This window comes from Luteibacter sp., from assembly GCF_036500425.1.
GTDB lineage: Bacteria > Pseudomonadota > Gammaproteobacteria > Xanthomonadales > Rhodanobacteraceae > Luteibacter.
The window spans coordinates 1-100155 of record NZ_DASYCB010000016.1 but is presented as its reverse complement, the minus strand read 5'-3'; the positions used below and the strand labels follow the sequence as shown (position 1 = coordinate 100155).

Genomic DNA, 100155 nt, shown 5'->3' with positions numbered 1-100155 from the left:
CGATGGGTTTTGCGGGGACCCCATCGCGCGCAAGCGCGCTCCTACAGGGGTATCGGAAAAGAAAAGGGCCAGGACGAAGCCTGGCCCTTTTCCCGGGAGTGACACGTTTGCAGCGTGGTTTACGGGGTCCAGGTCGCCTTGAGCAATACGCCCGAGAAGGTCGTGTAACCACGCACCTTCACGTAGTACACCCCGGCCTGGGTCGTCGCGAACGAGCACGACTCAGCGTTACCGGTCTTGTACGGACGGCAGTTGTAGCTGGACGTGGTCGGTGCGGAACCGAACTTGACGTAGAGGTCTGCATCGCCGCTACCACCGCTGGTCGCGATGACCAGGTTCTTCGCGCCCGCCGCCACGGTTACCGTGTAGCTGAGCTCGGTACCCGACGAACCCGCCAGGCCCGTCTTGGCCGTGCCGTTCTGCAACGCGGTGCCGCCGGAGCCGCCACCACCGGTGCAGCTCACGCCCACGCCGGTGAACGCGGTAGCCACGTCGGCGGCCGAATAGCCGAGGTCGGTGGCCGCGCTGGCCACGCCACACGCGCCGCTGTTGAACGTCGAAGTGGCCGTCCAGTACACGGCATTCGCGCGGGCAAAGGCCTTGAACGCCTTGACCGTATCCCAGCCACTGGTCTTGGCCAGCAGGCAGAACGCCTTGTTGTACACGCCCGAGGAGTAATGCACGTCGAGGCCGTTGTAGTAGTCCGACGCGTTGCCGATCGAGCCACCATCCTGCGGCGGGTTACACATATAGCGCAGCGCGGCACCGATGCCGGCGCTGCTCTTCACGATGTCGGCGCCGACGAGGAAATCGTTGGTGCCACGATCGAAGTACTCGGCCGCTTCACCCGCGATATCCGAATAGGCTTCGTTCATGCCGCCCGACTGGCCGTCGTACTCCAGGTTGGAGTGCTGCTCGGTGTAACCATGGCTGATTTCGTGCGAGGTGACATCCAGCGCGACCAGCGGGTAGAACGTGCTGGCGCCATCGCCGAAGGTCATTGAGGTGCCATCCCAGAAGGCGTTCTCGTAGCTCGAACCGTAATGCACCTTCATGATCAGCACCTGGTTCAGCGGCGGCGCACCCGTGTACGAGTTGTACATGTCATGCACCACGCCACCGAAGTGGTGGGCGTCGTTGATCGGGCCGAAGCCGCCGTTCACGGCGTCACCGCTCGAGGTCGGGCAGGTGAAGCTCCACAGCGTGCCGCTGCCGGAGGTCGCCTTCTTCATGTTGTAGGTCTTCACGTTGCTGTTCTGCATGGTGCAGGTCGTGCCCGACTGGGTCACGTTCAGCGCCGGAAGGCCGTTAGCGCCCCAGGTGTACTGGCCGGTCTTGCCATTGCCGCCGGGGCCATTGGCATCGGCGTAGGTCAGGCCATCCCACTGCTTGATCACTTCGCCGGTATTGGCATCGACGATAGCGGTCGGGCGCGAGGGATGTTCACCCCCGCTGAAGAACGAGGTGAGGTACACGAGGCGGGCCGGAGCGCCTTCGCCCGGGTAGACGTACAGGTCGGCCTTTGCGTTTTCCGGCTTGATCGCCGCGCTACGCAGGGTGGTCGCCTGGCGGATCAGCACGGCGACAGCGCCGGCCTGGTCGAGCTTCGGCGCGACCGAGGCGAGGTCTACCTGCAGATCGGATGAAACGACGCCGTTAGCGACCAGCGCATTGCCCTGTGCATCCTGCTCCACGGCGATGCTGCGGCCATACACCGGCACGCCCTTGAAGGTCTGTTGCATGCGTACGGTCTGGGTGCCCTTCACGGTGGGTAAAGCGTTCTTTGCGACGAACGCGTTATCTGCCGAAAGGCCCAGCTTGCTGGCCAGCTGGCTGGCTGGCGCGGCGCCCAGGTTCTGTGCGCGCAGCGCCTGCTCGGTCGCCGCCGAGGCGGCCGAGGTAGCGGCGATGCCGACGGCAACCGCCAGGAGTTTCAAGCGAACATGATGTGCCATTACGTTCCTCCTCCAGGAATGGGCAACACGAAGCCATTGCGGCCGTGGTGGACCACATTCCGAACGATGATGATTTCGCGCCGGAGCGCGAATGCCCGTGTGACCAACGGCCCCCCGACCGAAAGTCCTTGTCAACCTATCGCAAGTTTTCGCGGTCGACTACCTAGGGGTTTCCCTAGGTCGTGAAAAAACGCGATGCTATGCACGGAACGGCCAAGTCGCGCTCGCGCTGCCGTAAACGGGGAACCACCATGGCCAGCACCATGCTTGATATCGATGCCGACCTCACCCAGCAGACGCCGCTGGTCAGCGCCTCGTTCCGGCTGACTTCCGAGCGCCATGTCCTCGACCACATCGTCGCCGGGTTCGGTATCGAGGGTGGCCAGGCCTGGCAGAAGGGCGATGTCGACGAAGGGGCGGACCAGGCGCGACGCGCGCATGGCTGGGGCGTGACCCTTCCGGCCCAGCGCACCTATTCGGTGGATACGGCGATCACAGCGCTGCTGCAGGTGCTAGCGCCGCAGCGCGACGCCATCATCCAGGCAATTACCCTGCTAGAGCTCGACGCCCACGTAAACATCGAAGTGCGCGTAGCTCCCGGCCACCTGCCGGTATTGCACGCGGCCAAGGCGACCATCGCGGCGATGGCGGCCTATGACGCCGCCTGCAGCGTGGAGCTAAGTGAACTCTGACACGGTAGAGCCGAAAACTAACGGTTGTAGTACTTGCGGATCTGACGCTGTCCGGATGTGTCAAAAATATAAGTGACGGCCATATGGTCGCCAGGGACCGAAAATGGCGGTACGTCGCCCTCGTACGCGGGATACACGGTAACTTCGATCGTCTGCCCCGTGCTTTCGATCAGCAGACCGAAACGGGTCACTTTCGGCATGTCGTGCCGGTATTCGGCCATCGCTGACGTTACCGCGTTCGTCTGAGCCGGAGGCACGTCGCAAGTACCGGCGGAACACCGTGATGTCGGCTTTGACGACGTCACGGTGCCACTCGTGATGGGCTGAATTTCCGACGCGCTGCGTGCAGGCCCGGCATTCAGGACCAGGGCGGTTATCAGGGTCACCGCGCTTATCCGAATCATAGTATTTGCTCCTATGGAGTCGGCGGAGGGGGCGGGGGCGGCTGGTTTTGAAGGGCCTTGAGCTGCGCAGCAACGAGTCGAACTGCGCGATCTCTGAGCGGCGCTCAGAGCATCCCGGTTTCGAGCTTGGCCGCGTCGGACATCATCGACTGGTTCCAGGGTGGGTCGAACACCAGGTCGACATCGGCCTCGAGCACGGTGGGGATCAGTTCGAGCTTGGTGCGGACATCGTCGACCAGGATATCGCCCATGCCGCAGCCGGGCGCGGTCAGGGTCATCTTCACGTAGGCCTTGCGGTTGCCTTCGTCGGTGGTTTCCAGGCTCACGTCGTAGACGAGGCCCAGTTCCACCACATTGATGGGGATTTCCGGGTCGAAACAGGTGCGCAACTGCTGCCAGACGAGCTTTTCGACGTCCTCGTTGGAGGCATCGTCGGGGAGTTCGATCGCCCGCGGCGGCTCCTTGCCCAGGGCGTCGGCGTCGTTGCCGGCGATCCGGAACAGGTTGCCCTCCACGTAGACGGTGAAGCTGCCGCCGAGGGCCTGGGTGATGTAGCCGATCTGCCCGGCCGGGAGCGTCACCGTCTCGCCCTGCGGCACCATGACCGCGGCGCAGTCACGTTCCAGGGTGAAGGGCTCGCTACTGAGGCTGAAACCGCTCATGGATGTCCTGTGGAGGCGGCCCTCGAGCCGCAAAGTAGGCAATTATGCGCCCGCCGGGGGCCGGCGGTCAGCATCTACCCCGCAACGTTTGGGCACCGGGGCCCTCCCTCAAGAGCGCGTGGGCGCGGGGCCCGCTATCATGCGGGCGTTTCCCCCATCCCGGTTCCCATGCGTCCGTCGATTCCCTCCCATGGTGGCTAATCCCCTGCGCCGCCTTATCAACCTCCTGTCTGGCCTGCTCGGCGCCATCCTCTTCGGATTCGCCGCCGGCGCCGTGTGGATGGTCCCCTCCATGATGTTCGGCCGCGCCCTCCCGACGCTGGCCCTGCCCGTGGGCTGGGCGCTGGGCTATGTGGTCCGCCGCTGGCTGAAATTCGAGGGTGTGCCGGGGGCTGCGCTGGCGGCAGGCGCCACCGTACTGGCTTCCCTTTACGTAAGCTGCCTCGCCGCTGCGGCGTCGATCGCCGGCATGATGGGGGTGGGCTTCGCCCAGGCGATCGCCGATGCGGGCCCGGCCATGCTCATCGCGCTGGCCCGCCTGGCCCAGGGCCCGGCGGATATCGGCCTTTACCTCGCCGGCGCCGTTTTATCGGCGCTGGTCGCATGGCCGCTCGGCCGCCGCCGTGGCTGACTTCACACGTGGTAAATGCCCACACGGGAAGATACCCGTGGACGACGAGTCAACCAGCGGTCGCCGACCGCGTTTAGCAAGGTGAAACCAGGCCGTATGGAGCACGAGGATGGCAAGCGCGAAGACGCGGAGAAAGCCGTGAACGGCTCACTCGCGCTCGATAGTGCCTCGCTCGAGGATCTGCGTGATGTCCCGGCAAGCATGGATGCCTTTTTAGCGGGTATCGAGCGTCGCGCATGGCGCATGGCCGAAATCCACCTGGGCAATCGCGACGACGGGCTGGATGCGGTACAGGACGCCATGCTGCGCCTGGTAAGGCACTACGCGGACAAGCCGGCGCAAGAATGGACACCGCTGTTCTGGGGCATCCTGCGGCGCCGGATCGTCGATCTGCAGCGCCGCCGCAAGGTTCGCTCGATCGTGGTGGGCTGGATCGGTGGCGGTCACGATGACGACGGCGCGGAACTCCCGGCATGGGAACCTGCGGACGACGCGCCCGACCCGTCGGCGCGCCTGCAGGATTCCCAGGCCTACGGCGATATCGTGGCTGCCGTACGCAAATTGCCGCGACGACAACGCGAAGCGTTCACCTTCCGCGTCATGGAAGGCCTGGATGTCGCGGAAACCGCCGAGGCCATGGGTTGTTCCGATGGCAGCGTCAAGACACATCTTTCGCGCGCGATGCATGCGCTGCGCGAACATCTGGAGGCATGGCGATGAGCCAGCACGATCATGAACTCGAACGTCGCGCCAGGGATCTTTACCTGCGCGCCAGCCGCGATGTGGATCCGGCGATGGCCGGCCGCCTGCGCGCGGCGCGCCGTACCGCGCTCGAGCGTCCGTCGCCCCACTCCACGGTGCGCCGCGTCCTGATTCCGGCCAGTGCGTTCGCCGTCGTGGCCTTGGCGACGCTTATGGTCTGGCAGCCGCTGGGCGGGCCCTCGTCCGCGCCGCCTGCCGTGGTGCAGGCCGTCGATGCCACCGACCCGAGCGATCTGCCGCCGGATGCCGATAGCACGGACCCCACGCTGTACAAGGACCTGCAGTTCTACAGCTGGCTCGCCTACAACGACAGCAACGGCCAGGGCCGGAGCACTAAGTGAGCACGATGCGCCGCCTCGTTTTTTCCTTTGCCGCGCTGTTGGCGCTGGCCGCACCCTTCGTGGCCAGTGCGCAGGCCGGGCTGCCTGCGCCTTCTGAAGATTTCCGGTCGTCCGACGATCATCCGCTGCCGCCGCCGCGCCCGTGGGCGCAGCTGTCGGCGGATGAGAAAGACATCCTTGCACCGCTGGCGAAGGAGTGGGATACGTTCCCACCGCAGCGCCAGTCGCGCATGCTCGACAAGGCCCAGCGCTGGCGCGGGCTGCCGCCCGAACGCCGTGCGGAAATCCGCGACCGTATCGCCCACTGGCAACAGATGACGCCGGAAGAACGTGCACAGGCACGGCGCAATCAGCAGAAGTTCAACGACCTCTCGCCGGAACAGCGGCAGAAATTGCACGACGCGTTCGAGCGCTTCCGCACCCTGTCGCCGGAACAGCGCCGTGCGCTGGTCGACCAGTGGCGCAACCAGACCCCGGAACAGCGCCGCCAGGCCCTGGACCACCTGGGCCCGAACGACGCCCTGCCGCCGCCCCCGCCGCCACACGACCGCTGAGCTCCTGTAGGAGCGCGCTTGCGCGCGATGGGTGCGTGCGGCAAGGTCCATCGCGCGCAAGCGCGCTCCTACACGTGCAGGCCCGCGAGCGCGTATCCGCAGGGGTGGTAAAATGGCCGGATGAACCAGCCCAACCTGGATGTCCTGAACGCCCGCCGCTCGGTGCCCTCGCGCCAGCTTGGCGAACCCGCCCCTGACGACGCCACGCTGCGCCGCCTCATCGAGGCCGCGATTCGCGTGCCCGACCACGGCAAGCTCGAGCCCTTCCGTATCCGCATCCTGCGCGGTGAGGCCAAGCACGCTTTCGGCCAGACGCTGGCAAAGATGGCCGTGGAGGCAAACCCGGAGCTTTCCGACGCCAAGCGTGAGAAAGAGCAACGCCGCTACGAACACGCGCCACTGGTACTCGTCGTCTCCGCGAAGCTGGATACGGAAAGCAAGGTCCCCGAGCTCGAACAGAACCTTGCCGCTGGCTGCGTCGCCTACAACCTGCTGCTCGGCGCGCAGGCGTTGGGCTTTGGCGCGCAGTGGCTCACCGGCTGGGCGGCCTACGATCGCGACGTGGCGAAGCTGCTGGGCATGAAGAAGCACGAGCACGTGATCGGTTTCATCCATATCGGTACACCGGCTATGGATGCCCCCGAACGCGACCGTCCCTCGTACGACGGCATCGTGGAAACGTGGCAGCCGTGAGCGCCAACGATACCGTTCACCTGGTGGATGGCAGCCTCTACGTATTCCGCGCCTGGCATTCCATGCCGGATGAGTTCCACGACCATGACGGCGAGCCGGTCAACGCCGTGCACGGTTTCACGCGATTCCTCTGTGAGCTGCTCGAACGTACGCGCGCCGAACACATCGCCGTCGCGTTCGATGCCTCGCTCACGACCTCGTTCCGCAACACGATCTACCCTGCGTACAAGGCCAACCGCGACCTGCCGCCACCACAGCTCGTCCGCCAGTTCGCGCTGTGCCGCGAGATATCGGCAGCGCTGGGCCTCAGCGTGCTCAACGACCATCAGTACGAAGCCGACGACCTGATTGGCAGCGCGCTGTGGGGCCTGCGCGCGCATGGTTTCCGCGGGGTCATCGTTTCCGCGGACAAGGATTTCGGCCAGTTGCTCGGCGAACACGACCAGCAGTGGGACTTCGCGAAAGATCATCGCTGGGGCCCGGCGGGCGTGTTCGACAAGCTCGGCGTGCACCCCCACCAGGTCGCCGATTACCTCGCGCTGTGTGGCGATGCGGTCGACAACATCCCCGGTGTACCGGGCATTGGCGCAAAGACCGCTGCCGCCCTGCTCGCCCATTTCGGCAGCCTCGATGCGTTGCTGGAGCGCGTCGACGAAGTGGCCTTCCTGCGCATTCGGGGCGCGGCGGCATGCGCGGCACGGCTGCGTGAGCATGCGGAGCTGGCGCTGCTGTATCGCCGGCTGACCCGGATCGCGCTCGATGTGGCCGTGGCGGAGACTGCCGATGCACTGAGCCGGCGCCAGGGCGACGCAAGCGCGGTGGATGAGCTTTGCGAGCGTATTCGCTTCGGGCCCATGACGCGATCGCGGCTTCGGGCGCTGCTGTAGCCCCGATCGCGCGCAAGCGCGCTCCTACAAGGGCAGCGCCACCATGTCCACGGCGTCGATCGCGACTTCGTAGCCCAATGCGCTTGTCCGCTGGTTGACGCCGAGGCTGAGGCTTTGGTTGTTCTGCAGCTTCAGCATAGCGCTCACGGGCTGGATAGCCGCCAGTTCCGTGCGCTTGGCCCTGTCTGCCGCTGTGTTGCCGTGCGCCGTCGGCTCGGTGAGCATCGCGTCGAAATTGCCATGGGCATCCGCCTTGATCACACGGGGAAAGAACGCCACGCGCTTGCCCGAGGCATCGACCAGGCTGATGGTGGCCACGATTGCCTCCGGGGCACGGGGGTTTTCGCCCGAAGCGTGGCGAATGATCCGGCCGCGCACCTGTACCTTGATGTCCAGTTCCAACCCGGTGGCCCCGACGGGCAGGTCGCCCTGATAGTGCACTTTGGCACCCTCGCCGACGACGCGAATCGCATCGCCGATCCGCGGATATCGGCGGTGAGCATCCTCCGGAGTGAACGCGCCATTGACGTAGTAACCCGGCCGCACCTGCATGCTGCAGGCACTCGTCAGGCTGGGAAACAAGGCCGGACATGCCGGAGTTACCGGATTCGTCATGCTGGCGCGTGCGGAAGGGACAGTGGCCGTGCCGGCCGACGCAATGGCGAGGGCAACGGCAGTGATTGTAGTTCTCATTCAACATTCCTTGTCTGCTGGGTAGCGCGGAGGCCTCATGGCGCCGCCCACGAATTAGAGCATGGAGTGCACGTCGAGCAAGCCACATGCCCCCCATTTAGGAATTCGCCTACGCATTTTTAGGCCGATGCCCCGGTTGCCTGCCGCGGAAACACGCCTGAGATGTTTTTTCAACCATACTCGACAGATCGCCTAAAGGAGCCCGCCATGCAGACCAGCCCGCTGCCCCACGCCTCGCCCATCCCCGACGATGCCAGCCTGCCTGAGGAAACGCTGTTTTCCGGCAAGTGGCTGACCTTGAAGAAGCGCGGACGGTGGGAGTACGCGTCGCGCAATAACCCGGGCGGTGCGGTGATCATCCTGGCGGTGACGCCCGATGACAAAGTCATCTTCGTGGAGCAGTACCGCGTCTCGATCCTTGCCAACACCATCGAAATGCCTGCCGGGTTGGTCGGCGACCTCGAGGGCGCCGAGGATGAAGACGTTCTCCTCGCCGCAGAGCGCGAGCTTGAGGAAGAAACCGGCTACGCCTGTGGACGCATCGAATTTGTCCACGAAGGCCCCTCGTCCTCTGGCATGAGCACCGAGATGATTGCCTTCGCCCGCGCGTGGGACCTGGAGAAAGTCGGCAAGGGCGGCGGCGACGAGACCGAAAACATCATCGTCCACGAAGTGCCGCGCACCGAAGCTGGCAAGTGGCTGTTCGATCGTGCGGCCGAGGGCTTTTCCATAGACGCCAAGCTGTTCGCCGGCCTCTGGTTCATCGAGCACCCCGAAGCCCACCAGCGCTGAGCCCCCCCCCTGTAGGAGCGCGCTTGCGCGCGATGGGTGCTTGCCGTGACCCTGATCGCGCGCAAGCGCGCTCCTACAAGGGCAGCGACGTCCCCAACAAGGCCGCGCGAGGGCGCCGATGGGGGCTTTTTCGTGCTGTCAATTCTTGCCCCGCTCCCCTGCCCCGGTTAGCCTTTCCCATGGCCTGAACCGGCACCCCGCATGACCGTCCGCTTTACCCACCTTCACCTGCACAGCGAATACTCGCTGGTCGACTCGACGATCCGCATCAAGCAGCTGATCGCCGCGTGCGCGCGCGCCGGCATGCCGGCGATCGCACTGACCGACGAGAACAACATGTTCGGATTGGTGAAGTTCTACAAGCAGTGCGTGGCGGCAGGCATCAAGCCTATTGGTGGCTGCGATGTTTGGGTGTCCAGCCCGGATGATCCGCGCCCCTGGCGGCTGACCCTCATTTGCCAGGACCGCGAGGGTTACCTCAACCTGTCGCGGCTGATCTCACGCGCCTGGCGCGAAGGCCAGGGCACCGGCCGTGCGCTGGTCGATGCCAGCTGGCTCACCACCGCCGCCGTCACCGGCCTGATCGCCTTTGCCGGCCGGGAAAGTGAAACCGCCCGCGTGGCGCTTGGCGCGGGTCTGCCCGCCGCCTCGGCCAAGGTGAACTTCCTCATCCGGCTCTTCCCCGAACGCCTGTACCTCGAACTCACCCGCACGGGTCGCGAGAACGAGGAAAACTGGGTGCGTGCGGCCATGGCCCTGGCGGGTGACCACGGCCTGCCGGTGATCGCAAGCAATGATGTCCGCTTCCTTGAGCGCGAGGGCTTTGAATCGCACGAGGCGCGCACCTGCATCAACCAGGGCCGCGTGCTGGCCGATCCGAAGCGCCCGCGCTATTACAGCGAGGAGCAGTACTTCAAATCGGCCGACGACATGGCCGAGCTATTTGCCGATATCCCGGAAGCGCTCGAAAACACCGTCGAACTCGCCAAGCGCTGCAACCTGGAACTTTCGTTCGGTACGTATTACCTGCCCGACTTCCCGGTGCCCGAGGGCCATACCCTCGATACCTATATCCGCGAACAGGCGCAGAAGGGCCTGGACGAGCGCCTCGCCCACCACCCGCTCGCCGCGGGCAAGACCCTGGCGGATTACCAGGCGCGCCTCGATCGCGAGGTGGACGTCATCATCGGCATGGGCTTCCCCGGTTACTTCCTGATCGTGGCGGACTTCATCGGCTGGGGTAAGGACAACGGCATCCCCGTGGGCCCGGGCCGTGGCTCGGGCGCCGGCTCGCTGGTCGCCTGGGTGTTGAAGATCACCGACCTGGATCCGCTCCAGTTCGAGCTTCTGTTTGAGCGCTTCCTCAACCCCGAGCGCGTGTCGATGCCCGACTTCGACATCGACTTCTGCATGGATCGCCGCGACGAGGTGATCGATTACGTGGCGCGCAAATACGGCCGCGACCACGTCAGCCAGATCATCACCTACGGCTCCATGGCCGCGAAGGCCGTGCTGCGTGATTCCGGCCGTGTGCTCGGCATGGGCTACGGCCAGGTCGATCGACACGCCAAGCTGATCCCCGCCCGCCCGCTGGATCTCACCCTGGGCGACGCCCTGGGCCGCACGGAAAAGTCGAAGAAAGAACCCGAGCGCGTCGTCAAGGAATTCTGCGACGCCTACGACACCGAAGAAGAATCGCGCACGCTGATCGACCTGGCGCTGAGCCTCGAAGGTCTGACCCGCAACGCCGGTAAACATGCCGGTGGTGTGGTGATCGCGCCCACGCCGCTCACCGATTTCGCCCCGCTCTACTGCGAACCGAGCGGCGAAGGCGTGGTGACTCAGTACGACAAGGATGACGTTGAAGCCGTCGGCCTGGTGAAGTTCGACTTCCTCGGCCTGCGCACGCTCACCATCATCGACTGGGCCGTCAAGGCCATCAACAAGCGCCGTGCCGTCGAAGGCACCGAGCCGCTGAACATCGATACGCTGCCGCTCGATGACCCGAAGGTCTACGACCTGCTGAAGAAGGCGCAGACCGTCGCCGTCTTCCAGCTCGAATCGCGCGGCATGCAGGGCATGCTCAAGGAAGCGCAGGCCGATCGTTTCGAGGACATCATCGCTCTGGTGGCGCTGTACCGCCCCGGCCCGATGGACCTCATTCCCAGCTTCTGCGCGCGTAAACACGGCAAGGAAGCGGTGGAATACCCCGACCCGCGCGTCGAGCCCATCCTGAAAGAGACCTACGGCATCATGGTCTACCAGGAGCAGGTGATGCAGATGGCGCAGATCGTGGGTGGTTACACCCTCGGCGGCGCCGATCTGCTCCGCCGCGCCATGGGCAAGAAGAAAGCCGAGGAGATGGTGAAGCACCGCGCCACCTTCCGCGAAGGTGCCGCGAAGGATGGCATCGAAGGCGATAAGGCGGATTCCATCTTCGACCTGATGGAAAAGTTCGCGGGTTACGGCTTCAACAAATCGCACGCGGCCGCGTATGCGCTGGTGTCGTACCAGACCGCGTGGCTGAAGGCGCACTACCCCGCCGAATTCATGGCCGCGACGATCTCGTCGGACATGGACAACACCGAGAAGGCGGTGACCTTCCTCGATGAAACGCGCGCGATCGGTATCAAGGTGCTGCCGCCGGACGTGAACGCCTCGGCGTGGATGTTCGAGGCGGTGGAACCGCGCGTGGTGCGCTACGGCCTGGGCGCCATCAAGGGCGTGGGCCAGGGCATCTGCGAGGAGATCGCCGCCGAGCGCAAGGCGCGCGGTGCGTTCAAGGGCCTCGTGGATTTTTGCCAGCGCATTGGCTCGAACAAGCTCAACAAGCGCGTGATGGAAGCGCTGGTGCAATCGGGCGCACTCGATGCGCTCGGTGAAAATCGCGCCACCCTGATGATGCATATCCCCGAAGCCATGCGCGCCGCCGACCAGGAGGCGAAGAACCGCGCATCGGGCCAGGTGGATATTTTTGGCAACGCGTTCGGTGATGCCGAAGCACCCAGCATCATCGAGCTTTCCGGCTCGGTTCCGGAATGGCCGCTCGAACAGCTGCTGCAGGGCGAGCATGTCACCCTCGGCCATTACCTGTCGGGCCACCCGACCGACCCCTGGACCGCTGAGCTGCAGCAGCTTTCGAGTTGCCCGATCGGCGAGATTCCCCACCGCTACCAGCCGCCCAAGCCACGCCGCAACGACGATGACGAAGGCGCGAACCGGTTTCGGCGTGGCCCCGATACGCCGTGGACAGTGGCGGGCATGGTCGTGGGCATGCGCAAACGCGGTGACAGCGATGCCTTCGTGCAGATTGAAGACGCGACCGGCTTGCTCGAAACAAGCTTCTTCCGCGAGGTATTCACCGATGCCGCGCCGCTGCTCACCCGCGGCAACATCATCGTGGTGGAAGGCGGCCTGCGCATCGATGACTTTGCTGGTGGCTACCAGCTGCGTGCGCGCAAGGCGTATTCGCTTTCCGATGCCATGGAACATTTCGGCCGCCTGCTCACGCTTAAGCTGAATGGCGTGGACGAGGAATTCCCAAAGCATCTGAAGCACGCCCTGATGGGCTTCCGCGGCGGCCGCACACCGTTGATGCTGGCCGGCTACCGCAATGCGGTAGGCCAGGCCAGCCTGGAGTTGGGTGATGAATGGCGTGTACGCGCCCTGCCCGATCTCGTCCGCACGCTGCGTGGCCTGCCAGGCGTACTGGGCACGGAACTGCGGCTGATACGCCCGGCGGATTAACGCGAACGGTGATCAGCGCTGGCGGATGACCTGCACATCATCCACGTAAAGCGGCGTACCTCCGTTCTTGTCCCTGCGGATGATCTGCAAGAGCAACGATCGCGGCCTGCCGCGAGCCTGTGAGGCATCGAAGCCGCCCGAGGGGCGTGTCCAGTCATCTTGGGTGGTGTAGACGTGCGAGAAGACGGCATGCGAACCGCTGTCGTCCTGCAATGAGATGGAGAGCTCCACCTGGGCGTTGCCGCCGGCGGAACGCGCGAACAGGGATGGCACAAAGTAAGCGTCCATGTCGCCAGCGGTGCCCAGGGGCAGCTCGACAAACTGGCTCACGGAGCCACCCGGTGCGAGCTCAAGGCGTGCTTTGCCACCCTCGCGATCGATACGCGCCGCTGCTGGGTTCATGGGGGCGGGCATCCAGCTGAGCAGGCTGCCATCCCCTTCGAAGCCGGGGTCGGCAAGCGCGATGAGGCATTCGTCCGGCTGCACACCGGCAGGCGGGCATACCGGGAGATCGTCACCGTGCGGATTGCCAGCAGATGCGACGGGTACGGCGAAAAGTGCGGCAGCCGCCAGGGCCGTGCGTGTGAGGATATGAGCCATCAGGTCGTTCCTTGACGAGGTAAGCGATGCTGTCCTGCATCGGGGAGTGGCGTGGCATGAGTCGAGCCACGCCCTATTAGAGCAGCCTGCGCGCCCCCACGACCTTCCGATGAGTGCCATCAAGCGCTGCACCTACGCTGCATTCAGGGAAAACCTACACGCCGGCCCGCGTGCCGTACTGGATAGAAGCAGCCACCTCACCTCGAGGTGGCTGCCACCGTCTTACCGCGACGCGTGCTCCACGTCGGGGTCGTACGACTGGATAACCCCCAGTTGGTCGATATCCACCTCGTTGGGACCGCCTTCGGCATCACTCTCCAGGGTAACGTTGAGGTAAGCAGGCTGGGCGAACCGGGCCCCCTTGACCGCCAGCGAGATGCGATCGTGGCCGCCCTGCAACGCGACCGATGCACTACCCAACTCGACAGCATGGCCGCCTGTATCGTCGGTAAGTGACATCGAGATGCGGACATTGGCCGCGGTCCCACCGAAATTCCAGGTCTTTGCCTCGGCCGAATACAGCGGCAGGTCACCATCGTCGATGGTGGTATCCAGCGGTAACGCAATGCGCTGGCTAACCTGGCCACCACGGACGAGCTTCAGCTTTTCACCACTGTAGAGGTCGCAGACCTCGGTACCACCGGGCGCATGTGGGGACGGGCAACGTGCGGCGAAGGCAGGGGTAGCGGCCGTGAGGGCAGCAATGACAGCGAGGGAAGCAATGGTCTTCATGGGTGTCGTTCCTTGACGTCTTGGCTGATCAGCGGAAGGTCTGCGTGAGGTTGACGTTATCGATGCCGATGACCTCGTCCGACCGATTGGTGAATTCGAGGCGGATAGATGCCGGAAGCGCATTGCCGGCGGCGACATGGAAGCTGTGGGTCGCATCCGATTCACCCACATGGACATCCTCGCTCCACAGTTTGGTCGTACTGCCATCTGCCTGGATTCCGTGCAGGGTGGCGCGCAGCCTGCCGCCTTCGTCGGCTTCGTACGCCGTGCCGGCCGTAAAGGTCACGATATAGGTGGGACTAGCGCCGCCTGCCGCTGGCGCGACCTGCGTCACCCGTACGCTTTGCGAGAGTCCCTGATCGGGCTTCAGACCGACGAGCTTGTTCTTGAAACGCAGCTCTTCCCAGGGCTGGCTACCGACTTCATAGATGCCCGTAAGCGCCCCTTTGAACTGCCAGCCGTCGACCTGGCTCAGTTCACGCTCAGTACGCGCGCCGTCGCGGATGTCGAACGGTAGTTGCTCGAAATCGCCGTTGATGATCGGCAGCTGGCAGTCGGCGGGGAAGCCATTTGCGCTGACCGACGCCGGGCATGCGGCGAGAGAGGCCGCCTGGGTCGACATGGTTGCCGCCGTCGCGGTAGCAGCGAACAGCAGGACTGACGTGTTGCGCAGGATATGTGAACGCTTCATGCGGATTAGCTCCTTGGTTGATGTAGGTCGTGGATGCCGCTGCCTATGAGCGGAAGCCACGAACGGATTGAAGCACCCCCTTACACCGGATAGGAGGTGGACTACAGTCGTCGAGATGTTCCCCTACACAAACTTCAGTACCGAGCTGATCAAACTGCGAAAAATGATCTTTCTTATCTGATACTTACGGAAAGGCGATGCACCGTACTGCCGCGCACACCCACGAACGCCCCGCCCCGCTATAATGTCGGGTCTTGCCCGGAACCTCCGTCTTCCATGAATCCCAACTTCCTCGATTTCGAACAACCCATCGCCGAACTGGAAGCGAAGATAGAAGAGCTTCGCCACGCCAGCAGTGGCCAGGCGTTCAACATCGATGAGGAAGTGGCCCGCCTCCGCGAGAAGCTGAAGGTCAAGACCGCGGAAATCTTTCGCAATCTGACCCCGTGGCAGGTCAGCCAGGTCTCGCGCCACCCGGCGCGCCCGTACACGCTGGATTACATCCAGGGCATGTGCGAGGAATTCCACGAGTTGAAGGGCGACCGCATGTTCGCGGACGACCAGGCTATCGTAGGTGGCCTCGCGCGCATCAGTGGTCGCTCGGTCATGGTCGTCGGCCACCAGAAGGGCCGCGACACCAAGACCAAGGTGAAGCGCAACTTCGGTATGCCCCGGCCCGAGGGTTATCGCAAGGCGCTGCGCCTGTTCAAGCTGGCCGAGCGCTTCAGGATCCCGGTGTTCACCTTTATCGACACCGCGGGCGCCTGGCCCGGCATCAATGCGGAAGAGCGCGGCCAGTCCGAGGCCATCGCCCGCAACCTGCTGGAAATGGCCGAGCTGCGCGTGCCCATCGTCTGCACCGTCACCGGTGAAGGCGGCTCGGGCGGTGCCCTGGCCATCGGCGTGGGCGACCGTGTGAACATGCTGCAGTACTCCACCTACTCCGTCATCACGCCGGAGGGCTGCGCTTCCATCCTGTGGAAGAGCGCGGACAAGGCGAAGGACGCCGCCGAGGTCATGGGCCTCACCGCGCCTCGCATCCTCGAGAACGGCCTGATCGACAAGATCGTCCGCGAGCCGCTCGGCGGCGCCCACCGCAACCCGCAGAGCATGGCCACGCGCCTCAAGGCCGTGTTGCTCAACCAGCTCGACGAGCTGGAGAAACTGCCGGTCGACGCGCTGCTCGAGAACCGCTACCAGCGCCTGCGCGGCTACGGCGCGTTCACGGAATAAGCCCACCCCGCGCGCACGCGGCTGTCACCGCGGCGCGCTACCATGGCGGCTCGCACCAGGGAGCCGGCCATGGCCAACGATGTGACCCAGAAGCTCGCCGTACTGATCGACGCGGATAACGCGCGCCCGGCGATCGTGAACGGCCTGCTCGCCGAGGTGGCGAAGTACGGCACTGCGCATGTCAAACGCATTTATGGCGACTGGACGGGGCCTAACCTCAATGGCTGGAAGGCCGCCCTGCTCGATCATTCCATCCAGCCGATCCAGCAGTTCGCGTATACCTCGGGCAAGAACGCCACCGATTCGGCCATGATCATCGATGCGATGGACTTGCTGTATTCGGAACGCTTCAACGGCTTCTGCATCGTTTCCAGCGACAGCGACTTCACCCGGCTCGCCTCGCGCATCCGCGAAGCGGGCCTGCTCGTCTACGGCTTTGGCGAGCTGAAGACACCCAAGCCATTCGTATCGGCGTGCGACAAGTTCATCTACACCGAGGTGCTCGCCAGTGAAGATGATGACGAGAAGGAAGCGCCCGCCGCGCCCAGATCCGCGAAGGAACTGCGCGGCGATACGCGCCTGGTGAACAACCTGCGCGGGGCGGTCACGGACGCCTCGGATGAAAGCGGCTGGGCGGCGCTCGGCGGCGTCGGCAGCATCCTCAACAAACGCATGTCGGATTTCGATTCGCGCAATTACGGATTCTCGAAGCTGAGCGGCCTCATCCAGGGCATCGGCCTGTTCGATGTCGAAGAGCGCCAGCACGGAAATGCCAAGCACGTGTACATCAAGCTGCGCGCCAAGGGCAAATGAGCGTTTCACTCACCGACCACCTCGCCGCCGCACTGGCGGAACACGACGATACGCCGCTCGTCGTCGCCTATAGCGGCGGGCCTGATTCAACGGCGCTGCTCCATGCACTGGCGCTGCAGACACCGCGGCCTGCCCTGCGCGCGCTGCATATCGACCACGGGCTGCAGGCGGAAAGCGGCCTCTGGGCCATGCACTGCCGTCGGTTCTGCGAATCGCTGGACGTGCCCTTCGAGTCGGTGCGGGTCAGCGTGGACCTTAGCCGTGGCGAAGGCACCGAAGGTGCGGCACGGCGTGCAAGGCGCGCCGCCTTTGCTGCCGCGCTGCGGCCCGGCGAGCGGCTCGTCCTTGCCCACCATCGCGATGACCAGGTGGAGACGGTGCTGCTGAAGCTCATGCGCGGCGCCGGCCCCGAGGGCCTGGCCGGCATGCGCGCCCTGCGCGCGCTCGGTGCGGGCGACCAGTGGCGTCCGCTGCTCGACCTGCCGCGTGAAGCGCTACTCGACCATATCGCACTGCACGCGCTCGACACGGTCCACGATCCCTCAAACGACGATCCCCGCGTCGCCCGCGCGTGGCTGCGCGGCACCGTGTTGCCGGCCCTGCGCGAACACTGGCCGCATGTCGCGCAGAGCGTGGTGCACAGCGCGCGCCTGTGCGGCGAAGCGGCGGCCTGCCTGCGTGACGGCTGGCTTGCCGCCTACGCGGAGCTGCGCGGCGCGGATGGCAGCCTTGACGTGCCCGGCTGGCTCGCCCTGCCTCACGCATGGCGCGGCCCCCTGCTCGACCACTGGCTGCATGGCGCCGGCCTTTCCGCGCCCACCACGGCACAGCGTGAAACCCTGGAGCGCCAGGCCCGCGAAGCCGGTGCCGAGCGGCTGCCCCTGGTCGGCTGGCTGGATACGGAGGTGCGCGTCTGGCGCGGGCGCCTGTGGGCGATGCGGCGCCAGGGTACCTTCGACCAGGGCTGGTCGTCGGCGTGGCACGGTGAGCCACTGGCGCTGCCCGGTGGTGGCTCACTCACCCTCGGCGGCCACCGCCTGGGCGAGCCCGTGACCGTCCGTTACCGCCAGGGCGGCGAAAGCCTCAAGCCCGTCGGCGACCGGCACACGCGCGAGCTGCGCGACCTGTTCCAACAAGCCGGTGTCCCGCCCTGGGAACGGCCACGGATCCCGCTGGTCGTGGCGGGCGATGCCGTCCTTGCCGTCGCTGACCGCTGGCTCAGCGAGGCCGGGAAATCCGTGTTCGACGCCGCCGGCGCACCGCCCCTGTGGCATCGCGGCGATTGATCGCAAAGCCCATGTGAGCTAGTTTTGCCGCCATGCCGAAGTCCCCTGCCGCCCCCGTTCCCGCCTCGTCGATCGCCGAATTCGAGCTCTCGCTGGATGAGCTCGAGCAACTGGTCACGCGCATGGAAGGCGGCGACCTCAGCCTGGATGACTCACTGAAATCTTTCGAGCGCGGCATCGGTCTGTACCGACAGTGCCAGACGGCGCTGGAACAGGCCGAACTACGCGTGCGCCTGCTGCTCGATCCCGAAGCCCCCGATACCGCCGAACCCTTTGACTCCCGCATCGACTGATCTGCCGGCGCCGCTGAAGGCGCTGGCTGGCCGGGCTGACGACGCGCTTGCGCGCGCGCTGCCCGGCGAAGACCTGCCACCGGCCGAACTGCACCGTGCCATGCGCTATGCGGTACTGGGCGGTGGCAAGCGCCTGCGCCCGCTTCTGGTGTATGCCGCGGGCCATGCCCTCGGCACCGATAGCGCCATCCTCGATGCACCTGCCTGTGCCGTGGAAATCATCCACGCCTATTCGCTGGTGCACGACGACCTGCCCGCCATGGATGACGACGCCATGCGCCGGGGCCGCCCTACCTGCCACATCGTGTTTGGCGAGGCCATGGCGATCCTGGCGGGCGATGCCCTACAAGCGCTTGCCTTTGAAATCCTCGCCGAGGCACCTGAAGGCGATGACGCCATCCAGCGCATCGCCATGCTGCGCACGCTCGGCGCCGCGTGTGGTGCCGAAGGCATGGCGGGTGGCCAGGCGTTCGATCTTTCCGCCGTCGGCCGCAAGCTGACGCTGGAAGAACTCGAGCGCATGCACGCCTATAAGACCGGCGCGCTCATCCGCGCATCGGTACGCCTGGGCGCCCTCGCTGCCGGCTGCCGTGACAAGGACCTGCTCGAGCGTCTGGATCGCTACGGCCACGCCGTGGGCCTGGCCTTTCAGGTACGCGACGACATCCTGGATATCGAAGGCGAATCCTCCGTCATCGGCAAGACCGCCGGTAAGGACGCCGCGGCGGACAAGCCAACATTCCCTTCGATCATCGGGCTTGAGGCGTCGCGTGCCCGGCTCTCAGGTCTAGTCAACGACGCGCTCGACGCCATTACGCCACTCGGCGCACGCGGCGAGTGGCTCGCCGAACTCGCCCGCTATTCGGCAGCGCGCGGGCATTGAGGCATCGCGTCGACGCAACAAAAAAAGCCCGCTTTCGCGGGCTTTTTTTTAGTTGATCAACCGCAGCGTGTAAGGGTAGCGATAGGTGCCGTCGGAACTGACTTTCAGCGCGGCGACGATGCAGAAGATCAGGTTGGCCAGCCAGGCCAGGAAGACGATCAGGCCACCGATCAGGATCACGGTGAGGATGCCGCCAATGAAATAGGCCAGCACGATCGTGATCTGGAAGTTCAGGGCTTCCTTCGCTTCGCGAACCAGATACTGCTTGTCGGCGCGGTCTTTGTAGACCAGCCAGACGATGAGCGGCACGAGCACACTGAAAATCAGCCCTGACAGATGCGTAAGCATCGCGATGTTCTTGTCATCCGCGGCGGGGCCCGCGGATGGCGGCGGCACCGGGTCATACGGCGGTGGGCTGGGCGGCGGTGGAACCTGATCGGACGGGGTACTCATGGCGCAACTCCCTGGGCGATGTCGGCCCCACTTTCCCTGTGCCCCGTGCCTGTGTCAATCCGACTTGCGGCACGGGGGTGGGAATCACCCCCGCCGGGGGGCCAATCACTCGCCGGCGATGGTCATGTTCTCGACCAGCCAGGAGCCGGTGAGGATATGCGAGCGGTGGTCCACATCCGCACCCACGGCCACCAGGTTCGCGTACATGTCACGCAAGTTGGCGGCGATGGTGATCTCTTCGACCGGATAGGCGATCTCGCCGTTCTCGACCCAGAAGCCCGAGGCACCCCGCGAATAGTCGCCAGTGATGATCGAGACGCCCTGCCCCATCACCTCGGTGACCAGCAGGCCGGTGCCCAGCTTTTTCAGCATGGCGGCGAAATCGTCGCCGCCATTCGCAACGATGAGGTTATGCACACCGCCCGCATTACCCGTGGATTGCAGGCCGAGCTTGCGCGCCGAGTAGCTGCCGAGGATGTAGCGCGAAAGCACGCCATCGACGATCAGCGGCGAATCCACCGTCGCGACACCTTCGGCATCGAACACGGAGGAGCCAAAGCCCCCGGGGATGAGCGGTTTCTCATCGATACGCATCCAGGACGGCAGCACCTGCTTGCCCACATGGTCGAGCAGGAAGCTGGAGCGGCGGTAAAGCGAGCCGCCGCTGACCGCACCCAGCAGATGACCGACCAGTGAGCGCGCGACCTCCGGGGCGAACAGCACAGGCGCCTGGCGTGTGCTCAGGCGGCGGGCATCCATGCGCGACAGGGTACGCTCGGCGGCCTTCCGGCCGATCGCGGCGGCATCCATGAACTTTCGGGCATCACGGACGCTGTCGTACCAGTAATCGCGCTGCATGCCCTCGTCGTCGCCAGCGATCAGCGCGACCGAGAGCGAATGACGGGTGCCACTTTCGCGGCCCAGGAAGCCATGCGAGTTGGCGTAAACGGACAGGCTCTGCCCAGCGCTGACGCTGGAACCATCCGAATTGGTGATACCCGGGATCGCGCGACCGCCATCCTCGACCTCGATGCCCAGGGCGATCGCCGTTTCCACGTCGACATCCCAGGGGTGCCAGAGGTCCAGATCCGGGAAGGCCGTGGCCATGCGGTCGGCATCGGCCAGGCCGGCGGCTGGGTCGTCCTCGGTGAAACGGGCGATGGCGCAAGCCTGATCGATCGTGGCCTGGATCGAATCCGGGTTCAGGTCGGCCGTGCTGGCCGAGCCCTTGCGCTGGCCGAAGAACACCGTGAGTGAGAACCCGCGGTCGCGGGTGTGCTCCACCGTCTCCACTTCGCCCAGGCGCACGTTTACGTTCAGGCCCACGTCCACGCTGGCCGAGACCTCGGCCTGGGTAGCGCCCGCGGCCCGGGCACGGCGGATCGTATCCTCGGCCAGGGTGGCGAGGCGGTCGAGGTCCTGCTGGCTGGTGTCGCGGGTGGAAACTTGGCTCACGTGGGCTTCCTGGGGGCTGGCGGTTAGAATGGCAGGCCGCAGGCGGCCGATGTCCCTAATGGGTCGATCTCTTAATGGGGTCGCGCCGCCCGAATCCAAAGCAACGCACCGCCCATGGTGCCATGGAAACCTTATGAGCATCCGTGTCGGCCTGTACCGTCACTTCAAGGGCATGCCCTACCGCGTGCTGGGCACCGCCCGGCATAGCGAAACCATGGAGGAGCTGGTCGTTTACCAGGCCCTCTACGCCGAGCACGGCCTGTGGGTTCGCCCCGCAGCCATGTTCGCTGAAACCGTTGAACACGAGGGCCGCGTGCAGCCACGCTTCGCCTTCGAAGGTGAGGAGGTACAGCCATGAGGCCCTGGGACGAACGCCCGCAGGATAAGGAAGACGAAGACGATTTCGGCCCGAGCCGCAGCGAACTCCGGCGCAACGCGCTGGACATGCTCAAGCTGGCCGGCCAGCTGGTGGAACTGCCGCCATCGCGCATTCCCAAGCTGAACCTGCCGGAAGATATCGTCGATGAGATCGGCCGCACGCGTAAGGTCACGGCGCATATCGCCCGCAAGCGCCAGCTGGCCTACCTGGCCAAGATGATGCGCCGGCACGGTGATGAGGCCTTTGCCGATGCCCGTGCCGCACTCGGTGAGGATCGTGATCGCCAGCGCCAGGAAGCCGCGCACATGCATCGCCTGGAGGCGGCGCGCGAGCGGTTGCTGGAAGGCGGCGATGTCGCGATGGGCGAGCTGTTCGACAAGCACCCGGAGCTGGATCGCCAGCACTTGCGCTCGCTGGTCCGCCAGGCACGTGCGGAGCGCGAGGCGAACAAGCCGCTGCACGCGTTCCGCGAGATCTACCGGATCCTCAAAGAACTCGAAGCCTCCGACGACTGATAGCCGCTCAATGCCGGCCGCTCAATACGGGATGTTGTAGGAGCGCGCTTGCGCGCGACAGGTCTTGCCGCGAGCACCCATCGCGCGCAAGCGCGCTCCTACAGGGATAAGCCGAGCCTGGGTCGCATGCAAAGAAAAGGGCGGTGGGTTTCCCCACCGCCCTTTCGTTTTACCGGGTGCTGCTTTTTACCAGCCGATGCCGAGTTCGAGGTGTTCCGGCTGAGCCTCGATCAGGCTTGAGCTCTGGTCGGAAACATCGTCGTACGCGAAACCGTACGCCTTGCCATTCACACCGTGCAGGTGCCAGAAGCGCGAATAGTAATTCGCCGGCGACTGCAGGTAGAACGAGCCCGAGTCCTTCCATTCACTCGTATCTTCCATGACGTGGCGGTTGAACGCGGCGCAGATCTGCGCTTCGAGCTGGCCTTCCACGCCCCACGGGTCGTTCGAGCGCGCCAGGGCGCCCTTGCCTTCCAGCACATCCTGCGTGGTCGGCTTCGACACGTTGAACAGCATGCCTTCGGCTTCGTCCGGCTCGTGCGTATCCGCCCAGTTCACATGGCGGAACACCAGCGTGCCATCGACCACGGTGCCTTCGAACTGCTTGGCACCGATCGTCATCTGCAGCACGTGGGACTGGTAGTACGTCCAGCTGCTGTCGATATACGCGTCGAAGTAATGCTCCTGCGGCTTGCCGGTATCGAACGCGTCCTTGCCCGGGGCGAGGATGCGGATCGGATCGGCATCGGCCAGCTGGAACTCGGCCGGCACTTCCTGGTTATACGCGGCAAAGATCTCCGCGCGGGTCTGGGTGATACCCGAGTTCACGTGGCGCGTCTTATTGCCGCCATACACATCCAGCGCAAGCGGGATCGAGAACTGATCCACCTGCGTGGTGTTGATGAACAGCGCATCGTTGTTCCAGGTGAACTCGTACCAGTCGTAGTACACGCCAATGTTCGGGTCGGTCGCATTCAGCGGATTGGGGCCCGCAAAACCGATCGAACCATCGGCGGCCTTCAGGATCTTGATGTACATCGGTTCACCGACGGACACGAAGATGCGGCCCGAATCCATCTTCGGCAGCTTCAGCAACTTGGCCTGGGCCAGGGTGAAGAAGTAGTTCGGATAGTTCTGGCCATTCTTGGTCAGGTGACCGGCGCCATCGTTGTCTTCTTCCTTCGCAGCGACGATCGTGCCATCCGGCTTCACCCACGAGAACACCTGAGTGGTCGGATCGCGGCCGATGACAGCGACGTAGACCTGCGCGTCGCTCCACTTGCCATTCGTGGCATTGCGTAGCTGGGTACCTATGAAGCCCGGATAGACGTCGTAGTTGAAGCCTTCCGACGGATCGCTACCGCCCGGCTGCTGCGGCTGGCCCGGATCGCTGCCATCCGACGTACCGGTGCCGTACACCTCCATCTCCCACAACGAATAGCCGTACTGCGTGTTACGGGTCTGGCCGTGCATACGCACGTAGCGTGCCGAAACCGGCGTGAAGGTGAGCGTTTCCACGCCACCGTTGCTACCGATCTTCGAGTCAGCGGTGTTCCACGACTGCCCGTCGAGCGACACCTCGATCAGGTAGTTCACGGCATGCGCGTTCTCCCACTTCAACACCACCTTGTTCACCGTCTTCACGGTGCCCAGGTCGACCTGCACCCACTCGTCGTTGGTGAACTCCGACGACCAGCGCGTGCCTTCATCACCATCGGTGACGTTGGCGGCCTTGAACGCCACCGGGTTCTCCGAGGACGACGCGAGCGCCGGCTGGTGGAGCGCCAGGTTGGTGTCGTTCGACACCGGCGGGGGCAACTGCTGGGCAGGCTGGGTCACGGCAAGCGCGGCAGGCTGGCTGATCGCACTGTGGCCCGTGGCATCCGTCGCCACCACATCATAGCTGCCCGCGTTGGCGAGCGAGGCCGTGAACGTATAGGCCGCCTGATTGGCGCCACCGACGGCGGCACCGTTGCGACGCCACTGGTAGCCCACGGTGCCGTTGGCCTTGACGCTGACCGCGAAGGTCACCGGCTGGCCCGCGGTCACGGACTGCGCCTGCGGCTGGCCGAGGAACATCGGCGCGGCGGCCGCGTACACCTCGAACTCATACAACGACACACCGTAGTCGGTGTTTTTCGCCGAGCTGGTCATGCGCACGTACTGTGCGGTAACCGCCGGGAAATCCACACGCTCCACGCCGCCCTTGCCGGCGATAGGCTGCGCGGTGACCGAGGTGAAGTTCGTACCATCGTTCGACACCTCGACGATATACGACGTCGAATGCGCGCGTTCCCAACGCAGGATCACGTGATCAAACGTCTTCGGCGCACCAAGGTCCAGGCGGATCCAGGCGGTGGGCTTGAAGTCCGAACCCCAACGCGTGGTGAAGCTGCTGTCCACTGCGCCCTTCGGGCCGAGGTAGCCGTCGTCTTCATTGCCGCTGGAGGTCGCGGTGGCGCCCACGGCGACGTTAACGCCACCCTGGCCATCACCTGGCGTACCCGGGCCATCCGGGTTATCCGGCTGCTGCGGGTCACCGTTGCCATTGCCCGGCTGCGTCGCCGTGCCCTGCTGCCATGCCGGCGGGTCGAAACCGTCGGTGGAGTTATCGACCGTCAGCACCGCAAGGTGGCTTTCGGTCATCAGGCCCTTGGCGCTGACCACGCGCACCTTGTACTGCGTGCCATTGTCCGCCGCGACGAGCGCGGGGGTGGCATAGGTGCCATCGGTGGACGATGCAGCAAACTCATCCGTGAACGTGCCATCGCCCTGCGGCAGGTGGCGGTACCAGTTGTAGGCCAGCGGGCCATCACCGGTGGCGGTCACGGTCAGGTGTGCCGAACGGCCCACACCCGCCTTGGTTGCCACGGGATCGGCGGTGATCGCCGGTGCCACGGCCGTGCTACCGGTCACGCATAGCGCGTGGGCCGGGTTGTTTTCCGCGACCAGACGGAACGTCGAACCATCCGACGCGACCTGGTACGCGTACTGCGTGTCGGTCGGGTCGTTGGTCGAGGTCCAGATCGTCCACGCCTGCGGGAACGCGTTCGTCGAGAGGTTCTGGCCCGACACGGCCAGCGCTTCATCGATCGTCGGCAGACGGGCACTGGCAGCCTTGCAGTCCGCGATCGCATTGGACTGCTTGTACTGCGCACCCTGGTCGGCCAGGCCGCGCTGGGCACGCTCCCAGGTCAGGCCACTGAAGTGGTCCACGACATGGTTGGTATCCTGCACGGTGTAGCGGTCGCCATCCTGGCAGCAGGTCGGCGAGTCATAGACTTCGAACTCGTAGAACGAGTAGCCGTAGTCGGTGGCACGCTTGATACCCTGCATGCGGACATAGCGGGCAGAAACGCGCGAGTCGGTCATGTCCTCGGTACCACCGAGGCTGGTGTCGTTCTCGTGCCAGTCCTTGTAGCCCGTGTCCTTGTCGTTCGAGTACTGGATCTTGTACTGCGCGGCGTGGGCGTTTTCCCACTTGATCACCACGCGGTTGAACGAGCGCACGGCACCGAGATCCACCGTAAACCACGCCGCGTCGTTCTTCTGCTCCGACGCCCAGCGCGTGCCCTTCTCATCACCATCGACCGCACCGGCGGATGGCGTGCCCTGCACGTTCTCCACGCCGCTGGCGTAGGTCACCTTCTGGCGGGCCAGGTTCGCACCCGGGGGAGCCAGGGTCAGCACCGCCGCATTACTCGTCGCGGCTGCCGTATCACCCAGGATATTGGTGACCACGACCTGGTAGTTGCCCACGTCGCTAAGGCTCACATTGGGAACATCGAGCGTGACACTATCGTCGCCGACCGGCTGGCCGTCGTGCGTCCACTTGTAGTGGAACGGCGACGAACCGGCGACGGACACGGTGAACTGGGCCGACTGGCCCGGGTTCGCACGCACGTTACCCGGCTGGCCGGTGATCTCCGGCCGGCGTGCGGCATTCACCGTGAGGTGAGCCGGCGTGGAAGGCGTATCGCCGAGCGGGTTCGACACCACGACCGCGTAGTCGACGTTGCCGTCGGCGGCGGTCAGTACCGGCGTATCGAACGTCGGGCTGTTGGCACCGGCAATCGCCGTGTTGCCGCGCATCCACTGGTAGGTCACCTTCGGTGAACCCGTGGCCACGACCGCGAAGTGCGCCTGCTGGCCCACGTCGACGCTCTGGGCGACCGGCTGCTGGCTGATGACCACCTGTTGCGCATTGAACACGCGGAGGATGCCGGGCTTCGATTCCTGATCACCCTTTGCGTTGTGGACCACTACCGTGTACGACGCGCCATCGTCGGTCGCTGTGGAAGCTGCCGTGGTGTAGCTGGCGGCGTTTGCGCCCGGGATGTCCTGGCCATCGCGCTTCCAGGAGAAGCTCAGCGGCGCTTCGCCCGTCGCGGTCACCGAGAAGTGCCCCGGGAAGCCCTGGGTCACGTCGTCTTCGATCGGGTCGGCGATGATGGCCGGCGGACCCGACGCACCCTGCGACACCTTCGGCACGGCGACGATGTTGAACGACGCGTTGCCTGGCAGGAGGCCGGCGGCGGTCGCGGTGACGGTGACCGTACCCGTATCGAACTTCGTGCGCAGGGCGATCTTCTGCAGCCCGCCTTCGAACTTCAGCTCATGGTCGCCCGGCGAGTGGTAACCGTGGATCGGCTCTTCCGTGCCATCACCGTTCATGGTGTGGCCGCCGGCCCAGTCGACCAGCTGCTGCGTACCACCCTGGTAGGTGACCAGCGAAGCACCACCCGTGACTTCGAAGTTCACGTTGATGTCCGAACCCACCGGCACCGTATTGCCATCCTTATCAACGACGCGGGCCACGATGAACGCGGCATCCGAACCGTTGGCGGTGATCGCGAACGCGGTGCCATCCGGTTTCACCAGCTCCGGCATGGCCGAAAGTTCGATGTGGTCGGCCTTGCCTGCGGTCGTCAGCGAATCCTGCACCGGCGCACCGTTGGCATCGTCCACGACGGCACCCAGCGCATCGATGCACTGTGCGGTGGCCGTGCCGGACTGCCAGGTAAGGTTCCAGTGGACCTGGCCCGGAAGACCGGTGGTCTTCTGCGCCTGCGCCGAACCCTTGATATGGCCCGTGTCCGGATCCTTGCCTGCGTTTTCGACGTCGTAGCTCGCCTGGTCGATCGAGTCCCAGTTGTTCGGCTTCTGGTCGCTACCCTGCGGCACACCATTCACCAGCAGGCGCACGGCCGGGCAGTTACTGAACGCATTGACCTGGATATCGCCGGTGCGATTCCAGTGATGCGCCAGCTTGACCACCGGTTTCACTTCGAACGGCGTCCACACCGACTGGTAGATGTAATACATCATCCGCGGGAAACGGTTCTGGTCGACCATGGAGCTGCCGATGGAGCGGACGTTGTGCACGAACTGCTTCTCGCCGGTGTCCTTGGCGATCGAGAAGTGGGTCGCGTCCTCAGTGCCCTCATCGAACTCGATGGTTTCACCTGGCGTATCGGCGAAATACCACTGCGCCATGCCGAAGGTGCCCGCCTTGCGGCCCTTCGAATACGGCACGAGGTAGTTCAGCGCATACGAGAGCTCGTAGTCGAACGCGTGGCGCTGTGAGCCGATGCCCCAGTATTCCGCACCCCATGCGGGCTTGTTCGGGAACTGCTGGTGCACGCCCTCTTCGCAACCGGCCTTGCTGCAGCTGAGGATGTCGCCGTTCGCCGGATCCGGGGAACGGTCGGCAGCGGCGCGCGGTGCGATGCTGTCCCAGTTGCGGGCCATGTTGCGCAGCTCGACCGCGAAGTTCGTGTCCATCTTGCCGTTGTCGGATTCCCACGCGAGGATCGACGGGTGGTTACGGTCACGGATCACGAGATCGCGATGCAGTTCGCGCTTGATGTTCCACATGTTCACGCAGACATCGTCACCGGCGGCGCAACGGTTGGAGAACCCGTTCTCGCCATCGCCGCTGGGCTGCACGATGAACACGCCCAGCGCATCCGCCGCCTCGACGAACTCGGGGCTGGAGGGCGAATGGCCTGGGCGCCACAGGTTGCCACCGGCGGCGGCAAGCTGCTGCAGGTCACGCCACTGCTGCTCTTCCGGCACGGATGAACCGAGCGCGGGGTAGTCGTAGCGGCCTGATGCGCCCCACGTGTACTGCTTTTTGCCGTTGATGTACGGGAAATCCTTGTCCCAGGTGATCACGCGGATGCCGAGCGGACTCTGCTTCGCATCGACCACCGTGCCATCGATGCTGACCGTATGCAGCACCTTGTACATGTACGGCTTGCCGTAAATGCTGTTGTTCGGGTACCACAGCGTCGGGCTGTTCACCGTCAGCTTTTCGTCGAAGATCGGCGTCGCGTCGGATGGCGCGACATGCGGCGCCAGCTGCTTCTGCACCTGTTCCGAGGCGACGACCTTGCCGCTGGCGTCGACGATCTGGGTGGTCAGCATGACCGTGACCGGGACTTCGCGGTCGTTCACGACATTCGTCTGCACGCGGACCACGGCACTCTTGTGGTCATCGGTGAGCGATTCGGTACCGACGTAGGTGCCCCAGGTGTTCTGCCCGGCGTAGACGTTCTCCGGGATGTGCACGAGGTTGGTGACGTGCAGTTTTACCGGACGGAACAAGCCGGCTTCCGCCTGGCCGAAACGGAACGAACCCGAGAAACCCGGGTCCTGGAAGAAGCCACCGCCGCCGCGGCTCACCTTCACCGCGATCACGTCGGTGCCGTCGTACTTCAGGTATGGCGTGAGGTCGACGATGTGCGGCAGGAAGCCGATCACGTGCGTCGCATTGGCATCCACCTGGCCGGGCTGGTTCAGCGCGCCGGTACCGGGGATGAAGCGGCCGTTGATGTACACGCGGTCGCCCGTGTGCGCACCTTCGAACTCGACCATGACCTTGCGGCCCTGATAGCTCGCGCTGTCCTTCAGGGTCGTGCGGTACCAGCTGGTTTCACCATCCAGGCTGCCCTGGCCGCCGCCAGACTCCTGGTTGATGAAGGTGGTGAAGTCATTCGCGGCATGTGGGATGCCGACGGTTTCCCACTGTGAATCATTGAAGTTCACGGCGGCGCCATCGTCCCCGTTCGGGACGGCGGCGTGACCGGCCTGGTTCTGGTACTGCTTGATGTATTTCCACGGCTGAGCGCCGAGGTTCACATCCACGCGATCGGAAGGCGCGAGGCTGACAGCGTGTGCCGTCACCGTCGCACCAAGGCATAGCACCGCGAGCACGGCGGATAACCGTGTTCGCCTTGCATGCCCCGGGGGTGCTGCGGGGTGCATTGTCATGGAGGAAGTCCCCTGTGGGTTGGCCCGTTAGCAGCGGCGTTCCGCGCACGCACGACGGCGCCGGCCGGCGCATGCGCCAGCCGTTCTTTCGTCGTTTCGTGATGAGGGGAAAGTCAAATTCCCGCCACGCGCCAAGGGGCCGTGGCATGGATATCTAGCCGTCCATACGCCGTCTGCGGCGCGGATCATCGCGCCGCAGCAATGACGACCACAATACTAAAGTGCACTCTAAGCGCAGCTTTTTACACCGTACGCTTGCGTTCCGTGACGTGAGTCGCGCTTGTTCTACAAAGGCCGGTTTCGTCCAAGACCCGATATATCTGTAGGTCAGGAGGCGGTGCCGCCTACGGTCATCGCATCGACGCGCAGCGTCGGCTGGCCGACACCGACCGGCACGCTCTGGCCATCCTTGCCGCAAACACCTACGCCCTCATCAAGGGCAAGATCGTTGCCGATCATGGAGACGCGGGTCAGTACTTCCGGGCCGGCGCCCACCAGGGTGGCACCCTTCACCGGGCGCGTGACCTTGCCGTCTTCGATGAGGTACGCCTCGCTGGCGGAGAAGACGAACTTGCCGTTGGTGATATCGACCTGGCCGCCGCCAAAGTTCACCGCATAGAGGCCTTTCTTGACCGAACGGATGATTTCTTCGGGATCGCGGTTGCCGGCGAGCATGTACGTATTGGTCATGCGCGGCATCGGCAGCTGGGCGAAGGATTCGCGGCGGCCATTACCGGTGGACTTCACGCCCATCAGGCGGGCGTTGAGCTTGTCCTGCATGTAACCCTTGAGGATGCCGTTCTCAATCAGCGTGGTGCACTCGGTCGGCGTCCCTTCGTCGTCGATGCTGAGCGACCCGCGGCGGCCCGGCAAGGTGCCGTCATCGACCACGGTGACGCCCTCGGCGGCGACGCGCTGGCCGATGCGGCCGGCGAACGCCGAGCTTCCCTTGCGGTTGAAGTCACCCTCGAGACCATGACCGATCGCTTCGTGCAAAAGCACACCGGGCCAGCCGGGGCCGAGCACGACGGTCATCGTGCCGGCAGGCGCGTCGACAGCGTCGAGGTTCACCAGGGCCTGGCGTACGGCTTCTTCGGCGAACGCGTGGGCTCGGCCATTCTCCAGCAGCTCACGGTAGCCGTAACGTCCACCGCCGCCCGAGTGACCCTGCTCACGACGGCCACCCTGCTCGGCGATCACCTGTACGTTCAGGCGCACCAGCGGGCGCACGTCGGCGGCCAGGGTGCCATCGGAACCAGCGATCAGGATCGTGTCCATGGTAGCGGCAAGACTCACCACTACCTGCTTGACGCGCGGATCGCGCGAGCGGGCGTAAGCGTCCACCTCGCGCAGCAGCGCGATCTTTTCCTCGTTGGGCAGGCTCTCCACCGGGTCGATGGCCGGGTACAGGCCGCGGCCACTGGCGATGGCCAGCGGCGTGCCCACACCGTTGCCGCCCTGAGCGATGGCGCGTGCGGCGCGCGAGGCCTCGAGCAGCTGCGGCAGCACGATTTCGTCTGAGTACGAAAAGCCGGTTTTCTCGCCCGAGATGGCGCGGACACCCACGCCCTGCTCGATAGAGTGGCTGCCGTCCTTCACGATGCCCTCTTCCAGCACCCAGGATTCGCTGCGCGAATGCTGGAAGTACAGGTCCGCCGCATCGATGGACGGGCCCATCAGCTGGGAGAACACGCGGTCGAGGTCGGTGGAAGCGAGGCCGCCCGGGGTGAGCAGGCGCCGTTCGGCGAGGGAGATCAGGGAATCCATCAAGGCTGCCGGTGTGTAGACGAGTAGAACCCCGAGATGGGGCCGCAAGGGGCCAGCTTAAACCCCGGCGCCCCGGCTGGCGAATGCTAGGATGCCCCTGCACACCAAGGGAAAGGGTAAACCGATGAGTCAGGGGAAGAAGCGGGCGTTCGCCCGCCGGGTGGCCACCGCGCCTGCGCGGCGGGCCGAAGTCGTGGTCGATGAAACGGTGGACCTGCTCCACCGCAGCGGGGAGCTCAAGCCCGGCAAAGCCATGGTCAGCAGCGCCATCACGGTGTCACTGGGCATCCTGTCGCTGCTGGCGGTAATCGCCTTCCATTTCCCGGAGTACCTCACCACGCCTGACCTGCGCCACAAGTACTCAGTGGACGTGCTGCGCCAGCTGCTTCTGGGTGCACTCCTGATCGCCGGCGGCCTTTCTCTCGCCAATATCATCCTGAATCGCCAGCGCAACCTGAACATCGGCGCATTCGTGCTGGTGCTCGTGGCAGTGGCCCTGGGCGGCAACCGGGTGCCGGTGGGCAGCTTCCCCGACCACACGCCTTATATCGGCCTGGACTGGTTCATCCTCGACCTGCTCGGGTCGACGTTGATCTTCGTGGTGCTGGAGAAACTCTTTCCACTCTATAAGGGGCAATCGCTGTTCCGCTTCGAGTGGCAGACCGACATGAAGCACTTCGCGGTGAACCACTTCATCGTGGGCCTCGCGCTGCTGATCGTTAACTACCTCATCCACCATGCGTTCGGCTGGCTGGTGAACAGCGATTTCCAGCGCATGGTGGCGTCCATCTGGTTCGTGCCGCAGCTGTTGCTCTGCATCCTGGTCGCCGACATGGCCCAGTACTGGACCCACCGGGCGTACCACGAGGTGCCGTTCCTGTGGCGCTTCCACTCGGTGCACCACAGCGTGAAGACCATGGACTGGCTGGCCGGCTCACGCCAGCACATGCTGGAACTGATCTTCACCCGCGTCGCCGTGCTCGCACCCCTCTACGTGCTGGGCTTCAGCGAGGCCGTGATGAACGCGTACATCATCGTGGTCGGCTTCCAGGCGGTATTCAACCACGCCAACGTGCACCTGCCGTGGGGGCCGCTGCGCTACCTGATCGTCACCCCCGATTTCCACCACTGGCACCACGCCTCGGATGACGAGGCGATCGACAAGAACTACGCCGCGCACTACGCCTTCCTCGATTACCTGTTCGGCACTGCCGTGAAATCGAAGAAGACGTTCCCGGAGAAATACGGCGTGGTTGGCGATTACATGCCAGATGGCTTCGTGAAGCAGCAGCTGTTCCCGTTCCGAAAGGCGAACAAAACCTGATGTGGATTCAGGCGCGCGCAGGTTTCACGCGGCGCTTCGTCGACGCACTTTTCGGAGGACGCATTTCCAGCGCAGCCAGGGGCACGATCGCGGCTAAAACATCCGCGATCGCTGGGCGGACCATGGCACGTTCATAGCCATCCTGAAGCCCCGTCCAGAAGTCTTCGGAGTGGCCAAAAAAGCGCGACAAGCGCAGGCCGGTATCGACTGTAATGGCGCGGCGGCCAGCGATGATCTCGCCGATGCGGGCAGCGGGTACGCCAATGGCTTTCGCGAGCCGGTACTTCGTGATGCACATAGGGGTGAGAAACTCCTCCTGGAGAATTTCGCCCGGGTGCGGATAAGGAACTTCGCGAGTCACCTACTTACCTCCTAGTGATAGTCGACGATGCGAACGTGATGTGTGTGTCCATTGCGCCAGGCGAACACCACTCGGAACGACTTGATCATGACTAGTATCGCCGCTCGATATTAACGAGAAGCGATAATAAATTCAAGGCAAGTCGCCTACTGTCGGGCGACAGGGGAATTTCGTGTAGGAGAACCGCGCGTCCGCGAGGATGCCACCGCCATCGGCGGGGCATCCGTTATTTGGCGGGAGGGGTGGCCGTCGACGGGAGACCTTTGTCGATCGGGGTGAAGATGGGCTTATCCCAGGTGCCGGTGACGTGGTAGCGCTTGCGCGCGGCCTGATTGAGGCCGTGGCCGAGGATGCCCTGCACGGCGAGGCCCGCGGCGGCGCCGACGGGGCCGCCGGCGAGCGCACCAACGATCGGCAGGCTGTTGCCGAGATGCGGTACGACCAGTACTTCCTGGTCGTAATCACGGGCCTTGAGGCCGGCACGACCGGTGATCGAGATTTCCGCCGCGGGTGCGCGGATCTTCAGGTCCTGCGTGCTCGCGTTGCCATTCGCGAAGCGGAAGTTGCCGGTGATCGAATCAAACCCGAAGCCCTTGCCGAGCACGTCACCGAAGTCGAGCGCCATGCGCCGCGGCAGTTCGGTGATCGAAACCAGGCCAAACAGGCGACCCACGCCCGGCTGTACTTCGAGAATACGGCCATTGGCGACGTCGATCTTGAGCGTGCCATCCATGTTCACCAGGGCCAGTGCGGAGGGACCGTCTGGCCAGGTCGCATCGAGGCGCGCCTCCGTGCGTCCGCCGGACATGATGCCAGCGAAGCCCAGTGCATCGAGCATGCGCGCGACGTCTTCGGAGGCGAAGTCCATCGAAAGATGCGTGTGGCTATTTTTTTCATCGCCATTCCAGTCACCCGTCGCGGTGATCTGCACGTTCTTCGACTGCGCACGCAATTGGTCCACATGCAGGCCTTCGTCGGTAGGCCAGGTTTCGAGGCGCGCTTCGCCCAGGCGCGCCTTACCCAGACGCATATCACTGACCTGCAGGTGCAAGGGCGGCAAGCTGGACGGCGCAACGCCGGCTTCGTTCGAGTCGGCGGCCTTCTTGCCACCGTTCTCCTTTGCCTCGTCGGCATGCGCGACGGTCACCGCCGCCGTCGCGGCCTGCCCTGCCGCCGCACGACCTTTCTTCGCGGCATCGGCGGTGTCATCGGCCGATGGCCAGTACAGCCGATCCATGCGCGCGGTGATGCCGCGACGGCGCAGGTCCTCGTTCGGTACCGTCATGGCGCCGGCCAGGCCGTCGCTATCCACGCGCAGGCTCAGCTCACGCGGGCCGGGGCGCGCCACGATGTGCATGTTGTTGAAATGCTGGCCGAACACTTCAGCATCATCGGTGGTGAGGTCCAGCCCGGTCAGGCCAGGTCCGGTGGAGCCCGTCGAGAGACCCACGACATACTGCACCCATCCGGAGACATCCAGCTTCGCGGCGTGGCCGCTAAAAAGGTAACCCTGCGCGGGCATGACGTCAGGCGCCGTGGTGCCGAGGTTGAAGGCGGCGGCGATCGGCGTGTTGTTCTTGCTGTTCGGCAGGCGCAGCCGGCCGCGGACGATGTCGCCCAATGCGAGATCCAGACGCGCGCCATCTATCGGCAGTGCAAGACGTACGGACAAGGGCAGCGCCTGTGTCGCCGGCTTCTTCACGGGCGTCGGCATCAGCATCTCGACGCCACGCAGGTCCGAATCCACGCTCAGCAACTGGCTCAATTCACCCTTGTCGCCCGCGCGGGTAAGGTCGAAGCCGACGCGGAAGTTGCCGCGGCCCTTGGCAATAGCGCCAAGCCACTTCAGGTCGGCGTAGTCGGCGACCATCTCGTCGACCGTGAACGCACCGATGACACCGGCGCTCAAGACCTTCGACGGATCTCCCGTTCCACCGGCAATGGTGAGATCCAGGTCGGCGGGCTGACCGTGGAATTGCGTTTTCAGGCCCTTCGCCGTGAAGCCTTTGCCATCGAAGCTCATCGGGCCGGTGATCTTGTCCAGGCGCAGCTTCCACGCATCGGCAACAAGGTCGGCATCCTTGATCGTGGCCCGTCCCTCGAGCGTGAAGTCTTTCGAATCCTTCAGCGGCAGGAGCATGTTGAAACCGAACTCGCCGGTGCCGCCGAGCTTGAGCTGGTCGATTTCCGCACGGCTGCTACTGGCGATCGGGCTGTTCTTGATGAAATCGAGGAAGCTGCCACCCGTGCCCGCACCACTCACGCGCAGGTCGAGCATGCCCTCGCCGAAATCGGCGATGTTGGCGGTCGCCGAGCTGACGGCGGTGCCCAGCGAATGGCCTTCGCTGGCATCGATGAACATGCCGTTGTCGACGAAATTGGCGACGACGGTGACCCCTTCGGCCTTCGGCCAACCCGTACCGTAATCGAGGACCAGGTCGTCGATAAGCGCGCGCGCTTCGAAGCGACCTTCCTGGTTCTTGAATGGAAACTCGCGCAGGTTGCCGCGGATCATTGCCGAACCACCGGCGATATGGCCCGACACCAGCCCTCGGTTGAGCCAGTTCTGCGCGCTCTCGGACATGGAATGGATCGGCCAGAACAGCTTGGCGGCGGGAACGTCACCTTCGCCGAGCGCTACGTACATATCGATGAACGGCCCGCTATCACCCGGCGGCAACACCAGCTCGCCACGCGCCTGGCCGCCATAGCCTTCACCGCGGAAATCGATCGCATCGACACCGATGTGCCAACCGCTTTCATCATTGAAGACGGCGACATCGCCGCCCAGCGCGGACATGACGAAGGGCTTGCGGAACACGCCCGTGGCATCGATGGTCGTCGCCTGCGTCGGCAAGCTGAGGACAAGCGCCTCGTGGTCACCGAAGACTTCGCCCGCGAGCGAGGAAAGGCCGGGCAGCTTTCCGCTCGCGTCGATGCCGAGCCCCGAGAACGCCGCGTGCGCGAATTGCAGCCCGTCCACCGAATTCCAATCCGCGCGCAACTGATCGAAGCGGCCGTGCGGCCTGCCTTCGCCCAGCCAGCGCGCCAGCGCGGGCGACACCTGTGGCAGCAGACCTGCCCACGGCAGGAGGGGCGCGAGTTCGAGCTTGCGCGCGACAACCGAACCTTCACTCCGATCACCGTTCGTGCGCAGGACGATGGCGGCATCGCTGCCATCGCGGCCGGCCCAGTCGATACGCTGGCCGTTCGCAAAACGATGCACATCGATGATGCCGTGCAAGCCCGAGGTCTTGACCGTGCGGGTTGGGCCGCGCACGGCGAGGTTATCGAGATCGAGGCTGGACGTCGCCCGCACCACGTGCGCGTCGCGCCAGTCCAGCCACGTTTCGAAACGACCCTTGCCACCCGCAAGCGCGTAACCACCCGCCTCGAAGTCACCCGTGAGCGCGGCGAAGTCGACGTCCACCCCCTTCACGTACACCTTGCCGCTGGAGCCATCCGCGGCGAAGCGGCCCGCGGCGGAAAGCAGCCCGCTGGCGTTTTCTCGGCGCAAGCTGCCGCCGACGCGGACGACCTGGCCTTGCAGGCTAAGACGCAACTGATCCGCGACGAGTCCGAAGTTGTGATCCGTGGTTTCGTCCGCGATGTCGATATGGGTATGGGCGAGCCACAGGTCCACCGACATGTTGCCGAACGAGACCTTTTGGGTCGTGCCGCCGGCGGCGAATCCGTCGATGCTCCAGCGCCCATCCGGCGCGCGGCGCAGGCCAAGGCGCAGGTCCTGCAGGCGCAGGTTGATCAGGTGCCGCGAGGGCAGCACCAGGCCGCCGAAGTCGAGCTTGACCGCCGCCTGCGGCAGGCGCAGCGCGGGCGAACCCGGTTCGCCGCCGATGCTGACATCGCGCATGACGAAGAGCGGACCGGTCGGTCGCCAGAAGCCCTCGAGCGAGGCGAACTGCACGGGCTTGTGCAGCTTCTCGCTAAGCAGGGCCGCGACGCGCGCAGGGTAGCGCGCCGCCAGTGGCAGCAAGAGCTGGCCTAGCGCCATGACCACGGCGAGCGCGACCAGCACGCTCCCGACCAGGCCCAACAGGAAGAACCGCAGGCGTCGTGCGCGATGGCGCCAGGTGGGTGTCACCGGCGTCCCGTTTCGCGGAGGGCGCATGTGTAGCGCGCTCGCGAAAGGCGGCCGCAGCCGCGGCCATTGCTACAGAAGAACGACATCGAACTGTTCCTGCGAGTAATGCTCTTCCGCCTGGAAGCGGATGCTCTTGGCGATGAATTCTTCCAGCTCGGCGACCGCGGCGGATTCCTCTTCAAGGATGCGGCCCACGACTTTCGGGCTGGCCATCACCAGCAGCTTTTGCGCGTTGAACTGACGTACCGCACGGGTGATCTCGCGGAAAATTTCATAGATGACCGTTTCCGCCGTCTTCAACGTGCCGCGCCCGCTGCACGCGGGGCATGGCTCACAGAGCTGGCGCTCGAGGCTTTCGGTCGTGCGCTTGCGGGTCATCTCGACGAGACCCAGCGCCGACATCGGATACACCGTCGTCTTGGCATGGTCACGGGCGAGGCCCTTCTCGAGCATGCGGATGACCTGGCGCTTGTGCTCGTCATCCACCATGTCGATGAAATCGATGATGACGATGCCGCCGAGGTTACGCAGGCGTAACTGGCGCGCGGCGGCCTGCGCCGCCTCCAGGTTGGTGCGGTAAACCGTTTCCTCGAGGTTGCGGCTGCCGAGATAGCCGCCTGTGTTCACATCGACGGTGGTCATCGCTTCAGTCTGGTCAACGATGAGGTAGCCGCCGGATTTCAGCGGTACCTCCTTGCGCAGCGCGCGCTGGATCTCGTCTTCGACGCCGTACAGGTCAAAAATGGGCCGTTCGCCCGAATAGTGTTCTACACGGTCGGAAAGCACCGGCATGAATTTCTGCACGAACTTGACGGTTTTCTCGTAGGTCTCGCGTGAATCCACGCGCACCTTTTCGATGCCATCGTTCAGCGAATCACGCAGTGCGCGCAACGGCAGCGACAATTCTTCGTACACCCGCTCGCCGAGTTTTGCCTTAGCAATGTTCTCCTGGACGACGCGCCAGACCTTGCTGAGGTAGGTGACGTCGAAGGCCAGGGATTCTTCCGACTGCCCTTCCGCATTGGTGCGGACGATATAGCCGAGGTGGGGCTCGCCGATGAGCGGCGTGATGATGTCCTTCAGGCGCTGCCGTTCAGCTTCATCCTCGATGCGCACCGAAACGCCGAGCGTGCGCGAATGCGGCAGCAACACCAGGTAACGTGACGGGATCGACAGATGGGTGGAAAGCCGCGCGCCCTTGCTCCCGATCGGGTCCTTGACCACCTGGACAACGATTTCCTGGCCTTCGTGGACCAGTTCGCTGATCGGCGGCACCGGGCCGTGGCCGTTCGCCTTGCCACCGTCGGTCGCCTCCGCCGCCGGCAACGGAGGCCGGACGATATCGGAGGCGTGCAGGAACGCGGCGCGCTCAAGCCCGATCTCGACAAAGACCGCCTGCATGCCGGGCATGACCCGCTGTACGCGGCCCTTATAGACATTGCCTACGTAGCCGCGCTTGGTAGCGCGCTCCACGTGCACCTCCTGGAGCATGCCGTTCTCAACGATCCCCACGCGCGTCTCACGCGGCGTGACATTGATCAGGATTTCCTCACTCACCGGCGCCCCTTTTCCTTAAGCCATCGCGCTTTATAGCTGCGCGGCAGCAACATGTCACTGACCTCGCAGCAACTGCGAAGTTTCGTAGAGCGGCAGCCCCATGACGCCAGAATAGCTGCCTGCGAGATATTCGATAAAGGCCGCGGCGCGGCCCTGGATAGCGTACGCACCGGCCTTGCCCATGCACTCCCCGGTACCGACGTAAGCGGCGATGGCCGGCTCGTCGAGCGGTGCGAAACGGACGGTCGAAACCGACGTGACACAGCGCTCGGCGCCTTGCGTCACCAGCCATGCGGTGGACACGACGCGGTGTTCGCGGCCCGCCAGGCGGCGCAGCATGGCCGCCGCATCGGCGGCATCGCGTGGCTTGCCGAACACTTCGTCACCGAGGATGACCTCGGTATCCGCGCCGAGGACGCGAGCCCCCACCTCCCCTGCCACGAGGGTGAAGCCGGCCAGGGCCTTGGCATGGGCGACCCGACTGACGTACGCCTCCGGTGGCTCGCCCTGCCCACGCACTTCTTCCACCTCGACATCAAGTGTTCGGTGGCTTTCGCCTAACTGGTCGAGGAGATCGCGACGGCGCGGGGATTGCGAGGCCAGATAGAGCACGATGCCGTCCTTCAGGCGCGGTGATAGGGGTGGCCGGCCACCAGCGTGGTGGCCCGGTAAAGCTGCTCCGCAAGGACCAGCCTGACCAGCATGTGCGGCAAGGTCAGGGGGCCGAGCGACCAGCGTTGGTCGGCCCGTGCCAGCACATCCGGCGCGTGCCCGTCGGGCCCACCGATGAGAAAGGCAACATCACGACCGCCCATGCGCCATTGCTCAAACTGGACCCCCAGTTCTTCGCTGGACCACGGCTTGCCGCGGCCATCCAGGGCTACGACATGGATGTCGCGCGGTAGGGCGGCCAGGATCGCCGCGCCCTCGTCCACGATCGCCCGCGCGTCATCGCGACCCTTGCCGCGGACACCGGGCTTGATCTCGATCAGTTCGAGCGGAAAGTCGTGCGAGAGCCGCTTGCGGTATTCGGCGAAGCCTTCCGCCACCCAGGCGGGCATGCGTTCGCCGACCGCGATGAGGCGCGCCTTCACGGCGCGCTCAGTCGTTGGCGGCGGCGTCGGGGGCGTCGTCGCCCACCGTCCACAGGCGCTCGAGGCCGTAGAACTCGCGAATACGCGGCAGCATGACGTGGACGATGATGTCGCCCAGGTCGACCAGCACCCATTCGGCCTCGGTCTGGCCTTCGACGCCAAGCGGCATGACGCCCGCTTCCTTCGCGAACTTCACCACCTCGTCGGCGATGGACTTCACATGGCGGGCGGAGGTGCCTGAGGCGACGAACAGGATGTCGGCGATGGAGGTCTTGCCGCGAACATCGATTTCGCGGACGTCCTTGGCCTTGAGGTCTTCCAGGGCCGCGATCACGCGCTTGCGGAGAAGCTCATTGCTGGCGGCGGTTTTGGCCTTACGGGATGCGGACGAACTCAAGATGCGAAAACCTCACACGGCGGGATGCCGACTTTGGTGGGGAGTATACCCCCCACCGGAGCCGCCTGCGTCAATCCGCCCCGGGGGTAGGAGCGCGCTTGCGCGTTTACAGACCGAGGGCGCGGTAGGGGTCGAGCAGCGCCGGGTCGGCGAAGCAGGGGTCTGGCATCAGGTAGCGTGGTTCCCCGCCGCCGGCGAAGCTCTCGCGGATGGCCGTGGCGGCGATGTCCAGCGGGGTGATGTCGATGCCGACCACGCTGCCCACGGGGCCCTGAACCCGCGCGGCGCGGCGCGGTGCGACGAACGCTTCGAGCTCGACTGGCAGCGGATGGGCGCCGCCAGGCCGGGTCAGCACGCCGACATGCGCCAGGTTGAAAAGGTCGCGCCAGAGATGCCATGAGGCAAGGCCAGCGAATGCATCGGCGCCGACCAGTAACACCAACGGGCGCTCCGGGCCGATCTCCGCGCGTAGCGACGCCAGGGTGTCGACGGTGTACGACGGGCCGTCGCGGTCGAGTTCGCGGGTATCCAGGATCAACCGCTCCTGCCCCGACAACGCGGCGCGCAGCAAGGCTACCCGGCCTGCGGCGTCCGCGATGGGCGGCGGACGATGTGGCGGCGTGCGCGCTGGCACCATGCGCACCTCGGCATCCAGCGCCTCGGCCGCTTCCCAGGCCGCACGGAGATGGCCGTTGTGGATCGGGTCGAAGGTGCCACCGAGGATCGCGAGCGGCCGTTGATGGCTCATGCGAAGGCTGCCGCGGCGCGCGGCTCGGCGATGGCGGCGATCAGCCGCTCGGCCTCGAGCCACGGGTTGCCCTGCTCGCGCCCCTTGGCCATGCGGTCGATCCGCGCGGCGCGGGCCAGGCAGGCCATCCAGTGTTCCCGCGGCGCACGGCGCAGCGCCTTGCGGAAAAGTTGCTCACGGGCGGGCCAGAGGCGCTCAACCTTGGCCTGGGCCGCGAAATCACGGGCATTCGCCAGGCGCAGGGCGAGCTGCAACTGGTTCACCAGCCAGCCCATCAGGGCGATCAGTTCATCGCCCTCGGCATGCAGCCCCGCCAGGATGCGCAGGGCGCGTCCACCATCACCGGCGAAAGCGGCATCGGTGAGCTTGAAAGCATCGAAGCGTGCGCTGTCGGCTACCAGGCCTTCGAGGGTCGCGGCATCCAGGCGGCGATCGCCCGCGAGCACGACCAGCTTGTCGATCTCCTGGGCCGCCGCCAGCAGGTTGCCTTCTACCCGTTCGGCGAGCATGGCGACCGCGTCGGGCGTGGCCTGAAGCCCGCGGGAGCTCAGGCGCTGGCCGATCCACTGGCCCCATTCATTCGGGCGCGGCGCGTTGAACACGACCTGGATACCGCCCTGGTCCACGGCCTTTGTCCAGGCGGCTTCGTGCTTGGTGCTCCACTCCGTGGCGGAGATCAGCAGGGTGGTGTCCGGCGGCGGGTCGTTCACGTACGCCGTGATCGCCGCACCGCCCTCTTTGCCTGCCCGGCCACCGGCCAGGCGCAGGTCAAGGAGCCGCTGCGTGGCGAACAGCGACAGACCGGCGGAGGAGCGGGCCAGGTCGTCCCAGTCGAAACGGCTGTCTGCCTCGAGCACCTCGCGCTCGGTGTAACCCAGGCGGCGTGCCATGGCGCGCAGGGCGTCGGCAGCTTCCAGCACCAGCAGCTCTTCACCGACGAGAAGGTACACCGGCGCCATCCGGTCGCCGGCAAGATGTTTGTGCCACAAGGCGGGCTGCATCGGCACCGCGTTCGAACCGGTTACTGCGCGGACGGTGCCGGCGCCGGGTCGGCCACCGGTGGGTGGGTACGCGCCGCCTGCAAGCGGAACAGGATCGACTGGACCATATCGCTGATGAGGCTGCGCTGCAGCTCTTCGGTCTGCGCGGCCGTACCGATCGCATTCGTCGCGTCGTAGCTGAATTCGCGCGACATATCGACCTGCTGGGGCGCCACGAGCAAGGTCCCATCCGGGCCCTTGGCATTGAATTCAACGTGGTAGCGCACCGCATATTCGGTCACGCGCGCGGTACCGCTCACGGTCAGGGAATCGGTGCGGAACGTGGCGGACGTGATCGCCAGGTCGGCGATGCCGGCACCCGGCTTGTCGACCACCGTCGCGTTCGAGTTCTCAAGGGCACGCGATAGCTCGCGCTCAAGGCGTCCACCGCCGGAGACGGTCAGGTGCACCTTTTCCATGCCCGCGGGCAGCGCGGCCGACTGCCGCAGGTGAAAGCCGCAGGCACCCAGGAAGGCGGTGGCGGCAACGACCAGGGCGACACGGAGAACGTTCGGGCTCATGGTTATCCTGCGACGATGTTGACGATCTTGCCGGGCACGACGATCACCTTGCGCACGGTAAGGCCTTCCAGCTGGGCGGCCACCGCAGGCACCGCACGGGCCTGAGCCTCCGCTTCGTCCTTCGAGGCGCTGGCCGGCAACTCGATGGTAGCGCGAAGCTTACCGTTTACCTGCACGGCGTAAGTCAGCGAGTCACGCACCAGCGCGGCCGGGTCCACGGCAGGCCAGCCGGCGTCTTCGACCAGTGCCTCGCCATGACCGAGAGCCTGCCACAAGGCATGCGAGACGTGCGGGGTGAACGGATTGATCAGCTGCACCACGGCCGTGAAGGCTTCCTGGCGCAGGGCTACGCCCTCCTCGCTCGCATCGTCGAACTTGTTCAGCGCGTTCAGCAGTTCCATCAGCGCGGCGATCGCCGTATTGAAGGACTGGCGGCGGCCGATATCGTCGGTGACCTTCTGGATCGTTTCGTGCAGCTGGCGGCGCAGTGTCTTGCGCGCGGCTTCAGCGGCCGGGTTCGCGCCCTGCCCCTTGCCACCCTCGGCATGCTGGGTCACGTCGCGCCACAGGCGGCGCAGGAAGCGGGCCATGCCTTCCACGCCGGCCTCGTTCCACTCCAGGGACTGATCCGGCGGCGCGGCAAACATGGAGAACAGGCGAACGGTATCGGCGCCGTACTTGCCGATCATGGCCTGTGGATCCACGCCGTTGTTCTTCGACTTGGCCATCTTCTCGATGCCGCCGATTTCCACCGGCTTGCCATCGCTGCGCAACGTGGCGCCGATGATGCGGGCGCGCTCGTCGCGCTGCACATCGACATCCGCCGGGTTGAACCAGGTGAACGAGCCGTCGCCTTCCTTACGGAAATAGGTCTCGGCAATGACCATGCCCTGGCACAGGAGATTCGTGGCCGGCTCATCGCTGGATACCAGGCCTTCATCACGCATGAGCTTGTGATAGAAGCGGAAATACAACAGGTGCAGGATCGCGTGCTCGATGCCGCCGATGTACTGGTCGACCGGCGTCCAGTACTTCGCACGCTCGTCCACCTGCGCGTTCGCGCCGGGGCTGGTGTAGCGGGCGTAGTACCAGCTCGATTCCATGAAGGTATCGAAGGTGTCGGTCTCGCGCTCCGCCGGACCGCCGCAGTTCGGGCAGGTGGTCTTGCGCCATTCCGGATCGGCCTTGATCGGCGACTGCACACCGGAGAACTCGACGTCCTCGGGCAGGATGACCGGCAGTTGGTCTTCCGGCACCGGCACGGCTTCACAGGTCGGGCAGTAGATGACCGGGATCGGGCAACCCCAGTAGCGCTGGCGGCTCACACCCCAGTCGCGGATACGCCAGTTCACCCGGCGTTCGCCACGACCGGTGGCTTCGAGCTTCGCCGCGATCGCGTTGAACGCCGCGTCAAAATCCATACCGTCGAACTCGCCGGAATTCACGAGGAAGCCGTCGTCCGTAAACGCGCCGGATTCCTGGATGCCGGTTTCAAACGACTTCACCGTCTCGACCGCGGCGGAGGTGGCATACGCATCGGTGCGGCCGCCCTCCAGCGCGTGCTGGGTCGCATCGGTGTTTTCACCGCGGGCGAGATCGCGATTGATCTCCGCCAGCGCGTCGATCACGCCCCGGTCGACGACGACCATCTTGATCGGCAGCGAATACTTCTGGGCGAACTCCCAGTCGCGCTGGTCGTGGCCTGGCACGGCCATGACCGCGCCGGTGCCGTAGCCCATGAGCACGAAGTTGGCGACCCACACCGGTACTTTCTCGCCGGTGATCGGATGCACGGCATCGACGCCGGTGTAATAACCGCGTTTTTCCTGGGTTTCCAGCTCGGCCTCGGAGACACCGCCGGCCTTGCAGGTTTCGATGAAGTCAGCGAGCCCCGGGTTGTTCGCGGCAGCCTGCGTCGCGAGCGGGTGCTCGGCGGCCACGGCCACGTACGAGACACCCAGCAGGGTGTCGGGGCGCGTGGTGAACACCTTCAGCGGTTCGGCCTGGCCGTCGACGTCGAAGGTGATCTCCAGGCCTTCGGAGCGGCCCAGCCAGTTGCGCTGCATGGTCTTCACGGCATCCGGCCACCCCGGCAGGGTGTCCAGGCCGTCGAGCAGCTCCTGGGCGTAGGCGGTGATCTTTAGGAACCACTGCGGGATCTCGCGCTTTTCGACCACGGCGCCGGAGCGCCAGCCGCGGCCGTCGATGACCTGCTCGTTGGCGAGCACGGTCTGGTCGACCGGATCCCAGTTGACGACACTGTTCTTGCGATAGACCAGGCCCTTTTTCATGAGCCGGGTGAACATCTGCTGTTCCCACTGGTAGTACTCGGGGCGGCAGGTGGTGACTTCGCGTGTCCAGTCGTAGGCGAAGCCCATGCGCTTGAGCTGCTCGCGCATGTGTTCAATGTTTTTGTAGGTCCACTTGGCGGGCGCGGTCTTGTTCTTGATCGCTGCGTTTTCGGCAGGCAGGCCGAAGGCGTCCCAGCCCATGGGCTGGAGGACGTTCTTGCCTTGCTGGCGCTGGAACCGGCTGATGACGTCGCCGATGGTGTAGTTGCGGACGTGGCCCATGTGGAGGGCACCGGAGGGGTACGGCAGCATCGAGAGGCAGTAGTACTTGGGCTTGCCGGTGTCTTCGCTGACTTCGAAGGCACGGGTGTCGCTCCAGTAGCGCTGGGCGGCGGTTTCTACGGCGTCGGGGGCGTAACCGCCCTGCTCGCGCGTGGCCTGTTCGGTGCTGTCCTGCATGGTGTCTGGTACCAGATGGGTGTTCGGTGGCCGCGCGTGGAAACGTGGCGGTCAATCGCGGGAGACTATCCCACGGGGGTATGGGGGGCAACCTTTGAAGGGTCGTTCGCTGGCGCGAACGCGTGTGTTCAGCGGCTTGCGCCGCCTCGCGCCCGGGTGTCTTCGGAGGGCGGGTGCGGCAAGGCCCTGGGGCCGATAGGCGCAGCCCTTCGGGGCGCGCCGTAGTCAGCCGCCGCTGCGTAGGTGGACCGAGGCGGCGCTCTGCTCATATCGGCCCCAGGGCCTTGCCGCACCCGCCAGCCAACGTAGCGGTTTTACTAGTGAAAAGCTCAGCACTCGTTGCCTATGAGCTTCCGTCGCGTCTCCGTGTCAGCCCCAGACCTTCCACCAAGGGCGCTTCGCAATCTGCGCGGGCGACGGTAAACGGTTATCACCAAAATAGGCTTCGTCACCCTGCGGATCGTAGAGTACGAGCGGGAATTGCTTGAGCAGTTCACCGATGAACTCGCTCACTTCGACACACCGGCTGAAGACCATGGACAGGATCAGGTGCGTTGGTCCCTGGTCGAAATCGCACGACCAGGGACTCGAATCGACTTCGTCGTCGGTGAGCGTCTGCAGCTGCGGGTATCGTGCTTCCAATGCCTGAACGAAGCCCGCGAGAACGGAACTTACTTCCGCGAGATCGGCCTTAGTTCCTTCGCAATAGGCCTGATATGCCTCGCTAACATCGCCTTCGGTAACGCCGGGATAGTGGGCGAACAAGGCTAAATCGAAGCTCATCGAATCTCCCCATCGATGTAATTTGGCGGAGCGCCATCTGCTCGCAATGAGAGTAGCAACGATATAGAGCGACGCAACCGCGAACACTGCCGGGACGTAAGCGTTCCTACCCATCGTCGAATCGCGTATTGCCGGGGGCGGCAAGGCCCTTGGGCCGATATGAGCAGAGCGCCGCTCAGTCCAGCTACGCAGCGGAAGCGGCCTACGGCGCGCCCCAAAGGGCTGCGCCTATCGGCCCAAGGGCCTTGCCGCCCCCGGCTCCCGCAGACGCCCGAGCGCCAGCGCGGCGGTAGCCGCACAAAACATGCATTCGCGCCAGCGAATGAACCGATTCAATGGCAGGCAGCGGCCTGGCCGTTCGCCACAGAGCGACTCGCAGCCGCGATCTGGTCGGCGAGCTGGGCCAGGGCGCGCTGGTGGGCGTCGACCAGGGTGTCGTAGCTGCTGCCGGCCGGCTCGACCACGCGCGACGCGCAGTTCGCCGACTGTGATTCCGTACGCACCGACCACGCTGCCTCCAGCGTCGCATTGCCACCCAGTTCCGAATCAAAACGGCGCACATCCACCTGCACGCGCACCACGTTCGCATCCTTCGCCCGCGGCAACCCATGGATATCGTGCGTACCCAGGCGGCTCGACAGATCCGCCGCCAGCGCCGAGCGAATCTCATCACCCAACGGTGACGCCCAACGCTCGCCATCCAGCACGCTCACCGACGAACTCCCCGAGCGCAGCACCATCGCCGGCTGGTCCACCTGCGGCGGAACACCCACCGCCATCACATCGATCGCAAACGGCGACACCGTCGCCGCCGGTGCGGTCGCTGGCGGCACCAGCGTATGGAAATGCACCGGCGCCGACGAACACGCGGCAAGCGAAGCCACGACCAGTGCCGAAGCGGCGTAGCGGGAGAACTTCATCATGGCTGACCTTCCTTGCCCTGCTTCGGGGACGACGGCGCGCTGGCCGGTGGCGGTGCATCCGCACCACGGCCACGCAGCAAGGCCTCCGGATGACGGCCCAGGTAATCGGTAAACGCACGTACGGAACGCACCGTACGCTGCAATTCTTCCAGCGTGTTGGCGATGTTCTGCTGCAGCGGTGAGCTCTCGCTCAGGGCATCGTTGGCGGTACCCACCGTGCGATTCACGCCCTGCAAGGTCTTCTTCGCTTCCGGCAGCAGATCGGTATTCACCGTATGCAACGTGCCTTGCAGCTCCTTCAGGCTGCCATCGATGTTCTTGCCGATCGAGTCGAACGGGATCTTCGAGACCTTGTCGACAATGCCCGACAACTGCTCCTGCAGGTGATCGAAATCACCCGGCACCGTCGGCACCTCAAGCGGCTTGCCGTTCGGATTGAAGTCGACCTTCGCTGCCTTCGGATCCACGTCCATGGCGATGTAGAGCTGGCCAGTCAGGAGGTTGCCGGTGCGCGCCTGGGCGCGCAGGCCGTGGTCGACCAGGCCCTTCATGATGCGAGGGAACAGCGTTTCCGGATCGCCGCCCAAGACCTGGGCGAGCTTTTCGTGGGCCTTGCCGAGGCGCTGCGGGTACACCCGCACGCCCACCACGACAGGGAAGCTCTGCTTCACCGGGTCGTAGTCCAGGTTCACCGAAACGACCTTACCCACCTTCACGCCCAACAATTCCACCGGGGCGTCGACATTCAGGCCACGCAGGGAATGCTCGAAACGCATCCGCATGTAGCGCGGGTTGCCATCCGGTGGCGCCAGCGCCGTGGCCTGGTCACCGAACAGGGTGTACTCGTTCATTTCCGGCGCAGGGGCCTCATCATGCGGGCCCAGCGGATCGGAGAAGGCAACACCACCCGCGATCACGGTGGCCAGCGACTGGGTATTCATCTTGAGCCCATCGGCGCCCAGCGAAACATCCACGCCGCTGGCATTCCAGAAGCGCGAGTCCTTCGTGACGAAGCGATCATTCGGGCCGTCGACAAACAGTTGCAGGGACACGCCCTTGCCGTTCTTGTCGAGCTCATACGATACGATCCGCCCGACCTGGATACGGCGGAAGTACACCGGCGAGCCGATATCCAGCGAGCCAAGGTCCGCCGTGTGCAGCAGGAAGCGACGCCCGGGCGCGCCATGCGTCACCGCCGGCGGCGTTTCCAGTCCGGTGAAATCGCTCTGGTCCTCTTCCGAAGTACCGGTATCCGCACCGATGAATGCGCCCGACAACAGGGTATCGAAGCCAGACACGCCGCCGGCGCCGATGCGCGGGCGGACCACCCAGTAGCGGGTGCCCTTGGTGGCAAACTCCGAGGCGTTCTTCTCGAGGTCGATCACCACCCGCACATGAGTGCGGTCCTTGGAAAGGCGCATGCTGGTGACCTTGCCGATCACCACGTTCTTGAACTTGACCTGGGTCTTGCCGGTCTCGATGCCTTCACCGGTCTGGAAGGTCACTTCAACCTGCGGACCGGCCGAGATGAAATGATTGACCAGCAGCGAGATACCGACCAGCGCGGCGATGATCGGCACCAGCCAGATCAGCGAGAAACCCATCTTCGAGCGGCGCACCTCAGGCTGGGGCAGCTCGTCGCCCTCGGGCCGGCTTCCTTCTTGGATATCGCTCATCGTGCCTTCCTTTTGTCCCAGATCAGGCGGGGATCGAAACTCATCGCCGCCAGCATCGTCAGCACCACGACGATGCCGAAATAAATCACGCCCGGTAGCGGTTCCACGCGCGAAAGCACCTTGAAGTGCACCAGCGCGGAGAGGATCGCTACCACGAACACATCCAGCATGGACCAGTAACCGACCAGTTCCACGAAGCGGTATAGCTTGGCGCGCTGCCGCGGACCGTAGTCACTGGCGCGCTGAACGGAAAGCAGCAGGTAGCTCATGATGATGAATTTCAGCACGGGCACCACGATGGATGCCGTGAAGACGATGATGGCCAGATCCGGCGAACCATTTCGCCACAGCTCGAATACACCGCTCAAAATCGTGTTGTCATCCTTCGTAAACAGGCTTTGCGTCCGCATGATCGGGAACAGGTTAGCCGGGATGTAGAAGATGGCTGCTGCGATGAGGAACGCCCAGGCCCGCGCCATGCTGCCGGTCTTGCGTGGATGCAGCGGGTTGTGGCATCGCGGGCAGCGGGCGTGCGGATCCTCGGTATACCCGGTAACCAGCCGGCATACGTGGCAGCCCATCATTCCCAGATCCTGGGCGCGCGGTAGCTCACTCACCGGCGAACCTCCTTCGTGACATCCCAGAGGTTGCGCGGGTCGTGGCTGGCGAACACCGTGATCAACACGGTAAGAAAACCAAAGGCCCAGACACCCGGCCCGGGGATCACATCGAAATACGTGTGCGCTTTCACCACGGCCACCAGCACGCCGAGCATGAATACCTCGATCATGCTCCACGGCTTGATCTTGACCAGGGTGGACATGGCCATGCCGAAACCCGGCGCGCGCACGCCGTGGCGCGCGTGCATGAGCACCCAGCCGAACAGCAGGATCTGCACCAGCGGGAAGAAGAACAAGGTAAGCGCCGTCAACGCGGCCACGATCTGCGCACCATCGTTCCACATGGCGATGACGGCACCCCATAGGGTGGTATCCGCCATCATCCCCGAAAAGCCAAGGGTCACGATGGGCGAGACATTGGCGATGACGAACACGATCAGGGACGCCACGATCAGGGCGAACTGGGCATCGATGCCGAGCCACTGGTGGCGCTCCAGCACCGCCCCGCAATTGACGCAGTCGGCCACCTCGCCACGCGCAAGGTGGCGACGCCGGTATACGGTGTCACAGTGCTCGCAAATGATGAGGTCAGGGGCTTTTCGCATGCACGCCGGCGGTGGAAGGCCGGTATGGCCCATCCCGATATAATCGCAAATCCGGGTAAACGGCGCATGACGAAACGTTACGCTACCCCCGGATGGCCTCCCAGGGTTGATATGCTGGCTAACTTCCCCGATTTAGGGGGCATCTACCGACTATCCCCAGGAGCCTTCCCGTGAGCAGCGCCCAGACCCGTAGTGCCCATGTCTTCGATGCGACCACGGCGGGGTTCGAACAGGATGTCATCCAGGCATCACTCCAGACCCCTATCCTGGTCGATCTCTGGGCTGAATGGTGTGGCCCCTGCAAGACCCTCGGTCCCATGCTGGAAAAGCTGGCGGCCGAATATAACGGCGCCTTCCGCCTGGCCAAGATCGACGTGGAGGCCGAACAGGAGCTCGCCGCCATGTTTGGCGTGCGCAGCATCCCGACCGTCGTCCTGATCAAGGATGGCCAGATGGCCGATGTTTTCGCCGGCGCCCTGCCGGAAGGCCAGCTGCGCGAATTCCTTACCCGTAACGACCTCCAGCCGGCCGATGGCCAGGCTGAAGAGGCTGCCGAGGCAGTCGAGGCCGAGCCCGAAACCGCCGGCGAAGCGATCAACCGCCTTCAGCAGGCGATCGCGGCCGCACCGGCTCGCGCCGAGCTGAAGCTCGACCTCGCCCTGGCGCTGCTCCGGGCGGGCCAGGTCGACCCGGCGCAGGCCGAGCTCGATGCCCTGCCCGCCAACCTCGCCACTGACGCCCGTGCGGTGCGCCTGCGCAACCAGCTCGACCTCGCCCGCGCCCTGGCGGGCGCCCCGTCCCTCGCCGAGCTCCGTCAGCGTGTCGAGGCCAATGGCGATGACTGGGAAGCCCGTGACCTGCTCGGTGTGCGCCTGCTCATCGAAGGCGATGCCCCGGCCGGCCTCGATCAGTTCCTCGATGTACTAAAGCGCCAGCGCGACTGGAACGAAGGCCAGGCGAAGAAGCGCCTGCTTGCCGCGTTCGCCACGCTGGATGACGCGGAGGTCGTGGGCGCCTACCGGCGCAAGATGGCGTCGCTGGTGTTCTAAGCAAAAGGCTTCTGTAGGAGCGCGCTTGCGCGCGATGGGGCCTTGCCGCACGAGCCGATCGCGCGCAAGCGCGCTCCTACAGGCCGTCACACAGGTTCGTAGTTTTACCCGGTGGCACTGGGCATAGTTTCGGTTACGCCGAGCCGCCACGCTTTGCATGCTGGAACCCCGTCCTGACCGGGTGCCGTCATGCCCAGGCCAACGCGCCTCCTCTTTGCATCGGTGCTTTCCGTCGCCTGCGTCCTGGCCCATGCCCAGTCGGCCGACGACATGAACAAGGCCAACAACCCGCTCGCCCCGACCATCGGCCTCAACCTCCAGGATCAGTACGTCGGCAGCTACTACGGCCTGGACGACGTCGACTCGAACGCCTTTCTCCTGCGCGGCACGCTCCCGCACAAGGCGCTCGGCCTGCCGCAGATCTTCCGCTACACGCTGCCTGTCGCGACCTCCCCCAACATCGCACCCAAAGGGCGCACCACGAACATCGGCGACCTGAATGTCTTCGACGTCGCCGTGTTCAAGGCGGGCGGTGTGGAAATCGGCATCGGGCCGCAGCTGACCGTGCCGAGTGCCGGCAGCGATCGAACCGGTACCGGCAAGTGGCAGGCCGGTGTCGCGACGCTGGTCATCTCACCGAAGCCGTGGGGAATCATCGGTGGCCTGGTGACCTGGCAGCGCTCCTTCGCCGGCTCGCGCCGACGCGCCACGCAGAACAACCTGCAGGCACAGCCGCTCGTGATCTATAACCTCCCGCGCGGCTGGTACCTGCGCACGACGGCCACCTGGACGTGGGATCTCGAAGGCGGCACGCACTACATCCCCGTCGGCGTCGGCACCGGCAGGGTCTGGCGCGGCAAGGGTGGCGTCACCTACAACCTCTTCGCCGAGCCACAGTTCACGGTGGCGAGGCATGGCGACGGCGTGCCGCAATTCCAGCTGTTTTTCGGCCTGAACATGCAGTTCCCGATGTAAGACGCGCTCAGACCAGCATGCCCACCCGCAGGGCCTCGCGGCGCGAGTAGGTAATTTTGCTGAAGGCCGGTACGCACATCTGCGCTTCCGGCCGTGCCGCCGCGAGCCGGATGCTGCATGCGACATTCGCCGTGGAGAGCTCCTGTGGAAACTCGCCGGTTCGGAGCCTTGCTCCGCCACGCCGCCGTGCTACTGCTCACGCTGGCTGCCGCGTCGCTCGCGGCCCAGGACGCGGCACCCGCGGCAAAGACCTTCACGAAGGAACAGGTCGATCAGTTCATGGCGCCTGTGGCGCTGTATCCCGATGCCCTGCTCTCGCAGATCCTGATGGCGGCCACCTATCCGGCCGATGTGGCCGACGCTGCCACCTGGTCGAAGCAGAACCCGAAAGTGACGGGCGATGCGGCCGTGAAGCAGGTCGCCTCCAAGCCATGGGATCCCAGCGTGCAATCGCTCGTCGCGTTTCCGCAGGTGCTCGTGCAGATGAGTGCGCATCCGGACTGGGTGCGCAATGTGGGCGACGTCTTCCTCGCCCAGCCCGATGAGGTGATGGCTTCCGTGCAGCGCCTGCGCGCGCAGGCGCAGAAGGCGGGCAACCTGAAGTCGAACACGCAGCAGAAAGTCGTGGTGCAACAGGCCGCGCCGCAGACCACGGTAATCCAGATCGAGCCCGCCGACCCGCAGGTGGTCTACGTGCCGAGCTACAACCCGACCGTTGTCTACGGCACGTGGGCCTACCCTGCTTATCCCCCGCCGTACTGGCCACCACCGCCCGGCTACCAGTACCCGGTCGCCACCGGGCTCGCCGCGGGGCTCGCCTTCGGCACGGGCGTCGCCATCGCCAACTCGCTGTGGGGCGGCTTCGACTGGGGTCACAACGACGTCAACATCAACGTCAATCGCTACAACAATATCAACGTCAACAACCGCATCAGCGGCAACGGCAATATCAACTGGAACCACAACCCGGCCAACCGTCGCGGCACCCCGTATCGCGACCCCGCCACGCAGGCGCGGTTCAACCAGGGCCTGGGCGGCGCGCAACAGCGCCAGGCCTTCCGCGGACAGGACCCGGGCCGTGAAGCGAGCCGCCAGCAGGCGTTGCAGAGCTTCAACCGCTCCACTGGAGGCGGCGCCGCGCCGTCGCTGCAGCGAGGCGACGCCGGAAATCGCGGAGGCGCGGCACAAGCGAACCTGGCGAATCGCGGGGCGAACGCAGGCCACCTCCCGAACCGGCCCGACGCGCGCGGCGGCGATTTCGCCAACCGCCCGGGCGCGAACGGTGGCGGTGTACAGCGTCAGTCGATGGGTAACGACGCGCGCGCGAATGCGTTCTCCGGCGTGCGCTCCCCGGGCGATGCCGGCGCCGCCCGCCAGGGCGGCGAGGCCAGCCTGCGCGATATGGGCGGTTCACGCCCTAACGCGGGTGCCGCGCACCCCGTCAACCGTCAGGTGCCGGTCCATGCCGGCGGATTCCGCCGCCGCTAGGAGTTTGCAATGAACCTTCCGACCGCCAAGCGTGTTGCACGTACGCTTCTTGCCTCCTCCCTGCTGGCCAGCTTCACCGTGTGGTCGGCGGCCGGCACCTATCCCAGCGCGGAAGCCGCGGCGGATGCACTCGTTGCCGCACTGAAAGTCCACGATGATGCCGCGCTCGGCAAGGTGCTCGGCCCCGACTGGCGCACCTATATCCCGACCGAAGGCGTGCAGCGCGACGACGTCGATGCGTTCGTCGACGATTACGCCGCCAGCCACCGTGTCGTCACCGATGGCAGCGGCACCCACCTCACCGTGGGCCGCGCCGGCTGGCAGTTGCCCATTCCCCTGGTGAAAGACGCACAGGGCTGGCACTTCGATGTCGCCGCGGGCCACAACGAAATCATCGCCCGCCAGATCGGCCATAACGAGATGGATGTCGTGCAGGTGTTGCTGGCCTATTACGACGCGCAGCGCGAGTACGCCGCCAGTGTGCACGACAAGGACACGGTCCCGCATTACGCGGCGAAACTGCGCAGTACGCCCGGCCAGCACGATGGCCTGTACTGGGCGCCGCAGGAAGGTCAGCCGGAAAGTCCGCTGGGCCCGCGCCTCGCTGCCGACAAGGTCCAGGGCGACACGTACTTCGGCTACCACTACCGGATCCTGACCGCGCAAGGCGCCTCGGCGCCGGGCAGCGCGTACACCTACATGGCCGGTGGCGTCATGGCCAACGGCTTCGCGCTCGTCGCCTGGCCCGCGCGCTATGGCGAGAGTGGCGTGATGACGTTCGAGATCAGCCACGACGGCCTGGTCTTCCAGAAAGACCTCGGCAAGGACACCGCCACCGCGGTCGCCCACATCGAGCGTTTCGATCCGGACTCGAGCTGGACCGAAGTCCCGGTTTCCCCCTGAACTCCAAGGAGCACACCCATGATCTTGCGTCCGCTCGCCCTGACTGCGCTACTCGTCGCGCTGTGCGCACCGGCTTCCAGCCACGCCGCCGCGCCCTTCGACTGCACCATGCGCTTTGACCTCTCCTCCTGGGCCGTGCTGTACAAGCATTCCTCGGGTAACGGTACGGTGACCTGCAACGATGGCTCGACGCTGAAAGTGAAACTCACCGCGAACGGTGGTGGCCTGGCGCTGAGCAAGTCGACGATCAAAGGCGGCAAGGCCGACTTTTCCGGATTGCGTCGCATCGACGATGTACTCGGTACGTACGTCGCCGCGGATGCCGACACCGGCATCGTGAAACACGGCGACGCGCAGGTTCTGACCAAGGGCGAGGTGAACATGAGCCTTGCCGGCGCGGGCAAGGGCATGGGCCTCGGCGTGACGGTCGGTGGCTTCACGATCGCCCGTGAGCCGTAAGGGCGGGCGCGCCATGCACGCCCGGCCGCTCGACTATTCCTTCGAGATCACCACGATTCGCCACGTCGGCGATAACGACTCTACCTGTTTCACCGCCGACGCCGTCGTGCGTGACGCAGCGGGCAAGGAAGTGGCCCGCCTGCCCGGCAAGCGCATGCATAGCTACGTCGACGCCGCAGAGGATGACGCCGTGGACGCGGCACGCCAGGCGATCCGGCGCTTGCGCAAGGGTGAGCCCTGAACTTCGTGAGCGTTTGTAGGAGCGTGCTTGCACGCGATGGGTGCTCGCCGCGAGCACCCATCGCGTGCAAGCACGCTCCTACGACAGCGGGCATCAATCCGCCCGTGTCGTCTCGCTCAGCATCTTCAATGCATCATCGATCGTGAAGCTGTTCGGGCGCTGCACAGGCGGGAATTCCTTAAACGTCGCGGCCCACTTATCCATGATGTGCCATGCGCCGAAGATGATGTAGCCGTGGTAAACGACCCACTCCCAGTACGAGTTCGAGGTGATATCGGCGAACTCGTAGGGGTCCGTGCGCAGGTTATAGAGCTTAGGCAGGCGCAACCGGGTGAATGGCTCTGCCCATACCGCCATGGTGCCCTTGCAGCGCTGCTCCATGAACGAGATTTTCCAGTTGTCGAAGCGCAGACCAAGCACATCGCAGTCGTCGCTAAGGTACACGAACAGCTTACGCGGGCTGGGTGTCTTTGCATCGGTCAGGTGCCCCAGCAAACTAGCGCCGTCGATATGGTTATGGTAAGTGCGCCCGATCGCCTGGTAGCCCTTCTTCAGTTGCTCGACGGCCTCATCCGCCCCGGCCATCGCCGCGAAGGTCGGCAACCAGTCATGGTGCTGGACGATACCATTAGAGACCCTTCCGGCATCGATATGCCCCGGCCAGCGCACTACCAACGGCACCCGGAACGCACCCTCCCAGTTGGTGTTCTTCTCACTCCGGAACGGCGTGGTGCCGGCATCCGGCCAGCTGTTCCGGTGCGGGCCGTTATCGGTGGAGTACATGACGAACGTATCGTCGGCGATGCCGAGCTTGTCCAGGTAATCCAGCACCTCGCCGACATTGCGGTCGTGATCGATCATGGTGTCGTGGTATGCCGATTGCCAACGGCCTGACTGGCGCTCGCTCTCCGGCTTGGTGTGCGTGAACACATGCATGTGGGTGAAATTGAGCCAGATGAAGAACGGCGTTTCGTCATCGACCTGGCGCTTGATGAAATCCTTTGTGGCCGCCACGAACTCGTCATCGCAGGTTTCCATGCGTTTGACGTTAAGCGGCCCGGTATCTTTGATCTTCTGCTTGCCGACCTTGCCAAACCGCGGGTCCACGCTGGGGTCGTCCTTGTCGGTCGCCCACGAATGCACCACGCCGCGTGGCCGCACCGCCTTCACGAAATCCGGGAAATCCTTCTCCGGCCAGTAGTCGTACATCTCCGGCTCTTCCTCGGCATTCAGGTGGTAGAGGTTGCCGAAGAACTCGTCGAACCCGTGGTTGGTCGGCAGGTGCTCGTTGCGGTCACCGAGGTGGTTCTTGCCGAACTGCCCGGTGGCATAGCCCTGGTTCTTCAGCACCGCCGCGATGGTGATGAGCTTGTCCGACATGCCGACCGGCGCGGCAGGCACGCCCACCTTGGACAGGCCCGTGCGGTAGACGCTCTGCCCGGTGATGAACGAGGAGCGCCCGGCGGTGCACGACTGTTCACCATAGGAGTCGGTGAACAGCATCCCCTCGTTCGCCAGGCGGTCGATATGGGGTGTCTGGTAGCCCATCAGGCCGCGCGTGTAGCAACTCAGGTTCGATATGCCGATGTCGTCGCCCCAGATGACCAGGATGTTGGGCCGCTTGCCCGCCTTGGCGGACTTTTCTGGCGCGGGTTTCTTTGCCTTCTTGTCAGTAGCCATGTTGTCTCCAGCCGCTTTGCGGGCGCGTCGTCAGGGAGTCGGTGGACGCGCGGTCACCGACAGATCAAAGATGGCTTTCCAGTCGCCACGCATGCTGGCGACGCGGAAGTGATAACGGGCGGCGGCGGCGAGGGACTCCCCGCCCTTCTCCGCATACGCGAACTCGCGCGCGGCGTCGTCGTGGTTCACCAGCAGGGCGAACGAGGGGCCGCCACGATCCATGGCATAGCGCATCATCGAGACATCGCCGATGCCGCCCACGTTGCCCCCGACGAACACGGGACGCCTGCCGATGGCGCGCCATATCGCCGGCGGCTTGCCCTCGCGATCCACCACCTGGTCGACCTTGCCGGTATAAGCGAGGACGACGCGGCCGCCGCGTTCTTCGACATGCGTAGCGAGGGCACTGCCGATCACCCGGTCCGGCGGAATACCGAAGCTGTCCTTCGCGATGGCGCGGGTGTAGGCGATGGGTGAGCCGCTGCAGATCCATGTCTCGAAGCCGTTCGCTTCGAGGTAGCGCAGCAACTCCAGCATGGGTCGGTAAGCTAGGCGCACGTAGGGCACGCCGAAGCGCGAGTTCTGTGCGGTCCGCGCTTCGCGTGCCATGTCCGCCGCCACATCGTCCGTGTCGCGGCCATCGATCGCCGCCGCCATCACCTGCGCAAGGCCCGCTTCGCCCTGGGCTTGCAGCGCCGCGATATCGCCCTTGAGGAACGCCGCGACGCCCGGCTCGTTCGCGAGCGCGGGCCGCCGGGCCACCGCGGCCTTCACATCGGCCGCCAACGGCAGCACCGCCCCGGGCAAAGGCTTCTCGGTCATCAACGTGCCGTCCATGTCGAAGACGGCAAGCCGGTCGGCTGGTGCGATATAGCGGTCGCCACCTTCGGCGACGGCGTCGGAGACGAAGGCCGTGATCGCCACCTTGGTCGGTCCGTCGTTCCACGATGGAAGGGGATCCTTCGTGGGATCGACATGAGCGCGCCCTGCACTGGCGAGCATCACCAGTGCGACGAAGGTGGCGATCGAATGCCGTGGTTCCCACCGGTAAGTCAGCACGTCCCGATCCTTCAGCGAAGGCAGGGAATGATCTTGTGCAGGGGATGCCGCGCGCCCAAGCGTAGTCCCGCGCACACGTGCCTAGGTAAATTTACGACGCAGCACTAACTAGGTAGATCTACCCAGCGCGCACGGCGGCATTTGCGCTGTGCCATCCACGGGTTTCCCGCGAGGATGAGGGGAGCCGGAGGATGGCATGAGCACAGACCGATCGCAGAAGTACAGCTACGTCCCTGCCGCACTGGAAGGCGCACGGCCGGATGCCGCCGTGGAGCTCTCCGCACGGCGTACAGGCATGTCGTTCCAGCGCACGCGTATGAGCACCGATCGCACGCTGATGTCGATCATGCGCACCTCGATTTCGCTGATCAGCTTCGGCTTCACGATCGCGCAGTTCTTCGAGCGGCTGCGCAGCACGAAGTTGCTACCCGAAGGCAGCAGCGCGCCACGGCAGTTCGGCGTCGCGATGGTCATGCTGGGGGTGGTCATGCTGATCCTAGGGATCATCTACCACCTGCGCTACATGCGAACGCTGCGCAACGAGCGGCTGGCGATGACGCACGAGGGTCTGATCCATGGGGAAACACCCTATCCCGTGTCACTGACCCTGCTGGTTTCCGTGATCCTGCTGGCGATTGGCATCCTTGCCATCGTCAGCCTCGTCGGACACGTGGGGCCATTCGGCTAGCGCAGGACGCCATCGGCCTTGAGCTTCGGGATCAGGGTCTTCGCGAGCGCTTCCTCAGCGTTCTCCTCGGGGTAGTGGGATCAGGGCCGGCTACCGTGGTCGCGGATCAGCCCCATGCGGATGGCCTCGCGCACGAGAGCCACGCCACTATGCACGTTGAACAGATCGAGCAGGGCCTGGCGGTGGCTCTCCACCGTGCGTACGGAAATCCCGAGCTCCACGGCGATCTCCGTGGCGCGCAGGCCTCGGGCCATGCGCTCGAGCACTTCGCGCTGACGGCGCGTAAGCCGATGCACCGGCGGCGGCGCGTTCACGAGTGCGGCCATCAGGCCGGGGCTCACGTAACGACGGCCCTCCACCACGTCGCGCAACGCATCGAGCAACTCGCCGCGGGGCGAGTGCTTCAGTACATACGCCCACGCACCCGCTTGCATCGCTTCCTGCACCACCAGCGGCTCGTCGTGCCCGGAGAGCACGATGAAGCGGATGTCGTCGCGACGCGCGGCCAGGCGGCGGAGCGGATCGAGCCCCGGCATATCGGGCAGGTCGATGTCACCCACGATGAGCATGCCGGCCTCCGCCCGTTCGAACAGCGTGGCGGCGGAATGCACCAGCGTGGTCGAGCGGACGCACGGCGCCAGCAACGCGGCCACGCCTTCCGCAACGACGCGGTGGTGGTCGGCCACCACCACATCGACCGCTAACACCGCGTCGTCCGGGGCGTGCATGGGCCGCTACAGCGCGAACGATACGTTGAGCACGAGCGGCTCGCCCTTCAACCGGTTCGATACATGAAACTCCTTCACCCAGCGCAGGGTGAAGTCGATGCTGCTGTCCTTGCTAAAGGTCTTCTTGAAATCGATGGCCGGACCCGCGCCCAGCGCATGACCCTTGAAGCCGCCGAGCCGGTCGGCCGTGGGGCCTTTGTCATCGGAGAGCTGCTGGATCCAGCCGACCACTGCGCCGAAGCCCCAGCCGCTCGGCGTCCGCTTCATCGCCAGCAGGTCGAGATGGAACACCGGGGCGTTCTTGTAATCCGTCGCCTTATTCCGTGTGTAGAAATCCACACCGACGAGGCCGCTGAATTCGAACGTACCGCGATCGAACAGGTGCGTGTAGCCCACCGCGGGGGTGAACGTCCAGTTGTTGAGGCTAAGGTTCGCCAGGCGTCCCGTCTCGTAGCGCGCCGTCGGGGCGTAGACGTAGACACCACCCGACCAGTGCTCGACCTCACTCACGTGATAGCTGGCGATGACTGGTGCGAAATACAGGTCGAACAGGCCGGACGCGCGATCGTTCAACTGCCCCTTGCGCTGCCCGATCGTCACCGCCGCACTGACGTCCGGGCGGATGTACGGCACGGTGAACATGCTGGCGAAGTTCCAGCGGCCCGTCCCCGTATCCCAGATGTACGCGAACGTGCCCGCGAACAGGTCGACGTTCGCACGAACATCCAGTGCGGCCAGGCCACCGATCGGGACTTCACGGTTACCGCCGATATTGCCGGAGTAATTGACGAAGCTGACCGCCACGTGCAATCCCGGGTCGGGTGGCACGATCGCCGCGTAAGGCGTGATCTGCGCTCCGGTGATCGAGCGCCCCATGGCGCCCTCGGTGGCCAGGCCGGCGGTGGGGAGGCAGGCGGCTAGCAGGGCGCAGGCAGAAAGGCGTTTCATGCTGGCATCCGCTTTCATGAAGGGCCTGCCTAGAGTGCGTGCGGCACGGCGGCGGCTTAAGCGAAAGACCACTCACGCGCCGTAGGTAAATCTACCGGCTACAGTCCGGGCCGCAGCAGCGAACCGAAGGTGAGATACACCGCGGTGTGCCCGCCCGCCGCGTGGCCCACGCCGAGGAACACCGGCCCCAGCGGCGACTGCACGCCGGCGAAGATGCTGCCTGCGTAGATCAGCGAATCCAGCCGCACGTCGTTCTTGCTGCGCCAGGTATTGCCGGCCTCCAGGCTCATACCGATGAAGATGGGCGTGGAGAACAACGCGTCGAGGTTGCCCGTGCGCCGATACAGCACCGCACGACCCAGCGCGGATTGCGTGCCGTACAACGAGCGCTCGCCATAGCCCGAGAGGTTGAGGAAGCCGCCCAGGAAGGTTTGTGATTCGAAGAAGTTCGTGTTGTCCAGCGCGCTGGACGCGCGCATGCCAAGCAACAGGTGGTAGCGCCCCGTGCTCAGGCCCCAATCGGGGACCCAGTCCGCCACCAGGCGGGCGACGTCGCCGCTGACCTTGCCACCGAGGAAGGTGCGGAAGCTGATGTAGTCGAAGTTGACGTGGCTTCCCCGCGTGGGGAACTGCGCATTGTCCAGGCTATCCCAGTCGAGCCCCAGCCCAAGCGCCGAGTATTCCGAGGTCCCGTTCGGGAAGGTCGAGGGCGACCCCACCCGCAGGTCGCCGGTGTCCCTGCCGCGCACCAATGAGGTGGAGATGCGCCAATACGAGGCTGGCGTCCAGCCGATCTCGACACCCGCGTTCCGGCGCCGGATCCGGTACTCGGCCAGTTCCTGCTCACCCTTGCCGTCGAACACCGGCACATCCTCGTTGCGCACGACGGCCGTGGGCATCACGTAGACCGTCGAGCCCTCACCGAACGGCTGGTAAAACTCGGAACGGATGCCGCCGATGCGGCCACTCCACAACGTGTTGCGCCATTCCCCGCCGCTCTGGTTGAGGTTGGTCGCGGTGATCTCGGCCGAGATCAGGTACTCGCTGCGGCCGTTGAAATCGTCATCAAGCTGGAAACCCATCTTCCCGTAGATCGGTCCCCAGCTCTTGTCGACTGGTGTCAGCCGGATGCCGTGATCGCCATCGCGCTCGACCAGGTGGTAGTCCACCTGCTGGTAGCTACCCTGCCCGTAGATCGTGCCGATGCGCGCTTCCACGTCCTTCGCGTCGAAGGGCTTGCCCACTTCGGGCTGCAGCTGACGGCCGGCGAAGGTAGCGGTATGCGTCTGCTTCGCGTCGACATCGATGAAGGCAACCAGCTTCGGATCGAAGTCGCGCTGGCGGTGGCCGGCCACGTAGGCCTGCCATGCCTCCGGTGTCGCGGTAAGCGCGCGCAGGCGTGGCAACGCCGCTTCTGCCGCGGCGCGGCCAATGGCAATGGCCTCGTTGGCCCGGTTGAACTCACCCGCACCCAGCTTGCCTAGCGCGGGCTTGATCAGGATGTCCTGGTCGGAAAGCGCCTTGAGCTGTCGATCCGTCTTCTCCGCCATGAGCGCGCTGACCATCTGGTTGAGCAACGCCACGGGGTTGCTGAGCTGTGCTTCGTCGGCGAGGGGCGAACCGACGTCGACCACGATCAACCGGTCCGCACCCATCTCGCGGACCACGTCGATCGGCACGTTGTCCATCAGGCCACCATCGACCAACAGCTTGCCGTCGACATTGGTGGGCGCGAACGCGCCGGGCACCGACATGCTGGAACGGATGGCCAGCGGCAGGTCGCCGCTCGCGAAGACCACCGGCTTGCCGACGACGATATCGGTGGCGACTGCACGGAACGGGACAGGCAGGTCGTTGAAGTCATGCACGTCCCAGGTGGACACGAGCAGCCGGCGCAACAGCAGGAGGAGTTTCTGGCCCTGCACGACGCCGGCCGGGGTGACGATGTGCCCGTTCTTGTAACCCACCTCGAAATTCAGCAGATAGCGATAATCGGCATCCTTGCGCCGCATGGGCTCTTCGGCGCGGTCAGGGTCGTCAGAAAACAGGTCCTTCCAGTCGAGCGCGCCGATCACAGTTGCCATTTCGTCGGCGGTGTAACCGGAGGCATAAAGGCCGCCGACGATCGAGCCCATGCTGGTCCCCGCGACCTTGCACACGGGAATGTGCTCACGCTCGAGCACCTGGATCACACCGATGTGTGCGGCGCCACGGGCACCGCCACCGCCCAGCACGAGGCCGATGCACGGCGAGGGTTGCGTAGGTGCCGCGCTGGCCATCACGGATGTGAAGGCCAGCAGCGCCATGACAGCTTTCCAGCTCTTGCGCATGCCCGCCGCCTCGTCACCGGTGTTCAGCGGAGTGTCCGCCGAGTCACATGCGCGGGGCAGCGAAGAACAAACTACGTGAAGTACGCATATTTACTTAGAGAAAACTGAGAGATAGAGCGGTATTGTCCGTATTCGGGCGCAGGCGAAGCCCGTAAGATCAATGACGCCAGTGCAGGGGGCGAGCCAGAAAACCACCGATGGATACACGCCGTACCGGCGTGTCGGGAGCACGGTGATGGGAGCTCAGCCAACAAGGGATCACCGGACCGCCACCTGGTGTGCAGGTACCTGCGCCGGGGTCGTTGCCGCGCAACTCGTATCGAGCAGTCTGTGGAGTCATCAGAACGGTTCCCACGTCATCTGGTTCCCAGGTGCGGTCCTGCTTGCCGTGTTGTTGGCCAATCCACGCAGGACATGGTTCCCACTGCTTGCCTGCGGCTACGCGGGTTTGGTCGGAGCCCTGGTAGCGCTGGGTCTCCCGGTCGCCGATATCGCGCTGCTCGCACTGCCTACGGTGTTGCTGGTGCCGTGTGCCGCATGGTGCATCCGGCGCATGCCGCGTCGTGCACACGCGCTGCAGGACTTTCGCGTGCTCGTGATCTTCGTCCTGCTCGGCGTGGTCGCGCTTCCCCTCGTGTCGATCGCCGTCACAGCCGTGCTCAGCCTCGCGACGAGCCTTCGCGGGGAACTGCTCACGTGGTGGGTCAACCTCGCGATGGCGAACGCGCTGGGCCACGCCTTGTTCCTTCCGGCCTAGAGCAGCCTGCGCGCGCACGACTCCGCGCTACGCAGCGCCGGCGGCGTCGATCCCGGCTTTGTCGTCCTCATGGTCCTGGCGCTCGTTTTGCTCACGATCCTTTGGTACGCGTATGGAGACCGCCTTGAGTACCGGCCGCTGCTCTGCCTGGCCCCGGCACCCATCGCGATCGCCGCGGTGCTCACGGCGCAGATGACCGGAAGCTCGGTGACCATGTTCGCCATCGCGGTGATCGCCGCGCACCTCACCTCGAAGGGCTATGGCCCGTTCACGGCGATGACGGCCCAGGACACCACGCTGGCACTTCAGGTGTGGACGCTGCTCGCTGCCATCTCCGCGCTCGTGGTCGCCGTGGTGGTCGAGCAACGCGCGTCGGGCCGCCGCCAGCTGGTGGCGGCGCATGGCGAGCTACGCGAGCTCGCGGGCCGGCTCATCGCCACGCAGGAACAGGAACGCGGCCGTCTCGCGCGTGATCTCCATGACGACATCAACCAGCGGCTGGCCGCGGCGTCGATCGACCTGTCCACGCTGCGCAAGCGGCTCTCCGCCGAATTCCGTGACGATGTCACCGGCCTGCAGGACCGCATCGTCGCCCTCTCGGACGACGTGCGCCAGCTATCCCACCAGCTGCATCCGAGCTGCCTCCAGCATGCCGGGCTACGTGGCGCCCTGGAGAACCTTTGCCGTCATCCGCCAGGTCACGCGTGGCCGCGCGTACGGCTGCTCGCGGACCGCGACGTTGACACGCTATGCCCGGAAGTCGCGCTATGTTTCTACCGGGTCGCGCAGGAGGCGCTGGCGAACGCCGTGCGACATGCTGACGCGGGAGAAATCAGGCTGACCGCCCTGGTGGAGGACGGCATCGCGACGTTGCGCATCGTTGACGATGGCAAGGGCATCGACCTGCCCGCCTGCCTTGGGGCACGTGTTGGCATCGGCATTACAAGCATGCATGAACGAGCGAAGCTGCTGGGGGGCAGCTTCACCATCCGCAGTACCCCAGGCAAGGGAGTGGACGTATGTATCCGGATACCGACGACACCGACGTGATGTGCGCCACGCGTCCACGCGTGGTTTTCGCCGATGACCACCGCATGGTGGCCGAGGGCATCACCCGCCTGCTCGACGAACGGTTCGAATTGGCGGCACTGGCCCAGGATGGTCATGCCCTGCTCGCCCACGTGCGCACGCATACGCCCGACCTCGTGCTGTCCGATATCAACATGCCGGGCTGCAACGGACTCGATGTCCTGAAGGTCCTGCGGGCGGAAGGCAACCGCGTGCCCTTCGTGTTCCTCACGATGCATGCGGAGCCCGCCCTCGCGGCCACGGCTATGCGCTCCGGCGCCAACGGGTACGTCCTCAAGCTCTCCGCCGGTGAAGAATTGCTGGTCGCGCTGGAGCAGGTCCTGGAAGGACGCAGCTACGTCACGCCATCGCTGGGTGCCCGTTACCTTCGAGGCCACCTGGGCGACCTGCACGAACTGACGCCCAAGCAGCGCGAAGTACTGCGCCTGGTCGGCACCGGGCTGCGCTCGAAGCAGATCGCCGCGCAACTCGGCCTCTCCGTCCGCACGGTCGAAGCGCACAAGTACACGATCATGCAGATCCTCGACGTGCACAGCACCCTCGAACTGGTCCGCCGCTCGGAAGAACTCGGCCTGTTCTTCTGACCGTGCCGCATGGGGCTCACCCTGCCCCCGCAGGAGCGCGCTTGCGCGCGACACCCAATCGCCCAAACGTAGATATACGCACCACCCGTCACGTGCCTTTACGCTGTCCCTGCATCGCCGCCAGCGCGAAAGTCCCCCCATGGACGCCACACTGCCCACCGCACGCCGGCCGTCGCTGGTCCTGGCCGAAGACCATCCGCAGATGGCGCGGGAAATCGCGCGCCTGCTTGATGAGGACTTCGACGTGTTGGCTGCGGTCACCGACGGCGCATCCCTTCTCACCTATGCCATGCGCCTGCGCCCCGACATCGTGGTCACCGATATCGGCATGCCCGGCATGGACGGCATCGACGCCGCGGAACGGCTCGCCCGCGCGCTGCCCGGGCTGCCCGTGGTGTTCGTCAGCATCCACAACGATCCGGAAATCATCCGGCGAGCGCTCACCGTAGGCCGCGGCTTCGTCGTAAAAACCGCCGTCGGCGACGAACTGGTCGATGCGATACACGCCGCCCTGCGCGGCGAATCCTTCATCTCCCCCCGCACCCCCCGGTAAAACTACGGCACGCAAACCAGTAATTGCCCCGAAGCTCCCACCCCTTCCACACAGGACCATGTGGGAGCGCGCTCGCGCGTGATGCTCTCCTCGCCAGATGCCGGCCCCCTCCGAGAAAGGCGCTCATGCTCCCGGAAGACACCGTCCTCAGCTGGATCCGCTACGCCGCCCTCGGTATCGAAGCCATGGCGACCCTGCTGATCCTCGTCGCGATCACCGGCGCCACCGCCAAGTACCTCATCGGCGTGGCCACTGCGCTGCACGAGCAACCCGTGCATTACCTGCGCTACAAGCGCAGTCTCGGCCGTGCCTTGCTGCTCTGCCTCGAGATCCTCGTCGCGGCGGACATCGTCCGCACCATCGCACTCGACACCACGCTGGTCAGCGTCATCTCGCTCGGCCTGCTCGTGATCATCCGTACGTTCCTGAGCTGGTCACTCGTCCTTGAAGTCGAAGGCCGCTGGCCATGGCGCGCGGAACGCCCCGCCGACGCCGCCGCGCCACCCCTACCCTGAGATGCACCGATGACCTGTATCGACACGCCCGTCACAGCGCGTTCCGGCATGGTTCGCCTCGTCGGCGGCCTGTTCCGGATGGGCTGCGAGCACTTCTACCCCGAGGAAAAGCCGGTACATCGTGTGCGCGTGGATGCTTTCTGGATTGACCGCGCGCCGGTCACGAACGCCGACTTCGCGCGCTTCGTCGCGGCCACCGGCCATGTGACGGCGGCCGAAGTCATGCCACGCGCCGAGGACTACCCTGGCGCGTTGCCTGAGATGCTGCGTCCCGGTTCGCTCGTCTTCATGCAACCCGATGGTCCGGTACCGATGGAACTGGGCTACTGGTGGAACTTCGTCTTCGACGCGGACTGGCGTCATCCCGCCGGGCCCGACAGCGATCTCGAAGGCCTCGAGCAACATCCCGTGGTCCATGTGGCAGCGGCAGACGCCGAGGCGTATGCCACATGGGTAGGCAAGCGCCTCCCGACGGAAGCCGAATGGGAATACGCCGCACGCGGTGGCCTGGACGGCGCGGACTACGCCTGGGGCGAGTTCCTCGCACCCATGGGCCACCACCTCGCGAACTACTGGCAAGGCCGCTTTCCGTACGAGAACACGCTCGAGGACGGTTTTGCCCGGACCTCACCCGTCGGCCATTTCGCACCCAACGGCTATGGCCTCGTCGACATGATCGGTAACACGTGGGAATGGACCTCGGACTGGTACCGCGCGGCACACACCGCCGATGCCGCGAAGACCTGCTGCGTACCCAGCAATCCGCGTGGCGGCGACCGCGACACCAGCGCCGACATCCACGACCTGGCGCGGGTGCCCCGCCGCGTGCTCAAAGGCGGCTCACACCTGTGCGCAAGGAACTACTGCCAACGCTACCGCCCCGCCGCACGCTACCCCCACCCCGTCGACACCTCAACCAGCCATATAGGCTTCCGCTGCGTAGCATCGGACATCCCATCGACCTGAATAACGCAGCCGGCTCTTGTAGGAGCGCGCTTGCGCGCGATCCTACAAAGCCAAACTAAACCACCCGCGCCAACCCCGCCCCCTGCACCAGCCCCACCATAATCTGCAACGCCAACGCCACCTGCAAAATCCCCAACACCGCTCCCAGCACCTGCAACGGCAACGGCGTAATCCAGCGCATGATCGCGTGCGCAAACAGCATAGTCAGCAGGTTCAGCACCATCACCAGCAACACCATCGCCAGGATGCCCACCATCCGTGAACCATCGGCACTCATCACCATTAACGTGATCACGGTGGCGACGCCATAAGGCGTAACCACGACCGGAAACACCAGACGCATCACCGGCGTAGCCGGCACGGGAGCCGGCGACGCCGCCAGCGGCTCGGCATACTGCGCCAGCACCATCCGCAGCGCGACCAGGAAGAACACGATGGCCCCTGCGAACTCCATGACCCCGGGCGTGATATCCCAGTTACGCATCAACCGGGCGCCTACGTAGCCGCCGACCAGGACGGCGATGGTGGCGATCAGCGTTACCTTCCACGGAATACCCCGCCGCTCCGCATCAGGGATCGCATGGGTAATCGCCACGTACGGCCCCAGCACTTTCAAGGGCCCGAGCATGATAAAGAAGAACAGGAAGACCTTCGCCAGACCGAGCGTGTAGGTGTGTTCGACAGGCATGGCCGGCTCCGCATCGGTTGCACATACCGCGAGCATGGCCGCCCGTCCCAGACGGGACCACCGAAGGAAGGAGCAGGTCCGGGGCAGTACTTCTGCTTAGTCGCCGGGGAAAATAGTCGCCTGTAGGAGCGCGCTTGCGCGCGATCGCGCGCAAGCGCGCTCCTACAACTTACGTGAGTGGCGGGAAGGCCGTGATGCGCAGCTTGGCTCCGGCGTACGGGACCAGCTTGAGGGTTGTTTCAGGTTCGGCGGTAGCCACTGCTTTCTCCGGCACGGGGTCGGCAGCGCCCTCTTCCGCTTTCCACGCGACGGGCCGGCCGCGGACGGTGAGGGTCACCGCTGGCGATGCGCCAGCGAAGGGACGCGCGCCGATCGGGTGCTCTTCCGCTTTCGCTTCCAGACCCACGCCATAGTTCCACGGCGTGGTCGGGTACACCTGCCAGTCGTTAGTGAGTCCACGCGGACGCCACTTCACCCAGGCTTCGCCAATAGGCAGCGAGAACACCAGCGGGCCGCGGAGGAAGGTCACTGCGTTGTTGTAACCACGCTCGGTGACGACTTCGGCCGGGAACGACAGGCCGATGCGATCACCTGGCTTCCAGGTGCGCTCGATCGTGTGGAAGCCGGCTTCGGCCTTTACGGCCACCGCCGCACCGTTCACCGTTACGACGGGCTTCTTGCACCACGCAGGAATCCGCACGCGCAACGGGAAAGCGACGGCCTGCGCCGGCTTCACCATGATGGCGATATCACCGCGGAACGGATAATCCGTAACCTGCTCGATCGCGACCGGAACATCACGCACCACCGTCGAGACGTTACACGGTGCATACACCGTCGCGGCAAGACCACGATCGCTCGTCGCCATCCACAGCGAGGCGGTGAGCTTCGGCCAGCCTTGATGGAAGTTCGCCGTGCAGCAGCCGAAATGCGGATCGAGGCCGAAGATGTTGGCTTCCGGACCGTTCGTCGTCCACGGCCGCCGGTGCAGGCTGACCTCCACCTGGTTCGGCTGCTGGTCGTACTGGTGCGCCCACATATCGTCGGTGAAGGTGCCCGGCAACGCGTTGTAGGCGATGCGTTCGATACGATCGCCGAGCGCCGCGTCGCCCGTGATGGCGAGCGACATCTCCAGCGAGTACATCGCTTCGACCACCGTGCACAGTTCGACGCCTTGTGACGGGCTGCGCCCGGCGAGATGTTCATCGCAGGAGAACATGCCGTTCGGCAGTCCGTGGTAAGTGTCGAGCATGTTCAGCTGGTGATGGATCGCGGCGCGGTCATCCGCGCTTCGCGATACCAGTGACCACACCGGTGAAGCCTTCAGCGCCTGGCCGTTGTTCACGCCGTGCACCTGCAGGCCGTCGTCGACCATGAACACGTCGCCGCCGCTCTTCATCTTCGCTTCGAGCGCCTTCACATCCACCTTCTCCTTGAACGAGAAGTTGGCGAACATGCCCTGCCAGTCGTAGCCCTGCTTCTTCAGCAGGTGCGCCAGCTCAATCAGCTTCGAATCCTGCGTGTGCGTGTACAGCCACAGCACCACGGCCACTTCATCCTGCCAGCGCATACGGCCCCAGTCGCGCAGCGGGCGCTCAGGCATGGCCTGGAGCTGGTAGTGGAAATAGTTCGTCATAAACGGGATGACCCGCGCATCGCCGGTGAGCTCCTGGTACTGCGCCAGCACCTTGAGCATCACCATGCGCGGCCACCAGTCGTCGTTGCTGCGGGGGCCGAACATGCCGTTGGGCTGCGCGCTGCCGAGCGTCCAGTCGATGAAGCGCTGCGCCTTGGCTTTCAGCGGCGCCGAGTCGAGTTGCCACGCGAGCGGCAGCAAGCCATCGAGGAAATACGGGCCACGCTCCCAGGATTCGCCCTTGCCGCCAAGCCAGCCGCTCTCGGGACCGAGGTCGGGCCAGGTTTCGTCGACATGGCCGCCCAGACCATCGGCCTGGATCTGAAGCTGGCGGAGAAGCCACCCGGCGGGCGCGATCGAGCCAGCGGGCAGGAGCTGGAGCGGCTGCGGCGCCAGCGGTGCAGGCGGGAACCGCGGCGCAGCGGGGGCCGCCTTGGGGGAGGCGGAGGCGGAGGCGGTGGCGGAAGCCGATGCAGCAGAGCCGACCGCGGCACCTGTGGCAGCCGCGGCGCCCAGCGGCACGAAGCCCGCCAACGTACCCATGGCGGAAGCGCGCAGAAATGCACGGCGGCTCGTAACGGTGTCACCCATCGATCGACGTCCCCGTGGTGGTCCGGTCATCGATACTGGCAGGCAACGCGTCCTGCGTCACCCCTTGGGCTTCTTCTTCCTTACATACAACTGCTTGCGTACCTTGGCGACCAGCTCGCCGGACGCCGTGCGGATATCGGTATCGAACCAGCGCAGGTGCTTCTGGCCATCGGCGCACTCGGCGCGGATCTCGTCGAGCATGGCGTCTTCCACGCGGAATTCCGCATAGACGTCTTCACGGCCAGGCGCCACGAAGCGAATCTCGCCGGCCTGGTCCCATACGATGTAGTCGTTACCGAGACTCTTCAGCACCATGATCATCCAGAACGGATCGGTCATGGAGAACAGGTTGCCGCCAAACTGGGTGCGCACGTAGTTGCGGTTGTACCAGGCGAGCTTCAGCTTCACCTTCGCATAGCGATAATCGTCGAACTGGACGACGCGGATGCCGGCGAACAGGAACGGCGGCCAGGCGTTGAGGATGCGCCGGAGGGTGGGTGCTTTCATGCCCGCCATCGTAGCGGCGGCACCGACGGTGACGTAGCCCCCCGTTTCAAACACCCGTGACCTCTGGCATATACGACGCCGGGGCCAGCCGTTCCACCATCGGGGTCTCATCCGCCGCCGGGAACCGCCCCATGCGCTTCGCCCTTCGCCGTGCTTCGCTCGCCACCGCCACCGCCATCGCGCTCGCCACCGCCGCCCCCGCGGCCTTCGCGCAGGAGCTCCCTGCCCCGGTTGACCAGCCCTACAAGGGCAACCTCTCGGTGCAGGTCGACCTGACCGACCAGGCCCGGCACCTGCTGCATGTACGCGAAAGCATTCCGGTCTCGCCGGGCCATACGATCCTCTACTACCCGAAATGGATCCCAGGCGAGCACGGCCCAAGCGGCCCGCTCTCCAATGTGGCTGGCCTGATCATCACCGCGAACGGCAAGAAGATCCCCTGGCGCCGCGACCTCAAGGAAATGTTCGCCTTCCACGTGGATGTGCCCGAGGGCGTGGACAAGCTCGAACTGAGCTTCGATTACCTGGATTCAGCCACGCCGCATTACATCCCGCTGGAATTCAACGAAGTGTCGTTCTACCCGGCTGGCTATTACACCAGCCGGATCATGATCGAGCCGAGTGTGAAGCTGCCTGCGGGCTGGAAGTTCGCCACGGCGCTGGAAACCGCATCGCAGTCGGGCGATACCGTGACGTTCAAACCGGTGAGCTACGAGAATTTCGTGGATTCACCGCTGATCGCCGGCCAGTATTTCAACCGCGTGGACCTCGCTCCCCACCAGTCGGTACCGGTGCACCTCGATATCGTCGGCGAAACCGCCGAGAGCGTGAAGATCACCGACAAGCAGATCGAGCCGCAGCGCAACCTCGTGGTCCAGGCGAACAAGCTGTTCGGTGCGCACCATTACGGCCATTACGACTTCCTGCTCGTAGTTTCCGACCACACGGGCCACTTCGGTCTCGAGCATCACCAATCAAGCGACGACCGGCTGTTCGCCAATTTCCTCACCGACCCTAAGGTGCATGCGGCGGCTGGCACGCTGCTGCCGCACGAGTACATCCATTCGTGGAACGGCAAGTTCCGCCGCCCGGCGGATCTGTGGACGCCGACATTCACTGAGCCCATGCAGGATGACCTGCTCTGGGTGTACGAGGGCCTGACCGATTACTTCGCCGGTGTGCTCACCGCGCGCTCCGGCATCTGGACCACCGATCAGTGGCGCGACAACCTGGCCTCGATCGCCGCCGACATGGGCGCGCGCACGGGCCGTTCGTGGCGCTCGCTGCAGGACACCGCCGATGGCATCCCGCTTTCGTCGCGCGGATCGTCGGGCTGGGTGAACCTGCGCCGTAGCTCGGATTACTACCCCGAAGGGCAGATGCTCTGGCTGGACGTGGACACGAAGATCCGCGACCTCTCCGGCGGCAAGCACACGCTGGATGAGTTCGCGAAGGCGTTCTACGGCATGGACAACGGCAGCTACGTGCCGAAGACCTACACCTTCGAAGATGTGGTGAAGACCCTTAACGACGTGCAGCCGTACGATTGGGCGAAGTTCCTCCGCGAGCGCCTCGACTACACCGGCGATACCATGCCCGAGAAGGGTATTGAAGGGGGTGGCTGGAAGCTGGCGTTCGACGACAAGCCGACCGAGTTCCAGAAGACCGGCGAAACGCTCCGGAAGACGGTGAACTTCGCCTATTCGCTTGGTATCACGGTATCCGACAAGGGCGAAATCCGCGATTCACAGTGGGAAGGTGCCGCGGCGAAGGCCGGGCTCATCCCGGGCGTGACGATCGTTGCGGTGAACGGCAAGGATTATTCCGCGCAGGTACTCAAGGATGCGCTGGTCGATGCGAAGAACACCACTACGCCAATCGAATTCCTGGTGAAGAACGTGGATGACTACCAGACGGTGAAGGTGGATTACCACGGCGGCTTGAAGTATCCACACCTGGTGCGCGGCGAAGGCAAGGACCTGATCGGCGCCATCGCCACGCCGAGGAAATAAAGCATCGCGCGCAAGCGCGCTCCTACAAGTGCCCTACGAAGCGGCAGTTGTAGGAGCGCGCTTGCGCGCGATCTCCTCGGCCTACTTCTCGCGGGCGGTTTCGAACAGGAACCACGCGCGGCGCTCGGCCTCGTCGATCCAGTTTTCGATCAGGCTGGCCGTGGCGACATCGGCGTATTCATCGCACACACCATGCGTTTCGCGCAGGAATGCGATGTAGCGCATGTTGTCCTCGCGCAACTCGGCGATCATGTCCTGCGGCGTGACGAAATCCGCATCGTTATCCGACAGCCGCTTCAGGCGAGCGATGTGACCGATGGAACGCAGCGTCGTGCCGCCGATCTTGCGGACACGCTCGGCGATGTCATCGGTGATCGCGAAAATCTGGTCAGCCTGCTCATCCAGCAGCAGGTGCAGGTCGCGGAAACGCGGCCCGGACATGTGCCAATGGAAGTTCTTGGTCTTCAGGTAAAGCGCGAACGTATCGGCCAGAAGCGCATTGAGCTCGGCCGAAATATCGCGGGTCGCGTCGGCGCCGAGACCACTGGGCGTATTCAGGTCGGCCTTACGGCGGGTCTTCGCGGCTTGGGTGTTCTTCATCGCGTTTCGCTCCTCGGGGGTCTGGCTCCCGAGGATGCACCTGCGCCATGACAAAAGCTTGCATGATCGCGTCTGGCCGCGGCTCAGGCCTGCAACGGCAGGACGACCACGACGCGGAGCCCACTCCCGCTGTCACGATCGAGTAGCTCCACGGATGCCCCGTGCAGCTCCGCCGCTCGCTGGACGATGGACAAGCCGAGCCCATACCCTTCGCCATGCGAATCCACCCCGCGCTGGAACCGCCCGAACATACCCGCACGGCGTTCGGCCGGAATGCCGGGGCCATCATCCACCACCTCGACGACAGCGTGCGCATCGCGGCGATCAAGCGACAGGGATACGTGGCCGCCCTCAGGTACGTGGCGAAAGGCATTGTCGAGCAGGTTGCGCAGGAGCACGCCGAGCGCTACCGGGTAACCGTCGACGAATACATCGCCCGCGGGCCGCTCGACCGAGAGTTCGACACTCCCGCGAGCGATGATCGGCGACAACTCCTCGACGACATCCAACGCCAGCGCGGCCAGGTCCACCCGGGCCCGCGGCCCCGAGGCAGCACCCGATTCCAGTCGCGCGAGCGCCAGCAGTTGCTCGGTCCGGCGTGCCAGCGAGACCAGGCATTCGCGCGCCGCGTTCAAGGCCGCCTGCGACTCATCGGGCCGTGCCGACGCCATCGCGTTCTCCAGGTTGATCATGGTCGATGCCAGCGGTGTACGCAGTTCGTGCGCCACATCCGCACTGAATCGTCGCTCTCGCTCCAGCGCGCTTTCCAGCCTGAAGATCTGGTCGTTCAGTGCCGCCATCACCGGTTTCAGCTCGTCGGGCGAATCGTTGAGGTGCACGGGCGCGCGGCTACCCGGCTCACGCCGCGATAGCGCACCGGCAAGCTCCTCCAGCGGCCCAAGACCGCGGCGGATCGCCCAACCCACGAGCAAGGCCAACAAGGGCAGGCCCAACAAGGTAGGCAGGCCGTGCTCGATCCAGAGCGCGCGGGTGATCTCATGCCGGCTGTCATAGCGCTCGGCGGCGCGGATCGTGATGCCCTGCTCTTCCATGATCAGTGTGAAGACGCGCCAGGTGTAGCGGCCATGGGTAACGTCTTCGAACTGACCATCGGGGACGTGTATCCGCGGCACGTCAGATAGGTTCTCGGTGGCCATGAGCAAGGTGCCATCCCGGTCGACGACCTGGAAGCCGACCTCGGATTCGTACGTGCGCCCCTGCACCGTGAGCTCGGCAGGGTGGTTGGATGTACTGGGTACGAGCAGACGAGCGGTACGTTGCTCCCGCAGCTGGTCCACGCCGATGCGATTGACCAGCACCTCGAGCGTCCGCGCCGCCTGGGCCAGGCGGCCATCGGAGAGTTCATCCACTTCTTCGAGCGTGCGCTGCGCGCTCAGGATACCCAGCGGCAGCAAAACCGCGGCGAGTACGCCGATGATAAGCACCAACAGGCGAGAGCGGAGGCTGAGCGATCTCACGTGGGTTCCCGCGGCACCATGTAGCCAAAACCGCGCACGGTCTGGATGGCTTCGGGGCTCAGCTTGCGCCGTAGCGCATGCACCAGCACTTCAAGCGCACTGGTGCTGACCGCGTTGTCGGGGCCGTACAGCGTGCTTTCCAGCGCCTCGCGACGCACGATCCGGCCTGCCCGCTCCATCAACGCCTGCAACAGGGCGAATTCGCGCCGGGTGAGGTCGATCTTCGCCCCACGCCACACGACATCGAAGGTGCCAAGGTCCATGCTCAGCGCGCCCGCTTCGAGCCGGTTCACGGCCTCGCCGCGCGCGCGGCGCGAAAGTGAGCGGATCCGTGCCGCGAGCTCGTCGAGGTGGAAGGGCTTCACCAGGTAATCGTCCGCCCCCGCGTCCAGGACCTGGATACGGGCATCGAGCTGGTCGCGCGCCGACATGACGATGACCGGCGTGATAACCCGCTGGCGGCGCGCATCGGTCAGCACGTCGAGTCCATCGCGCCCGGGCAGGCCAAGGTCGAGCAATGCGAGGTCGGCCTCCTGCTCGCGCAGGGCGACCAGCGCCTCTTCACCATCGCGGATCCAGGTGATGCTATGTGACAGCCGCTCCAGCGCCCGGCGGATCGCATCGCCGAGCTGGGCATCGTCTTCGATGAGGAGGATGTGCACGCCGGCATGGCCATGGTCTTGAGATGCCCCGGATTATCGGTAGGGACAGCTTAGCGGGTCCTTAGAGCGCCCCGCCGCCCGTGAAGCGGGCGATCTCGTCCAGCCGCTCACGAGCACGGCGTACCGCCCCGCCCTCCGGCGTCCTCACCAGCCGCGACACGACGAGGTACGCGCCCAGGCAGACGACGGCCGTCAGCAGGTTGAGGCCGACAAACCACGGGCGGGCGGCCACGATATCGACGCCCAGCAAGCCGAATGCCCATACGATCATCGGCACCCACATGAAACAGCCCACGACGCCGAACCAGCGGCCCTCGCGGATCCGCCACGCGCGCAGCACCGCCACCCGCTGCTGCAGGGCCAGCACGGGTGCGTCCTCCGTGGCGTTCGCCGCCAGCACCAGGTTGCGCGCCGCGGCCACGATCATGGCGATCCCGTAAGCGTGCAGGAGCAGGCCGGCCACCAACGGGCCGGGCGCGTCGCGGTGATCGAACCAGAACGATCCGGCGGCTATCGCCAGCATGAGCCCGAACACGATCTGGACGGACTGACCCCAGCGTAACGGCCGCAATTCGGCACGGACGGCGGCGGCAGCCCCATGCCGGGCTCCCGTGACCTCCAGCATCGCGACGCGCCGATCCAGTTCCGCCCAGCCGGCCTTCAGTTCATCGAGTTCCATGGGTCGTTTCCTCGTCAGGGGCCGTGCCGGTCATCTGCCGGCGCAGGCGTTGCTTCAAGCGGGCGATCCGCGTGCCCACGTTGGTCTCGGAGAGGCCGAGGACACCGGCGATTTCCGCGTACGGCACTTCATCCAGGTACAACAGGGCGAGCGCGCGCTCCAGCGGTTCCAGCGCATCGATGGCTCGGGCCAGCGCGGCCAGCCGCTCGTCCGGCTCGGCGATCGGCGTCCCCCCTTCCATGGCATCGAGCAGGTCAGCGCCGAGCATCGCCGGCTTCTCGCGTTCGCGGCGTGCGTGCGAGAGCCCTACGTTCAACGCGACCCGGTAAAGCCAGGTGGAAAACGGCCGCCCGGCGTCATAGCTCGCGAATGAGCGCCACACCTGCAGCGCGATATCTTGCGCAAGATCCTGTCGATCCGCTGCGTTGCGGGCGTAGACGGCCGCCACCTTGAAGACGATGCGGCGGTGTTCGTGCAGCAGAGCATCGCAGCGTCGTCGGCGTTCCTCGTCGGCCATGGCCCCTCCTCTTTCCCCCATGATTCGCCCAGCGCGGAAAAAAATCACACAATGGCCGGATTCGCCTGTCCGGAAGATGCCATGCGCGCCACCCGCCTGTTTCTCGCCCTGCTCGCTACCGCCCCGTTCGCGCTCCATGCGAAGGAGACCTGGACCACGCCCGCTGAGGCCTCGGGCTTCCGCACCACGCCGTCATATGCCGATACCCTGGCCTACCTGCACCGCGTTGCCGATGCATCGCATGGCACGGTAACGATGCAGACCTTCGGCACCACGCCCGAGGGCCGGCCCATGACTGTCGTGGTCGCGGCGAAGGATGGCGACCTCACCCCGGAGAAGGCCCGCGCCGCCGGCAAGCCGATCGTGCTCCTGCAGGCGGGCATCCACCCCGGCGAGATCGAGGGCAAGGATGCGGGCCTGATGCTGTTGCGCGACTTCGCGGTCACCGGCAAGCTCACCCACCTGCTTGACCATGCGGTCCTGGTGTTCATCCCGGTGTACAGCGTGGATGGCCACGAGAACTCGGGCCCGTACTTCCGCATCAACCAGAACGGCCCGGAGAAAATGGGCTTCCGCGGCCAGTCGCAGTACCTGAACCTCAACCGCGATTACGTGAAGGCCGATGCGCCGGAAACACGCGCGTGGCTGCAGTTGTGGAACACCTGGCGGCCGGACCTGCTCATGGATATCCACACCACCGATGGCGCCGACTACCAGTACGACCTGACGTATTACACGGAAGATGCGCACAAGCTGCCGCCATCGATCGCCGCGTGGCAGAAATCAGCGATTGAAGACGACGCGATCCCGCATTACGAGAAAATGGGCCACCTCGCCTCGCCCTACCTGGAATTCAAGGATGGGCGTGACCCGACCAAGGGCATCGAGAACTTCGGTTCGGGCCCGCGCTTTTCGACAGGATATGCCGCGATCCGCAACCGCGCCGGCCTATTGATCGAAACGCATATGCTGAAGCCATACGAAGTGCGCGTTCGTGGCACCTACGACGTCGTTCGTGCGGTGCTCGATGACATCAACCGCGATCCCGCCGCATTGCTGAAAGCATCGAAGGACGCCGATGCCTGGGCGTCGACGCTCTCCGCCGCGCAAGGCGCATCGGTACCCGTCACCTTCAAGACGGATCCTACGCCGAAGCCGTTCACACTGAAGGGCTTCGCGTTCACCCAGACGAAAAGTGATGTCTCTGGCGACACGTGGATCCAGTACGACCCGACGAAGAAGAAAACGTACGCCATCCAGAGCTGGCTCGACCTGCAGCCCGATGCGTCGGCGCCGCTGCCTGCGGCGTGGGCGATACCGCCACAGTGGACGGTGGTCATCGACCGGCTCGAGGCGCACCACGTCCCGTTCACCCGTACGACCACACCCGTTACGGTCACCGCGACGCAGGACACGCTGACGAACCCCAAGTGGGCCGAAAAGCCCTTCGAAGGCCATCACCTGCTACGCGATGTGACGATCACGCCGACGAACGCAACCATCACCTTGCCTGCGGGCACCGTCATCGTCCGCGCCGATGATGCGGAGGCCGTGCTGGCCGCGAACCTGCTCGATGCGCACGCGCCGGATGCGCTGCTCACCTGGGGTTACCTCGACGCCATCTTCGAGCCGAAGGAATACGGTGAACCGCGCGTACAGGAAGCACTCGCGCGGAAGATGATCGCGGCGAACCCGGCGTTGAAGGCCGAGTTCGAGGCGAAGGTCGCGGCCGATCCCGCCTTCGCAGCCAGCCCGCGCGCACGCCTGTCGTTCTTCTTCGAAAAGAGCCCGTGGTACACCGTGCAAAAAGTCGGCGCCTACCCTGTGCTCCGTCTGGACCACGAAGCCCTGCAAAAAACCCTGTAAGAGCGCGCTTGCGCGCGATTCACGGTCGCGGCGCGCCCCCATCGCGCGCAAGCGCGCTCCTACAGGTCGTGTGTCGTGTTGCCGCGACCGTGAATCGTGCGGCTGACAGGTCAGGCGACGACCTCGAACGGGCGCATCATTTCGTTGGCTTCATGCTCGGCCAGGTGGCAGTGCCAGGCGTAGCGGCCTGCGTAACCGTCGAACGTCGCCACGATGCGCGTCACCATGCCGGGATAGGCCTGCACCACGTCTTTCCACCCCTGCTCATGCGCCGGTGGTGGTTGGGCGGGGCCGACGTAGCGGATGGTCTTCCTCTCCATGTATTCATCGACGTCGTACGGGCGTCGATCAAGGATCTGGAAGCGCACCAGGTGCAGGTGCACGGGATGAGTGTCCTCGGTGAGGTTCACCAGGCTCCACATTTCCGTACTGCCCAGCTTCACCGTCTCTGTCACGGGCTCATGCCAACGCTTGCCGTTGAGCAGCATCAGCATGGGGGTGGCCACGCAATCGCTGTATTCATCGAGTGTCATTTCGCGCGATTTCGAGGCACTGGCGTCGGTAAAACGCGGCAGGTCACGCAGCGCAGCCGGTACGCGACTATCGTCCACGGCCTTGCCCTGCCCCACCGCGAAACGCATCAGCGGCAACGCGTCATTCATCAGTTCCACCGTACCGCCACGCAACTCGGCGAAGTCGACGACGATATCGGCGCGCTCGCCCGGCGCCAGGAACACCGCGCGCATCAGTGCCGGCGCGGCCAGCAAGCCCTGGTCAGAGCCAATGACCTGGAAGGGGCGGCCATCCTTGAAACGCAGGTGATAGAAGCGTCCGTTCGCCGCATTGACCACGCGCAAGCGATAGCGCCGCGGCTGTACATCGGCACGGGGGAGGATCGCTCCGTTCACGAGGGTGAGGTTGCCAAAGACCTCGGGAACCCAGGGCGCCTTCGCATCGCCGGAATCGGGGTAATACAAGCGGCCATCCTGGCGCAGCCAGCGGTCGGCGATGACCAGTGGCAGTTCGAATTCGCCCGAAGGCAGGCCCAGCGATAGCTCATGCTCGTCACGCAACAGGTACAGGCCCATCAGCCCGGCGTACATGTTCAAGCGGTTAATACCCATCGCGTGGTCGTGATACCACAGCGTTGCCGCATCCTGCGCGTTCGGGTAATGGTGCCGGCGCGACTTGCCGGGGATGTACCAGTCCTCCGGATAGCCATCGTCCTTGCGCGGCACTTTCGCACCATGCAGGTGGGTGATCGCACGGACGATCGGTTTATCGGCTTCCGCGCCGCAGATGTTGTGATCGACCGGCAGGAAATGCTTCGTCGGCAGCGCGTTGACCCACTCCACATCGAACGCCTGCCCGCTGCGCGCTTCGATGGTCGGGCCAGGGTAGCTGCCGTTGTACGTCCATAATTCGGTGGGCGGCAGGTCGCGGTGCAGTTTGTGGGTGCTCGATGCCATCCGCACGCTGATCAGCTTGCCCGGTTCGGGACGCAAGACGGGTGGGAGCGGGAGCGGATCGACGAAGGCGGCCAGTTTGGCCGGATCGACCAGGCCCGGCATGTGCGTGGTATCGCCCATGGCGTGCATGCACAGCTTGTTGCCCACCTGGCCGGTGGCCGGGGCCTGCATATGCTGCATGTCATGCGCAAAAAGCCGCGACGGGATCCATCCCGCCGCGGCCATGCTACCCACCGCCTTCAAGAAGCGGCGGCGATCACCCATGCCCGTTTCCGAACGGCCATGACGACCCGTTCTTCGGTTGGCCGGTCTTCTCATCCAGGATCAGCTTGCGATCGAACAAGCGCGGCAGGAAGAAATCGAACATGCTGTCGATGCGGCCCGCCGTGACGTCGGTCGACCCACCGCCGATGCGCTTGCCTTCCAGCCAGTTGTCTTCAATAAAGCGCGTGATCGAGCTCTGGTCGGTCACGCTGTGATCCACGAAGTTATCGCGGACCCAGGGCGAAATGACCATCAGCGGCAGGCGCGGGCCGAAGCCGCAACGACCCATCGCCGGCGTCTTCCCGTCGATACCCGGCAGCACCGTGCGGCCCTTGCACACACCGTCGCCATCCAGCGCGTCAGTGGTGCCGGTGGAGCCGTGCACGTGCGGCGGATCCTGGTGGTCGTACCAACCATCCGAGTCGTCATACGCGATGACCACGGCGGTGTCGTTCCACTCGCCGCTCTGCTGCAGCGCGTTGATCACCTTCACCACGAAGGCCTGCTCATCCAGCGGGTCGGAATAACCGGCGTGGCCATCCTGGTAAGACGACGCCTTCAGGAAACTCACCGACGGCAGCTTGCCCGCATCCAGCGCATCGTAGAAATCCTCGATGTCGTACTGGTGGTTCGCCTGGTCGGTCTTGCCGATCATCGTCACCGAGCTAGGCCGCGCGTGGGTCAAGTTGGCGGTGGACGGGTAGTACTGGAACGGCTGGTGGTGCGGGCTGTAATCGTTCGAGGTCGTGTTGGTCACCGACGACAGCGTGCGGCGCGTGCAACCGGTGCTGCCATCCGGGTTCGTGCGGGTCAGGTCGAAGCCGCCCTGGAACCAGCCCCAGGTGACATTGCGGTCGTTGAGCAGGTCACCGATATTCTTGCCGCCCAGCGTCGCCTGGCTCGCCGTCGGCGAGGAACAGACATCGCCGATCGGGTCCGGATCACCGATCATCGTGAGGCCACCATGGCCGTCATCGGTTTCCGCACCGGTACCGTTGAGCGTATCGATCACGCCGGCGGTCTGGCCCGAGATCAGGTTCACCGCACCGGGCGACGACGGACCGAAGGTCGTGTTGTAGCTGTTGTCGCTCATCGCGAAATGCTGCGCGTAGTTCCACAGGGCGGTGACGGTGTTGCCGTCGTAGTAACCCATGACCTGGCCCTTGCCCTCTTCCGAGGCATCGCCGCCCGGCAGCGCTTCACCATGGCCGGTGTACAGCGGGAACAGATCCATCTTGCCGCCATGGAAGGCGCGCTGCTCGGACGTATAGCCATGATCCTGGTCGGCGGTAGCCGCCTGCGCACGGGTGAGGCGGAACGGATTGATCGCGCCATCCGCATTGGCGGTGTTCGTCGCATTCGGGTTCTTCGTCAGCAGCTTCCGGTCCAGCCCGTTGACGTTCGGCGTGAACGGCCGGCCGTAGAACGCTGGCTCACCACGCGGGTTCGCCGCGAACGGATAAGTGCCAAAGTAGTGATCGAAGGAGACGTTCTCCTGGAAGATCACCACGATGTGTTTGATGGGGGTGGCGGTACGCGGGTCGTTGCCGTGCCCGCCGTGGCCCCAGCCGAAGCCAAGAGCACTGCTGGCTGCATCCGCCGGGGCGGTCTGCTGGGCGACTACCAGGGTCGCAGCCGAAAGGGAAAGCACGCAGGCAATGCCCGCGGCCAGGATCTTGCGCATGACGGTGGCTCCTCGGTGATCTGGGTGATACGCCGGTGGCTAAGGGCCGCATCCCCTGTCATGCGGTAAGCAGGAGCGTAGGAACCTGTTGTGACACGTAAGGGACAAACGACGCAGGATATTGCGAGATTTCGACGTTCGTGCACTGCATCACGCCATGCCCCGGGGCACCCCTGGCCGCCGGGGCCTCAACCTCCCGAACCATGACTTTCGTCACAGTGGGCCCTGAGCGCCCCCCGCAACGGCTATCCTCGGGCAGGGGCGGCGCCGGGGAGTGCCGACTTGATGACCATTTCACAGAGGGATTTCCATGACCAAGCAGTACCTGAAGCCGCTCGCACTGGCGCTGAGCGTCGCGCTTGTCGGCACCGCGTGCAGCAAGCACGAGGATGCCGCCGCACCGGCCGCCAACTCGCCAGCCGCCGCCAGCACCGCCCCCACCGCGGCCGCCGCGCCCGCCAAGCCCAGCTTCGATGTGGCCGACATCGATACCGGCATCAATGCTTGCGACGACTTCAACGGCTTCGTCAACAGCAAGTGGGTCGCCGCCAACCCGATCCCTGACGACCGCACCCGTTGGGGCGCTTTCGATCAGCTGGCCGAGAACAGCCTCAACACCCAGCACGACATCGTCGAAGGCGCGGACAAGGGCGCCGATAGCACTACGGCCGGCTCGATCGAGCAGAAGATCGGCCTGATCTACCGTTCGGGCATGAATGAAGATGCGATCGAGAAGGCCGGCGTCGAGCCGCTCAAGCCGGAACTGGCGAAGATCGACGCACTGAAGTCACCGCAGGACATCGCCGACTTCCTCGACACCAGCTTCAACGAGGGCAATGGCTACGTGTTCGGCTTCGGCTCGGGCGCGGATTTCCAGAACGCCAAGGTCCAGATCGGCTACGCGCAGCAGGATGGCCTGGGTCTGCCGACCAAGGATTACTACACCGATCCGAAGCAGGCCGATAACCGCAAGGCGTACGTCGACTACATCGCCAAGACCCTTTCGCTCGCCGGCGTCGCCGATGCCGATGCGAAGAAGCAGGCCGATGACATCATGAAGTTCGAAACCCAGCTGGCCGCGGCCTCGCTGGCACCGGTCGAACTGCGTGCGCCGGAAAACCAGTACCACTTCGTCTCGGTGAAGGACGCGGACAAGATCACCCCGCACTTCAACTGGGAGAAGTTCTTCGCCGCCCAGGGCGTGACGATCGACAAGGGCTTCTCGCTCTCGCAGCCGAAGTTCTTCGCCCAGTTCGACAAGATGCTGGCCAGCACCCCGGTCAGCACCTGGCAGGCCTACCTGCGCTTCCATGCGATCGACAGCGCCTCGCCGTACCTGTCGAAGAATTTCCAGGACAACAAGTTCGACTTCTACGGCAAGACCCTCGCCGGCCAGCCGCAGCAGAAGCCGCGCTGGAAGCGCGTGCTCGGCACGGTGAACTCGTCCATGGGTGAAGCCCTGGGCCAGCTGTACGTCGCCAAGGTGTTCAAGCCGGAAGCAAAGCAGCGCGCCAACGAACTCGTCGACAACGTGCGCAACGCCCTCAAGGCGCGCATCGAGAAGCTCGACTGGATGAGCGATGCGACCAAGGAAAAGGCCATCGCCAAGTGGAACACCTTCCTGCCGAAGATCGGCTACCCGGACAAGTGGCGTGACTGGTCGGGCCTGGACGTGACCGGCACCAACTACTTCGGCAACGTCGAAGCAGCCAGCAAGTTCAACTACCACTACGACATCGCCAAGATCGGCAAGCCGACCGATCGCCTCGACTGGGGCATGACGCCGCAGACGGTGAACGCGTACTACAACCCGACCGACAACACGATCAACTTCCCGGCCGCGATCCTGCAGCCGCCGTTCTTCGATGCGAACGGCGACGACGGCATCAACTACGGCGGTATCGGCGCGGTGATCGGCCACGAAGCCAGCCACGGCTTCGATGACGAAGGCAGCCAGTTCGATGGCGAAGGTAACAACAAGAACTGGTGGTCGAAGGAAGACCGCACCAAGTTCGACGAGCGCACCGCGCGCCTCGTGAACCAGTTCGATGAGTACGCCCCGATCAAGGACAAGCCGGACCTGCACGTGAACGGCAAGCTGACCCTGGGTGAGAACATCGCCGATCTGGGCGGCCTGAACGTGGCATACGACGCACTGCAGGAAGCGCTGAAGAAGGATCCGAAGGAAGCGGGCGAGAAGATCGACGGCTATACGCAGGATCAGCGCTTCTTCCTGAACTGGGCACGCGTGTGGCGTGGCAGCGTCCGTGAGAAGCAGGCGATGCTGTACCTGAACGTGGATCCGCACGCTCCGGCCTCGCTGCGCGCGATCGGCGCCCCGTCGAACATGGAGTCGTTCGCTACGGCGTTCCAGTGCAAGCCGGGCGCGAAGATGATCCGCGAGGGCGATAAGCAGGTGAAGATCTGGTAACTCGCGTTACTGGTTCTTAGCTGCAAACCCGAAGGCGCCGCACGTTTGTGCGGCGCCTTTTTTTGGTTCTTCGCGCATTACCGGGGTCGTCAGGTGCATCGACGCCTCGTCATTGGTTCATTCGCTGGCGCGAATGCGTGTACTGAGCGGCTTGCGCCGCCTTAGGCTGGTTGCATCGCGGGATCGGGAGCGGTCAGGCCCTGAGTCGACGCACTCCGTTTCGTGCCGCACAAGCCGGCACACCGAAACCCCGGCCGTTGTAGGAGCGCGCTTGCGCGCGATCAGCCGACGAAGCGGCGATGCCGTATCCCGCGCAAACGCCAGGCGCGCTCAGCATTCCATAGACATGAAAGCCTTCCCGGCGAGGCGATTCCGGCGGGTGCCGTCGCCACCAAACCGCGGCGGATCGAACGACGGTTACGCTAGCGAGACGGCCCGCCGCCTCACCGCTCCGTGGGCTGATCGCGCGCAAGCGCGCTCCTACAGGCGGGCGCTACATGTCGCGAGCTCTCCCCCCATGAACCTCACCGCTGGCGGCCCCAAGGGCCTGACCTCCCGCAGCTTCCTCACCCGATAAACGCGAGGCGGCGTCAGCCGCTGGTCACATGCATTCGCGCCAGCGAATGAACCGATTCGACAAAGCGCGACACCAAAGTCCGGCCGACATCGAACACGCAGACCGTCTCCGAAATTCCTACATTCGTTTTGTAGGGTTTTTCCCTAGAGCGAACCCACCAAACCCCTACACGCCAAAGCGGATTCCGCCGCTCGGCCTCCCCCTGCCCGGCCCGATAACCTGCCTCACGTCGGCGCACATCGACGTCGACATCCCCCACTCAAAGCAAGGAGTCGTGCCATGGGTTCTTACATGTGCTATTGCCACCACCTGCGGGAAGACGAAGCCATCGACGGCCTCGACGCCGCTGCCGCCGTACAGCTCAGCAACGTCGAACTCGCCGAGCTCGACAACGAGTGAACTCCAACGGGGCCCCATGCGGGCCCCGTTTTTCATGGAAAAACCACGATGATTCCATTCGAACGCGAGTTCCCCCTCGCGCAGGCCCGTCGCCGCGTCGAAAACGAGCTCACCCATCTCGGCCTCGACTGGCGGGTACAACAGCATGGCGCCGCGCTACACACCACCGTCGTCGAACTACACGACCATGCCGGCATGCTGCCATGCACCGGCGTCGGCAAGGGCCGGCGCGAGTTCTCGCTGACCGGCGCCTTATACGAAGCCTGCGAACACTACCTCAGCCTGCACCACGACTGCTCGCTCGACCACGCCGTGCTCCCCGCGCAGGATGTCCCCACCGGCATGGGTGCCCCCATCGACGCCCTGCTCGCCGAGCAGGCTGACGTCAACCTGGCGTGCCGCATCTATACCGGCTTCCTTGACGGCTCGTGCAAAGCCTATCCCCTGGCCCTGTCGCGCCCCACCTACCTGGATTCGCCCAGTACCGACGATGCCTTCGACTACGTATCGCTTAGCCGCTACGCAAGCAACAGCGGCACCGCTATCGGTGCCACGTTTGCCGAAGCGGCGCTGCATGCGGTGAACGAGTGCATCGAGCGTGACGATGTCTCGCGCTTCCTCCGCCAGCAATTCCATGACGACGCCGATGCCCCCTTACGCCTGCTGGATGCCCGTGGGATCGGCTCGGTGCTTCGCCGCGACTGGGCCGAGGCAGAGGCCGAGGTGGGCGCCAGCATCACCCTGCTCGACATCTCCCACCACACCGCTGCGCACACCTACCTTGCCTTCGCCGCAAGGCCGGGCCGCCCACAACATCTCTACGGCGCAGGCACCTCGGCCGATGCAGTCCATGCGGCGTTGCGCGCACTAACCGAGCTCGTCCAACTGCACACCGTAGCCGACAACGTACCGCACGTGCGCGACGACCTCGCGCGCGAAGTGCGCCGGCTGCAACCGTGGCGCCAGTTGCATCGCAGCTGCGTCGCCGACCTGCCGGCCTTGCTCGCAAGACGCCGCCTCGAGTGTGTCAGCATTCCCCGACGCAGCCGAACCGGCACGGTGAAAGATGAGCTCGAGCGCTGCATGACCGCGCTGGCCGATGAAGGCTACCGTCCACTGGTACACGTCCTCTACAGCCGCCCCGACACCGTCACGCTGTGCCAGGTGCTGGTGCCTGGGTTCGATCGTTACTATCTGGTCTCACGCGGCGGCATCGTCGTGCCGGGCTTCGCCAGGGGGCGCCAGCATGGGCATGCCTGAAGCACAGCCAAAGGCATGCGCGGCTCGGTCTGGATTTCGTGTGTGCGGATGCGGCGACGCTGCGTCCGGCAAGTTCTTGCTACCTAGCTGACGCTTACAAGGTAATTGCAACTCGTTCTCATTCTCTTTACGATAGGCGTTCTGTAGGCGTCGCAGCCTGCGTTTTCCAGGGTCACCCAGCCACGACGACCACAGGCCACCCGGCCTGTGCGGTGAGCTGTGCCTGCGGCAGCCCCACCGTTTCCAATGCCTCTCGAAGGAAAGTCCATGGCCCACATCAAGAGCCGCAAGCACGCAGCCCCCGCCGTGCGCACCGTCGGTGCCGCCGTACTCCTCACCCTCGCCCACAGCGCCGCCGCCACCGATGCGCCGCCGCAGCAGGCCAAGGTGAACGATGCCCAGGCCCTGCCCGGCATGCAGGTCGATGCGGATCGCTCATCGGACTACCGCGTCGATAAGGCGTCCTCGCCCAAGTTCACGCAATCGCTGCTCGACACGACCCAGACCATCCAGGTCATCGGCAAGGAGCTGATCCAGCAGCAGGGCGCGACCACGCTCACCGAGGCACTGCGCAACAGCCCCGGCGTGGGCACCTTCTATGTCGGTGAGAACGGCGCGACCAACACCGGCGACGCCATCTACATGCGTGGCTTCGATACGTCGGGCAGCATCTTCGTCGATGGCGTGCGCGATCTGGGTACGGTGTCCCGCGACGTGTTCAACATCGAACAGGTCGAAGTCACCAAGGGCCCGGACGGTACCGAGTACGGCCGTACCGCACCGACCGGTGCCGTCAATCTGGTCAGCAAGCAGCCGGTGCTCGGCAATGGCGTCAGCGGCAGCGTGCAGGGCGGTAGCGGTTCGCGCGAGCGCGCCACCGCCGACCTCAACCGGCAGATGGGCGATACCGGCGCGTTCCGCCTCAACGTCATGAAGCAGAACAGCGGCGTCGCCGGTCGTGACCAGGTCGAGCAGAACCGCTGGGGCATCGCGCCCTCGCTGGCCTTCGGCCTGGGCACGCCGACCCGCGTGTACCTCGATTACCTGCACGTGAAGCAGCGCAACACGCCGGATGGCGGCATCCCCACCATCGGCCTGCCAGGCTACACCTCGCCGGACAACCGTGCCTTCCTCAGCAATGCGCCGAAGGTCGACACCGACAACTTCTACGGCACGAACCAGGACCACGACCGCAACACGCAGGATCTGTTCACGATTATCGTCGAGCACGATTTCAACGATAAGGTCGGCCTGCACAACACCACGCGCTGGGGCCGTACGCAGCAGGATTACCTGCTCACCTCGTTCCTCGCCAGCGGCGCGAACATCCTGACGCCGGATCCGGCGGATCCCTCGACCTGGACGCTTGCGCGCAGCACGCCGACGTTCAAGCACCAGTCGAACCGCATCGCGACCAACCAGACCAACCTCACGGCGACGATCGAATCCGGCGCGGTAACCCAGAACATCAGCGCGGGCATCGAGCTCAGCCAGGAAGTCGCCAAGACCGTCGGCATCGCCGCATTCACCGGCAGCACCTGGCCGGTGGCGAATCTGTACAAACCGTTCTCCGATGTGGGCGGCCTGCGCTACGGCGAGAACGGCGCCAGCAGCTACGGCAAGACCAACACCGCGGCCGCGTACTTCTTCGATACCATAAAATTCGGTGAGTCGTGGCAGGTCAACGCCGGCGTGCGCCTCGACCACTACAAGACCGACTTCAACAGCCTCGTCGTCTGCGGCGCCCGCAACGGTCCCACCTGCGGTCGCCTCCCGGCCGGCAGCATTGTTCCGGGTGTCGATGCGAAGTCCAGCGATAACCTGAAGAACTACAAGCTCGGCATCCTGTACAAGCCGGCCGCCAACGGCAGCATCTACGCGAACTTCGCGCAGTCGCAGGAGCCGCCGGGCGGCAACACGCTCACGCTTTCCGCGTCGGCGAACAGCGCCGACAACCCCAACTTCGACCCGCAGAAGGCCAAGACCGCCGAAGTGGGCACGAAGTGGGACCTGCTTGGCGAGAAGCTGCTGCTCACCGCCGCGCTGTACCGCACGACCGTCACCAACGACCTGGTGCAGGATCCGACCGACCTGCTCTACTACCAGATCGGCAAGAAGCGCGTGAGCGGCATCGAGATCTCGGCGGTGGGCAAGTTCACCGAGAACTGGGCGGTCAGTGCAGGCTTCACCACCATGAACGCCAAGGTGGAAACCGGCACGAACGTCTCCCAGGACGGCAGCTCCGACCTTGCGTACAACCCGAAGCAAGCGTTCACCGCATGGACCACCTACCACCTGCCCTTCGACCTCACGATTGGCGGCGGCGCGCGCTATAGCGGTGAAATGAAGCGCGGCACGGATGGCGCCATCGGTACGCCCGACCACACCGAGAGCTACTGGGTGTTCGACGCGATGGCCAGCTACCCGGTCAATCGCAACTTCGATGTCCAGCTCAACGTCTACAACCTGTTCGACAAGAACTATGTGGCGGCGATCAACAAGAGCGGTTACCGCTACACTCCGGGTACCCCGCGTTCGGCCATGCTGAGCGCCAACTTCCGCTTCTGATCGCCCCGAGGGTCATCCATCATGCTTCTGCACATTCCCGACGTGCTCACCTCGGATGAGGTTGCAGGGATGCGAAAGCAGATGGACGGTGCCACGTGGACCGATGGCAAGGAAACCGTCGGTCCGCAAGGTGCCAGGGTCAAGCGGAACCTCCAGCTTCCGCAGGCCTCGCCGTTGCGCAAGGCGCTCGGCGACCAGGTGGTGGCGGCCCTGGGCCGCCACCCGCTTTATCACGCGGCGGCGTTGCCGTTGCGCACCCTCTCGCCACGCTTCAACCGTTACGAAGGTGGCGGTGAGTACGGTTTCCACATCGATGGCGCGGTCATGTCGGTCGATGGTGGTGAAACGCACGTCCGCAGCGATATCTCCTGCACGGTGTTCCTTGCTGATCCGGACGAATACGACGGCGGGGAACTGATCGTCAGCGACCTCTACGGCGAGCATGAAGTGAAGTTGCCGGCCGGCGATGCGGTGGTGTACCCCTCATCCAGCCTGCATCGGGTCACGCCGGTGACCCGGGGGGCGCGCATCGCCTCGTTCTTCTGGGTGCAGAGCCTCGTGCGCGATGACAGCGCGCGGCGCCTGCTGCTCGAACTGGATACGGCGATCCGCAAACTCACCGCCGATGGCGCCGACCAGGCGGCGATCCTGCAGTTGACGGGCGTTTACCACAATCTGTTGCGGCGCTGGGCCGAAACCTGATGCGTCGGCCTGGTTTTTGCCCAGGCTTAACGAAAAGGTAGGCATGTGGGCCCCGGGGCGGGATAATCGTCCATCCCCCAAAGTCGTACCCCCACAACGCATGTTCGAACCTGGTCAACGCTGGATCTCTACCGCCGAACCCGAGCTCGGTCTCGGCACCATCCTCCGTGTCGAAGGACGCGGCGTGCAGGTCCTGTTCGCCAAGGCAGGCGTCCTGCGCCCCTACGCGGTGGACAGTGCCCCCCTGGTTCGCGCCGAGTTTCGCGCCGGCCAGCGTGTTTCCGGCAAAGGCATCGCCTTTCTGGTCGAACGCGTGGAGACCCGTGAGGGCCTGCTCGTCTACCGTGGCGAAGGGCGTGAACTGGAAGAAGGCCAGCTCGACGACGAGCAGGCCATGTCCCAGGCCGATGATCGCCTGATCGGCGGCCGCACCGATACCAACGACAAGTTCGACCTGCGCGCCGAAGGCCTGCGCCGCCGCGCCGAAGCGCGCCGCGCGGCGTCGTGGGGCCTCGAATCCGCCCGCATTGGCCTGGTCCCGCACCAGTTGCGCGTCGCCGGTATCGCTGCCGCCCGCCGCCCCCCACGGGTCCTCCTGGCCGATGAAGTCGGTCTGGGCAAGACCATCGAAGCCGGCATGATCCTGGCTCGCCAGTTGGCCGCCGGCCGCGCCGAACGCGTGCTGGTGCTGTTGCCCGAAACCCTGGTCTACCAGTGGTTCGTGGAGCTGCTGCGCCGTTTCAACCTGTCCTTCTCCATCTTTGACGAAGAGCGCTGCGAGGCCATCGAGCAGGGCAACGACGGGCGCAATCCGTTTGAGGACGAACAGCTCGTCATCGCCGACTTCGCTTTCCTGGAAGGCGCACCGAAGCGCGCCGCACAGCTGGCCGAGGCCGGTTGGGACCTGATCGTGGTCGATGAGGCGCACCACCTCGAGTGGACGCCGGAGAGCGCTAGCCCGCGTTACCGCCTGGTTGAAGAACTCGCCGTTGCCACGCCGGGCGTGATCCTGCTCACCGCCACGCCGGAGCAGTTGGGTCGCGCGGGCCACTTCGCCCGCCTGCGCCTGCTCGATCCGCAGCGCTACAGCGACCTCGACGCCTACCTCGCCGAATCGGCCAACCTCGCGCCGCTCTCCGAGCTGGCCAGCACGCTGGCCGCTGGCACACCACTCAGTGCCGAGCAGCGCAGCCTGATCACCGAGCGCTTCAAGGGCGATCGCGAGATGGCCGCCCTGCTTGATCGTCCGAACGGCAGTGCCGCGTTGCTCGCCGCGCTCATCGATCGCCACGGCACCGGCCGTGCGATGTTCCGCAACCGCCGTGCAGGCATCGGTGGTTTCCCGCAGCGCCTGCCGGAGCTGCTCGAAATCGATCCGGGCACGCTTGCACCGGGACGCCGCGAAGCCTTGCTCGCTGAATTCCGTTCCGATATCCAGCAGCCACCCGCGCCGCTGGAGTTCGACTACTCCGACGACCCGCGCATCACCGAGCTGATCGGCCTGCTCGATGCCCATCCGGCCGACAAGTTCCTTCTGCTTTGCCGCAGCCAGGGCAAGGTCATGGCGATCGAAGATGCCCTGCGCACGCGCAGTGGCGTAGGTGTCGCCCGCTTCCACGAAGGCCTCGGCATCGTGCAGCGCGATCGCAACGCCGCGTTCTTCGCCCAGCCGGATGGCGCGCGCCTGCTCATCTGTTCGGAAATCGGCTCCGAAGGCCGTAATTTCCAGTTCGCCCACCGCCTGGTCATGTGGGATTTACCGCTCGATCCGGATCTGCTCGAACAGCGCATCGGCCGTCTCGACCGCATCGGCCAGAAACACGACATCGTCATCCACGTGCCGGTCGTCTCCGAGAGCGCGCAGCACATCCTCGCCCGTTGGTACGACGAGGGTCTCGATGCCTTCCGCACCAGCCCCGCCGATGGCCGTGAACTGCTACGTCGCTTCGGCACGCTGCTGGCCAGCCTTGCGGACGAGCACGCGCGCGAAGACGACAACCGCGACCAGGAACTGGATGCGCTGATCGCCGAGACCCGCGGCGCGCACGAAGAACTTTCCGCATTGATCCACGCCGGCCGCGACCACCTGCTTGAACTGGCCGCGAGCCGCGACCCGCACGCGGACGACCTCGGCGGCAGCTTCGCGCGCGACGACCACGATCCCTCGCGCGATGCCTTCATCCAGCGACTGTTCGAGATGTACGGCGTGCACGCCGAAGAGCTGGCCAAGGACATCACCCTGCTCGATCCGCAATACCTGTCCACCGACGGCCTGCCCGGCTTCGCCGATGGTCCGCTCTCCGTGACGTTCTCGCGCGAAACGGCACTGGCGCGCGAAGACCTGCCGCTGCTGCGCCTGGATCACCCGATGGTGCTGGCGGCGGTCGATCTGCTCGTCTCGGCCGAAACCGGTAACGCGGCGTTCCTGGTCGACGATAACCTGCCGGTGCGCACCGCCCTGCTCCAGTCCGTGTTCGTGTTGGAAGTGGTGGCTGATCGCCAGCTCGATGCCGGCCGTTTCCTGCCGACGACGCCGCTGATGATTGCGGTGGATACCAAGCTCACCGAACGGCCCAACTTCCGACCCAGCGACGTGGCGTTACGCCGCGCCGCCGATCGCAATATCGACGTGGCCCGCTACCGCAAGTTCCTTTCGAAGCTGGTTCCGCCCATGCTCGAACACGCGAAGGACCTGGCCGAAGGCCGTGCGGAAGTGCTGAAGATCGAAGCCTCGGAAGTGGCGAAGGCCGAACTCGACGCGGAGTTCAGCCGCTTGCTGGCTTTGCGCCAGGTGAACCCCTCGATCACCGAAGCCGAGATCCAGGCCGTCGCTGCCGAACGCAGCGCCCTGCTTAGCGCATTACCCGACGCGCGTCTGCGCCTGGATGCGGTGCGTTTTGTCGTGAGCCCGGACTTCCTCGCGCTGCGCTGAGGATGATCAACCGCGAAGGCGTGGCGGCCGTACGCCCCACGCCCAGAGCAACGCCAAGCCGGCGACCAGGCCACCCAGGTGCGCGAAATGCGCCACGCCCGACAAGGTGCCGGTGACGCCGAAGATCAGTTCGGCGGCACCGTAAAGGGTGACGAAGAGCCATGCGGGAATGCCCACCGGGATCGGGATAAGCATCAGCTTCTCCCGCGGGAACAACACGGCGAAGGCGGCGAGCAGGCCAAAGATGGCACCCGACGCACCCACGGTCGGGTACATCGCATCCGGTTGGAAGAAATAAAGCACCGCCAGCTGCGCGATGCCCGCGGCCACCAGGCACGCGAAGTAATAGATGGTGAAGCGCCGCGCGCCCATCACACGCTCCAGCAAGCCGCCAAACATATACAACGCGTACATGTTCAGCACGATATGCATGACGCCGCCATGCAGGAACGCGTAGGACACCAGTTGCCAGGGCCTGAACCCCAGGCCGACGACGTTATCGCCGCCCAGGTTCACCGCGATATCGTGGCCAAACGGCCACAGCGCGAGCCAACGCGTGATGGCCAGCGTGGAATCGTCGTCGAGCAGCTGCTGCAAGACGAAGAGCACGATATTGGCGATGAGCAGGTTGCGCGTGACCGGTGGCAATCGCGGGGACATGGAGGTTCCGGGTTCAGGTAGCGGGTGGCGTCGGCACGACTTCCGGCAAGGGCTCCGGGCGCGGTGCCGGCAGCGGTGTCGGCTGCAGGATCTCGATCCAGTATTCGTCGGGATCGCGGATAAACGCAATGTGGCTCATGCGGCCATCGGCCAGGCGCTTCTGGAACGGCACCTCCAAAGCCTCGAAGCGTGCGCAGGCGGCTTTCACATCGGGCACGCTCACGCAGAGGTGACCGAAACCGCGCGGCTCGCTATTGCCGTTGTGGTACGGGGTCTTTTCTTCCTTCTCCGTACCATGGTTGTGGGTGAGCTCCAGCACGCCCGGCTGGCTAAGTACCCAGCGTTTGCGGGTTTCATCATCTTTCGGGATCGTCTCGACATCGCTGACGAGCACCAGGTAGACGATGGTGAACGCCGCTTCGTCGAATACGTGCCTGTAGACCGGCGTGAAGCCGAGTACGCGCGTGTAGAAATCCAGCGACACCTCGAGATCACGCACGCGGATCATCGTGTGGTTGAACACATAGCGCCGGGTGGGAATATCCGGCGAAGCGGTGACGCCCGGCATCGCGAGAAGGTCAGAAAGGGGCATGGGGAGGGGGCCTCGTGGAAACAAGGTCCAAGGGTGGCGGCCACGCCTTTGCGTTGCAAGTGCGACGAACGAGGACTACACAAAAGAAGCAAAGGCCTACACAGCCGCGCGGGCGCCGCCTTCACGAAAACCCAGGAGCAACAGCACGACGGCAAGCGCGCCGTAGGCACCCACGAATTGCCATACGAGTACGCGCGATGCCGGATCGAGTAGCCACGGCAGGTAAACCGCGCCGATAGGCTGCACCGAATGAATCACACCAAAGGCGGTGAGGACACCACCCAGTGCCACGATGCCAGCCGCCTTGCGCACATGCCCATCGATCATCGCCACGACGAAGCTGGCCCACACCATCGACGTGATGATGAAGCCATTGCCAAGGATGACGATCACCGCCAGTTCGGATACGCCATGGCTGCCATCGGCATACAGCGCGCCGAAATGCGCCGGATCGACGATGGAAGGGTCACCGAGCTTGATCGCGAGCATGCGTGCGATCGCAGGAAAAAAACTGAAGACCACCGCCGCCGCATAGCGCAGCGGTACGGCTTCGAAGGCCTGCACGGTGATGCCGATGGCGACGAACACCAGGATCGGTGCGAGCACTGCGACGGGCAGTAATTCCACCAGGTTGGACAGGTAACCGAACACGCCACCCAGGCCGATGATCAGGCCGGTCACCAACGTGTAACCCGTACGCGCGCCCATCGCCTTGTAAGCGGGTTGACCGATATACGGTGTGGTCTGTGCCACACCGCCGCAGACACCGGCGACCAGGGTCGCGAGCGCTTCGACCAGCAAGATATCGCGGGTGGCATAGTCATCGCCCGCTGCGCGGGCACTTTCGGTGACGTTGATGCCGCCGACCACCATCAGCAAGCCGAACGGCAGGATCAGCGGAAGGTAAGGCACGGTGGCCGGCAGGCCTGCAAGGAAACCCAGCGACGGCCAGGGGAAGCCCAGGCGCCATTCCCACGCGGCGGGGGCGTGATAGCCCGTCCCCAGCAGGCCGAGCGGCCCCAGGCCGTAATAGAGCGCCACGGCGACGATACCGGCGGCAAGGACGCCAGGTGTACCGAACGGCAGCCGACGCTTCGCGACCAGGGCGTACAGCACGATGCCGAGGCCGGCAAAGCCAACCACCGGGACGCGCATGATCTCGACCAGTGGGAGGAAGCCCATGAGGACGAGGGCGATGCCCGCGATGGAACCGAGCAGGCCGGCGCGCGGCACGGAACGCTGCACCCAGGCACCAAAGAACGAGAGCACGAACTTAAGCACGCCCATGACGACGAGTGACGCCATGCCAAGCCGCCAGGTCGCTTCACCTGCCGCGACCGGGTCCATGCCGGCTGCCTTGTAGCCCGCAAACGCCGGCCCGAGGACGAGCAGGGCCATGGCGATGCTGGTGGGCGCGTCGAGACCTAGCGGCATGGCGGTAACATCCGCCCTGCCCGTCTTCGTGGCCAGCCGTCGGGCCATCCACGTATAAGCCAGGTTGCCCAGCAACACGCCCAGGGCGGTGCCGGGGAACATGCGCCGGTAGACGATATCGGCGGGCATCCCGAAGATGCCGATCAGCGCCGTGGCGAGGAAGGCCAGGATCGACAGGTTGTCGACGACAAGACCCAGGACACCGTTGAGGTCACCGCCACCGAAGGCGCGACGACGGGATGCCATGCTATGCGCAGCCATCAGAACGACACGTCCGCGGGCTGGGTGACGCGCAAGACCGACTGGTCACCCGTTTTCGCCTTCCAGGCGGCGCGGATCGCTTCGACGTCGGTGCGATGGGCCGGCGTATCCGGGTAAAGCAACAGCAGCAACTTCGAACGAAGCCGTTCTGGCTGGGCCTGGCCCTTACCCTGCCACTGGCCGTAGACGTCCACGACCGAGAGGCCGTCCGGGAAGCGCGCGGTCACCTCGCGGTCGAGGAACGCGCGCCAGCCGGCCTCGTCCACGCCGCCCTGGGTGCCCTCGACGCCCAGGCCGAAGTACAGCTCCGTGCGGACCCAGCCTGCGGTGCTGCCAGGGTGGGCCGCATCGCCCGCCAGGGTCGCGGAGGCCGGGGCATTCGCAGGCCCGTGCGCGGGGGGCGTCGCGCAGCCCGCCAGCAGGAGTGAAACAGCTAAAGCGATGCCTGCGATGAATTTCATGGAGCCCCCGACCTGTTCTTATTTATGGACGTCCATACGGCCAGACGTCCGTCCTATTGACACAGCGTACACTGCGGTGCAACAAATGTCGCACTCCCCGCACATTCCTGCGGCGGCACCAGGGCCTTCCATGACACGCACCTCTTCCATGCAGCATGCCATGCCGGGCCGCTTCGCGGCTGGCGGGCGATGTTGCCTCGGTTGCATGCCCCGCCCTTAGCGACCCGCTGTTCCCTATTCGCTTCCCGCGCTCCCCTGCCCGCCCGGCGGGAGTCTTCGCGCGCGTCATTGCCAGGATCCTCCATGCGCCGTTCCCGCCTCGCCTTCACCATCGCGCTCGCCATGGCCGCCACGGCCGCCCAGGCCCAGCAGACCGACAAGCCCGCCACCACCACGCTCGACCAGGTCATCGTCACCGGCACCCACGCCCGCGACCGGACGGTGCTGGATTCGCCGGTCCCGATCGACGTGCTGACCCCCGAAGACCTGCGCTCCGCCGGCGCGGTCAACGGGGAGCTGGGCCAGGCGCTGGCGACCTTGCTGCCTTCGTTCAACTTTCCCCGGCAGTCCAACTCGGGCGGCTCCGACCATGTCCGCGCCGCACAGCTGCGCGGGATGAGTCCGGACCAGGTGTTGGTGCTGGTGAACGGCAAGCGCTTCCATACCTCGGCCCTGGTCAACACGGACACCAAGATCGGCCGCGGGACGACGCCCGCCGACTTCAACGCGATCCCGATCAGCGCGATCAAACGCATCGAAGTGCTACGTGACGGCGCCGGCGCTCAGTACGGCTCCGATGCCATCGCTGGCGTGGTGAACATCATCCTTGACGATGCACCGGAAGGCGGCGAAGTCGATACGACCTATGGCGCGTATCACACGAACTTCCGCCCGGGGAATCGCGAGATCACCGATGGACAGAGTGGCTATGTCAGCGCAAAGGCCGGCACGACACTCGGTAGCGACGGCTTCCTTCGCGCAGGCATCGAAGGGAACAACCGCGAGCCTACCAACCGCGCGGGCAACGACCAGATCCCGCCATGGGAAAACCAATCGCCGGCCAATCTGGCCCTGCAAGGCAAGCGCAACTACGCTGCGGGCGATCCGCGCAATGAAAACTACAGCGGCTGGTTTAACGGCGAACTGGGGCTTGGCGATGTCGTGCGTGCCTATGCATTCGGTACCTATACGAAGCGGCGCACCGTGGGCGACAACTACTTCCGCTACCCCGACAGCGATGCCAACGTGCCGTCGATCTATCCTGATGGCTACCGTCCCGAATCGCTCGGCTACAACACCGATGTGAACCTCACCGCGGGCGCGCGCGGCCGCGCGGGGGAATGGGATATCGATGCGAGCCTCACCTGGGGCCGCAACACGTTCGACTACGACTTGCGCGATTCGGTGAACGTCTCGCTGGGCGATGACAGCCCCACGCATTTCGATGTCGGCAAATATGAAAACTCGCAAGGCACGGCTAACCTCGACCTCACGCGAACGGTAGGCATCGGCACCCAGCTCTTCACCCTGGCGACGGGTGCCGAATTCCGCCACGAAGGGTTCCAGACCTTCGCGGGCGATCCCGCGTCGTATGCGGTGGGCCCCCTCCTGGGCGCGCCGACTGGCGCGCAGGCTGGTGGTGGGCTGACCCCGCAGGATACCGCCGACCTGCATCGCAACGTCGCCGCCACCTACATCGACTTCTCGGGTGACGTGACCGAGCGCTTCTTCGCGGACGCCGCCGCACGCTACGAGCACTACAACGACTTCGGCGGCGCGTGGACCGGCAAGCTCAGCGGCCGTTATGCGTTCAACGATGCGATCGCATTACGCGGCGCGGTCTCCAATAACCTGCGCGCGCCTTCGCTCAGCCAGATCGGGTTCGAGTCCACGTCGACCGGGTACGGCGCCAACGGCGAACTGGTCCAGGGCCGCGTATTGTCGGTGAATAACCCCATCGCACGTGGGCTCGGCGCCACTGACCTGAAGCCGGAGAAGTCGCGCAACTTCAGCCTCGGCCTTACCGCACGCGCCGGCGATCGCTTCGATGCGTCCCTGGATATTTACCGCATCGACGTCGACCACCGCGTCACGTTATCGGAAACGATCGCGCCCGACGGCCTGGAGGACCTGATCGCCGCTCGTTTCGGCGTACAGGGCGTGCAGAGCATCGCCTTCTTCACCAACGCGGTGGATACACGCACGCGTGGTGCAGAGCTGGTCACTAACTACCGGCAACCGTTGTACGGCGGCAACCTGATCCTGACCGCGACGTACAGCTACAACCGCACATCGATCCGCAAGGTGCGCGACACCCCTGCCGCGCTCGCCGAACTGGGTGCGGATGCCGTTTTGTTCGGCGTGGAGGAGCGGAATACGCTGACCGATGCGGCGCCTCGCCAACGTGGTTCGTTTACCGCGCACTGGGATAGCTCGCGCTGGTCGCTGCTGGGCCGCGCGACGCGGCAGGGATCGACGACGCGTGTGTTCGATTTCGGCGATGGGTTCGTTCCGAAGCAGACGTATGGCGCGCGCTGGCAGATCGATGCCGAGGCCGAGTGGCATGCCACGGATCGGCTGTCGCTGGCACTCGGCGGCCAGAACATCACCGACCAATACCCCAACCGCTCCATCCCGGACATCGCCTACGCCGGCAACTTCCCCTACGACGTGATCTCACCCATCGGCACGAACGGCGCGTATTGGTACGGTCGCCTGCGCTACGCATGGTGAATCGCGCGCAAGCGCGCTCCTACACGAGATCTGCGGTGACCTGGATGGTGCTCCTTGTAGGAGCGCGCTTGCGCGCGATCGCCAACGACGCGGTGACGCCGGCTGCGGGCTTACTGCGCGGCGGCGATCGTATTGACCGGGGTGTGCGACGCGGTCGTGGTGATCATCGCGCCCATGGTCAGCACGCAGGTCAGGACGGCGGCGAGGAAGAAGGTCTTCAGCACAAGGGTTTCGGTCTTCATGGTCGGTCTCCGTGAGGTGGCAAGTGGGCGTGGGTGCCCTTTGCGATAACGGTTGCATCGGCCGTGCCAACCATTGATTCACCGCGCAAACCGCGCTGCCAAGCCATTTCTCGACGATCGCCTTCAGCAACATCCGCTGTCCGCGGACGATCGCCTGTCCGCGGAGGATGTCCGTACACCGCCAGAAACGCCGCCTGCCATGCGGCAACCACGTCCGAGCGCCAACGCGATGCCGAAGGCGAGCCCACCCGATGAAGACATGCATTCGCGCCAGCGAATGAACCGATCACGAGGCGCGAGGCAGCCGGCAACTCCAGAAGCACGCGAAGAATAAAAAAAAAGCCCGGCTTTCGCCGGGCTCTTTTGTGTTGCTACCGATCAGGAACGCTGCTTGTCCAGATATTACTGCTGGACCTGCAGTTCCGTACGACGGTTACGCGAACGGCCTTCGGCCGTGTCGTTCGTGTCGATCGGGTTGCTCTCGCCGTGGCCGATCGGGCCTTCCAGGCGATCGGCACCGATGCCGTGCGAGGTCAGGTAATCGAACACGATCTTGGCGCGACGCTCGGACAGCGACTGGTTGTACGCATCCTTACCGACGCTATCCGTGTAACCAGCAACAGTGACCTTGACCTGCGGGTAACGCTGCAGGGTGTCGACAGCCTGGTCGAGGACGCCCAGCGACTCGCTGGTCGGCTCCTGCAGGGTCGGGCCAATGTTCGTCTCGCCCTTCTTCGGACGATCGAACTTGAAGTTGACGCCGCGCAGGTCGATGACGACCTTCTGCGGGCAACCATCCGGACCAACGATGGTGCCAGCCGGGGTGGCCGGGCACTTGTCGTCGCAATCGTTCACACCGTCGCCATCGCTGTCGAGGGTGGAGCAATCCGGAGCAGCCGGGGCCGGAGCAGCGGCCGGGGCCGGAGCAGCCGGCGGCTCGCCGAAGCGCGAAACGATCGAGAAGCCGAGGAACCAGTCGCCGTAGCCATTCTCGCTGTCCTGCGACTTGTCGTCGAAGTCATAGCGGTAACCGGCTTCAACGCGGAAGTCCGAGCTGTCGGTGATGGTCTTGGACACGCCAACACCCAGTTCAGCAGCCGGCGACCAGCCGTTGTCGGACGGGTTGTGGTGGTACGAACCCATCACGCCAGCGAGCAGGTACGGACGCCAGCTGTCCCACGCACCCGCGTAGAAGCGAGCGGCAACGCCGTAGCTGTTGTTCGACCAGTGGCCGGTGCCATCGTTATCGCGCTTGGTGCGATCAGCAAAGATGTCGATCGACGCGTTGCTGGAGATGAACTTGCCGACGCCGAGGCCGTAGTAAACCTGGCGGCTGTTGGTGTTGCGGTCGGTGTCGTTGTAGTAACCGCCAACCGTCGGGGCGATGTACCAGCGGCCGTCATAGCCATTACCCGCGTCAGCGGATTCCTGCGCGTGAACGGCACCCACGCCGCCCAGGGCCAAGCCGATCAGCAAAAACAAGCCCTTACGTTTCATCGGTGTCTCCTCATTATTGGTATTCGCGTCCGCGCTCCACCCCAGACGGAAA

General features: G+C 65.0%; 85 protein-coding genes. 38 read left to right on the top strand and 47 right to left on the bottom strand.

The genetic code is table 11. The features are described 5' to 3' along the window. Positions 1-119: 119 nt before the first annotated feature. Complete coding sequence (locus VGN46_RS03680; RefSeq protein WP_331640743.1) at positions 120-1955, bottom strand: M4 family metallopeptidase; 1836 nt, start codon at positions 1953-1955, stop codon at positions 120-122. A 251-nt stretch (positions 1956-2206) separates the two neighbouring features. Between VGN46_RS03680 and VGN46_RS03675 the strand changes: the two genes are divergently transcribed. Beyond that, the gene (locus VGN46_RS03675) at positions 2207-2647 is read left to right on the top strand and encodes a DUF4279 domain-containing protein (RefSeq protein ID WP_331640741.1); all 441 of its coding nucleotides are present in this window, start codon (positions 2207-2209) and stop codon (positions 2645-2647) included. A 17-nt stretch (positions 2648-2664) separates the two neighbouring features. Here VGN46_RS03675 and VGN46_RS03670 read toward each other — a convergent pair whose 3' ends face one another. Then, positions 2665-3033, bottom strand: coding sequence for a hypothetical protein (locus VGN46_RS03670; protein ID WP_331640739.1), 369 nt, complete (start codon positions 3031-3033; stop codon positions 2665-2667). A 122-nt stretch (positions 3034-3155) separates the two neighbouring features. Next, positions 3156-3713, bottom strand: a complete 558-nt coding sequence (gene sufT / locus VGN46_RS03665) for a putative Fe-S cluster assembly protein SufT (protein ID WP_331640737.1) — start codon at positions 3711-3713, stop codon at positions 3156-3158. A gap of 190 nt (positions 3714-3903) precedes the next feature. On the opposite strand from sufT, the gene VGN46_RS03660 reads away from it, so the two are divergent. The 6 genes from VGN46_RS03660 to VGN46_RS03635 all read left to right on the top strand — a co-directional run bounded on the left by VGN46_RS03660 (position 3904) and on the right by VGN46_RS03635 (position 7581). Then, entirely contained in the window at positions 3904-4344 is a 441-nt protein-coding gene (locus tag VGN46_RS03660; RefSeq protein ID WP_331640736.1) for a hypothetical protein, read from the top strand. A gap of 96 nt (positions 4345-4440) precedes the next feature. After that, positions 4441-5064 (top strand): RNA polymerase sigma factor, encoded by a 624-nt coding sequence (locus VGN46_RS03655; protein WP_414675214.1) that lies wholly within the window; start codon positions 4441-4443, stop codon positions 5062-5064. Further along, complete coding sequence (locus VGN46_RS03650; protein ID WP_331640734.1) at positions 5061-5447, top strand: hypothetical protein; 387 nt, start codon at positions 5061-5063, stop codon at positions 5445-5447. The genes VGN46_RS03655 and VGN46_RS03650 overlap by 4 nt, the downstream gene beginning before the upstream one ends. Positions 5448-5452: 5 nt before the next feature. Then, positions 5453-6001: a DUF3106 domain-containing protein gene (locus tag VGN46_RS03645; RefSeq protein ID WP_331640747.1), complete on the top strand. Its 549-nt coding sequence runs from the start codon at positions 5453-5455 to the stop codon at positions 5999-6001. Between the two features lie 120 nt (positions 6002-6121). Continuing rightward, positions 6122-6694, top strand: a complete 573-nt coding sequence (locus VGN46_RS03640; protein ID WP_331640732.1) for a nitroreductase — start codon at positions 6122-6124, stop codon at positions 6692-6694. Next, the gene (locus VGN46_RS03635) at positions 6682-7581 is read left to right on the top strand and encodes a 5'-3' exonuclease (protein ID WP_414675212.1); all 900 of its coding nucleotides are present in this window, start codon (positions 6682-6684) and stop codon (positions 7579-7581) included. Before VGN46_RS03640 ends, VGN46_RS03635 begins: the two co-directional genes overlap by 13 nt. Before the next feature lie 24 nt (positions 7582-7605). Here VGN46_RS03635 and VGN46_RS03630 read toward each other — a convergent pair whose 3' ends face one another. Then, positions 7606-8196 carry a hypothetical protein gene (locus VGN46_RS03630; RefSeq protein ID WP_331640728.1) on the bottom strand — a complete coding sequence of 197 codons (591 nt, stop codon included), beginning with the start codon at positions 8194-8196 and terminating at the stop codon, positions 7606-7608. Positions 8197-8481: 285 nt separating this feature from the next. Between VGN46_RS03630 and VGN46_RS03625 the strand changes: the two genes are divergently transcribed. Further along, the gene (locus VGN46_RS03625) at positions 8482-9066 is read left to right on the top strand and encodes an NUDIX hydrolase (RefSeq protein ID WP_331640726.1); all 585 of its coding nucleotides are present in this window, start codon (positions 8482-8484) and stop codon (positions 9064-9066) included. A gap of 201 nt (positions 9067-9267) precedes the next feature. After that, positions 9268-12813: a DNA polymerase III subunit alpha gene (dnaE, locus tag VGN46_RS03620; RefSeq protein WP_331640724.1), complete on the top strand. Its 3546-nt coding sequence runs from the start codon at positions 9268-9270 to the stop codon at positions 12811-12813. 12 nt (positions 12814-12825) lie between these two features. Here dnaE and VGN46_RS03615 read toward each other — a convergent pair whose 3' ends face one another. From VGN46_RS03615 to VGN46_RS03605, 3 genes are all read right to left on the bottom strand, one after another. Then, complete coding sequence (locus VGN46_RS03615) at positions 12826-13413, bottom strand: hypothetical protein (RefSeq protein WP_331640722.1); 588 nt, start codon at positions 13411-13413, stop codon at positions 12826-12828. 222 nt (positions 13414-13635) lie between these two features. Beyond that, positions 13636-14145 (bottom strand): hypothetical protein, encoded by a 510-nt coding sequence (locus tag VGN46_RS03610; RefSeq protein WP_331640720.1) that lies wholly within the window; start codon positions 14143-14145, stop codon positions 13636-13638. Positions 14146-14173: 28 nt separating this feature from the next. Next, on the bottom strand, positions 14174-14836 hold the full coding sequence (locus VGN46_RS03605) for a hypothetical protein (RefSeq protein ID WP_331640718.1): 663 nt from the start codon (positions 14834-14836) through the stop codon (positions 14174-14176). 276 nt (positions 14837-15112) lie between these two features. On the opposite strand from VGN46_RS03605, the gene VGN46_RS03600 reads away from it, so the two are divergent. The 5 genes from VGN46_RS03600 to ispA all read left to right on the top strand — a co-directional run bounded on the left by VGN46_RS03600 (position 15113) and on the right by ispA (position 19344). Further along, on the top strand, positions 15113-16069 hold the full coding sequence (locus VGN46_RS03600; RefSeq protein ID WP_331640716.1) for an acetyl-CoA carboxylase carboxyltransferase subunit alpha: 957 nt from the start codon (positions 15113-15115) through the stop codon (positions 16067-16069). Positions 16070-16138: 69 nt separating this feature from the next. Beyond that, positions 16139-16882, top strand: a complete 744-nt coding sequence (locus VGN46_RS03595; RefSeq protein WP_331640714.1) for an NYN domain-containing protein — start codon at positions 16139-16141, stop codon at positions 16880-16882. Continuing rightward, positions 16879-18168 (top strand): tRNA lysidine(34) synthetase TilS, encoded by a 1290-nt coding sequence (tilS, locus tag VGN46_RS03590; protein ID WP_331640712.1) that lies wholly within the window; start codon positions 16879-16881, stop codon positions 18166-18168. The genes VGN46_RS03595 and tilS overlap by 4 nt, the downstream gene beginning before the upstream one ends. A gap of 32 nt (positions 18169-18200) precedes the next feature. Further along, positions 18201-18461, top strand: a complete 261-nt coding sequence (locus VGN46_RS03585) for an exodeoxyribonuclease VII small subunit (RefSeq protein ID WP_331640710.1) — start codon at positions 18201-18203, stop codon at positions 18459-18461. Then, positions 18442-19344, top strand: a complete 903-nt coding sequence (gene ispA, locus VGN46_RS03580; protein ID WP_331640708.1) for a (2E,6E)-farnesyl diphosphate synthase — start codon at positions 18442-18444, stop codon at positions 19342-19344. Before VGN46_RS03585 ends, ispA begins: the two co-directional genes overlap by 20 nt. A 48-nt stretch (positions 19345-19392) precedes the next feature. Here the strand turns inward: ispA and VGN46_RS03575 are convergent, their stop codons facing one another. Both VGN46_RS03575 and pmbA read right to left on the bottom strand, forming a co-directional pair. Next, entirely contained in the window at positions 19393-19797 is a 405-nt protein-coding gene (locus VGN46_RS03575; protein WP_331640706.1) for a DUF4870 domain-containing protein, read from the bottom strand. A gap of 105 nt (positions 19798-19902) precedes the next feature. Then, a complete protein-coding gene (gene pmbA / locus VGN46_RS03570) occupies positions 19903-21252 on the bottom strand; it encodes a metalloprotease PmbA (RefSeq protein WP_331640704.1) in 1350 nt (449 codons plus the stop codon). A gap of 133 nt (positions 21253-21385) precedes the next feature. Here pmbA and VGN46_RS03565 point away from each other — a divergent pair, with 133 nt between their 5' ends. After that, positions 21386-21610 carry a DUF1653 domain-containing protein gene (locus tag VGN46_RS03565; RefSeq protein WP_331640702.1) on the top strand — a complete coding sequence of 75 codons (225 nt, stop codon included), beginning with the start codon at positions 21386-21388 and terminating at the stop codon, positions 21608-21610. Further along, positions 21607-22146 (top strand): ribosome biogenesis factor YjgA, encoded by a 540-nt coding sequence (gene yjgA, locus VGN46_RS03560; protein ID WP_331640700.1) that lies wholly within the window; start codon positions 21607-21609, stop codon positions 22144-22146. Before VGN46_RS03565 ends, yjgA begins: the two co-directional genes overlap by 4 nt. Positions 22147-22332: 186 nt before the next feature. On the opposite strand, the gene VGN46_RS03555 is transcribed toward yjgA, so the two are convergent. Together VGN46_RS03555 and tldD are read right to left on the bottom strand one after the other, a co-directional pair. Continuing rightward, on the bottom strand, positions 22333-29421 hold the full coding sequence (locus VGN46_RS03555; protein ID WP_331640698.1) for a beta-1,3-glucanase family protein: 7089 nt from the start codon (positions 29419-29421) through the stop codon (positions 22333-22335). A gap of 327 nt (positions 29422-29748) precedes the next feature. After that, positions 29749-31188 (bottom strand): metalloprotease TldD, encoded by a 1440-nt coding sequence (gene tldD / locus VGN46_RS03550; RefSeq protein ID WP_414675211.1) that lies wholly within the window; start codon positions 31186-31188, stop codon positions 29749-29751. Between the two features lie 124 nt (positions 31189-31312). Between tldD and VGN46_RS03545 the strand changes: the two genes are divergently transcribed. Further along, positions 31313-32512 (top strand): sterol desaturase family protein, encoded by a 1200-nt coding sequence (locus VGN46_RS03545; RefSeq protein ID WP_331640694.1) that lies wholly within the window; start codon positions 31313-31315, stop codon positions 32510-32512. Positions 32513-32519: 7 nt separating this feature from the next. On the opposite strand, the gene VGN46_RS03540 is transcribed toward VGN46_RS03545, so the two are convergent. From VGN46_RS03540 to VGN46_RS03470, 15 genes are all read right to left on the bottom strand, one after another. Next, complete coding sequence (locus VGN46_RS03540) at positions 32520-32873, bottom strand: HigA family addiction module antitoxin (RefSeq protein WP_331640693.1); 354 nt, start codon at positions 32871-32873, stop codon at positions 32520-32522. A 226-nt stretch (positions 32874-33099) separates the two neighbouring features. Continuing rightward, positions 33100-37002, bottom strand: a complete 3903-nt coding sequence (locus VGN46_RS03535) for a YhdP family protein (protein ID WP_331640691.1) — start codon at positions 37000-37002, stop codon at positions 33100-33102. Positions 37003-37044: 42 nt separating this feature from the next. Beyond that, positions 37045-38532: a ribonuclease G gene (rng, locus tag VGN46_RS03530; protein WP_331640689.1), complete on the bottom strand. Its 1488-nt coding sequence runs from the start codon at positions 38530-38532 to the stop codon at positions 37045-37047. A gap of 54 nt (positions 38533-38586) precedes the next feature. Further along, the gene (locus VGN46_RS03525; RefSeq protein ID WP_331640687.1) at positions 38587-39144 is read right to left on the bottom strand and encodes a Maf family protein; all 558 of its coding nucleotides are present in this window, start codon (positions 39142-39144) and stop codon (positions 38587-38589) included. 11 nt (positions 39145-39155) lie between these two features. After that, positions 39156-39626, bottom strand: coding sequence for a 23S rRNA (pseudouridine(1915)-N(3))-methyltransferase RlmH (rlmH, locus tag VGN46_RS03520; protein ID WP_331640685.1), 471 nt, complete (start codon positions 39624-39626; stop codon positions 39156-39158). 7 nt (positions 39627-39633) lie between these two features. Then, a complete protein-coding gene (rsfS, locus tag VGN46_RS03515; protein ID WP_331640683.1) occupies positions 39634-40023 on the bottom strand; it encodes a ribosome silencing factor in 390 nt (129 codons plus the stop codon). A gap of 106 nt (positions 40024-40129) precedes the next feature. Further along, a complete protein-coding gene (gene nadD / locus VGN46_RS03510) occupies positions 40130-40771 on the bottom strand; it encodes a nicotinate-nucleotide adenylyltransferase (protein ID WP_331640681.1) in 642 nt (213 codons plus the stop codon). Further along, on the bottom strand, positions 40768-41772 hold the full coding sequence (gene holA / locus VGN46_RS03505) for a DNA polymerase III subunit delta (protein WP_414675210.1): 1005 nt from the start codon (positions 41770-41772) through the stop codon (positions 40768-40770). Before holA ends, nadD begins: the two co-directional genes overlap by 4 nt. A gap of 20 nt (positions 41773-41792) precedes the next feature. Next, entirely contained in the window at positions 41793-42332 is a 540-nt protein-coding gene (gene lptE, locus VGN46_RS03500) for an LPS assembly lipoprotein LptE (RefSeq protein ID WP_331640677.1), read from the bottom strand. 2 nt (positions 42333-42334) lie between these two features. Next, on the bottom strand, positions 42335-45082 hold the full coding sequence (gene leuS, locus VGN46_RS03495; protein WP_331640675.1) for a leucine--tRNA ligase: 2748 nt from the start codon (positions 45080-45082) through the stop codon (positions 42335-42337). A gap of 369 nt (positions 45083-45451) precedes the next feature. Then, positions 45452-45865 (bottom strand): hypothetical protein, encoded by a 414-nt coding sequence (locus VGN46_RS03490; RefSeq protein ID WP_331640673.1) that lies wholly within the window; start codon positions 45863-45865, stop codon positions 45452-45454. Positions 45866-46197: 332 nt separating this feature from the next. Then, entirely contained in the window at positions 46198-46788 is a 591-nt protein-coding gene (locus VGN46_RS03485) for a PqiC family protein (protein WP_331640671.1), read from the bottom strand. Next, a complete protein-coding gene (locus tag VGN46_RS03480) occupies positions 46785-48464 on the bottom strand; it encodes an intermembrane transport protein PqiB (protein WP_331640669.1) in 1680 nt (559 codons plus the stop codon). The genes VGN46_RS03485 and VGN46_RS03480 overlap by 4 nt, the downstream gene beginning before the upstream one ends. After that, on the bottom strand, positions 48461-49081 hold the full coding sequence (locus VGN46_RS03475; protein WP_331640667.1) for a paraquat-inducible protein A: 621 nt from the start codon (positions 49079-49081) through the stop codon (positions 48461-48463). The genes VGN46_RS03480 and VGN46_RS03475 overlap by 4 nt, the downstream gene beginning before the upstream one ends. Further along, positions 49078-49689, bottom strand: a complete 612-nt coding sequence (locus VGN46_RS03470) for a paraquat-inducible protein A (protein WP_331640665.1) — start codon at positions 49687-49689, stop codon at positions 49078-49080. The genes VGN46_RS03475 and VGN46_RS03470 overlap by 4 nt, the downstream gene beginning before the upstream one ends. Positions 49690-49859: 170 nt before the next feature. Between VGN46_RS03470 and trxA the strand changes: the two genes are divergently transcribed. The 6 genes from trxA to VGN46_RS03440 all read left to right on the top strand — a co-directional run bounded on the left by trxA (position 49860) and on the right by VGN46_RS03440 (position 54804). Further along, positions 49860-50738 carry a thioredoxin gene (trxA, locus tag VGN46_RS03465; protein WP_331640663.1) on the top strand — a complete coding sequence of 293 codons (879 nt, stop codon included), beginning with the start codon at positions 49860-49862 and terminating at the stop codon, positions 50736-50738. Between the two features lie 189 nt (positions 50739-50927). Continuing rightward, positions 50928-51713 carry a hypothetical protein gene (locus VGN46_RS03460; protein ID WP_331640661.1) on the top strand — a complete coding sequence of 262 codons (786 nt, stop codon included), beginning with the start codon at positions 50928-50930 and terminating at the stop codon, positions 51711-51713. Positions 51714-51857: 144 nt separating this feature from the next. Continuing rightward, positions 51858-53201: a DUF3300 domain-containing protein gene (locus VGN46_RS03455; RefSeq protein ID WP_331640660.1), complete on the top strand. Its 1344-nt coding sequence runs from the start codon at positions 51858-51860 to the stop codon at positions 53199-53201. A gap of 9 nt (positions 53202-53210) precedes the next feature. Beyond that, positions 53211-54104: a DUF2950 domain-containing protein gene (locus tag VGN46_RS03450; RefSeq protein WP_331640658.1), complete on the top strand. Its 894-nt coding sequence runs from the start codon at positions 53211-53213 to the stop codon at positions 54102-54104. An 18-nt stretch (positions 54105-54122) separates the two neighbouring features. After that, positions 54123-54563, top strand: a complete 441-nt coding sequence (locus tag VGN46_RS03445) for a hypothetical protein (RefSeq protein ID WP_331640656.1) — start codon at positions 54123-54125, stop codon at positions 54561-54563. Next, positions 54553-54804 (top strand): hypothetical protein, encoded by a 252-nt coding sequence (locus VGN46_RS03440; RefSeq protein WP_331640654.1) that lies wholly within the window; start codon positions 54553-54555, stop codon positions 54802-54804. The genes VGN46_RS03445 and VGN46_RS03440 overlap by 11 nt, the downstream gene beginning before the upstream one ends. 93 nt (positions 54805-54897) lie before the next feature. On the opposite strand, the gene VGN46_RS03435 is transcribed toward VGN46_RS03440, so the two are convergent. Then, entirely contained in the window at positions 54898-56484 is a 1587-nt protein-coding gene (locus VGN46_RS03435) for an arylsulfatase (protein WP_331640652.1), read from the bottom strand. A gap of 30 nt (positions 56485-56514) precedes the next feature. Further along, on the bottom strand, positions 56515-57543 hold the full coding sequence (locus VGN46_RS03430) for an HAD family hydrolase (RefSeq protein WP_331640650.1): 1029 nt from the start codon (positions 57541-57543) through the stop codon (positions 56515-56517). A gap of 196 nt (positions 57544-57739) precedes the next feature. Between VGN46_RS03430 and VGN46_RS03425 the strand changes: the two genes are divergently transcribed. Beyond that, positions 57740-58231, top strand: a complete 492-nt coding sequence (locus tag VGN46_RS03425) for a DUF202 domain-containing protein (RefSeq protein WP_331640648.1) — start codon at positions 57740-57742, stop codon at positions 58229-58231. Positions 58232-58311: 80 nt separating this feature from the next. On the opposite strand, the gene VGN46_RS03420 is transcribed toward VGN46_RS03425, so the two are convergent. From VGN46_RS03420 to VGN46_RS03410, 3 genes are all read right to left on the bottom strand, one after another. Beyond that, positions 58312-58959, bottom strand: a complete 648-nt coding sequence (locus tag VGN46_RS03420) for a response regulator transcription factor (RefSeq protein ID WP_331640646.1) — start codon at positions 58957-58959, stop codon at positions 58312-58314. Between the two features lie 6 nt (positions 58960-58965). Further along, positions 58966-59907: a SphA family protein gene (locus VGN46_RS03415; protein ID WP_331640644.1), complete on the bottom strand. Its 942-nt coding sequence runs from the start codon at positions 59905-59907 to the stop codon at positions 58966-58968. Between the two features lie 98 nt (positions 59908-60005). Next, a complete protein-coding gene (locus VGN46_RS03410) occupies positions 60006-62237 on the bottom strand; it encodes a patatin-like phospholipase family protein (RefSeq protein ID WP_331640641.1) in 2232 nt (743 codons plus the stop codon). A 235-nt stretch (positions 62238-62472) separates the two neighbouring features. Here VGN46_RS03410 and VGN46_RS03405 point away from each other — a divergent pair, with 235 nt between their 5' ends. From VGN46_RS03405 to VGN46_RS03380, 6 genes are all read left to right on the top strand, one after another. Then, positions 62473-62994 (top strand): MASE1 domain-containing protein, encoded by a 522-nt coding sequence (locus VGN46_RS03405; RefSeq protein ID WP_331640639.1) that lies wholly within the window; start codon positions 62473-62475, stop codon positions 62992-62994. 87 nt (positions 62995-63081) lie between these two features. After that, complete coding sequence (locus VGN46_RS03400; protein ID WP_331640637.1) at positions 63082-64044, top strand: sensor histidine kinase; 963 nt, start codon at positions 63082-63084, stop codon at positions 64042-64044. Then, positions 64014-64667: a response regulator transcription factor gene (locus tag VGN46_RS03395; RefSeq protein ID WP_331640635.1), complete on the top strand. Its 654-nt coding sequence runs from the start codon at positions 64014-64016 to the stop codon at positions 64665-64667. Before VGN46_RS03400 ends, VGN46_RS03395 begins: the two co-directional genes overlap by 31 nt. Before the next feature lie 139 nt (positions 64668-64806). Then, positions 64807-65220, top strand: coding sequence for a response regulator transcription factor (locus VGN46_RS03390; protein WP_331640633.1), 414 nt, complete (start codon positions 64807-64809; stop codon positions 65218-65220). 125 nt (positions 65221-65345) lie between these two features. After that, complete coding sequence (locus VGN46_RS03385) at positions 65346-65735, top strand: DUF1622 domain-containing protein (protein WP_331640630.1); 390 nt, start codon at positions 65346-65348, stop codon at positions 65733-65735. 9 nt (positions 65736-65744) lie between these two features. Further along, positions 65745-66701: a formylglycine-generating enzyme family protein gene (locus VGN46_RS03380; RefSeq protein WP_331640628.1), complete on the top strand. Its 957-nt coding sequence runs from the start codon at positions 65745-65747 to the stop codon at positions 66699-66701. A 55-nt stretch (positions 66702-66756) separates the two neighbouring features. Here the strand turns inward: VGN46_RS03380 and VGN46_RS03375 are convergent, their stop codons facing one another. From VGN46_RS03375 to VGN46_RS03365, 3 genes are all read right to left on the bottom strand, one after another. Next, the gene (locus VGN46_RS03375) at positions 66757-67389 is read right to left on the bottom strand and encodes a MarC family protein (RefSeq protein WP_331640626.1); all 633 of its coding nucleotides are present in this window, start codon (positions 67387-67389) and stop codon (positions 66757-66759) included. Positions 67390-67558: 169 nt separating this feature from the next. Beyond that, positions 67559-69616, bottom strand: a complete 2058-nt coding sequence (locus tag VGN46_RS03370; protein WP_331640624.1) for a hypothetical protein — start codon at positions 69614-69616, stop codon at positions 67559-67561. A 57-nt stretch (positions 69617-69673) separates the two neighbouring features. Then, on the bottom strand, positions 69674-70123 hold the full coding sequence (locus VGN46_RS03365) for a DUF4442 domain-containing protein (protein WP_331640622.1): 450 nt from the start codon (positions 70121-70123) through the stop codon (positions 69674-69676). Positions 70124-70254: 131 nt separating this feature from the next. Here VGN46_RS03365 and VGN46_RS03360 point away from each other — a divergent pair, with 131 nt between their 5' ends. Continuing rightward, positions 70255-72135, top strand: coding sequence for a M61 family peptidase (locus VGN46_RS03360; RefSeq protein ID WP_331640620.1), 1881 nt, complete (start codon positions 70255-70257; stop codon positions 72133-72135). A gap of 81 nt (positions 72136-72216) precedes the next feature. Here VGN46_RS03360 and VGN46_RS03355 read toward each other — a convergent pair whose 3' ends face one another. From VGN46_RS03355 to VGN46_RS03335, 5 genes are all read right to left on the bottom strand, one after another. Continuing rightward, positions 72217-72735, bottom strand: coding sequence for a DNA starvation/stationary phase protection protein (locus VGN46_RS03355; RefSeq protein ID WP_331640618.1), 519 nt, complete (start codon positions 72733-72735; stop codon positions 72217-72219). An 83-nt stretch (positions 72736-72818) separates the two neighbouring features. Further along, positions 72819-74213 (bottom strand): sensor histidine kinase, encoded by a 1395-nt coding sequence (locus VGN46_RS03350; RefSeq protein ID WP_331640616.1) that lies wholly within the window; start codon positions 74211-74213, stop codon positions 72819-72821. Then, positions 74210-74875, bottom strand: a complete 666-nt coding sequence (locus tag VGN46_RS03345) for a response regulator (RefSeq protein ID WP_331640614.1) — start codon at positions 74873-74875, stop codon at positions 74210-74212. Before VGN46_RS03345 ends, VGN46_RS03350 begins: the two co-directional genes overlap by 4 nt. Positions 74876-74936: 61 nt before the next feature. Continuing rightward, positions 74937-75554, bottom strand: coding sequence for a hypothetical protein (locus VGN46_RS03340; RefSeq protein WP_331640611.1), 618 nt, complete (start codon positions 75552-75554; stop codon positions 74937-74939). After that, positions 75541-76071 carry a sigma-70 family RNA polymerase sigma factor gene (locus tag VGN46_RS03335; protein WP_331640609.1) on the bottom strand — a complete coding sequence of 177 codons (531 nt, stop codon included), beginning with the start codon at positions 76069-76071 and terminating at the stop codon, positions 75541-75543. Before VGN46_RS03335 ends, VGN46_RS03340 begins: the two co-directional genes overlap by 14 nt. Positions 76072-76152: 81 nt before the next feature. On the opposite strand from VGN46_RS03335, the gene VGN46_RS03330 reads away from it, so the two are divergent. After that, complete coding sequence (locus VGN46_RS03330) at positions 76153-77937, top strand: M14 family metallopeptidase (RefSeq protein WP_331640607.1); 1785 nt, start codon at positions 76153-76155, stop codon at positions 77935-77937. Between the two features lie 110 nt (positions 77938-78047). Here the strand turns inward: VGN46_RS03330 and VGN46_RS03325 are convergent, their stop codons facing one another. Together VGN46_RS03325 and VGN46_RS03320 are read right to left on the bottom strand one after the other, a co-directional pair. After that, positions 78048-79670: a multicopper oxidase family protein gene (locus tag VGN46_RS03325; RefSeq protein ID WP_331640605.1), complete on the bottom strand. Its 1623-nt coding sequence runs from the start codon at positions 79668-79670 to the stop codon at positions 78048-78050. After that, entirely contained in the window at positions 79663-81354 is a 1692-nt protein-coding gene (locus tag VGN46_RS03320; protein WP_331640603.1) for an alkaline phosphatase family protein, read from the bottom strand. The genes VGN46_RS03325 and VGN46_RS03320 overlap by 8 nt, the downstream gene beginning before the upstream one ends. Before the next feature lie 310 nt (positions 81355-81664). Between VGN46_RS03320 and VGN46_RS03315 the strand changes: the two genes are divergently transcribed. The 5 genes from VGN46_RS03315 (at position 81665) to rapA (ending at position 92223) form a co-directional block, all read left to right on the top strand. Continuing rightward, a complete protein-coding gene (locus VGN46_RS03315) occupies positions 81665-83785 on the top strand; it encodes a M13 family metallopeptidase (protein ID WP_331640601.1) in 2121 nt (706 codons plus the stop codon). A gap of 1024 nt (positions 83786-84809) precedes the next feature. After that, the gene (locus VGN46_RS03310; RefSeq protein WP_331640599.1) at positions 84810-86021 is read left to right on the top strand and encodes a YcaO-like family protein; all 1212 of its coding nucleotides are present in this window, start codon (positions 84810-84812) and stop codon (positions 86019-86021) included. A gap of 267 nt (positions 86022-86288) precedes the next feature. Then, positions 86289-88589 carry a catecholate siderophore receptor Fiu gene (locus VGN46_RS03305; RefSeq protein WP_331640597.1) on the top strand — a complete coding sequence of 767 codons (2301 nt, stop codon included), beginning with the start codon at positions 86289-86291 and terminating at the stop codon, positions 88587-88589. Positions 88590-88610: 21 nt separating this feature from the next. After that, a complete protein-coding gene (locus VGN46_RS03300; RefSeq protein WP_331640595.1) occupies positions 88611-89291 on the top strand; it encodes a Fe2+-dependent dioxygenase in 681 nt (226 codons plus the stop codon). A gap of 100 nt (positions 89292-89391) precedes the next feature. Continuing rightward, positions 89392-92223 (top strand): RNA polymerase-associated protein RapA, encoded by a 2832-nt coding sequence (gene rapA, locus VGN46_RS03295; RefSeq protein ID WP_331640592.1) that lies wholly within the window; start codon positions 89392-89394, stop codon positions 92221-92223. 6 nt (positions 92224-92229) lie between these two features. On the opposite strand, the gene VGN46_RS03290 is transcribed toward rapA, so the two are convergent. The 4 genes from VGN46_RS03290 to VGN46_RS03275 form a co-directional block, all read right to left on the bottom strand. Next, positions 92230-92883 (bottom strand): rhomboid family intramembrane serine protease, encoded by a 654-nt coding sequence (locus VGN46_RS03290; protein WP_331640590.1) that lies wholly within the window; start codon positions 92881-92883, stop codon positions 92230-92232. 13 nt (positions 92884-92896) lie between these two features. Then, complete coding sequence (gene gloA, locus VGN46_RS03285) at positions 92897-93475, bottom strand: lactoylglutathione lyase (protein ID WP_331640588.1); 579 nt, start codon at positions 93473-93475, stop codon at positions 92897-92899. Positions 93476-93571: 96 nt separating this feature from the next. Beyond that, on the bottom strand, positions 93572-95170 hold the full coding sequence (locus tag VGN46_RS03280; protein ID WP_331640586.1) for a hypothetical protein: 1599 nt from the start codon (positions 95168-95170) through the stop codon (positions 93572-93574). Next, a complete protein-coding gene (locus VGN46_RS03275; RefSeq protein ID WP_331640584.1) occupies positions 95170-95631 on the bottom strand; it encodes a DUF3574 domain-containing protein in 462 nt (153 codons plus the stop codon). Before VGN46_RS03275 ends, VGN46_RS03280 begins: the two co-directional genes overlap by 1 nt. Positions 95632-95934: 303 nt before the next feature. On the opposite strand from VGN46_RS03275, the gene VGN46_RS03270 reads away from it, so the two are divergent. Further along, a complete protein-coding gene (locus VGN46_RS03270; protein ID WP_331640582.1) occupies positions 95935-98364 on the top strand; it encodes a TonB-dependent receptor in 2430 nt (809 codons plus the stop codon). Positions 98365-98474: 110 nt separating this feature from the next. On the opposite strand, the gene VGN46_RS03265 is transcribed toward VGN46_RS03270, so the two are convergent. Continuing rightward, positions 98475-98606, bottom strand: a complete 132-nt coding sequence (locus tag VGN46_RS03265; protein WP_331640580.1) for a hypothetical protein — start codon at positions 98604-98606, stop codon at positions 98475-98477. 402 nt (positions 98607-99008) lie between these two features. Beyond that, positions 99009-100103, bottom strand: coding sequence for an OmpA family protein (locus VGN46_RS03260; protein WP_331640745.1), 1095 nt, complete (start codon positions 100101-100103; stop codon positions 99009-99011). Between the last annotated feature and the right edge of the window lie 52 nt (positions 100104-100155).

Bases quoted from the DNA above. Each gene is read 5' to 3' on its own strand.
- VGN46_RS03480 (WP_331640669.1), bottom strand. From the start codon at position 48,464: ATGAGCGATATCCAAGAAGGAAGCCGGCCCGAGGGCGACGAGCTGCCC.
- VGN46_RS03660 (WP_331640736.1), top strand. From the start codon at position 3,904: ATGGTGGCTAATCCCCTGCGCCGCCTTATCAACCTCCTGTCTGGCCTG.
- VGN46_RS03340 (WP_331640611.1), bottom strand. From the start codon at position 75,554: ATGGAACTCGATGAACTGAAGGCCGGCTGGGCGGAACTGGATCGGCGC.
- VGN46_RS03380 (WP_331640628.1), top strand. From the start codon at position 65,745: ATGACCTGTATCGACACGCCCGTCACAGCGCGTTCCGGCATGGTTCGC.
- VGN46_RS03565 (WP_331640702.1), top strand. From the start codon at position 21,386: ATGAGCATCCGTGTCGGCCTGTACCGTCACTTCAAGGGCATGCCCTAC.
- VGN46_RS03650 (WP_331640734.1), top strand. From the start codon at position 5,061: ATGAGCCAGCACGATCATGAACTCGAACGTCGCGCCAGGGATCTTTAC.
- holA (WP_414675210.1), bottom strand. From the start codon at position 41,772: ATGCAGCCCGCCTTGTGGCACAAACATCTTGCCGGCGACCGGATGGCG.
- yjgA (WP_331640700.1), top strand. From the start codon at position 21,607: ATGAGGCCCTGGGACGAACGCCCGCAGGATAAGGAAGACGAAGACGAT.
- VGN46_RS03615 (WP_331640722.1), bottom strand. From the start codon at position 13,413: ATGGCTCATATCCTCACACGCACGGCCCTGGCGGCTGCCGCACTTTTC.
- VGN46_RS03545 (WP_331640694.1), top strand. From the start codon at position 31,313: ATGAGTCAGGGGAAGAAGCGGGCGTTCGCCCGCCGGGTGGCCACCGCG.
- rapA (WP_331640592.1), top strand. From the start codon at position 89,392: ATGTTCGAACCTGGTCAACGCTGGATCTCTACCGCCGAACCCGAGCTC.
- sufT (WP_331640737.1), bottom strand. From the start codon at position 3,713: ATGAGCGGTTTCAGCCTCAGTAGCGAGCCCTTCACCCTGGAACGTGAC.
- VGN46_RS03435 (WP_331640652.1), bottom strand. From the start codon at position 56,484: ATGGCTACTGACAAGAAGGCAAAGAAACCCGCGCCAGAAAAGTCCGCC.
- VGN46_RS03470 (WP_331640665.1), bottom strand. From the start codon at position 49,689: ATGCGAAAAGCCCCTGACCTCATCATTTGCGAGCACTGTGACACCGTA.
- VGN46_RS03390 (WP_331640633.1), top strand. From the start codon at position 64,807: ATGGACGCCACACTGCCCACCGCACGCCGGCCGTCGCTGGTCCTGGCC.
- dnaE (WP_331640724.1), top strand. From the start codon at position 9,268: ATGACCGTCCGCTTTACCCACCTTCACCTGCACAGCGAATACTCGCTG.
- VGN46_RS03490 (WP_331640673.1), bottom strand. From the start codon at position 45,865: ATGAGCTTCGATTTAGCCTTGTTCGCCCACTATCCCGGCGTTACCGAA.
- VGN46_RS03555 (WP_331640698.1), bottom strand. From the start codon at position 29,421: ATGACAATGCACCCCGCAGCACCCCCGGGGCATGCAAGGCGAACACGG.
- VGN46_RS03625 (WP_331640726.1), top strand. From the start codon at position 8,482: ATGCAGACCAGCCCGCTGCCCCACGCCTCGCCCATCCCCGACGATGCC.
- VGN46_RS03595 (WP_331640714.1), top strand. From the start codon at position 16,139: ATGGCCAACGATGTGACCCAGAAGCTCGCCGTACTGATCGACGCGGAT.
- VGN46_RS03575 (WP_331640706.1), bottom strand. From the start codon at position 19,797: ATGAGTACCCCGTCCGATCAGGTTCCACCGCCGCCCAGCCCACCGCCG.
- VGN46_RS03605 (WP_331640718.1), bottom strand. From the start codon at position 14,836: ATGAAGCGTTCACATATCCTGCGCAACACGTCAGTCCTGCTGTTCGCT.
- VGN46_RS03535 (WP_331640691.1), bottom strand. From the start codon at position 37,002: ATGCGCCCTCCGCGAAACGGGACGCCGGTGACACCCACCTGGCGCCAT.
- VGN46_RS03460 (WP_331640661.1), top strand. From the start codon at position 50,928: ATGCCCAGGCCAACGCGCCTCCTCTTTGCATCGGTGCTTTCCGTCGCC.
- lptE (WP_331640677.1), bottom strand. From the start codon at position 42,332: ATGAGCCCGAACGTTCTCCGTGTCGCCCTGGTCGTTGCCGCCACCGCC.
- VGN46_RS03310 (WP_331640599.1), top strand. From the start codon at position 84,810: ATGATTCCATTCGAACGCGAGTTCCCCCTCGCGCAGGCCCGTCGCCGC.
- VGN46_RS03325 (WP_331640605.1), bottom strand. From the start codon at position 79,670: ATGGGTGATCGCCGCCGCTTCTTGAAGGCGGTGGGTAGCATGGCCGCG.
- VGN46_RS03260 (WP_331640745.1), bottom strand. From the start codon at position 100,103: ATGAAACGTAAGGGCTTGTTTTTGCTGATCGGCTTGGCCCTGGGCGGC.
- VGN46_RS03360 (WP_331640620.1), top strand. From the start codon at position 70,255: ATGCGCTTCGCCCTTCGCCGTGCTTCGCTCGCCACCGCCACCGCCATC.
- VGN46_RS03355 (WP_331640618.1), bottom strand. From the start codon at position 72,735: ATGAAGAACACCCAAGCCGCGAAGACCCGCCGTAAGGCCGACCTGAAT.
- VGN46_RS03320 (WP_331640603.1), bottom strand. From the start codon at position 81,354: ATGCGCAAGATCCTGGCCGCGGGCATTGCCTGCGTGCTTTCCCTTTCG.
- VGN46_RS03675 (WP_331640741.1), top strand. From the start codon at position 2,207: ATGGCCAGCACCATGCTTGATATCGATGCCGACCTCACCCAGCAGACG.
- VGN46_RS03485 (WP_331640671.1), bottom strand. From the start codon at position 46,788: ATGATGAAGTTCTCCCGCTACGCCGCTTCGGCACTGGTCGTGGCTTCG.
- VGN46_RS03445 (WP_331640656.1), top strand. From the start codon at position 54,123: ATGATCTTGCGTCCGCTCGCCCTGACTGCGCTACTCGTCGCGCTGTGC.
- VGN46_RS03300 (WP_331640595.1), top strand. From the start codon at position 88,611: ATGCTTCTGCACATTCCCGACGTGCTCACCTCGGATGAGGTTGCAGGG.
- VGN46_RS03385 (WP_331640630.1), top strand. From the start codon at position 65,346: ATGCTCCCGGAAGACACCGTCCTCAGCTGGATCCGCTACGCCGCCCTC.
- VGN46_RS03265 (WP_331640580.1), bottom strand. From the start codon at position 98,606: ATGAAGACCGAAACCCTTGTGCTGAAGACCTTCTTCCTCGCCGCCGTC.
- VGN46_RS03270 (WP_331640582.1), top strand. From the start codon at position 95,935: ATGCGCCGTTCCCGCCTCGCCTTCACCATCGCGCTCGCCATGGCCGCC.
- VGN46_RS03610 (WP_331640720.1), bottom strand. From the start codon at position 14,145: ATGAAGACCATTGCTTCCCTCGCTGTCATTGCTGCCCTCACGGCCGCT.
- VGN46_RS03375 (WP_331640626.1), bottom strand. From the start codon at position 67,389: ATGCCTGTCGAACACACCTACACGCTCGGTCTGGCGAAGGTCTTCCTG.
- VGN46_RS03395 (WP_331640635.1), top strand. From the start codon at position 64,014: ATGTATCCGGATACCGACGACACCGACGTGATGTGCGCCACGCGTCCA.
- VGN46_RS03405 (WP_331640639.1), top strand. From the start codon at position 62,473: ATGGGAGCTCAGCCAACAAGGGATCACCGGACCGCCACCTGGTGTGCA.
- VGN46_RS03420 (WP_331640646.1), bottom strand. From the start codon at position 58,959: ATGCACGCCCCGGACGACGCGGTGTTAGCGGTCGATGTGGTGGTGGCC.
- VGN46_RS03275 (WP_331640584.1), bottom strand. From the start codon at position 95,631: ATGAAATTCATCGCAGGCATCGCTTTAGCTGTTTCACTCCTGCTGGCG.
- VGN46_RS03280 (WP_331640586.1), bottom strand. From the start codon at position 95,170: ATGGCTGCGCATAGCATGGCATCCCGTCGTCGCGCCTTCGGTGGCGGT.
- VGN46_RS03600 (WP_331640716.1), top strand. From the start codon at position 15,113: ATGAATCCCAACTTCCTCGATTTCGAACAACCCATCGCCGAACTGGAA.
- VGN46_RS03640 (WP_331640732.1), top strand. From the start codon at position 6,122: ATGAACCAGCCCAACCTGGATGTCCTGAACGCCCGCCGCTCGGTGCCC.
- leuS (WP_331640675.1), bottom strand. From the start codon at position 45,082: ATGCAGGACAGCACCGAACAGGCCACGCGCGAGCAGGGCGGTTACGCC.
- VGN46_RS03450 (WP_331640658.1), top strand. From the start codon at position 53,211: ATGAACCTTCCGACCGCCAAGCGTGTTGCACGTACGCTTCTTGCCTCC.
- VGN46_RS03655 (WP_414675214.1), top strand. From the start codon at position 4,441: ATGGAGCACGAGGATGGCAAGCGCGAAGACGCGGAGAAAGCCGTGAAC.
- VGN46_RS03410 (WP_331640641.1), bottom strand. From the start codon at position 62,237: ATGCGCAAGAGCTGGAAAGCTGTCATGGCGCTGCTGGCCTTCACATCC.
- gloA (WP_331640588.1), bottom strand. From the start codon at position 93,475: ATGCCCCTTTCTGACCTTCTCGCGATGCCGGGCGTCACCGCTTCGCCG.
- VGN46_RS03330 (WP_331640607.1), top strand. From the start codon at position 76,153: ATGCGCGCCACCCGCCTGTTTCTCGCCCTGCTCGCTACCGCCCCGTTC.
- tilS (WP_331640712.1), top strand. From the start codon at position 16,879: ATGAGCGTTTCACTCACCGACCACCTCGCCGCCGCACTGGCGGAACAC.
- VGN46_RS03305 (WP_331640597.1), top strand. From the start codon at position 86,289: ATGGCCCACATCAAGAGCCGCAAGCACGCAGCCCCCGCCGTGCGCACC.
- VGN46_RS03680 (WP_331640743.1), bottom strand. From the start codon at position 1,955: ATGGCACATCATGTTCGCTTGAAACTCCTGGCGGTTGCCGTCGGCATC.
- VGN46_RS03425 (WP_331640648.1), top strand. From the start codon at position 57,740: ATGAGCACAGACCGATCGCAGAAGTACAGCTACGTCCCTGCCGCACTG.
- VGN46_RS03290 (WP_331640590.1), bottom strand. From the start codon at position 92,883: ATGTCCCCGCGATTGCCACCGGTCACGCGCAACCTGCTCATCGCCAAT.
- VGN46_RS03415 (WP_331640644.1), bottom strand. From the start codon at position 59,907: ATGAAACGCCTTTCTGCCTGCGCCCTGCTAGCCGCCTGCCTCCCCACC.
- VGN46_RS03370 (WP_331640624.1), bottom strand. From the start codon at position 69,616: ATGGGTGACACCGTTACGAGCCGCCGTGCATTTCTGCGCGCTTCCGCC.
- tldD (WP_414675211.1), bottom strand. From the start codon at position 31,188: ATGGATTCCCTGATCTCCCTCGCCGAACGGCGCCTGCTCACCCCGGGC.
- VGN46_RS03585 (WP_331640710.1), top strand. From the start codon at position 18,201: ATGCCGAAGTCCCCTGCCGCCCCCGTTCCCGCCTCGTCGATCGCCGAA.
- nadD (WP_331640681.1), bottom strand. From the start codon at position 40,771: ATGAGCCATCAACGGCCGCTCGCGATCCTCGGTGGCACCTTCGACCCG.
- VGN46_RS03365 (WP_331640622.1), bottom strand. From the start codon at position 70,123: ATGAAAGCACCCACCCTCCGGCGCATCCTCAACGCCTGGCCGCCGTTC.
- VGN46_RS03335 (WP_331640609.1), bottom strand. From the start codon at position 76,071: ATGGCCGACGAGGAACGCCGACGACGCTGCGATGCTCTGCTGCACGAA.
- VGN46_RS03315 (WP_331640601.1), top strand. From the start codon at position 81,665: ATGACCAAGCAGTACCTGAAGCCGCTCGCACTGGCGCTGAGCGTCGCG.
- VGN46_RS03630 (WP_331640728.1), bottom strand. From the start codon at position 8,196: ATGACGAATCCGGTAACTCCGGCATGTCCGGCCTTGTTTCCCAGCCTG.
- VGN46_RS03645 (WP_331640747.1), top strand. From the start codon at position 5,453: ATGCGCCGCCTCGTTTTTTCCTTTGCCGCGCTGTTGGCGCTGGCCGCA.